Source organism: Pseudokineococcus lusitanus (genome assembly GCF_003751265.1).
GTDB classification, from domain to species: domain Bacteria; phylum Actinomycetota; class Actinomycetes; order Actinomycetales; family Quadrisphaeraceae; genus Pseudokineococcus; species Pseudokineococcus lusitanus.
In genome coordinates this window covers 1-115,343 of record NZ_RJKN01000005.1, presented here as the reverse complement: position 1 = coordinate 115,343, position 115,343 = coordinate 1, and the positions used below count along the sequence as shown (strand labels likewise).

The window sequence follows — 115,343 nt, the reverse complement described above, 5'->3', positions numbered from 1 at the left end:
CCCTACATCTCGGGGCTGTCGCTCAACCTCGCCGTCGTGGTCCGCAACCCCTCCACGGGCACGGAGCACTTCGCCCGCGTCAAGGTGCCGCCGCTGCTGCCGCGCCTCGTCCAGGTCGACGACGACGACGTGGCCGGCGCCGGCGGGGACACCCCCGGCGACGTGCGCTTCCTCCCGCTCGAGGAGCTCATGGCGGCGCACCTCGACCAGCTCTTCCCCGGCATGACCGTCGTCGCGACATCGGCCTTCCGCGTCACCCGCAACGAGGACCTCGAGGTCGAGGAGGACGACGCCGAGAACATCCTCCAGGCGCTCGAGCGGGAGCTGCTGCGCCGCCGGTTCGGCCCGCCCGTGCGGCTCGAGGTCGCCACCGACACCGACGAGACCGTCCGCGAGCTCCTCGTGCGCGAGCTCGGCGTGCGCGGCAGCGAGGTCTACGAGCTGCCCGCGCCGCTCGACCTGCGCTGCCTCAACGCGGTGGCCGACCTCGACCGGCCGTCGCTGAAGTACCCCAAGGCCGTCTCGCGGACGCACCACCTGCTCACCGACGGGCGCGAGACCTCCACGCCCGGAGACGTCTTCACGGCGATCCGCAAGCACGACATCCTCCTGCACCACCCCTACGACGCCTTCTCCACGAGCGTCCAGGAGTTCATCCAGCAGGCGGCGGCGGACCCCGACGTCCTCGCGATCAAGCAGACGCTGTACCGGACGAGCGGCGACTCGCCCATCGTCGACGCCCTCATCGACGCCGCCGACGCGGGCAAGCAGGTCGTGGCCCTCGTCGAGATCAAGGCGCGCTTCGACGAGCAGAACAACATCACGTGGGCCCGCAAGCTCGAGCAGGCCGGCGTCCACGTCGTCTACGGCATCGTCGGCCTCAAGACCCACGCGAAGCTGTGCCTCGTCGTCCGCCAGGAGCGCGAGGGGCTGCGCCGCTACTGCCACATCGGCACGGGCAACTACAACCCCAAGACGGCCCGGATCTACGAGGACATGGGCCTGCTGACCTGCGACGAGACGGTCGGCGAGGACGTCACCCGCCTCTTCAACCAGCTGTCGGGGTACGCCCCGCGCACGACCTTCTCGCGGCTGCTCGTGGCGCCCCGCTCCCTGCGCGCGGGCCTCGTCGAGCGGATCGAGCGGGAGGTCGAGCACCACCGCGCCGGCCGCCCCGCCAGCGTCGGCGTGAAGATGAACTCCATCGTCGACGAGACGGTCATCGACGCGCTCTACCGCGCCTCGCGCGCGGGCGTGCCGGTCACCGTCGTCGTCCGCGGCATCTGCGCGCTGCGGCCGGGCATCCCCGGCCTGTCGGAGACCGTGCGCGTCCGCTCGGTGCTCGGGCGCTTCCTCGAGCACAGCCGGATCTTCGCCTTCGCCGCGGGCGGCACGCCCGAGGTCTGGATCGGCAGCGCCGACATGATGCACCGCAACCTCGACCGCCGGGTCGAGGCGCTCGTCAAGATCGACGACGGCGCCGAGGTCGCGGAGCTCCTCGAGTACCTCGACCTCCAGGCCGACGACGGCACGTCCTCGTGGCACCTGGGGCCCGACGGCGCGTGGACCCGGCACTCCCGCGGGGAGGACGGCCGGCCCCTGCTGGACGTCCAGCAGCACCTCCTGGAGCGGCGGCACGCGTCCGCTGCGAGGTCCTGACCGCCGCACCGGCGCCGCGCCCCCGCCCGTGGCGCGGCGCCGAGGCCCGGGAGGCCCCCCTCCCCGGGCCGGGCCCGTACCGCGCCCCCTCCGGGCGCGACGCCGGGCCCGTCCCGACGCCGCCGCCCGCCCCGGCGGTGCCCGGCCCCCTGCCCGGGCCGCCCCCGGGCCCGGTCCCGGGGGTCGCCGGCCACCCGGCGGGCGGCACCCACCGCGCCGACCCCGTCCGCGCCGCCGGCGCCCTGTGCTGGCACGTGCGCGGCGGCGTCCTGCGGGTGCTCCTCGTGCACCGCCCGCGGTACGACGACTGGTCGTTCCCCAAGGGCAAGCTCGAGGCGGGCGAGCCCGCGGCCGTCGCCGCCGTCCGCGAGGTCGCCGAGGAGACGGGGCTGCGCATCGCGCTCGGCCGCCCGCTGCCCACGGCGCGGTACGTGCTGGGCACCAGCCGGTCCGAGCGCGACCGCGGCCGGTCCGAGCGCGTCGTCAAGCAGGTGCAGTACTGGGCCGCGCACGTCCCGCAGGGCACCTCGCCCCGCCCGCCGCGGCCCCACGAGGTGGACCGGACGGCCTGGGTCGACGTCGAGGAGGCCGCGCGGCGGCTGACCCGCCGCGGCGACCAGGTCCAGCTGCGCGCGCTCGTCGCGGCCCACCGCGAGGGGGCGCTGGAGACGTGGCCGCTCGTCGTCGTCCGGCACGGCCACGCCCGTCCCACGACGGTGTGGGCGCACGACGAGGCCGACCGCCCGCTCGTGGGCGCCGGGCGCCGCGAGGCCGCACAGCTCGCCGTCCTCCTCCGCTCGTGGGCCCCCGCCCGCGTCGTCTCGAGCCCGTGGGAGCGGTGCCTGCAGACGGTGCGTCCCTTCGTCGAGGCCACGGGCACCCGGCTGCGGACGAAGGGCCGGCTCACCGAGTCGGCGCACCGCCGTGACCCGGGGAAGGTGGCCGCGTACACGGCGAAGCTCGTGGCCAAGGGGCGGCCGGTGGTGCTGTGCACGCACCGTCCCGTCCTCGCGACGGTGCTCGCGACGCTCGCCGAGCGCGCCGCGCACCCCGGTGCGGCAGAGGCGGTCCCGAGCGACGACCCCTGGCTGGCGCCCGGCGAGGCCCTCGTGGCGCACGTGTGCCGCCGCACCGAGCGGGTGGTCGCGGTGGAGCGGCACCGCCCCCTCCCCTGACGCCGGGCCCCTCGCGCGGCCGGTGGCCGGCGGTGCCGGAGCGTGACGAGCGGTGCGAGCCGGGGCCTTCCGGACACGGCCACGACGTGCCACCCTGACGCTGCGTCGACGACCCCCACCGCCGCGTCGCCGGTCGCGCCGCCCTGCCATGCCTCGTTCACCCGGCGTTCACCGAGGCAGTCCGACGGCGACACCCGCCCTCCTTAGCGTCGTGCCCGGCGGCGGACCACGTCGCCCCGACGGCCACCCGGCCGCCCTTCGACGAGAGGCCACCACCTCATGCGCAGCACCACCTCGCGCGCGGCGCGCGCCGCCCTGGCGACGACGTCCGCCGCGGCCCTCGCCCTCTCCCTCGCCGCCTGCAGCGCGGCCAACGAGCCCGACGCCTCGGGCGGCGGCGCGGGAGACCCCAGCGCCTCCGGCGAGGCCCCTGAGGGCGGCGGCGACCTCTCCGGCGACCTCAACGGTGCGGGCGCCAGCTCGCAGCAGGCCGCCGTCCAGGCGTGGGTCGCGGGCTTCAACAGCCAGAACCCCGACGTGACGGTCAACTACGAGCCCTCCGGCTCCGGCGCCGGCCGCGAGCAGTTCCTCGCGGGCGCCGTGAGCTTCGCCGGCTCCGACGCCTACCTGGACGACGAGGAGCTGACCCAGGCCGAGTCGGTCTGCACGGACGGGGCGATCGACATCCCCGTCTACGTCTCCCCCATCGCCGTCGTCTACAACCTCGAGGGCGTCGAGGACCTGCAGCTCTCGCCCGCGACGATCGCCGGCATCTTCAACCAGACCATCACCTCGTGGGACGCCCCCGAGATCGCGGCCGACAACCCCGACGCGACCCTCCCCGCGCAGGCCATCACCCCGGTCAACCGCTCCGACGACTCCGGCACCACGGAGAACTTCACGGAGTTCCTCTCGGCCACGGCGCCCGACGTCTGGACCGAGGAGCCCGACGGCGTCTTCCCGATCGCCGGCGGCGAGGCCGCCCAGGGCACGTCCGGCGTCATCTCGGCCGTCCAGGCGGGCGCCGGCGCCATCGGCTACGCCGACGCGAGCCAGGCCGCCGACCTCGGCGTCGTCGCGGTCGGCGTGGGCGACGACTTCGTCCTGCCCACCGAGGAGGCCGCCGCCACGGCGCTCGACGTCTCCACCCGCGTCGAGGGTCGGCCCGAGGGCGACATCGCCATCGACATCGACCGGACGACGACCGAGGCCGGCGCCTACCCGGTGATCCTCGTGAGCTACGGCATCGCCTGCAAGGGCTACGAGGACGCCGCCACGGGCGAGCTCGTCGCGGCCTGGATGTCCTACGTCGTGTCCGAGGACGGCCAGGCCGCCTCCGAGGAGGCCGCCGGCTCCGCGCCGATCTCGGACGAGCTCCGCGCCGAGGCCGAGGACTCCATCGCCCTCATCGCCGGCAGCTGACCATGGCCGCGCCCGTCGCCACTCCCGCCCGGTCGACGGGCGCCCGGCGCCGCCCCGGGGACACCGCGTTCTCCGGGGCGGCGGCGGGCAGCGCCGTCCTCATCCTCGTCGTCCTCGCGGGCGTCGCGCTCTTCCTCCTCGTCCAGGCCTTCCCGGCCATCACCGCCGACCCGGCGGACCTGCCCGGCGGCGAGGGCCTCGCGGTCTACGTCGTGCCGCTGCTCTTCGGCACGATCCTCGCCTCGCTCGTCGCCCTCGTCGTGGCGACGCCCTTCGCCGTGGGCATCGCGCTCTTCACGTCGCACTACGCCCCTCGGCGCCTGTCCCAGGCCCTCGGGTACGTCGTCGACCTCCTCGCCGCCGTGCCGAGCATCGTCTACGGCCTCTGGGGCGTCTTCGTCCTCGCGCCGACGCTGCAGCCGGCCTACGCCTGGCTCGCGGAGAACGTCGGCTGGGTCCCCTTCTTCGCCGGCCCCGCCTCGGCGACCGGCCGGACGATCCTCACGGCCTCGCTCGTGCTCGCCGTGATGATCCTGCCGATCATCACGGCGTTGTCCCGTGAGGTGTTCCTCCAGACGCCCCGTCTCCACGAGGAGGCCGCGCTGGCCCTCGGGGCGACCCGGTGGGAGATGATCCGGTACGCGGTCATCCCCTACGGCCGCTCCGGCATCATCAGCGCGTCGATGCTCGGTCTGGGCCGCGCCCTCGGCGAGACGATGGCCGTGGCCCTCGTCCTGTCCGGCTCCGCCGTGGGCATCACGTTCAACCTCATCAGCAGCGGGAACCCGACGACGATCGCGGCGAACATCGCGCTGCAGTTCCCCGAGGCCACCGGGCTCGGCGTCAACACGCTCATCGCCACGGGCCTCGTCCTCTTCGTCGTCACCTTCGCCGTCAACTTCGCCGCGCGCGCCGTCGTCAACCGCCGCAAGGACTTCTCGGGAGCTGCCGGATGAGCCGCACCTCGCCGCCCCCCGCCGCCCCGTCGGCGCCGGGCGTCCCCGGCACCACCCCGCCCGGGCCGCGGCCCACCTCCCTCGGCAGCGGCAGCGGGCGGCTGCCCCGGTGGGCGCCGGCGGGTGCCGTCGGCCTCGCCGTGCTGCTGGCGGTGGCGCTGGCCGTCACGGGCACCTCGGCGATCCTCGCCGCCGTCGTCGGCGCCGCGGTGGCGACCCTGCTCCTCGTCGGCGCCTCGCGCGCCGTCGAGGGGCCGCGCCGGGCGACGGACCGCTTCGTCACGTGCCTCGTCACCATCGCCTTCGCGGTGGCGCTCGCGCCGCTCCTGTCGCTGCTCTTCACGGTGATCAGCCGCGGCGCACGGCGCCTCGACGGCGAGTTCCTCACCTTCTCGATGCTCGGGGTCGTCGGCGAGGGCGGCGGCGCTTACCACGCGATGATGGGCACGCTCATCATCACCCTCATCGCGACCCTCATCTCGGTGCCCATCGGCGTCATGACCGCCATCTACCTCGTCGAGTACGGCGGCGGGAAGCTGGCCCGCTGGATCACGTTCCTCGTCGACGTCATGACGGGCATCCCGTCGATCGTCGCCGGGCTCTTCGCCATCGCCCTCTTCACGCTCTTCTTCGGCCCGGGCGTCCGGATGGGCGTCATCGGCTCCGTCGCCCTGTCGGTGCTGATGATCCCGATCGTCGTCCGGTCGGTGGAGGAGATGCTGAAGATCGTGCCGGCCGAGCTGCGCGAGGCCGCCTACGCCCTCGGCGTCCCCAAGTGGCTGACCATCGTCAAGGTGGTCCTCCCGACCGCCGTCTCGGGCATCGCGAGCGGCATCACCATCGCCATCGCCCGCGTCATCGGGGAGACGGCCCCGCTGCTCGTCACGGTCGGCATCACGACCGGGCTGAACCTCAACCCCTTCGACGGGCGCATGGCCACGCTCCCGGTGTACGCCTACTACCAGTTCACGCAGCCGGGCGTCCCGGCCGAGGCCGCGATCGACCGGGCCTGGACGGCGGCGCTCCTGCTCATCATCATCGTCATGCTGCTCAACGTCGTGGCCCGTGTCGTGGCCCGCGCCCTCGCCCCCAAGGGCGCCCGGTGAGCGCCGGCCGCGTCGGGCCCGCCGGCGCCGCGCGACCCGCCCGCCCCGACCTGACCCCCCGACCCGCCGGCGACACCCGCAGGAGGCCCTCCATGAGCCGTCGCATCGACGTCTCCGACCTCGACATCTACTACGGCTCCTTCCTGGCCGTCGAGGGCGTCTCGATGGCCATCGAGCCCCGTAGCGTCACGGCCCTCATCGGCCCGTCCGGCTGCGGCAAGTCGACCTTCCTCCGGTCGCTCAACCGCATGCACGAGGTCATCCCCGGCGCCCGCGTCGACGGCAAGGTCGTCCTCGACGGCCAGGACCTCTACGGCAGCGACATGGACCCCGTGGACGTGCGGCGCAACATCGGCATGGTGTTCCAGCGCCCCAACCCGTTCCCGACGATGTCCATCGCTGAGAACGTCCTCGCCGGCATGCGCCTCAACAACAAGCGCCTCAAGCGCTCGGAGGCCGACGACCTCGTCGAGCGCGCGCTGCAGGGCGCCAACCTCTGGAACGAGGTCAAGGACCGCCTCGACCGCCCGGGCGCCGGCCTCTCCGGCGGTCAGCAGCAGCGGCTGTGCATCGCCCGCGCCATCGCGGTGCAGCCGCAGGTGCTCCTCATGGACGAGCCGTGCTCCGCGCTCGACCCCATCTCGACCCTCGCCATCGAGGACCTCATGGTCGAGCTGAAGAAGGACTACACGATCGTCATCGTCACCCACAACATGCAGCAGGCGTCCCGGGTGTCGGACCGCACGGCCTTCTTCAACATCGCGGGCACCGGCAAGCCGGGCAAGCTCATCGAGATGGACGCCACCGAGACGATCTTCTCGACGCCGTCCGTCAAGGCCACCGAGGACTACGTCAGCGGCCGCTTCGGCTGAGCCGGACCCCCTCGCGCCGGACGCCCGGTCCCCCTCGGGGGCCGGGCGTCCGTGCGTCCCGGGGTCGTGCGGCGCGCGGGCCGGGCGCCGCGGTCACGCCCCGGCGAGCAGGTCGAGCACGACGACGACGACGGCCGCGAGCAGCGCCGACGCCGGGACGGTGACCACCCACGCGACGAGCACCCGCCGGACCACGTGCCAGCGCACCCGGCGCAGCGACGTGGCGGCGCCCGCGCCGACAACGGCCGACGTCACCGAGAGGGACGTCGAGACCGGCTGCCCGAGGATCAGCGCGGAGACGTGCAGCGCGCCGGCCGTCGCGGTCTGGGCGGCGAGCGCGGCCGGGGCGTCGAGGGTCACCAGCCGCTCCCCCACCGTCCGGGCGATGGGGCGGCCGCCGGTCGCGTAGCCGGCGGCCAGCGCGACCGCCACGACGACGACGGCCCACACGGGCGGGTCCGGGTGGTCGAGCGTGCTGGCCCCCGGCACCGTGCCCGCCGCCACCAGCCCGGTGACGACGACGGCCGCGGTGCGCTGCGCGTCGATGACGCCGCTGCCGACCGCGGTGGCCGCCGCCGCGACGGCCGTGGCCGTCCGCATCCGGCGGTGGGCGCGCGCCGGCATCGCCGCCGCCGCGAGGCGGCACAGCAGCAGGTACGTCGCCGCGGACAGGCCGCCGACCACGACGACGACGACGAACGCCGGCACCACCACCGCCCCGAGCAGGGCGTCCCAGCGGACGCCGCCCGTCGACGAGCCCAGCCCCGCGCCGGCGACGCCGCCGAAGAGGGCCTGCGTCGTCGAGGTGGGCAGCCCCCGCCAGAAGGTGACGAGGTTCCAGACGAGGGCGCCCGCCAGCGCCGCCACGAGCACGCGCAGGCCCTCGGGGCCGGACGGGACGACGGCGACGTCGGGCACCGCGAGGGTCACCCACAGCCCGCCGAGGAGGCCGCCGAGGACCACGAGGACAGCCGCGAGCAGGGCCGCGGCCCTGGGGTCGAGCGCGCGCACCGCGACGGGCGCCGCCGTGGTGCCGGCCGCGCCGTGGAGGCCGTTGGAGACGGCGAAGGCGAGGGCCAGGACGACGACGGCCACGAGCAGGGCCGTCACGGGTGAGGGCTCATCAGGGCTCCACGAGGGCGATGGTCTCGACGACGTGCGCGAGGCGCTCGAAGGCGGCGGTGGCCGCCTCGAGCCGCTCGACGACGTCGCGCAGGCGCAGCGCGCGCACGAGGTCGCCGGACTGCTCGGCGAGGTCGAGGGTCGTGGCGCGCAGCCCGAGGAGGACCTCCGACGCGCGGTTGTCGAGGCGGTTGACCTCGACCCAGTACTCGGCGAGGCGGTCGGCCTGCTCGACGCGCGGCATGGCCGCCACCGTCAGCTCGGCCTGGCGGACGAGGACCTGCGCGACGTCGACGACCTCGCGCGGCAACGTCTCGAGGCGGTGGACGACGACGAGCCGTGCGGTGGCGGTGATCTCGTCGAGGCACGTGTCGAGGGCCTGCGCCAGGTGCTGGACGTCGCGCCGGGCGAAGGGCGGGCCGAAGGTCGAGGTGAGGCGCCGGGCGACGAGGTGGACGGCGTCGTCGGCGTCGTGCTCGGCCTCGACGAGGCGGGCGAGCAGGGCGGGCCGGGCGGCGGCCGGGCCGCCGAGGAGCTCGGCCAGCACCTGCGCCCCCGCGAGGACGGAGCCGGCGACGCGGCCGAAGAGGACCGGGAAGGAGCCCTGCGAGCGCGGGCGCAGACGCACGGGACCTCCTGCGGGACGGGCGGCCGCGGGGGCCGGGGGCGGACCAGGCTAGGGCAGCGCCCCGCCGTCGCCGTCCACCGCGGCCCCGCCCCCGTCGGCCGCCGGGGCGTCGTCGACCCCGAGGGCGTCGTCGATCTCGGCGGGGGTCAGCGACCCGTCCTTCTCCGAGGCGGCGACGACGACGGCGCCGTAGAGCTCGATCTCGTCGGCCAGCTCGACGTCGCCGAGCGCGCCGGGGGGCACCGGGGGGAGGGGGACGGGCGTGACCTGCCCGCCGTCGGGCCGACCGCTCTCGGGTGCCACACCTGCTCCTCATCTCCCCCGAGACGTCGGGGCGCGCTCGCGCCCACGGGCCCGCCCGGGCTGTGCACGACCCCCCTGCCGACCTCCGCGCACGCTACGCCGCCGAGCACCGCCCCGTGCCCCGGAGGGCACGAGTGACCCGGACGGGTCGCGACGACCTACGGTCGGGGGGTGGCGGACCGGCGGGACGAGACGGACCTGGCCGCGGAGGTGCTCGGGGCGCTGCGGCGCACCGCCTTCCTCCTCGAGCGCGAGCTGGCGAGCACCCACCGGGTCAAGGCCTTCCGGGGGGCGGCGACGACGATCGGCCGCACGCCGCCCGACGAGCTGGCCCGGCGCGTGGACGCCGGCACCCTCGACGAGCTGCCCGGCGTCGGGCGCACGACGGCCGCCCTCGTCGCCGACGTCGCGGCCGGCCGGCGACCGGCCTACCTCGTCGAGCTCGAGGAGCGGCAGGCCCCGCTCGTCGACCCGGACGACGAGGGGGCGGCGGGCGGCGCGGCGCTGCGGGCCGCCCTGCGCGGCGACCTGCACCTGCACTCCGACTGGAGCGACGGCGGCAGCCCCGTGGAGGACATGGCCGTCACGGCCGTCGAGCTCGGCCACGAGTACGCGGCGCTCACCGACCACTCGCCCCGCCTCAAGGTCGCCCACGGGCTGACGCCGGCGCGGCTGCGGAAGCAGCTGGAGCTGCTCGACGGGCTGGCGGCGCCGCTGGCCCCCTTCCGGCTGCTCTCGGGCATCGAGGTCGACGTCCTCTCCGACGGCGCGCTCGACCAGGAGGACGAGCTGCTCGGCCGGCTCGACGTCGTCGTCGCCTCGGTCCACTCCGAGCTGCGGATGGAGCGGCGGGCGATGACCCGGCGCATGGTCCGCGCCGTGCAGGACCCGCACACCGACGTGCTCGGCCACTGCACGGGCCGGTACGTGCAGCCGCGCGAGGGCGTCGGGAAGGCGCGCCCGGAGAGCGAGTTCGACGCCGGGGCCGTCTTCGCCGCCTGCGCGGAGGCCGGGGTGGCGGTGGAGGTCAACTCGCGCCCCGAGCGGCTCGACCCGCCGCTGCGCCTGCTGCGCCTGGCCGTCGAGGCCGGGTGCCTCTTCAGCATCGACACCGACGCCCACGCCCCCGGCCAGCTGGACTGGCAGGAGCGCGGCTGCGCCCGCGCCGCCCGCTGCGGCGTCCCGCCCGAGCGGGTCGTCAACACCTGGCCGGTCGAGGACCTGCTCGCCTGGACCGCGGACCACGCGCACCGCCCCGCCTGACCACCGCCTCCTGGACGTGGGACCACGACGGGGCGGTGCGGCGTCGGTCAGCGCTGCGCCGGGTCCCGGTCGGCGGCCAGCTCGTCCCGCCAGCTGCGGGGCTCGTCCGCGGTGTCGGCGCCGTCACGCTCGCCCGAGCGGGCGGCGTCGGCGGCGCGGCGCTCGGCCATCTCGGACTCGCCCGGGCCCTGGAAGTCCCGCGCGCGCGTGACGGCGGCGATGCTGCCGGTGAACAGGCCCGTCTCCCCCGTGGAGGGTGCGGGCCGCTGCTCGTCGGCGCTCCCCGCCCGGCGCGGGGCCGGTGGCGCGGGCGGCGTCGGGTGCGTCCCCGTGCGCTGCTCGACCGGCAGGCGCGGCTCCTCGCGCTCCTCGTGGACCGGCCGGCCGCCCGTCGTGGCGCCGCCGGCGACGTCGGCCACGCGGCTGCGCGGGAGGGCGTCCGGCGCGTTGACCTGCATCCACACGACGAGGGCCTCGCGGACCTCGGCGCGCAGGTCCGCGAGCGTCGGCCCGTCGACGGCGCTGACGATGACCCGGAGGTTGATCGCCCCGCCGACGGCGTCCATGACCTGCAGCAGGCCCACGCGGCCGTCCCACCGGTCGGTGGCGGCCAGCACGCGGTCCAGCTCGGCGCGCAGGCCCTCGAGCGGGACCGACCAGTCGACGTCGAGCATGACGGTGCCCATGACCTGCGAGTCCTTGCGCGTCCAGTTCTCGAAGGGCGTCGTCGTGAAGTACGTCGACGGGAGGATGAGGCGCCGGTCGTCCCAGACGTGGACCACCACGTAGGTGAGGGTGATCTCCTCGATGCGCCCCCACTCCCCCTCGACGACGACGACGTCGTCGACGCGGATGCCGTCCGTGAAGGCGATCTGCAGGCCGGCGAAGAGGTTGGCGATGGAGGTCTGCGCGGCGAGGCCGGCCACGATGCCCACGACGCCGGCCGAGGCGAAGAGGGTGGCGCCGTACTCCCGCGCGCCGGGGATGGTGAGGAGCATCGCGCCGACGGCGAAGACGACGATGATCGCGACGGTGAGCCGGCGGAGCAGCGACGCCTGGGTCTGGACGCGGCGGGCGCGCCGGTTGTCGGCGACGTCCGTCCCGTAGCGCGAGAGCGTCACGTCCTCGAGGACGAAGACGGCCGACGCCACGATCCAGGCGACCATCGCGATGATGACGAGGTTGGCCACGTAGGCGAGCGGCTCCGCCCACCCGGCCTGCAGCGTCGCGGCCTCGAGGACCACCCGGGCCGCCACGACGACGAGCAGCACCCGGAAGGGCCGCCGAGCGCGCTGCTCGACGTCGGCGACGACGGCCGACCGGCGTCCGACCCGGCGGGCGACGCCCGTGACGAGCAGGCCGACGACGAAGGCCGCCGCGACGCCGACGAGCAGGTACAGCAGCACGGTGGACGCCGACGCCTCGACGATGTCGGAGGGCAGGGCCGCCTCGGTGACGGCGCCCGAGCCCTCCTCGTCGGGAGCGGTCGTGGCGAGCAGGGCAGGCAGGTGCACGGGGGCGGACCTCCGGGGGCTGGTGGCGTACGGCGGCGACGTCGACGGCGCCCGGCAGCCGTCCACGATGCGCGACGGGGCCGTCCCCCGGCAAGCCGGGCCCCGCCGCGGGCCCGCCCTCGGAGCCCCTCCTGCGTGCGCTCCCAGCGCCCTGCCAGCCGACGGCCCCCGGCCGGGCGTCAGAGGCCGGGCAGCGCCGCCCCGGGCACGTCGAGGGCGTCGGCGGCGCCCGCAGCGCCCATCTCGACCCGCGGGACGGGCAGCAGGTCCACGAGCGGGGCGACGACGCTGCCGTAGAGGTCGGGCCGGCGGTCGTTCCAGAAGTGGCCCGGCCGGCCCGGGGCGCGGTCGCGGGAGGCGTGGAGGTCGACGTCGGCCCAGGCGGTGCCCTCGCCGACGACGGGCTCGCTGACGACCCAGCCCTCGGCGCTGACGACGGCGGAGCCCTCGGTCCACTCGACGCCGAGCTCGGTGCCCGTGCGGTCGGCGCAGACGACGGCGACGTGGTTGGCCCGGGCCGCGCCCATGGCCGCGACCTGGCCGATGGGCCGCTCGCCCGCGGGGCGCGGGCCCCGCTCCCAGTTCGTCGGCACGGCGATCAGGTCGGCACCGGCGAGGGCGGCCGCGCGGGGCCACTCGGGGAAGCCCAGGTCGTAGCAGATGAGGGCCGCGACCCGGCCGTGCGCCGTCTCCACGACGGTGGGCGCGGCGCCGCCGGGCGTGAACAGCCGCCGCTCGCCGCCCCACAGATGCACCTTGCGGTAGACGGCGCGCACGCCGGACGCGTCGACGACGGCGGCGCTGTTGTGGACCGCGCCGTCCTCGCCCAGCTCGCAGAAGCCGCCGACGACGACGGCGCCGGGCCGCGCCCGGCAGGCGTCGGCCCACCCGGTCAGCACCGACGAGCCGGCGGTGACGGCGAGCGAGCGCGCCTCGTCGGCGTCGGCCATGAGGTAGCCGCTCGTGACGAGCTCGGGCAGGACCACGAGGTCGACGCCCGCCGCGAGCGCCGCGGAGACCGCGGCGGTCGACCGTTCGGTGTTGCCGGCGAGGTCGCCGAGGACCGGCGCCAGCTGCAGGGCGGCCACGCGGGCCGGGGGACGGGCGGGCTCGTCACGGGTGACGACGACGTGGCTCACGGGCTGCTCCGATCGGCGGAGGTGGGGCTCGGCGGGGCGCGAGAGCCGGACGGTAGCCCGCGACGGGGCGACCGCGACCCCCCGGTGGCGAACTGTGACCACGTGTGCACCCGACGGCTGCCGCCCGTCCACCCGCCGTCCCCCGGGGCCGCGCCCGGAGGCGCTGGCTAGGGTCGACGCCCGTGCTCACCGCGCGGCCGTCGGCCGACCCGAGGCTCGCCGTCGTCGTCATCACGCACCGCCGCCGCGAGGAGGTCCTGCGCTGCCTCGAGCGGCTGCGGGACGCCCCCGAGCGGCCCGCCGTCGCCGTCGTCGACAACGGCTCGGACGACGGGACGGCCGAGGCCGTGGCGCGGGAGCACCCCTGGGCGTTGCTCGTCGCGCTGCCCGAGAACCTCGGCGCGCTGGGCCGCGACGCGGGCGTCGCGGCGCTGGAGCGCGGCCCGGGCCCCGCGCCGGAGTTCGTGGCCTTCTGCGACGACGACACCTGGTGGGAGCCGGGCTCCCTCGCGCTCGCGGCCGACGTCCTCGCCGCCCACCCGGCCCTGGCCTGCGTGACCGCGCGCATCCTCGTCGAGCCCGGCGCCCGCGAGGACGCGATCGTCGCCGAGCTGCGCGACTCCCCCGTCGAGGGGCCCGCGTGGCTGCCCGGGCCGGCGCTCGGCAGCTTCCTCGCGGGTGCGTCGGTGGTGCGCCGCAGCGCCTTCCGCGAGGTCGGCGGCTTCTCGCGCCGGCTCTGGCTCGGCGGCGAGGAGGAGCTCATGGCGTCCGACCTCGCGGCGGCCGGCTGGGAGCTCTGCTACCTGCCCGACCTCGTCGTCCACCACCAGCCCTCGCCCGCCCGGGAGCGGCTGCGCCGTCGCCGTGACGGCGTCCGCAACACGCTGTGGTTCACCTGGTTGCGGCGCCCGCTGCCGGCGGCCGCCCGCCGGACGCGGCACCTGCTCGGCAGCATCCCCCGCGACCGCACCAGCGCCCAGGGCGTGCGCGCGGCCCTCGCCGGCCTCCCCTGGGTCGTCCGCGAGCGCCGGGTCCTCCCGCCCTACGCCGAGGCCCGCTTCCTCGCCCTCGAGGACGCCCAGCGCCGGTCGACGGCCCGCCACTACGGCTGACCCCGCCACCCGCCCCGGCCGCCGGTGAGGGGCGCGGGCGGTGACGAGTCGGCGGTGAGGGGCCGGCGTGGAGGGGCGGCCGGGGTCAGGCGCCGCGGCGGCGGCAGCGGACGGCGAGGAGCGCCACGTCGTCGTCGACCTCGGCGCCCACCTGCTGCAGGAGGGCGTCGCACAGCTCCTCGGCGTCCGCGCCGGCGGCCACGAGCGCCGCCGTCGCCTCGCGCACCCAGGTCATCCCGTCGGACAGGTGCGCGTCCCGCCGCTCCACGAGGCCGTCGGTGTAGAGCAGCAGCGTCGAGCCGGGCGGCATCAGCACCTCGTGGTCGCGCCGCGACGCCTCGACGCCCAGCCCGAGCAGGAGGTCGCTGCGCCGCGTCAGCAGCTCCGCCCGGCCGTCGGGGTGGACGAGGACCGGCGGGGGGTGGCCGGCGTTGGACCAGCGCAGCAGGTGCGCGCCGTCGCGGGCGCCGTCGACGGGCTCCACCCGGGCCAGGACCCCGGTGGCGAGCGCGCCGACGCGGAGGTCGCCCATCGCGCGGTCGAGCGCCGTCAGCACGAGGGCGGGCGGCTCCGCGAGGGCGTGCCCGACGCCCCGCAGCACGTTGCGCACCTGCGCCATCGCGACGGCGGCCCCGGCGTCGTGGCCGCTGACGTCCCCGACGACGACGCACGTGCCCCCGTCGGCCGCGACGAAGGCGTCGTACCAGTCGCCGCCGACCCGCAGGTCCGACCCGGCCGGCTGGTACCGCGCGGCGAGCTGGAGGCCCGCCGGCTGCGGGAGCTCCCCGAGCAGGTCGCGCTGGAGCGCCTCCGACATCGAGCGCGCCAGCGCTCCCGACTCCCGCTCGGCGGTGTGCGCCCGCGCCCGCTCGAGGGCGGTCCCGAGGACGCCCGCGACGAGCACGAGGAACTCGAGGTAGACCCCGTCCGCGGGCACCTCGTCGTGGAGGCCGACGACGAGCACCGGGCGCTCCGGGCGGGGCGCCGCGCCCGGCAGCCGGACGAGGGCCCGCGTGCGGCCGGCCGCCGTCGTGCCGCCGAGGACGACGTCCCGCCCCGCGGGCATGCCCCCGGCGACCGCGGGCAGGAGGTCGACCTCCGGGAGGTCCAGCGCCGCGGCGCGCAGCAGCGGCAGGGCCTCCTCCCCGAGGAGGTCGGGGTCCTCGAGGTCGGTGAGCCGCTCGCTGAGGCGCGCCAGGAGCTCGAGGCGCCGGCGGTCGACGACCTGGTGCGTCGTCTCGGCGGTGATGTCGAGGACGCCGACGACGCGCCCCTCGTCGTCCCGGACCGGCGAGTAGCCGAAGGTGAAGAAGCGCTCGAGGACCTTGCCGCCCGGCCCCGCGAGCGGCATCCGGACGTCCTCGGCCCACGTGGGCCCCTCGTCGGCGAGGACGCCGCGGAGCATCGGCTCGATGTCGGCCCACGCCTCGGGGAAGACGTCGACGCAGCGGCGCCCGAGGGCGTCGGGGTGCTTCTCGCCGATCGTCTCCGCGTAGGGCTCGTTGTAGACGAGGACGAGGTCGTCGCCCCACAGCAGCGTCGCAGGGAAGCGGGTCGTGAGGACGAGACCGACGGCGTGACGCAGGGCCTGGTCCCAGCCCGACGGCGGGCCGAGCGGGGTGGACGCCCAGTCCACCGACTCGTACAGGGCCATGAGCGGCCCGGCGTCGGCGTAGGGCTCTCTCACCCCGCGATCTTAGGTGGGCGCGACGGACCTCCACGCACCCGGCGCGGGGAGACGCCGGTCACGCCCCGCGCCCGGTCGCGAGGGGCGGCCGTCAGAGCTGCGCGCGGGTCTCGAGGACGGGGTCGTCGCGCAGCGCGCGACGCTGCAGCGTGAGGACCACCGACGCGAGCACCGCCGAGATGAGCGAGCCCACGAGCACGGCGACCTTGGCGCCGTCCTGCATCTCGCCGGGCTCGAACGCCAGCTCGCTGATGAGCAGCGAGACGGTGAAGCCGATACCGGCGAGCAGCGAGACGCCGAGGAGGTGGGACGGGCGGAGCCCCTGGGGGATCTCCAACGGCGTCAGGCGGGCCACGAGCGTGGTGACGACCATGATGCCGAACACCTTGCCCACCACGAGGCCGAGGACGACGGCGAGGGCGACGGGCTGGCCCAGCACGCTGCCGAGACCGCCCGCGTCGACGACGGAGACGCCGGCGGCGAAGAAGGCGAAGACGGGCAGCGCCAGGCCGGCCGACCAGGGCCGCACCGCGTGCTCGTAGCGCTCGGAGGGCGACAGCGCCTCGCCGCGGCGGGCGACGGCGGGCACGGTGAAGCCGAGGACGACACCCGCGACGGTGGCGTGGACGCCCGACTCGTGCACCATCGCCCAGGCCACGACGGCGGCGGCGGCCATGACGACGAGGACGACCACCCGCGTCGCACCGCTCACGGGCCGCAGCCGCGCCAGCACCGCGAAGAGCAGGACGAGCGGCAGCGCCGCCAGCAGCCACAGGACGGCGAGGTCCGCGGTGTAGAAGATCGCGATGATGGTGATGGCGAGCAGGTCGTCGACGACGGCCAGCGTCAGCAGGAAGGTCCGCAGGCCCACCGGCAGGCCCTTGCCGACGACGGCCAGCACGGCCACCGCGAAGGCGATGTCCGTCGCGGTGGGCACGGCCCACCCGTGCAGGGCGTCGACGCCCGACACGAGGACGACCACCGTGTAGATCGCGGCCGGCAGCGCCATCCCGCCCACGGCGGCGATGGCCGGCACCGCCGCCGTCTTGGGGTCGCGCAGGGTCCCCGCGACGATCTCGCGCTTGAGCTCGAGCCCGACGACGAAGAAGAAGACGGCGAGGAGCCCGTCGGCCGCCCACGTGGCCAGGGACAGGTCGAGGTGCAGCGACGCCGGCCCGACGACCGTCTCGGCGATGCCCGCGTACGTCCCCCGCCACGGCGAGTTGGCCCACACGAGCGCGACGGCGGCACCGGCGAGGAGGAGGAGGCCGCCGAGCCGCTCGCCGGACAGGACGTCGGAGAGGCTGTGGCGCCCACCGGGCAACGGGTGGTGACCCAGGCTGCTCCCCCCGGGGGGGCCCGGGGTCGGGTCGGTGGGGCTCATGGGCGTGGTCACGGCGGGCTGACCTCCGGGGTCGACGACGGGAGTGCCGACCAGACTTCCCGGCTCACCGCCGCGGCGACCGCGGGCGGTCCCAGCGTACGGCCGCGCGGAGGCGCCCCGCGACGGCGACGGGGCGCCGCGGCGCTCACCGCACGAGCACGTCCCTCCCCCGCCACACCTCCCGCTGGGCGCCCTCGGGGTCGTCGACGACGCGGTCGACGTCGTCGAGCACGAGCGTGGCGCGGCGCTCCTCGTCGTACCGCGGCCAGGCCCCGAGCGCGGGGTCCGGCGTGCCGTGGGCGACGAAGTGCAGCCAGTGCCGCTGCAGGCGGTCGGCGAGGGCCGCGAGGGTCCCGTCGCGGTCCAGCCGCCGCAGCGCCCTCCCGGCCGCGCTCGGCCACAGCAGGTGCAGCTCGAGGCCGTGCGTGGCGCCGAGGCCGAGGACGGCGGTGCCGCGGTCGAGGCGGTAGCGGTACACCGGCGCCCGACGGGCGTGCGCGTCGCTGTGGTGGACGCTCGGCATCGTGAAGACGAGGTGGCTGCCGAGGTCGGTGAGGCCGCGCTCGTCCCGCGGGTAGGCGGGGAGCACCTGCTCGACGACCTCGGGGCCGGCGGCCGCCTCCAGGGCGGCCACGAGCCGGGCCCGCGTCTCCGGCAGGACGTCGCGGGCGACGGTCCGGAAGAGCGTGTGCTCGTCGCGGTTGGTGCCCGCGAGCAGCGGCACGGGCGGCACGTCCGCCGCGTGGGCGTCCGGCAGCGACGCCGGCAGGAGGTCGTCGTCGAACCACGGCCGGGTCGTCAGCCCCTGCGCCCGGGTGGCGGACAGCGCCTGCCCCACCGCCAGCACCTCCCGGGTCGACGCCCGCCAGAGGCCCTCCGGCTCCTCCCGGCTCACGCCGAGCCGCGAGCACAGGTCCCGGGCCAGGCGGGCGGCGTCCTCCCGGTCGGTCGCGATGGTGAGCGCGCCGCTCTGGCAGACCGCCTGCGCGAAGAGGCCTCTCGCGGCGGGGCTCGTCATGAGCAGCGCGACCGCCGCCGAGCCGGCCGACTCCCCCGCCAGCGTCACCCGTGCCGGGTCGCCCCCGAAGGCCTCCACCTCGTCCCGCACCCACTCCAGCGCCCGGACGACGTCGCGCAGGCCCGGGTTGCTGGGGACGCGGTCGGGGTCGACCCCGAGACCGCCCGGCCGGGTGCGAGCGACGACGTCGCCGACGTCGACGAAGCCGAGGACGCCGAGCCGGTACCCCACGCAGACCACGACGACGTCGCCCCGGGCCGCGAGCCCTGCGCCGTCGTAGGCGCCGGGGCTGCCGCTGGAGAAGGCGCCGCCGTGGACCCAGACGAGGACGGGCCGACGCCGGCCGTCGGCGGCGGCGCCGGCCGGCGCGTGGACGTCGACGGTGAGGCAGTCCTCGGTCCGGCGGCCCGTGGTCCCCAGCGCCAGGCCGATCGGGCCGGGCACGACGGGGACCACCTGGGCGCTCGCCGGGCCGGGGCGCGTGGCGTCGCGCACGCCCGTCCACGGCTCGTGCGGCCGGGCGGGCCCGAAGCGGTGCGCGCCCAGCGGCGGGCGGGCGTAGGGCACGCCGCGCCAGGAGTCGGCCTCGCCGTGGGGGGTGCTGCGACGGACGCCGCGGACGGCCCCGGTCGGCGGCGACGCGACGGGGGCGGCGTCGGGGGCGGTCGCGGTGCTGCTCACGCGGCCACTGTGGGCCGCCCCGGGCCGGCCCACCAGCGGGCGGCGACGACTCGTCGACCTCTCATGGGGACCGCACAGGAGCCGCACAACGACGGCGCCGAGGGTCCGGCCATGACCTCGAACCGTCTCTCGCCCAGCGCCCTCGCCTCCCGCGGCCGCCGCCGCCTGTCCACCGCCGTCACGTCGCTCGCCCTCGTCGGCACGCTCGTGCTCGGCGGGTGCGCCGCCACGACGACGGACACGTCGTCGGCCGGCACGACCTCCACCACGACGACGTCCGCCACGACCGACGCGACCACCGCCTCGGCGATCGACACGACCGCCGCCGGCACCACCGACGCCACGACGACCGCCGGCACCATCAGCGACACCGCGGCCGCTGCCCAGGCCTTCCTCGCGACGCTCACCGACGAGCAGCGGGAGCAGGTGCTCTACGCCTACGACGACGAGACGAAGTCCACGTCGTGGTCGAACTTCCCCGTCACCTTCGTCGAGCGCGCCGGGCTGGACCTCACGGACCTGACCGCGGAGCAGCAGGCGGCCGCGATGGCAGTCGTCGAGGCGCTGCTGTCCGAGGAGGGCTACGCGACGGTCACCGGGATCATGGGCGGCGACCAGTACCTGGCGGACGAGTCCAGCAGCACCGAGGAGAGCCTCGGCCAGTACTACATCGCCTTCTTCGGCGACCCCTCCGACACCTCGGCCTTCACCGTCCAGGTCGGCGGCCACCACCTCGGGATCAACGCCACCCTCGACGGCACCGCCGACGCCATCACCTTCGCGCCCACCCACCTGGGCGTCCAGCCGGCGGTCTACACCGACGCCGATGGCGACGAGGTCCAGCCCTTCGACGGCATCTACACCGACGCTTTCGCCTTCTTCGACTCCCTCACCGCCGAGCAGCAGGCGACGCTCACCTCCGGCGAGGTCACCTCCTGCGCCCCCGGTGACACCTGCGACTTCGCCACCGGCACCGGGCTGACGGGCGCCGACCTCACCGACGAGCAGCGGGAGCTGCTGCTGCAGCTCGTCGCGAGCTGGGCGGGCATGGCCGACGAGGAGACCACGGCGACCGCCCTGGCCGAGATCGAGGCCACCCTCGACGACACCGTCGTCGCCTGGTCCGGCGAGACGACCTACGACATGTCCAGCGGCGACGGGATCAGCTTCTCGATCTCGGGGCCGGACGTGTACGTCTCGTTCCAGGCCCAGCAGGGCTCCGCCGGCGCCGACGTCGACGGCGTCACGACCTCCGGGTGGGGCCACGTCCACACCATCTACCGCGACCCGACGGACGACTACGCGGGCAGCGTCACGCAGCAGGCGGCGACGTCCGGCCCGGGGGCGGGCGGCGGCGCCACCGCCGGCGGCCCCGGCGACGGCGGCACGCCGCCGAGCGGCGCCCCGGAGGAGACCTCCGCCGACGCCACCGCGGCGGCCTGACCCGCCGGCGCCGCGCACCGACCTGCACAGGTCCACGTGCTCGGGCGTCGTCCCAGGTCACGACGTCGGCGGCAGGCCTCACCCGGACGTGTGCAGGTCGGTCGGCGCGTCTGCCCCGTCCGGGCGCACCCGGGCGGCTGGGACGATGGGGGCATGGCCCGTCCCACCAGCGCTGCCCGACCGACCACCTCACGCGGGGCCCGGCTCGTCGCCCGTCTGCGCCGCCCGCCCGCCTCCCCCCTCGTCCGCGCCCGGGTGCGGACGGCCTTCCGCGTCCTCGCCGTCGTCGAGGCGCTGACGTGGGCCGGGCTGCTCGCCGGCATGACGTGGCACTACCTCCTGGGCCACGGCCGCGGCGGGATCGAGGTGTTCGGCGCCCTCCACGGGGCGGCCTTCGTCGCCTACGGCACGGTCGCGCTGCTCACGTGGTGGGTGCAGCAGTGGCGGCCGGTCGTGGGCCTGCTGTCCCTCGCGGCGGCGGTCCCGCCCTTCGGGACCATCGCCTTCGAGGTGTGGGCGCAGCGCCGCGGGCACCTCGACGACCGCACCCCCGCCTGACCCGCCGGACGACGAAGGCCCCCACCCGCCGGAGCGGGTGGGGGCCTTCGTCGTCACGGGCGGGAGGTCAGCGGCCCTCGTCGTCCCGGTCGCGGCGGACCATGGCGCGACGGCCCTTGATGGTGCTGCCGCGCAGGGCGCTCACGACGTCGTCGGCGGCGCGCTCGGGCACCTCGACGAGCGAGAAGCGCTCGGTGATCTCGATGGCGCCGATGTCGCGGCCCGCGACCGACGTCTCGTTGGCGATGGCGCCGACGAGGTCGCCGGGACGGACGCCGGCGCGGCGGCCGACGCCGACGAAGAGCCGGACGTTGCCGGCGGCGGCACCGGAGCGCGGCGGGCGACCGCCACGGGCGGCCGCGCCGCCCCGGGGGCCGACGGGCCCGCGGCCGTCCCGGCTGTCCCGCCCGGGCCCGGAGCGCAGGCCGGCGCTCGGCGCGGGGATCTCCTGGTCGTCCGTGGCGCCGCGCGCGTCGTGCGCCAGACGCAGCGCGGCGAGCGCGACGTCGACGGCGTCGTGGTCGGCCAGCAGCGCGTCGAGCACGCCGCGGACGTCCTCGAGGTCGTCCCGGACGCCGGCGAGGGCGGCCGAGACGAGGCCGCGCGTCGTCTCGAGGCGCGAGGCGCGGAGGTCCGCGACGGTCGGGAGCGGGAGCACCGGCAGCGGGGTGCCGGTGAGGCGCTCGATGACCGAGAGCTGACGACGCTCGCGGGGCTCGGCCAGCGTGAGGGCGACGCCCTCGCGGCCGGCGCGACCGACGCGGCCGATGCGGTGGACGTAGGCCTCCGCCGCCGAGGGGACGTCGAAGTTCACGACGTGGGTGAGCACGTCGACGTCGAGGCCCCGGGCGGCGACGTCGGTGGCGACGAGGAGCTGCGTGGCGCCGGCCCGGAGGCGGCTCACGACCTTGTCGCGCTGCTCCTGGCTCATGCCGCCGTGGAGGCCCTCGGCCCGGTAGCCACGGGTGCCGAGCCGCTCGGTGACGGTGTCGACCTCCTCGCGGGTGCGGCAGAAGACGATGGCCGCCGTCGGCTGCTCGAGGTCGAGGATGCGGCCGAGCGCGGCGACCTTGTGCGGGCGGCCGACGAGGTACGCCGTCTGGCGGACGAGCGGCTGCTCGCCCTGCGAGGGCGCGGCGCGACGGATGCTGATGCGGACGGGCTCGCGCTGGTGGCGGCGGGCGATGCGGTCGATGCGCGGCGGCATCGTCGCCGAGAAGAGGACCGTCTGACGCTCGGACGGCGCGGCGGCGAGGATCTCCTCGATGTCCTCCGCGAAGCCCATGTCGAGCATCTCGTCGGCCTCGTCGAGGACGACGGTGCGCAGCCCGTCGAGGGGCAGCGTGCCGCGGCCGATGTGGTCGAGCGCGCGGCCCGGGGTGGCGACGACGACGTCGACGCCCCGCTCGAGCTCGCGGAGCTGCTTGCCGATCGGCGTGCCGCCGTAGACGGCGAGGACGCGGGCGCCCAGGTGCTTGCCGTAGGTGGCGACGGCCTCGGAGACCTGGAGCGCGAGCTCGCGGGTCGGGACGAGGACGAGGCCGACGGGGCGGCGGCCGCCGCCCGTGGGCACCTGCTCGAGCAGCGGCAGCGCGAAGGCCGCCGTCTTGCCCGTGCCGGTCGCGGCCTGGCCGAGCAGGTCGGCGCCGGTCAGCAGGGCCGGGATCGACTCGGCCTGGATGGGGGTGGGCTCCTCGTAGCCGAGGCCGTCGAGGGCGCGGAGCACCTCGGCGCGCAGGCCGAGGTCGGCGAAGGTGACGCCGGGGGTGTCGTCCGTCGCGGCGTCGGACGGGACGTCCTCGCGGCGGGACTGGGAGGGCAGGGTGCGCTCGTCGTCGCGCTCGTCGTGGACGGGGCGGTCGAGGGCAGGGGCGGTCACGGGATGGGTCTCCTCGGAGGTCGTCAGGTCGCCGCCGTCGACGGGACGCCGTCGGCGGCACGGAGGAGACCTGGCGGCCGTGGAACCCTGTGGAGACCTCTCGCCCTGCGTGCGTGCACCGCTGGTCTCGCGGCGGCACCTGGCTCTCGGTCTGACTTTGGACCCGCTCCGGGCGCAGCAGCGCCCGTCCTCCGGGTACGTCAAGTGTCCACCATCGCGGGGCATTCCCCGACCACCCGCCCGGACGCGGCCCGGGGGACCTGCTCGGGGACCTGCTCGGGGCCCTGCCGACGCCCCCGCGCTGTGGTGGGGTGGCGCGCGTGAGCAGCCCGGAGCCCGCCCCTCCCCCGCCACCGGTGCGCCTCGTCCAGCCGCGCGGCGTGCGGGTGGCGCTCGTCGTCTTCGCCGTCGTGTGGGCCGCCTTCGTCGGCGTGGGCCTGCTCCTGCCGGGCCTGGCCGGCGACCCGCTGCGCCTCGTCGCGGGCGTGCTGCTGCTCCTGGCCGGCTGGTTCGTCTCCTGGCGGCAGGCGACGACGTCGGTCGTGTCCGACGGCGACGACCTCGTCGTGCGCGGCGACTGGCGGACGGTGCGGCTGCCCCGCGCCGCACTGGCCGACGTCCGCGCCGAGGGCGGCCCCCGTCCGGCGCGCAGCACCGCCGCCCGCGAGCTCGTCGCGGTCCTGCGCGACGGGTCGCGCGTCGTCCTCGCCGTGACCGGCGTCATGGGGGTCGCGGTGGTCGCGCCCGAGCAGCGCGAGGCCGACCTCGCCGCGGTGCGCCGCTGGGCCGGCCTGCCGTGAGCGACGACGGCCGCCCCCGGGCCCGCGCCCTGCCGCCGCGGCACCGGCTGCTGCTGGCGGGAGCCGCGGTGGTCGCCGGGCTGCTCGCGCTCGTCACCGTGTGGACGGCGTCGGGGCGGCCCTCGGTCGCCGGGGCCGTGCTGGTCGGCCTGGGGGTGGTGACCGGCGTCGCGGCCCGCCGCGACCTGCGCCGGCGCCCCTGACGACCTGGCTCCGGAAGGCGAAGTCGACGTCGACTTCGCGTTGTGAGGGTCCCCCGACGTGAAGTCGACGTCGACTTCGCGTCCGGAGACCTCGGGGACGTGGAACAGGCGTCGGCTTCGCCTGGGGACGGCCTGACGCGCGAGGTCTGCGTCCCCCCGCAGCAGGAGCGCGTCGCAGCGGCCGCCTCGTGCGGCGCCCCCGGCCCGCGCCTACCGTCGCCGGATGAGCGAGACGCCGCGCCAGAACACGTCCTTCCCCCGCCCCGACGGGGGCACCGGCCACGGCTACCTCGAGCTGCCGCCGTCCGGCCGGGGACCCGCCCTCGTCGTCGTGCAGGAGTGGTGGGGCCTCACCGAGCACGTCGAGGACCTCGTGCGCCGCTTCGCCGCGGACGGCTTCGTCGCGCTGGCGCCGGACCTCTACGGGGGCCGGACGACGCACGACGGCGAGGAGGCGGCCCGGCTCATGCAGGAGCTGCCGGTCGAGCGCGCCGCCGCGGACCTCGCGGGCGCCGTCGACCTGCTGCTCGGGCACGAGGCCGTGACGTCGTCGACGGTCGGCGTCGCCGGCTTCTGCATGGGCGGCGCCTTCGCGCTCACCCTCGCCGCCCAGCAGGGCGACCGCGTGGGCGCCGTGACGCCCTTCTACGGCCTGCCGGACGTCGACGCGACGCCCTGGCGGGACGTCACCGCCGCGGTCCAGGGCCACTACGCCCGCCGCGACCGCATCGACCTGGGCGTCGTCCACGACGCCTTCGGGCGGATGCGCGGCGTCGGCGGACGGCCGGCGGACCGCCCGGTGGAGCTGCACGTCTACGACGCGGCGCACGCCTTCGTCAACGACGGCGGCCCGGCCTACGACCCGGCGGCCGCCGCGACGGCGTGGGCGCGGGCCACGTCCTTCCTGCGGGCGCACGTGCGCTGACCGGCGGGCCGGGAGCCGCGCCGCGCCCCACCGGCGGGGCGGCTCCCGCACCGGCGCCCGGAGGAGGCACCCTGGTGCCGTGAGCACCGCGACCGCGCACCGCCCCGGCACCGACGCCGGCGCGCCGGTGCCCGAGGACGCGCCGCTGCTGCTCGCCGTCGACGGCAACAGCCTGCTGCACCGGGCCCACCACGCCCACGAGGCCGGCCAGCACCGCGACGCCGCCGGCCGGCCGGTCTGGGCGCTGCGCGGTGTCGTCAGCCTCATCGCCTCCGCCGCAGCGCGTCTCGGCCCCGACGCGCTCGTCGTCGGGTTCGACTGCAGCGACCGCAACGAGCGCCGCGTGGCCCACCCCGCCTACAAGGCGCACCGTCCGGAGAAGCACCCGGACCTGCGGGCCCAGCTCGACGACGCCCCGGCCCTCCTCGCCGAGGCGGGCCTGCCCGTCGTCGTCGCCGAGGGGCATGAGGCCGACGACGTCCTCGCCTCCGCGGCCGCGCTGGCCCGCCGCAACGGCTGGCGCTGCACGGCCGTGACGAGCGACCGGGACGCCTTCGCCCTCGTCGACGCGTCGACGTCGGTCCTCCGGGTCATCGCCGGCGGCATCGGCGCCTCCCCCGTCCTCACCGCCCGGACGGTGCCGCTCGTCACCGGCGTGCGGCCCGAGCAGTACCGCTGCCTCGCGGCCCTGCGCGGCGACACCTCGGACAACCTGCCGGGCGTCACGGGGATCGGGGCCAAGACGGCCGCCCGGCTCCTCGCCGCCTTCGACTCGACCGACGCCGTCTTCGCCGCGCTGGACGAGGGTCGCGACGACGAGGTGGCGGCGGCCGCGGGCCCGCGCGTCGCCCGCCTCCTGCGCGCGCCCGGGGCCCGTGAGGGCGTCGCCCTCAACCACCGCCTCATGACGATGCGCGACGACCTCGCGCTGCCGCCCGTCGACGACCTCCGCCTGCCCCTCGACCTCGTGCGGGTGCAGGCCGCCCTCGGCGTCCGCGACGTGCGCCTCGGCCCGTCGCTGTGGGCGCTCGTCGGCGGCTCCCCGCCCGCGGAGCACTGGGCCGCAGCCGGTCTCGCCGACGTCCCGCCGGACCTCGTCGACCTGCCGCCCGCCGACGACGAGGTGCCGCCGGAGGGCCGGCGGTGGGTGCCGGTGCGCCCGGCGCCCCCCGCCCCCGTCGAGGTCCTCGCGCCGCTCGTCCACGAGCCGATGGGCGCCAAGGGGCTGGCCAAGGTCCGCAAGGACCCGGGCGAGGACCAGCTGAGCCTCTTCGGCTGAGCCGCCGGACCCCTGCACGGACCACGGGACCGGTCCCGCCGCCCGTGCGGACCTCCCGGGCGACGGTGCGGTGCGACCCTGCGCCCGTGGACCCGGACGCCGACCGTCGCTTCCTGCGGCTCGCCGCGGCCATCACCGCCGACGCCGACCCCGAGGACGTCCCGGGGCTCGACGTCGACGTCCGGGGCCGGACCTTCGCGCACCGCACGCGGGACGCCGACGGCCGCCGGGTCGACGTGCGCGTCGCCGTGCTGCCGTCCGCGCTCGTCGTCCGCCCGGGGCTCGGGCCGATCGCCTCGGAGGCTTGGGGCGAGGAGCTGTCCGACGAGGAGGCGTGGTTCCGCTTCACCCTCGTCGCCTGGGACGAGGACCTGGCGACGACGGACGGCGTCGGCAGCGGGTGGTGGACCTTCGACGGCGGCACGGTCGTCCCGGTCCCGCCGTGGGAGGCGCGGGGGTGGACGCCGCCGCCCGAGGACCCCCTGCCACCGAGGCCCCGACGCCGCCGTCGCGGCCGCTGACTGGCGTCGAGGGTCTGCACGGGCGGCGGGATCGATCCCGCCGTCCGTGCAGAGGCTCGCCTCCTCCGCCGATCCCTTGCGCCCGCAGATCGCTCTGCGCTACAAAGCGGATGACCACTCTGCACTGCAGACCACTCTGGAGGACGCGATGAGCACCCGCCCCCACGGCCGCACCGCAGCACCGGCCACCGGCCCGGACGCCGACGACGCGGCGCTCGACCCGCGGGAGGCGCTGGCGCTGCTGGAGAGCGAGCGTGACCGCACGCAGCAGCACCTCGAGCCGGACGCCCGGCTGATCTACGGGGTGTGGGGCGTGGCCTGGCTCGTCGGCTTCCTCGCCCTGTGGAGCGCCTCGACAGGTGCCGGTCCGCTCTCCCGGCCCGTCGCCTTCGTCGTCTTCGGAGGTCTGCTGGCCGTGGCCGTCGTCGTCACGGCGGTCCACAGCATCCGACGCACGGCCGGGCTGCGCGGCGGCTCCGCCGCGGTGGGCGCGATGTACGGCTGGGCGTGGCTCCTCGGCTTCGGCGGGCTCTTCGCGGTGATGCAGGCGGCCGCCGCGGCGGGCGCGTCACCGGAGGTGCTCAACGTCCTGGGTCCGGCCCTGCCGGCCCTCGTCGTCGGGCTGCTCTACCTCGCGGGCGGGGCCCTCTGGCAGGAGCGGGTCCAGTACGCCCTCGGCGCCTGGATCATCGCCACGGGGGCCGTCGCGGCGCTCACCGGCTGGCCCACCAACGAGCTCGTGATGGCGCTGCTCGGCGGCGGCGGGTTCCTCGTCGGCGCGGTCGTCGTCGCCCTCGCGGGCCGGCGGTCGGCGTGAGCGGGCGCACCGCGGCCGAGGACGACGTCGGCACCGCCCCCGAGCTCGACACCGTCATCCACGCCCCGGCCCGTCTGCGTCTCGTCGCGGCGTTGGCGGCGCTCGAGCCCGGCGACAGCATCGCCTTCCCCCGGCTGCAGAAGCTGCAGGACCTCACGGCCGGCAACCTCGGCGCCCACCTGCGCAAGCTCGAGGACGCCGGGTACGTCGCCGTCGAGAAGACCCACCGGGGGCGCACGCCCACGACGTACGTGGCGCTGACGCCGCGCGGCCGGCAGGCGCTCGTCGACCACACCGCGGCCCTGCGCGCCCTGCTCGAGCCCGTCGTCCCGCGACCCGCCGCCCGTCCCGTCGAGGAGACCCCGTGACCGCCGAGACCGCCGGACCCCGCGACGCGGGCGACGCCCTGCTGGCCCGCGTGGTCGGCGTCACCCGCCGCTACGCCGAGGTGACGGCGCTCGACGACGTGTCGCTCGACGTCCCCGCCGGGCAGCTGCTCGGCCTGCTGGGCCCCAACGGCGCGGGGAAGTCCACGCTGCTGCAGCTGCTCTGCGGGCTGCGCCGCCCGACGTCGGGGCGCGTGGAGCTCTTCGGCCTCCCGCCGACCGAGCCCGCGGCCCGCCGCTCGCTGGGCATGACGCCGCAGGAGACGGGGCTGCCGCCGACGCTGCGCGTGGGCGAGGTCGTCGACGTCGTGGCCGGCCACTTCGCCGCGCCGATGCCGACGGGCGACCTGCTCGAGCGCTTCGGGATCGCCGACCTGCGACGCCGTCAGACCGGCGGCCTGTCCGGCGGGCAGAAGCGCCGGCTCGCCGTCGCCCTCGCCTTCGTGGGGCGGCCCCGCCTCGTGCTCCTCGACGAGCCCACCACCGGGCTCGACGTCGACGCCCGGCACGACCTGTGGGCCGCCGTCCGGGAGTACCACCGCGAGGGCGGCACCGTCGTCCTCACGAGCCACTACCTCGAGGAGGTCGAGGCCCTCGCCGAGCGCGTGGTCGTCGTCGACCGCGGGCGCGTGCTCGTCGACGGCACGCTCGACGAGGTGCGCTCGGCCGTCCCGTCGCGCCGGGTCCGGCTGCGCGCCGCCGCCCCGCCGGCCCTCGCCGGCGCGGACGTCACCCGGGTCGTCAGCGACGGCGACCGGCACGAGCTGTGGACGACCGACGCCGACGACCTCGTGCGCCGGCTCGTCCGCTCCGGCACGGATTTCCGCGACCTCGAGGTCGCCTCCGCGTCGCTGGAGGAGGCCTTCCTCGCCGTCACCGCCGGCGCGGCCGGCCCGGCGTCCCCCACCGCCGCCCCCCGCCCCGGCACCGAGAAGGAGGTGGCGCGGTGAGCAGCCTCGCCCCGGCCCGCCCCGACGGGCCCGACGCCGCCCGCACCCCGGGCGCGCTGCGCCTCGTCGCCCTCCACACGCGCGCGCAGGTCGTGGAGACGGCGCGCGTGCCCATCGCGCTCGTGGGCACGCTCGTCTTCCCCACGCTCGTGCTCCTCTTCTTCGTCGTCCCGCAGCCCTTCGCCCAGGACCCCGCCCCGGCCACCGCCGCCGTCGCGCAGATCTCCCTCTTCGCCGTCATCAGCGTGTGCCTCTTCACCTACGGCGTCGGGGTCGCGGAGGACCGCGCCCTGCCGTGGGACCCGTACCTGCGGACGCTGCCCGTCGGCGCAGGGCCCCGCCTCGCGGGCCGGCTGCTCAACGGGCTGGGCTTCGCGCTCGCGTCGCTCGTGCCGGTGGTCGGCGTCGCGTCGCTCCTCACCGCGGCGACGCTCCCGGCAGGCCGGCTCCTCCTCACCGGTGGTGCCCTCGCCCTGGCCGCCCTGCCGATGCTCGGCCTCGGGCTCGCCATCGGGTACGGCGCCTCGACGAAGGCGGCGCTCGCGCTGGCGCAGCTGCTCCTGCTGCCCCTGGCCTTCGGCGGCGGGCTGTTCCTCCCGCCGGAGCTCTTCCCGACCTGGCTCGACGCCCTCTCGACCTGGCTGCCGACCCGCGCCGGGCGCGACCTCGTCGTCGCGGCGTCGACGGGCACCGACCTCTCCACGACGGCCCTGCCCGTCCTCGCCGCCTGGACCGTGCTGACGGGCGCCCTCGCCGTCCTCGCCTACCGCCGCGACGAGGGCCGCCGCTTCCGCTGACCCGCTCCGCGCTCCCCCGCTCCCTTCCACCGCGACGTGTGGCCATGACGCGTCGTCCGCCGCCTCCGGCGGACGCACATGGCCACACGTCGCGGTGAGGGGCGCCCGGCGGGACGGCCGCTTCGTCCGGTCGCGGGCGGAAGGGCCGGAAGGGGTGGTCCGTCCCCCCGTGCCGGGCCTACGGTCGCCGTACGCCCGGCGCGCGCTCCGGCCGCCGGCCCGACGGACGGAGCAGCCATGGCCGCGCGCAGGACCACCGCCCCCACCTCCCCGGCCCGACGACGTCGCGCCACCGCCGTCGGTGCCGCCGTCGTCCTCGTCGCCGGGGCCCTCGCCGGGGCCGCTCCCGCGGCCGCCGAGCGCCCCGGAGGCCGGGGCGGCGACCCGGTGCCTGCCCCGCCCGCCGCGCCGGGTGCCGTCGGCACCGGGGGCGCCGTCGCGACGGTCGACCCGTACGCCACGCAGGCCGGGCTCGACGTCCTCGCCGCCGGTGGCAACGCCGCCGACGCCGCGGTCGCGGCCGCCGCGGTCCTCGGTGTCGTGGAGCCCTACTCGGCGGGCATCGGCGGCGGTGGCTTCTTCCTCCACCACGACGCCGAGACGGGCGTGACGACGGCGCTCGACGGTCGCGAGACCGCTCCCGCGACGTACGACGAGACGACCTTCACCGACGGCGAGGGCCGGGCGCTGCCCTTCGCCGACGTCGTCGGCTCGGGCCTGTCCGTCGGCGCCCCGGGCACGCCCGCGACGTGGGAGAAGGCCGCCGACGAGCTCGGCACCATGCCGCTGGCCGACCTGCTGCGGCCGGCGCGCGACCTCGCGCGGCGCGGCTTCGTCGTCGACCCGACGTTCTCCGCGCAGACCGCCGCCAACGCCGAGCGCTTCCGGGTCTTCCCCGAGACGGCGAAGGTGTACCTGCCGGGCGGGGAGGTGCCCCAGGCGGGCGACGTCTTCCGCAACCCCGGCATGGCCAGGGCCTACGACGAGCTCATGCGCGACGGCGCCGCCGCCCTGTCCGACGGCCGGATGGGCGCCGCGGTGGTCCGCACCGCCCGCAACCCCCGGACGACGGGCAAGGAGGTCTACCGCGGCGAGCTGACCCGCGCCGACCTGCAGGCCTACGAGGTCCGCACCCCCGAGCCGGTCCGCTCGGACTACCGGGGCCTCGAGGTCGTCGGCATGCCCGTGCCGTCGTCCGGCGGCATCGCCATCGCCGAGACGCTCAACCTCCTCGAGGCGTACGACGGGCTGACCGGCGAGGCGCTGCCCGACGTCGCGGAGGACGCCTACCTGCACCGCTTCGCCGAGGCGAGCGCCACCGCCTTCGCCGACCGCAACCGCTGGGTCGGCGACGTCGAGGGCGTGCCGACGGCCGAGCTGGTCTCCCAGGGCTTCGCCGACGAGCGCGCCTGCGGCCTCTTCGACGCCGACGTCGCCGCACCGCGGCCCATCCCCTTCGGCTCCCCCGACGGCGACTACGCGTGCGACGCCGACGCGGGCAGCACGGCCCTCACCCGGGACGACCACGGGACGACGCACCTCACCGTCGCGGACGCGAGCGGCGACGTCGTCTCCTACACGTTGACCATCGAGCAGACCGGCGGCTCGGGCATCACCGTCCCGGGCTACGGCTTCCTTCTGAACAACGAGCTGACGGACTTCAACTTCGTCCCGGTGACGGCCGGCGTGCCCGACCCCAACCTGCCCGGCCCGGGCAAGCGGCCGCGCTCCTCGATGGCGCCGACGGTCGTGCTGCAGGACGGCGTCGCGGTCGGCGGCCTCGGCTCGCCGGGCGGCGCCACCATCATCACGACCGTGGGCCAGGTCCTCACCGGGTACGTCGACCGCGACCTGCCCGTCGTGGACGCCATCGCCGCCCCGCGGATCTCCTCGCGCAACGGCGCGACGACGCAGGCCGAGCCGGCCATCACGGACGGTCCGCTCGGGGCGGCGCTGACGGCGCGGGGCCACCGCCTCGCCACGTCGGCGGAGATCGGCGCGGCGACGGCGGTCCGGCTGCTGCCGGACGGGCGCGTCGAGGCGGGCGCGGAGACGACGCGGCGCGGCGGCGGGGCGGCCGGTGTCGTCGACCCCTCCTGAGACGCGGCCCCGGCCGACGGCCGCGGCGCCGTCCGTCCGGGCCGAGCGCGGCTGGTGGACGCTGGTCGCGGTCGTCGGCGTCGCGTCGCTCGGGCTGCAGCTCTGGCTGACGCTCACGTCCGGGGAGCCCGCGCTCGGCACGCGGCTCGTGCGTCTCGTCAGCTTCTTCACCATCAGCACGAACGTGCTCGTGGCGCTGCTGGCGGTGCTCGTCGCGACCGGCCGGCATCCGGACGACCGGCACGGCACCGCCCCGGTGTGGTGGCGGGCGCTGCGGCTCGGCGCCCCGGTGTGCATCGTCGTCGTCGGCGTCGTCTACCACCTGCGGCTCGCCGACCTCGTGGAGCTGACGCCGCTCGGGGCGGTCGCGGACGCCGGGCTGCACTCCGTCGTCCCGGTGCTCGCGCTCGTCGGCTGGGTGTGGTTCACGCCGCGCGGCCTGGCGGACGCGCGGGCCGCGCTGCTGGCGCTCGTCTACCCGGTGCTGTGGGCCGTGTGGACCTTCACCCGCGGGGCGGGCGACGGCTGGTACCCCTACCCCTTCGTCGACGTCGGCGTCGTCGGGGTGGACGGCGCGGTGCGCGGCGTCGTCGGGGTGACCGTGTTGCTGGCGGTGCTGCTCACCGCCGCGATGCTGGTGGACCGGGCGCTCGGGCGGCGTCGCGCCCGGTAGGGGCCGTCAGCGGGCGGGGCGCTGCGCGTAGGCGACTTCGGGGTACTCGAGGCCGCAGCCGGTGCAGCGGTACCAGTCCATGCCGCTGACCACGGTGCGCAGGTCGGCGGGGGCGCCGCAGTGCGGCAGGTAGCAGGCGCGCTGCGCGAGCGAGGCCGAGCGCTGGGCCGGGATGCGGGTCGTCGTGCGCGGGGCGGTCGTGACGGTCATGACGGGTCCTGTCGGGAGGGCGGTGGTGCCGGCGGGCGGTCGCGGGCCGGCGGTGGTCTCGAGCACCCGGCGGGGCGGTGTCGTCGCCACGCCCGGCCGGGTGCCTCGACGGAGGTATCGGCAGGCCCCGCCCGGACCTTCACCCCCGGGTCCGCCGGCTCGCCGACCCGGCCCCACGCTGCGCCCACCGCGGCGCCGCCCGCCCGTAGCGTCGGGCCGGGCCCACCGGCCCCCCGACGGCGGTACCGCCCGCCCGCGACGAAGGAGTCCCGTGCCCCGCACCGCCCGCCCGTCCCTGCCGCTCCGCGCCGCCCTCGCGGTCGTGGCCGCGGCCACCGCCGCGCTGCTCACGGCCGCTCCCGCCGGGGCCGGCTCCCCCGAGGAGGAGGGCGGCGCCTTCTTCTACTGCCTGCAGTTCTCGACGCAGGAGGCGGCGCAGGCCTTCTTCGACGCGCCCGACCCGGGCGCGGACGTCAGCCAGATGGACTCCGACGGCGACGGGACGGCCTGCGAGGACGACGAGGTGCCCGAGGGCGGCGTCGCCTGCCCGCCCGAGGAGGTGTCGGACATCATCGCCGCCCGTCCGGGCGAGTGCGCCGTCCCGGCGGCGACGACGACGGCCCCGCCGACGCCGACGCCGAGCCCGAGCCCCACCACGCCCTCGGCGTCAGGGACGCCGGAGCCGACCCCCACCGCGACGGCGACGACGCCGTCCGAGGAGGGGTCGACGGTCTCCACCGGTCGGACGTGGGGCGCCTCCACCGCCACCCTGGTCGGCGGCGTCGTGCTGCTCGCCGCGGTCGCGGCGGGCGTCGCCGTGCTCGTCCGCCGTCGGCAACGCCACCGCCGCTGAGCCGGGGGCGCGGTCCTCAGCCGCGGACCGCGCCCTCGACCATCCCGCGGATGACGTGGCGCTGGAGCAGCAGGTAGACGACCACGACGGGCAGCGCCACGAGCACGGCGCCGGCCGCGAGCAGCGCGGTGCCCTGCGTGTACTGGCCCTGGAACAGCGCGAGGCCCAGCGGCGCCGTCCGCAGCTGCGCCGACGGCGCCATGACGAGGGGCACGAGGAAGTCGTTCCAGGTCCAGAGGAACGACAGCAGGACGAGCGTCGTGATGGCCGGCCGGGCGACCGGCACGAGCACGGACACGAGGATGCGCACCGGCCCAGCGCCGTCGAGGCGCGCGGCCTCCATGAGCGAGCGGTCGGTCGTGCGGAAGTGCGCGCGCATCCAGAAGGTGCCGAAGGCGATGGACTGCGCGATCTGCGGCAGGGCGATGCCCCAGATCGTGTCCGTCAGCCCCAGCGTCCGGAGGTCGAAGAAGAGCGGCACGACGACGGCCTCGGCCGGGACCATGATCCCCAGCAGCACGAGCAGGAACAGCACCTCGCGGCCGCGGAAGTCCATGGTGCCGAAGGCGTAGCCGGACAGCACCGACGCCACGGTCGCGACGGTGACGACGACGACCGCCACGAGCGCCGACGTCTGCAGGTACTCGCCGAAGCGGCCCTGCTCCCACGCGGCGGCGAAGTTCTCCGGGTGCAGCCCGCCGCCGGCGGCCGGCGACTCCGGCCCCAGCGCCGCGGCGAGCACGACGAGGACGGGGCCGAGCGCGGCCGCGGCGGCGACGAGGAGGACGGCCGACGCGACGAGCCGCTGGGCGAGGCTGCCCCGCGACGGGCCGCGCGCCGGGCCGGCCGCGGCGGGGGACGCCGGGCGCGACGTCGTGGGGGCGCTCACCGCTCGTCCCGCCGGCTCGGGTCGACGACGCGCGTGACGACGACCGTGACGAGCAGCACGAGCACGGTGAGGACGACGCCGACGGCCGCCGCCGACCCCACCTGGCCGAGCTCGAAGGCGCGCCGGTACACCTCGTAGCTCGGCACCGTCGTCGACGTGCCCGGCCCGCCGCCCGTCGTCACGTAGACGAGGTCGAAGGTCTTGAGCGCCGTGATGGTCGTCAGCACGAGCGCCACGGCCATCTCGGGGCGCACCGACGGCAGCGTGATGGCGACGAGCTGGCGCACGGGCCCGGCGCCGTCGAGGCTGCTGGCCTCGTAGAGCTCGCGCGGCACCCGCGCCATGCCGGCCATGAGCAGGACCGTGGCGAGCCCCGTCGAGACCCACGTGCCGATGAGGCCGACCGCGGGGAGCGCGGTGCCGAAGTCGCCGAGCCAGGTGCGGGCGAGGCCGTCGAGGCCCACGGCCCGCAGCGCCGTGTTGAGCGGTCCGTCGGGCGCGTAGATGCGCCGCCACGCGACGGCGACGACGACCATGGCGATGACCTGCGGCAGGAAGACGACCGTGCGGAAGGCCGGCAGCCCGCGCACCGGCGCCCGCGTCAGCAGGGCGGCCAGCGCGAGGCCGACGACCACGGGGATCACCGAGAAGAAGAGGACGAGGACCAGGGCGTGCCCGAAGGCCTGCCGCAGCCCCTCGTCGGCGACGACGGCGACGTAGTTGTCGAGACCGACGAAGGTGCCGACCGTCAGGCCGTCGAAGTCGTAGAGCGAGTACTGGACGGCACGGGCCAGCGGGAAGAGCAGGAAGGCGCCGTACAGCAGCAGCGCGGGGGCGGCGAGGAGGTACGGCGTCGCCCGCCCGTGCGGCTGCAGCGGCCGGCGCCGCGGGGCTGCGGCGCCGGTCGCGGCGGCCGTCGCCGTGGCGACGGCTCCCTCCGCCGTCCTGTCAGCCGCCACTGCTCGTGAACTCGGCGTAGTCGGCCTCGAGGGCCTCGGCCGCCTGCTCCGGCGTGACCTCGCCCGCGAGCAGCCCCTGCAGCGTCTGGTTGAGCGTCTCGCCCATCGTCGGCGTGGCGTAGTCGAGGTACGGCAGCAGCGAGCCCTGGGTGCTCACCTCGTCGAAGGCGGTGTAGACGTCCGCGAGCAGCCCGCTCTCGGGGGCGTAGGACGCCGTGTCGACGACGGGGAGGTTGCCCGTGTCGGCGAGCACCTGCATGGCGTCGTCGCTCGTGATGAAGTCGATGTAGGCCGCGGCGACGTCCCGCTCCTCCGCCGCCGTCGTCATGGCGAAGGGGATGCCGGTGCCGCCCGTGGTGGCCACGCCCTCGGCGCCCTCGGCGGGCGGCGGCGCGAAGAAGCCGGCGTCCTCGCCCATGGCCGCCTCGATGTCGGGCGCCAGCCACGAGCCCGCGATGAGGAACAGCCCCTGCCCCTGCGTCAGCTGCTGCCACGCGGCGTCGTACTCGGTGCCGTTGACGCCCTCGTTGAACCAGCCCTGCTCCTGCCAGGACGCCAGGGTCGTCAGCGCCTCGACGTTCTCGGGGCTCGTCCAGGACGCGCCGGGGTTGCCGAGCCCCAGCTCGGTGATCTCGGCCGGGTCGACGGTCGCGCCCTGGACGACGCCGAAGACGTGGCCGGCCGGCCAGCCCTCGATGTTGCCGAGGAGCATCGGCGTGAGGCCGGACGCGGCGGCGGCCTCGGCGGCCACGGACATCTCGTCCCACGTCGTCGGGACCTCGAGGCCGAGGCCCTCGAGCGCGCTGCGGCTGTAGTAGACGCCGACGACCTCGCCGACCTGCGGCAGCCCGTAAAGCGAGCCCTCGCCGAAGACGGCGCCGTCGTCGGAGTAGGTCGAGTACTGCAGGACGCTCTCGGGGTAGCGGTCCCGCCAGCCGTACTCCTCGGCCCACGCGTCGAGCGGCACGAGCTGGCCGGCCTCGACGAACTGGCCCATCGTCGCGCGGGCGTTGTTGGTCTGGACGACGTCGGGCGCGTCGTCGCCGGTGAGGGCGAGGCGCAGCGTCGTCGAGAGGTCGTCGAAGGACTGCGAGACGCGCTCGATGGTGACGTTGGGGTACTGCGCGGTGAAGGCGTCGTTGAGCTGGGTCATCTGCTCGTCCTGGCCGCCGCGGACCTCCTGGTCCCAGACGGTCAGCGTGACGTCGCCGAGGCCGGAGATGTCCGTCTCGACGGGGCCGGTGGGCCCCGCGGAACCGCCCCCGCCGTCGTCGTTGCCCGAGCCCGGGGCGCAGGCCGTGAGCGCGAGGCCGGCGGCCGCGAGGAGCGCCGCCGCCCGTGCTGCCGTGGTGCGGGGGGGACGTCGTTCCACCGGGGTCTCCTCGGTTTCGGGCGGGCAGGGAGTGGCCGGGCCGCCGGGGTGCGCAGCCTGCCTCACAGGTCGGACGCCAGGGCGAAGGTGGCCTCGGCGCGCCGGACGGCGTCGACCGGCCCGTCCGGCAGCAGGTCGGCGAGGAAGCCGTAGCGGCGCGCCAGCTCCTCGGCGGCGGGGCGGCCCGCGGCGGCCTGCGCCGTCGTGGCGGCCCACCAGTCGGCGATGTCCCCCCAGCCCGGGGCGGCCAGGGAGCCGCCGAACTGCTGGACGGCGAGCGACGCCGAGAGCGCGGCGAAGGCCACACGGTCCGCGAGCGGCCACCCGGCGAGCGTCCCGAGGACGACGGAGGCGCCGAAGACGTCGCCCGCCCCCGTGGGGTCGACGGCGTCGACGGCCACCCCGGGGACGTCGGCCGTCTCGCCCGTCGTCGCGTCGACGGCCACCGCGCCCTGCGCGCCGCGGGTGACGACGGCCAGCGGCACCCGGTCCGCGAGCGCGGACAGGGCCTCGGCGGCGCTGCCGGTGCGCGTGTAGGCCATCGCCTCGACCTCGTTGGGCAGGAACGCGTGGCAGGAGGACAGCCGGTCGAGGACGGCGGCGTCCCAGGCGCCGGTGGGGTCCCAGCCGACGTCGGCGAAGACGGCAGCGCCGTGGTCGCGCGCCGCCTCCCACCAGGGGTGCTCGGCCTCCTCGGCGCTGGGCGGCACGAGCTCGGCGATGACGGCCCGCGAGCCCGGCGGCGGCGTCCCCACGAGGTCGGACGCGGGCATGGGCAGCGGGTGCCCGTGCGTGACCATGCTGCGGTCCCCGTCGTGCGCCATCGAGACGGTGACGGCGGAGTGCCAGCCCTCGAAGACCCGCGAGCGCGAGAGGTCCACGCCCTCCTGCTCGGCGAGGACCTGCCAGCAGAAGCGGCCGTAGACGTCGTCGCCGAAGCCGGCCGCGAGGCCCGTCCGCAGGCCGAGGCGGCTCGTCGCGACCGCGAGGTTGGCGATGCCGCCCGGCAGCGAGCCCATGCCCGTCGTCCACACCTCGGTGCCCGGCGACGGGGCGGCGTCGAGGCCGGCGAAGACCATGTCGAAGAAGAGCTGACCGGACAGGAAGACGTCGAGGGGCGCGTCGTCGGCCGACCGCGAGGCGGCCAGCGGGTCCCAGCGGGAGCAGGGGTGCGGGGACCGCGTCATCGCGCACCTCCCCACGCCGACGGGGCCGGGCGCCCCGCGTGGGGCCCGACGCTAGCGCCGCGCGCCGACGGCGGGCACCCGTCGACGTCGGCGGGCGCCGCTAGCGTGCCGCGCATGTCCCGCCGGCCGCTCCCCGCCCCCGTCCCCGCCGTCCCCGCGGGGGTCCGCCCGTGAGGCTCGTGCTGGTCGGCGGCGGCGGCTTCCGGGTGCCCCAGGTCGTCGAGGCCGTCGGCGCCGCGGACGCCGCCGTCCGCGTCGACGAGGTGCACCTGCACGACGTCGACCCGGCCCGGCTGCGCGTCGTCGGCGCCGTGCTCGCCCAGCTCCTCGAGCGCCTGCCGCACCCGCCCCGCCTCACGGCGGGCACCGACCTCGACGAGGCCCTGCGGGACGCCGACGTCGTCTTCTCCGCCATGCGCATCGGCGGGACCGCCGGCCGGGTGCTCGACGAGCGGGTCGCGCTCGACCTCGGCGTCCTCGGCCAGGAGACCGTCGGCCCGGGCGGCCTCGCCTACGCGCTGCGCACGCTCCCCCACGCCCGGCACCTCGCCGAGCGGGTGCGGGCGGTCTGCCCCGACGCGTGGGTCATCAGCTTCACCAACCCGGCGGGCGTTGTCACCGAGGCCATGCGCGCGGTGCTCGGCGAGCGGGTGGTCGGCATCTGCGACACGCCCATCGGCCTCGTGCGCAAGGCGCTGCGGGCGGTCGACGCCCCGGTGGGCGCGGAGGTCTCCTTCGACTACGCGGGCGTCAACCACCTCGGCTGGCTGCGGTCGCTGCACGTCGACGGGGTCGACCGCCTGCCGGCCCTGCTCGCCGACGACGCCGCGCTCGACGGCGTCGAGGAGGCCCGGCTGCTCGGGCCCGACTGGGTCCGTGCCCTCGGCGCCCTGCCCAACGAGTACCTCTACTACTACGCCTACCCCCGCGAGGCGACGGCGCGGCTGCGGGCCGCGGCGCAGACCCGGGGCCAGCAGCTCGACGCCCAGCAGGGCGGCTTCTACGCCCGGGTCGAGGCCGACCCGTCGCGGGCGCTGGCGACGTGGGAGGAGGTCCACCGCGAGCGCGAGGCCACGTACATGGCCGAGTCGCGCACGCCCACGGGCGACGACGCCGACGGGTCCGACGGCGCGGGGGCCGCCTCGGGCGAGCGCCGTGCCGAGGACGTCGCGGGCGGCGGGTACCAGCGCGTGGCCCTCGACCTCATGGCCGCGGTCCTCACCGGCCGGCCCGCGACGATGGTGCTCGACGTCGCCGCCGGCGGGCACCTCCCCGGGCTGCCCGAGGACGCCGTCGTGGAGCTGCCGTGCACGGTCGACGGCGACGGCGTCCACCCGCACGACGTCGCCCCGCTCGCCGGCGACATGCTCGGCCTCGTCCAGCAGGTCAAGGCCTCCGAGCGCCTCCTCCTCGAGGCCTCGGCCACGCGCTCGTCGGAGCTCGCGTGGCGCGCCTTCGCGGCCCACCCGCTCGTGGACTCCGTGGCGGTGGCCCGCCGGCTGCTCGACGGGTACCGCGCGGCGCTGCCGGGCGTGGCCGCCGCGCTGGACTGACGGCTCCTGCCCCCTGCCGACCGCGGTCGGCGCGCCCGCCCCTCGGACCCGTGACGACGCGTCCCCGACCGCGATGTGCGGCCATGAGGCGCCCTCGAGGAGCTGGGGGCGCCCACATGGCCACACGTCGCGAGCGGTGGAGCGGGCAGCGTCAGCGCAGGGGCGCCTCCGACGCGAGCGTCCCGCCGCCGGCGGCCGTCCACGCCGCGAGGACCCGCGTGCTCGCGCCGACGTCGGCGCCCTCGGGCAGGTCGACCCACCAGCGGGACGGGCCGGAGCGGCTGATCTCGACCACCCGCGAGGCCACGACCTCGGCGGCCTCGTCGTCCCAGACCCACAGCCGCAGCTCGCCCGGGCCGCGGGCCCGGACGGAGGCGACGACGGCGTCGCGCCGGACCCGCGCGCCCGTGAGCCAGGCGGCCTCCCGGGCGGTCGCCGCCTCGCCGCCGGCCAGGGCGACGTCGTCCTGCACGGCCTGCGCGATGCTCGGCGGCGAGTCGACCGACCGCAGGCCCGTGCGCGGCAGCTCGGGCGCCACCGGCTCGACCGGCCGGTCGGCGGGGGCCACGTACCCCTCGAGGGTCGCCCGGCCCCAGCGGTACGGGTCGCCCTGCACGCCCGGCCACGTCGACCAGCCGAGCCGCGTCTGACCGGTGCGGTCCTGGGTGTCGGAGTCGTAGACGAGGACGTCGAGCCCCATCTCCGCCGGGTCGACGGCGGCCGGGAGCAGCGCCATCGGGATGCTCGCCTCGAGCGTGTAGCCGGCCGAGCCGGTCGACGGGTCGTCGAGGACGACCGCCACCTCGGTGCCCGGTGCCGTCTCCTCGCCGGGACCCTGCCGGTTGTCGGCGTCGCGCGAGAAGCACGGGTCGCCCTCGACCGTCGTGGGCAGCACCGCCAGCTTGAAGGTGCTCGCGGTGTTCTCCGCGTCGCCGCGGGGGTCGACGGCGATCTCGACGGAGTCGGTGCGCCAGTGCCGCTTGCAGTCGGCGGCGGGCAGGACCGTGCCGCGGACGTCGTCCTCGACGCGCACGAGCAGCTGCAGGACGTCGTCGCCCGACGACCCGTCGCCCGGCGCGTGCCACGAGACCTGCGCCGTCGCCGAGCAGTCCGCCGCCGAGGCGCACGCCGTCCCCTCCCACACGCGCGAGACGTCGAGCACCTCACCGGGGTGCTCGCCCTCCTCGGCCACGCCGTCGACGACGGCGGGCACGTCGGTCCGCGGGACGGTCGTCGCGGGCACGAGCTCCAGCGCCGCGGTCGTCGTGCCGGTGCGGCCGTCGGCGGTCGTCGTCGTCACGACCAGCGGGTACTGCCCGTCCGCCGACGTCGGCGCGGCCGGGTCCGTGCTCGTCACCGTCACCGGGACGACGGCCTGCTCCCCCGGGGCGAGCGGGCCGAAGCCCACCGCGTCCTCGGCGGTGAAGCCCTCCGGGACGTCGAGGGCCACCGAGCCCTGCTGCGGCTCGTCGTCGGCGTTGGTGACGACGACGTCGACGACCTCGCTGCCGCCGACCGGCAGCGTGGCCACGCGGCGCACGGACCCCTGGAGCCACGGCAGGCCCACCTCGGCGGCCCACGCCTCGGCCTCGGCCACCTGCGGCAGCGGCGCCACCTCGCCGCGGACCGGGGCGACGACGGCCAGGACCTGCGCCGCGTACCCGCCCCCCGCCCCGCTCGTCAGCCCCGCGCCGAGGCGGACGCGGGTGCCCGCGACGGCGTCGGCGGGCGCGGTGAGCGTCGCGGCGACGACGACCTCCTCGCCCGGCGCGACGTCGCCGACCTCCGTGGTCGCCGGCGCGGCGGTCCAGCCCGCCGGCTGGTCGAGCGTCACGGACGCCGCGGGGAGCGGCTCCTCGCCGGCCCGCACGGCCACCGACACCTCGGTCGTCCCGCCGGGCACGACGCGCCAGGCGTCGCCCTCCGCCCGGACCTCGAGGCCGGTGCCCAGCGGGGCGGCGTCCTCGCCGCGCACGAGCGCGCCCTGCAGCGCCGCGTCGGGCCGCGCCGCCGCGTCGGAGCCGGGGACGGCCGACGGCACGCGCGCCGCGACCTCGGTGAGGTAGTCGCAGCCGAGGGCGTCCGGGTCGGCGGGCACGTCGGGGAAGACGCCCCAGCCCTGGGAGACGTACTGGCGCTGCGCGTCACGCTCGACGGCGCCCCAGGTGCGGCCGTCGGGCGCCGTCCGCCCGGCCCACACGCCGTAGACGGTCTGGCTCGGGTCGGTCTGCGTCGCCCCCGTCGAGCACGAGGGGCCGGTGGCCGGCGTCCCCCGCAGACCGCGCTGGAGCACGCGGCCGGGGCTGAAGGGCTCGAGGCCCTCCTCGGTGATCTGGTCGGGGAAGACGGACGGGTCGCCCGCCAACCGGTAGGCCTCCATCGCGAGCCGCGCGGCCTCCTGGTGGTGGCCGTGGTTGCCCGGCGACGGCGCCGGGTCCATCGTCACGAGCACCTCGGGCCGCGTCGTCCGGACCACGCGGACGACCTTCTCGAGCACGCTCTCGGCACCCTCGGCCTCGTCGCCCGACCACACCTCCTGCGTGAGCGGGGCGCTCACCGTGTAGTAGAAGTCGACCTCGTCGAGGTTGTAGATGTTCTCGACCCCGCCCAGCCCGACGGCGCGACGCTCCTCCACCTCGCGCAGGAGCCCCAGCTCGGGTCCCTCCTCGGTGCCGACGGCGTTGCCGCCGCCCTCGCCGCGCGTCACGGTGATGACGCCCGAGCGGACGCCGAGGTCCTCGCGCCACTGCCCCAGCGTCGACAGGAGGCTCGCCTCGTCGTCGGGGTGGGCCCCGACGAACATGACGTCGAGGTCGACGGGCGCGCCCGCCGACGTCGTCGCGTCCGGCGGGGCGCCGCGACCGGACGGCGGGTACCCGCCCGCGGCGGCGGGCGTCGCGGCGAGCAGGCCGGCGGCCAGTACGGCGGCCGCCGCCCCGGCGACCGACCGCCCCCGACGTGGCGTGCGGGGCGTGGGACGACGACCGGGCATGACGGCTCCTCGCTGAGACGGACCAGGCGCCCGGATCGTCCGCCTCTGCCCCGGGTCGGGGCAACCCCACATCCAGTGCCGGCAGCGGCGCGGCGCCCCGTCCCGCGCCACCACCGCCGACGACGTCGCTGCCGACGTCGGTGAGTAAGGCCTCTCCTGCACGACGTCAGCAGCGAGGTCTGTCCGAGAGACCCCCCGTGGACGACTTCGGCAGCGAAGTCGGACGACGAGGCCCCCCGTGGACGACTTCGGCAGCAAAGTTGGACGACGAGGCACCTCATGGACGACTTCGGCAGCGAAGTCGGCCAGCGGACGACGGCGAGCGGACGACGGCGAGCGCGCGGTCCCCCGCCGTAGCGTCCGCACCACCGCGCGCCCGAGGAGGCCGGCATGCCGAGCGACGTCCGCCCGCTCACGTACGACGCCGTCGGCGCCACCCGCCCCCACGACCCAACGTGGGCGGAGCGTCCTGCCGGCTTCCGCGCGCTGGAGACGACCGTCCCGGTCGGCCGCGGCGACGCCGCCTGGCGCGCGGCCGCCGACGCGGTGCTGCGCTGGGAGGTCAAGACCCGCAGCGGCTTCGCCGTCACGCCGGCGGACGGCGGCGGGCCCCGCGCCCGCGAGGGCGCCGACTACCGCCTGCGCGCCGCCCTCGGCCCCGTCGGCGTCCTGGAGCCGGTGCGCGTCGTCGCCGTCGTCGACACCCCGGTGCGCTGCGGCTTCGCCTACGGCACGCTCGCCGGCCACCCGGTCAGCGGGGAGGAGGCCTTCGTCGTCGCCCGCGACGGCGACGACGTCGTCCTCACCCTGAGGTCCCTCACCCGTCCTGCGCCGGACGGCCCGTGGCGCCCGCTCTTCCCGGTCCTGCTGCTCGCCCAGCGCGTCTACCGCCGCCGCTACGTGCGGGCGCTGCGGCGGCCCCGCGCCACCTCGTAAGGTCGTCCCGGCGCGAGGCAGCGCCGCCGGGGCCTCTAGCTCAACCGGTAGAGCAGCGGACTTTTAATCCGCGGGTTGTGGGTTCGAGCCCCACGGGGCCCACCGCTTGGCTGCCTGACCTGCACCAACATGCGATAGCGACCGCGTGCCCGAGAGGCTGGCGCGCCTCATCCACCACTTACCCACCTTCTTGCCTCAGCTAGAGCAGAAGCGCAGCCTGCTCCGTCGTGGTGCGTCGGCTCATGTAGTGGTCTGCGTCATGGACGGGCGACGATGACCCAGCTGGTTCGCGACCTCACGACCGGAGACCCCAGCCGCGTCCAACAGTGTCGCCACGGACTTGCGGAAGGTGTGGCTCGTTGCCCACTCCATGCCCGCGTCGTCCAGCAGGTCCCGCACGTCCTTGGTCGTGTTACTCACCTCGCGCAGCCGACCCAGTGGGGAGAGGAAGACCGCGTCCCACTCGTTGGGCATCGCGGCCACCTGCCGAGCCAGCAGTCGAGCCACCAGCCAGGGCGGCAGCGCGACCGTCCGCGGGGCGGTCTGCGTTTTCCCCTGCTCCTGCACGAAGAGCCCTGCCCCGTTCAACCCGCGCACGACAGTCGGCCCAAGCTGCGCCGTCCCGGCGTCGAGGTCGAGGTAGGACCACCGCAACGCGCAGGCTTCCCCGATGCGCGCCCCCGTACCCGCCAGGAAGGCCACGAGGTCCCCGAGGTCGCGAGAACGGGCGCGCTCCTGATCGTCGGCAAGAGCGCCATGACGGCAGCTCGCTCCTCCACCGTGAAGGCCCGCTGCTTGTCCCGAAGGCTGGGGCGTCGGTCACCAGCCGCTGCGATGGAGCCGAGTGAGCGCACTGGATTGTGAGCCACTGCGTCGTGCCGGACGGCAAGCGTGAAGATGAGCCCTATGACCGTGCGTGTCGTCCGAGCCACCGCCGGCCCGTTGTCTCGACTGATGGCCCTCAACAAGCCATCGAGGTTCGACACGCGCACTTCGCGCAGCGTCAAGTTGGCGATAGCCCCACTGCCGGCCTTGCCGATGATGTGATTATCGAGGACGCCCTTGTACACGCGCAGGGTGGAGGGCCGATGGTTCCCGGCCGACTCAACACCTGCCCACCAGACCTCAGCCGCATCCTTCACCAACGTCGCGCCAGTCAAAGTGGCATGCGCCGCAGACGGAGTGACGTACTCAGCAAGCGCCGCTCGCAGCGCGCGCTCCGCCGCCGCGCGACTCCCCGCGATGCGCTCGACCGTGCGGGTGCGACCATCAAGACCTCGAACTCTGGCTCGCGCCCGCACACGGTCAGGTCGCTTCGTGCCTGCCGGGGCGGTGTCGTAACGCCCGTCCGGCCGTTTTGTGAGTGGGGTGAGCGTGATGGTGCCCCACTCTCCTGGCTGCATCCGCGGCCTAGCCATCAGCTGGCCCCTCCGCGCCGGGCGACTCGCAATTGCGTCTTAATGGTCTCTCGGCTCTTCCCCAAGAGCTCGGCGATTAGGCGGTTCGAGTTCTCGTAGCCAAGATCATCCAGCGCAACGACTGCACCTAGCAACTTTGAGTAATAGGTTGTCCCATCAACTCGCGGGCTTGACGGCATGCCCTGCAGATGTCGCTGCGCGAGCGCGCGCGCCCTCTCCTCCATCGTCGTGGCAACGCCTGTCTCGTCACCCCAGTGCGTGTCGCGCACCCACTGGGAAAGAACACGCTCCACCTGCCGCATGAGCCCAGCCGTGACGCCTCGCCCCCGCACACCGGCAGACGCATCCTCGGAAACCGTAATAACAAGTTGACGAGGCGAGTCACTCACTACCTCACCCTCATACACCCACCATCGAGCCTCGATCTTGCAGTTCTCCTCACCGCCCTCCACGCCTTGGGCCCACACCTCTCCCTCCTTGCTGTGAGCCCAGATCGGTCGGGGCTCCATGGTTTGAGCCCACTTGGGCATCGCGTCACTGATCCGCTTGAGCACCACGCCGGGAGTGTGGGGCACGCACCCCTGGGTGCACAACCCTGGGGCGTCCAACCCGGGTGTGTCGACCCGGGGTTGACGTGGCCAGGTTGGGTGGTGTCTAGTGCTCCCGCGCCGCTCCAAGCGGCGCCCACCGAAGCCGCGTCCCCCGGGGGCGCACCTACACGAGGCGACTCCCCGCCTCCCCCACCAAGAGAGGGCGGCACCGTGTCCACTACTCCTGCCCTGCTGACCACCAAGGCACTCGCGGACCGCTGGTCGTGCTCCCCCGCGAGCCTCGACACGCGCCGCTGGCGCGGCGATGGACCGCCGTACCTGAAGTTCAACCGAGCCGTCCGCTACCGGCTCAGCGACGTGGAGGCCTACGAGGCGGCTCACCTCGTGGCGGCTCCGCTGGCGGCTGCGTGAGCACCGAGACGCCCACGGCGGCTGCCTCCTGGGAGCGACGCAAGGCGCGTTACCTCCGCGCCGGTATCTGCCACGGCTGCGCGGCCCAGGCTGCCTACGGCCACGCCCACGGCTTCGCTCAAGTACACCCGCCGTGCGGCTCCTGTCGTCCCGTCGTGGCGACGCTTCCCGTGCCCGCCGCAAACGGCTGGCGCAAGACGGCTGGGCGTAAGCCCCCAGCCGACCTACGAGCACGCGGTACAGGCCGCTGCGCTGTACCCCCTCACGCCCCGCGCCCCGTCATACCCGTGCAGCGACGGGGTACCACTCAAAGTGCCGCACCCCGTTGACCAGAGAGGAAGAAGCAAGATGGCTATAGCAGTAGAGACCGTGCTGACGCACGCACCGATCGTGACAACTGACCAGCCGCCGGCCGGTTGGCACGTCCTCAGGTGCGCCCAGATAGAGCACACCCGAGCGTCGAAGATCAAGGCGGCAGAAGACCCTGAGGGCGACTACCGCCGGCTCCTCGCCTACGTCTACGCCAAGACGCCAGAGACGATCCTGCGTCCGGGTGCGATGACTCAGCACTGTGGCATTGACGAGACCCGCGCACGGCAGGTGCTCTCCGAGCTGATGGACGACGGGCTGATCGCGCCAGGGGCAACCACCCGGCTCAGCCTCACTGGACGCCAGGTCGCGCGGGGTTCCGAGTGACGTGGGCGGGCCCCCGCAAGGGCGTCATCCGTTGGCAACGCTCTGCGCTTCGCCGGTGGATGCTCGCTCTCGTCGGCAGCGATCTGGACGAGATGACCAAGCAAGTCGGACTGACGCTGGCGGCTCACGCCGATAATCGGGAGACCGGCGCCATTCTCTCGACTCCACGGCTCGTTGAGGAGACCGGCTACGGCGCCCCCGACGTAGCCGCCAGCACGGCGGCACCGAGGGACGGCGGCTGGCTGGGTCCTCATGTCGGCCCCTCCCGTAACTGGCGCGGCAACTGCCAGCAATGGACCTTCCTCGTGCCAACGTCAGCAGGTCATCCATGAGTGCCCGCTTCGAATGGGAGAAGCGTCTACTCGACAGTGACCTACGGAAAGCGGCGAAGTTCACCGGGCTAGCCCTCGCCACTTACAGCGGCAGAGACGGCGGGAACATCTATCCCTCTCAGCGGCAGGTAGTCGAGAGAACCGGGCAGGCGCGCTCCACGGTCCAAGAGGCCATGCGCGACCTCGTGGAGACGGGCTGGCTAGTGGTGACCGCACCTGCCGTACCTGGCAGGCGGGGCGCCACCTACCAGCTGGCCGTCCCGGGGGTGGCCCGGGACGTTCCACCACCCCCTGAGCAGGTGGCCCGGGAAGTTGAACTACCCCTCGACGAGGTGGCCCGGGAAGTGACACCACCCCTACCCAGGGTGGCCCGGGATGTTGCAGGGGGTGGCCCGGCAAGTCGCACCAGGGTGGCCCGGGATGTTGCAGCAAACAGACCATTGAACAATCCAGTTACCAGACCAGCGGCGGTAAACGAGGTGACCGACTTCCCGCCTCCACCCCCTCCGGGGGCCGATGCCCTACGGCTGGAGTCACCTGGCGCACCCGGCTTCCCCTCCTGGCTGACCAGTAACAGCACGCACGTGTTGGACGGAGACCCGGCACCAGACGGCTACGTCTGGGGTCGAGACGACGACGGCAGAAAGGCTCTCAAGGCTGCCATTGAGCCAACACAACCGCCGCTGACGCGGCGGGGCTCCGGCTACGCCGCTGACCGCTACAGGTCGACCCGGGCGCCGCAGGCGCCCGGCAGACCAACCAACCTAGAGATTGAGTAATCGACTAATGGCTAAGACCAAGACTTATGCAGACCGCGTAACGGAGAGCAAGACGACTTACGGCACGGCAAAGGGACGCCTCATGGGGTGGCGCAGCAGTGCTGACGCCGCTAAGGCGGCTGAGGCTGACGCCGTTGCCCGGCTCCGACGTGGTGACGACACGGTGACCGTTGACTATCTGCTTAGGGCTCGCGCTGACGTTGAGCGCTACGGCTACCTGGTGCCTGCGGGAGAGTCCGCACTTGCCATCGCTGAGCGAGGGCTTCTCTCCGACGACACCACCCTTGCCAATCTTGTGGCGCCCTACATCGCTCCTGCCGTTGGAATCGAGGCCGTGGTTGTTAACGAGCTGCCGACCGTGACCGCTCTTCCTCACCTCGCCGTCTCGCAGACACGGGACGTCAAGCGGGACACGCTTAACGGCACGATCACTGGAAGCGTCGAGGTGGCATACACGCGGACCGCTCAGCACGTGCCGCTGACCGACGTGGCTCTCGAAAAGGCACTAGCGGTTAACGGCTGGCGCATCGAGGTCCCTCACGGCGGAACGGACTGGACCGGAGACCACCACGTTGACCGCTTCTCCGTCCTCGTCGTACGCGCCAGCGAGCCGGTCCCGGTGATCGACGCGGAGGTGCCCGCATGGGCCGTGGAGGCCTTCAGCGGGTACCTGCCGATGCGCCTGCGGGATCGCCTGACGACCAGCTACGCCGGTAGCGCTGAAGTTTACGTCAAGACCAATAGCGGCCAGCACCTCGGTACGGTCGTCGGCGCAGATGGCATCCGCCGTGTCCGCATCGGCGTGACCGCTGGTCTGGGCATCGGCACCGGCCAGTGGAATGCCACTCAGCTTGCTGACGAAGCGGCAGACGTCTTCCGCCAGATGGTCGGTACTCACGCCGACATGCTCGGTGTTATCGCGTCTGTCGAGATGGGCGACCACAAGGTGTGGGGCGACGTCTACGCGCACGGGGTGGGCGTGAGCGCCACCTTCACCCTCATCTCTCGGACTGCCGCCGAGTGATTTAGCACCACCGTGCGGGGCACGCTTCACCTGGGAAGCCGGGTGGGCGTGCCCCGCCTTTCGTTGTTTCAGAGCCATGGGCCCCTAATAGTTGGACCCTGCGAAGGTGGCGCGATTTCGGCTGCTATCGACAAGCGGTGACCGCTGAACCTGCCTAAGGCTCATACCCCCAACTTTCCCGCTTAGGCTCCCCCTCGATCTCCCTCTACTACGCGGCGAGGACAATCAGAACCGCGAGCCTCGCTAGGGGGCATACGGCTCTCTGCTGGTCAAGCGGCACGTCCAGGGCGCCCGCTCATCGACCGCTAGTGGCTGGCCCAGAGGGGCGGCGCACAATGGTCACAGGCCGGGATCGCCTGGCCTTACCAGTCATGAGCGATCTCAGCCCTGACGGACATACGAAGCTCCCTCACCGGCATATCGGGCATGGCAGCTGGGAATGAGCCACAATCGTCACCGGGCCAACTAGACCGCGACAATATAGGCGCCGCGATATGACCCGCCCCCTCAGGCCTCATCGACACCTGGATGACCGCCACAGGTTCCCAACGGCTAGATCAGTCATTCACCAAGGCGAGCAGCGAGCCTGAACTCGGCGCGGTCCTCACGTCGTCGACCGGCAGGTCAGGAGTGACACTTGTGGGGGTACGCGAGGTGACCAATTGAAAAAGTCCTATGGGGGCCCGGGCTTCCGCCGCAATAGCGCGCGAGTGCAGCCCCTCTCCGATCAACAGTTCTATCGCTTTCGGCAATAGGGACGGCTGCTCCAGCATTGGCGTTGGCCCGGGCTCGCGCCTACGCCACCCCCGAGCCGAGACCGTCGTCATTGCATTCCTGTACGTGGTGTCCGTCATCACGCCCAACTGCCGCGCTCGATAAAGCAAGGCCTGCATACTGACTCCCCAGGCTTCTTTAAGATGACCAAGCGCCCGCCAGTCCGCCCTAGAAGGCAGCATTGGACGGATCTGGTCCTCCGGCATCAACAATTCCGCAGCAAATCTATGCGCTTGCTCTTCCACAACACGCCCGCCCGGCTCTGAGTCCGAGTGCATCACGAGGTGACCCAACTCATGGGCAACATCGAATCGTTGCCTATAGTAGTCATCCTTCAGAGGGTTCAGTACCATCACAGGACGGTGAGCATTGTTGAACGAATAAGCGTCAACCGAAGACGTCTGTGCCGCGCCAAAGACAACTAGTACGCCATGGTTCTCGACCAGGCGCACGATGTGAGGCAGAGCCCCCTCGTCCATACCCCAACTCTGGCGGAGCGCGCGGGCCGCGTCGCCAATGGTCTCGTCCGCAGCGTCGTGATCAACAACTGCATGCGGCACGTCAACCTCCGGAAACTCGACGTGTCGCTCTACGGCGGCAGCCACGCTGACCGCAATCTGCCCCAGCGAGTACGCTTGGTCTCGTACCACCTGAGTCGTCGATCGCAACGAGCGGAAGTGTGGAGCCCCCTGCGTTGACGCGTAACGGGGGAGACCCGCCACAAAGAACTCGGGATCCACGCCTAGGGCCAGGCAAAGTTGAGCCACTGTCGCCGCCGCAGGTCGCTTACTACCATTTTCGTAAGCTGCGACAGCGGTGGGCGTCTTTCCGATGGCGTCCGCCAGGCCATTCTTACGCAAGCCCGCAAGATGACGAGCGAGCGTCAGTCGCTCACCATCGAACATACGAGCCGCATCGCCAGCCCGATCATCGGAACCAACTCGGCGGCTCACGTGGCGTTGCTCGTGCCGTCGACGGTGACACCGCGGCGACGAAGTCGAACGGGGGCGTCCGCGACCACCTGCCCATCCTGACCACCCGGCCTCACCGGGTCGACTAGGCGACCACCGCCGCCGCCGCCAGGAGTTCCCGCGAGATCGGTGACCCAGTACCAGCAATCGCCTCCCCCGAGATTCAGGCGCGGTCGTCCGAAGGGGAGCTGCAGCCCGCCAGAGAAGGGGTCAAGTGAGTGCCCGAGCACAAGAGTCGTTGTCGCATCGTGCATAAGGCTGGGAATGCTCACCGGCGCGTCATCGCCCAGGCTAGAGATACCCAACTGTTCGTCTTCGATCATGAGCTGATCGGGCCGCGGCTGCGCTGCAACGCGCTGCTTCGTCGGACTCTTCTGTACCCAGTGGATCCGCTCGCCCTCACCGTACCGGAAAGAGGCAAGCAACCACCGCCACTCACCCGCCCGCCAACCAGGTGACCCGTTTAGCTCATCCCGGTGGACGACGCCCACGGGGATGAGGGGCATGTTGAGGAGCTCCTCTTGGTCGAGACCGGCACCCAGCACATCAAGCCCTGCAGCGTCTTCCCCAGATGAGGGCACTGCATACTTACCGCAGGAGAAGACTCGATCCATACGATCTTTAAGCAGCTTGTGGTGCGAGTAGCCCAGCCACCCCTGGTCGTGACCTGTGTCGGAGTCGTAGTCAGAGAGGACCCGAGAGGCGCTGGAACGAGCCGCCCAGCGCAGACCGTCCAGCACCCGCGCGTCCTCCAGGGCCTCCAGGGCCTGCTTCTGCTCGCTCATGGGAGCTAACTGTACCCGACGGAAGCATCCGGCGCGTGGATGTGAACCAGATGCCGTATGCGGCGTGCCTGGCCAAACCTCGCGACGCCGCGCTCGCCTGGCCGTGCGTGAGCTGGTAACGCGACCTGACGTGGGCGAGGAGCTCCCGCACTTGGACTGCTGAAGCTCTCGCACCACGACCAGGAAGACTCGTGTCCCACGCTGGTGCGGCCCTGCTCCCGAACGCCGGGCCCGGCTCGGACGGCTGGTGGTCAACGACGGAGGGCCGGTAGCCCCCACAGCGAGGTACTTCCGAGCGACGTGGCCGACGGCCAAGCGGTGGTCGGTGTGGTACGCCGCGATGGGCGCTGGAGGGATGACCAACCGCTTCCTCGCGGCCGCACCGAAGCCCGTCCCGCACGCACAGCCACCTTGGTCGTCGGGTGCTGCACATGCGGTGGAAGCAGCGCTTGTCCCCCTGACCATCTCGGTCACGGGCGCACCGGCCGCGGTGATGCACGCGGTGCCGGTCCGGTGCCGGCTCAACTGGCGCTTCCGTGTCGACCTCCGCACCGGCGAGCCGATCCGCCGCTACGAGCACGACAGGTCCCGGCGCGCTGGATTAGACAGCGTGAAGAAGCTCGGCACTTCCCCGGCAGCGGTGGGTGGCGCTACGTCGGCCGCGCTCGGGGTGACCGCAACAGGGCCGCGACCGTCGGCGCAGACCGCAACGCCCGCCACCAACCCAAGCTCGCACGTGCTCGTGCACACACGTGGCCGACGACCACCCGAGAGTCGCCTACGCCGAGTTCCACGACGAAGGGACCGCCATGACTAATACCGGCCTTCTGGCTCAGGCGGCCTCGCGCTGCGCCGCCCGCGGCGTGCGCATCGCTCGGATCCTGTCGTACAACGGGTCCGTGTCGAAGCCGCGCGTTTAGTCAATGGCGTGCGCCAAGTCGGGCATGATGGTTAAGGGAATACGCTCCTACCGGCCGTAGACCAACGGCAAGGTCGAGCGCTACCACCGCGCCCTGGCCGACTAAAGGACCTTCACCCCTAGTTGTAGCGACAAGCGGGCAGATACACACCTCACCGGCCATTCTGCACCAGTACAGATCCGCTACACCTGCTCGGTCATCGGCAAGGTCCCGCTCATCACACGCTTGATCAACGTGCCTGCGCAATGCACCGAGACGCGCCGCCCACCTAAGCCACGCACTAAGGGGCGCACTGCCACCCCCTTTGCCGGCCGGTCGCTGCACGTGGCCTCTACTACAACCACCGCCACCTCCGCCCACGATGACGGTTCCCAATTGGCGCCATCACAAACGTTGAGTTCATGAGGGCACCCACGACCCAGGTCGGTCGTCACCGATCCACCACACACTCGCCAGAGACGCCATGACTGCGCAGCGTCTCTACTAGCGGAAGCCGACCAGAGCGCCTCAACCAGTCGTCTCGCCCCACGGTAACTTCGCCAGCCTGACGGTATTCGGGGTATGGAGCGTCTGCTGTCGCGGTACGGGCGACTACCCATACCGCGACAGCAAACGACCAGCATGGTGCGGAAGAGGTGGCAGCCCACGGTGGCACTGGCACGCCGGGCACTAGGTCATGGCGGCAGTGGAAGACTAACCTGATCAGACGCCACGGATGGGATCGCGGCCAAGGCGCTCCTTGACCTGCGTAGGCAGCACACGGTGCTGCCACAGGAGCGAAGCCGTTGCTTGACGGCGAGCATCGCCGGACACACCTGGCGTCAGGCCACGGAGTTCTCTCCAAGCCCTGACGACATCGTGAGCCACGTCCAACAATAGCCTCGGAGAAGCTAGGTGAACATGCGGAGACGCGATAGCGACACCATCGGGGTCCACGACTCCTCTGGGGCTGACGATTACGCTGATGCTGCCATCAGGCGGCGCATCCTCCCCGCGGTCGCCGGCGACGGATGCCAACTGAGTATTTGCTTGACGCACGTAACCCATGCTCAAGAGTCCCTCACTGCTCTGCTCGCTCTTAGCCTCTACGGTCAGCCATAGCGGCGTCCACAGCCAAACAGCATCGGCCCTACCTTGACCATCCGGTTTGAAAGCGTCGGCACCGAGTAATCTCCCTAGGGTAACGAGCGCCCTTTCGTACCTCTTAGCCTCAGACTGCGCGAGATCGGCAAGCATGGTCGACACCTCTGTATTGAACTTGCCAACAGAGCGCATCTGGCCATCAAGCAACTCTTGAATGCGACCCACCGCCTCCTCGTCGACCGGTTCTGAATCCGGAGCCGCAGACGGCAGCGGCTGCACCTCCTTCAACCAGGTCGTGCCAACCGCAGCCTTGTGAGCCAGACGCAGAAGATGCTCGGCTCTCTCGATCGCCGCACTGTCCCCCTCCACTGTTGCAAGGCTCGACCAGGCACTCCCGAGGTAAGCCCACAGTGCCCGGTAGGGCCGGAGCGGCGCAGCGGTCAGCTTCTCCATGATCTCCACAGCTGTACGGGCCGCTGCTTCCCAATCACGTTCCCAGGCGAAGGTCCAAGCGCGGACCTCTCGGGTGGCGCTGGCAGCAAGCTGGTCAACGTGGGGCGATGGCTTGCGCTCAGCTTCACGGCGACGCCTCGCCAAGTCAGGCTCAGCATCCTCCTGCCAAACCTCGTCCTGGAGAAGCGCACTTTCGGCAAGCAGCACGAGTTCATCGCTGGGCACTTGACTGGCGCGCAGGCCAAAGGCCACCTCAGCCTGCAACTCCACTGGGAGCGTCGAACGGACTTCCACGCGTGACAAGTATCGAAGAAGGTCCTCTCCGGTGATCACCACGACGGCCCAGTCTTTGGGTCCCCGCGTACAACGACCCGTACCCTGTACGACTCGCGTCCGGATGCGCTCCCGCAGCACCTCACCTGCTCGAAGCTTCGACTCCAGAAAGCGATCTTGGAGGTGCGACGCCGAGGGCAGCCCGTCCATCAGCATCATGCGGCACGCATCTGCCGCGAGGTCCATTCCGTCGTAGCGGTTTGCAGCCAGAAGTGTCCCACGGTGGGCACTTACAAACGGCTGTAGACCTGCCTCTGGGTCCTTTGCGTCGTAGCGTTCGCCCTCCGGAACTTCGAGCGACTTCGCCATAGCGGATGCTCGCCTTTCGTCCGGCGTTAGGACAAGCCGTCGGTCCGCAAGATCGAAGATTTCCGCTAGCAGTTGGGATCCTGCCGGAGGCGCAGAATCGTCGGGGGTCTCTAGGTCAGCCTGGTCACTAGGAGACGCAGCCAGGTCAGGGAAGACGAAGAAGCGCCGCCCACTGCCGGTTCGGTCCCATGCGGGGGGAACCGGCACCCGGCTGATGGAACCTCGGCCGAAAGCACGCTCAAGTTCCCCCGCATCGCCGAGAGTTGCCGACAGATAGATGCGTTGATCGGGATTCGTAAATGCTTCGTGCTCGAAAGTGGGCGGGATCATGGGGCGAATATAGAAGCCTGCGCGTGCGACATACACCAGGCATGACACAAGATTGGCGCGTAGCATTCTGTATCGCCAGCCCTCGTTGCCCTGGAGAGTGGCTAGCACTGCATCTAGGTCGTCTACACGTCGAGCCACTGTAGCCACGGGAAGCAGTCGAACTTCCGCATGGTCCACGGCTAGGCTGTCTGGCGAGACCATCCGGGTGACGAAGTGCTGATCGATGTCCTCCGCTAGGGCGTCGAAGAGCTGGGTGTAAACGGCGTTGCCGCGCTCGATGTTTAGCGCCCACGCTTCCGCGACGAAGCCTTCGGCCGCATGCGCGTCGTCGAAGAGCAGTGTTTGGGAATCCGCAAGCTGGGAATTCATATTGAAGATGGCACTATAAACTGTTATCGCCGTTGCTTCGCCACGCGTGTAGCGGCCTAGATCGGCCCTGTCCCATTGACGGTGAGGGCCGACGAGGAGGACGGCGGGGATGCCCTGCTCCTGCGCCTTAACGAGTACTTGGCGAGCAAGCTGCTTAGTGGGGCATGCATAGACAACACGGTGGCCCAGTGCCCGTCGTCGCCACTCTGCGATGAGGAGTCCGACCAACGTCTTACCCGAACCCGTAGGAAGCTCCAAGGCAACGTCTGGGGTGCTCTTATGGTGTTCGGAATAGACACGCAACTGGTCCGCCTGATGGGACCACAGCGCACCAACTCCCTTAGGAGTTCGAGGCAGCTCCCCAAAGAGACTCTCGGGGTCCTTCGCCGCGGCCGGCGCGTCCTCGCGAGTACGGAAGCGCGGGCGCGGGCGTCCCTGTGATGTGGGCTGTGTCAAGGCAATGACCCCCCGAGTCTCATTGCCTCCCAGTTGAGGCAAGGGTTGGATGCTCGCACGCGCTGACAGAACCTGGGGGGAAACGCGTGGGTCACTCCATGGCCAACAGAGGCGCGTGACGCCACTCAGGAGGTGGGGGTTAGGGCGCCCTGCCCACCCCGGGCGACAGCTCGTTGGAGTGCGCGCACCGCTCCGCGCCAAGCTGGCGTAGCGTCGCTTTGCCGTCCCGCACGGTTCAGCCCCCGGCCGGCGGTCTCGAAGCGTTGCCACCGCTGCTTCGTCGACAGGTCTGGTGACACAAGGCCGCGCGTACTGCAGTCGAGGGCCCACGTCACTGGGCGATGGACGTTAGAGATGGCATCGGCCGACCGTCACGCGGTCCAGCGGCACGCGAACCAGCTGACGTGTCTGAGGCGGCGCCGGGCGGGCACACCGAGGGCCCACAGAATGACGTGCCTTGCACTTCGTGGCTCGCGCTGTCGTAAGACACCGCTGAAGGCGCTCTCGTCGTCCTCCTGTGAACGTCAGCCCGGCCCGTTGAGGTGCGTCATACGGTCCCGGCACACCGCCCCTGTAGCTCTGCGAGGCTCCTGGAAGGGTCGCCAGCTGTTGTCCTCAGCCGCAAGGGGCGGCGGGAGTCACGAGGGCCTAGTGGCCCGCGAGCGGGTGTCAACGGCCCGTTGCGGGTCACACGTCAGCAAGGCCGGCATCCCTACGCACCTCCTCGCCGTCACGCACCCGGACGGGTGGCGGCAGGGGTCCGTCCCCTGCCTGTCGCCCACCTCCTACTCACCGTTTTGACCGAGGTCTGCCGTGGGGAACCGTGAGGTCAACGGTGACGTCACCCGCAGCAGTCTGCGGATCTGCTAGTCCCCGGGTGCCCTCGAAAGCTCCTACCATCTACTCCGCGGGTTGTGGGTTCGAGCCCCACGGGGCCCACCCGTGGCGACGCCGGCGACGGCGGCGCCCCGCGGGAGGCAGGTGGCTCTGCGGCGATCAGGTGAGAGGCACCCGCAGCAGCCGCACCTCGACCCTCAGCCCCTCCGGCAGCCGGTCGATGAGGTCCCTCGTGCTCCACCTGCGCCTGTACCTCGGCGCCGCGGCCCTCGTGGCCGTGGCCTACTTCGCCGTCCCCAACGGCCTCCTCCGCGACGCCGCCTACGCCGTCAGCGGCCTCCTCGGCGTGGCCGCCGTCCTCTGGGGGCTGCGGCGCAGCCGGCCCCGCGAGCGAGCGGCCTGGTGGCTGCTGGCCGCGGGACAGGTGATGTTCACCGTCGCCGACGGCGTCTTCGCGGTCTACGACCACGTCCTGCACCTCACGCCGTTCCCCAGCCCGGCCGACGTCGTGTACCTGGCGGCCTACCCCGTCATCGCCCTCGGCCTGCACCGCCTCGTGCGGGCGCGCCCCGGCGAGGTCGGGCGCGGGGCGCTGCTCGACGGCGCCGTCCTGACCCTCGCGCTGACCCTCGTCTCGTGGGTCGCGCTGGCGCACCCGCTGCTCGTGTCCGACGAGCCCCTCGTCGCCCGCGTCGTCTCCGCGGCCTACCCGATGGCCGACATCCTCCTGCTGGCGCTGCTGGTCCTCCTCGTCATGGCCCCCGGCGCCCGGACGCCGTCCTTCCGGCTCCTGGCCACCTCCATGGCCCTGCTGCTGGTCGCCGACACGCTCTACGCCGCCCTCTCCGCAGCCGGCGACTGGGACGACGGCGGGTTGACGAGCGGCCTGTGGATCGCCTCCTACACGCTGCTGGGGGCAGCGGCGCTGCACCCGTCGATGCGCGAGCTCTCCGACCCCGACCACCCGGACCGGCCGGCCGACGCAGGGGCACCGACGGCGACGAGCCCGCTCAGCCGCCGGCGCCTCACCGTCCTGGCCGGGGCGGTGGCGCTGGCGCCCGTGACGATGGCGGTCCAGCACCTGCTCGGCGCGCCGTTCGACGTGTGGGCGCTCGTCGTCTCGTCGCTCGGCCTCTTCGGCCTCGTCGTCGCGCGGCTCGCCACGGTCGTCGGCCAGGTGGTGCGGTACTCCGCCCAGCGCGACGCGCTCCGGGGCGACCTGGCCCACGCGGCCGCCCACGACCCGCTGACGCAGCTGGCCAACCGCGGCCAGATCCTCGAGGACGTCGCGGCGGCGCTGCACCGGGCGGTCCGCTCCGGGACGCCGGTCGGGCTGCTCTTCGTCGACCTCGACCACTTCAAGGCGGTCAACGACCGGCACGGCCACGCGGTGGGCGACGAGGTGCTCCGCGAGGTGGCGGTCCGGCTGCGGGCGACGGTCCGCGCCGGTGACGGCGTCGGACGCCTCGGCGGCGACGAGATCGTCGTCCTCGTCGAGCAGCTGGCCTCCGAGGAGGCGCTCGTCGAGCTGGCCCAGCGGGTCGTGGACGCCCTCGCCGCGCCCTTCCGCACGTCCGCGGGCGAGGTCGTCATCGGCGCCAGCGTCGGGGTGGTCGTCGAGGGCGGCGGCGGGACCGACGCCTCACGGCTCGTCCACGACGCCGACACCGCGGCCTACCGCGCCAAGGCGTCCGGCCGGAACCGGCTGGAGGTCTTCGACGACGCGCTGCGCGCCGAGCTCGACGAGGTCGCCCGCACCGAGGCGGCCCTGCGGCGGGCGCTCCGGGACGACGAGCTGCTCCTGCACTACCAGCCCGTCGTGCGGGCGGCGGACCGGCGCGTCGTCGGGTACGAGGCGCTGCTGCGCTGGGACCGGCCGGGGCACGGGCTGGTGGCTCCCGACGCCTTCATCCCCGTGGCCGAGCGCAGCTCGCTCGTCTGCGACCTGGACCGCTGGGTCCTGCGGACGGCGACGCAGCAGCTGGCCCGCTGGCGCGCCGAGGGACGGGCGGACGCCAGGACGACCGTGGCGGTCAACATCTCGGGCCGGCACCTCGTCGACCCGGCGCTGGTCGCCGACGTGGCGGACGCCCTGGCGGCGGCCGACCTGCGTCCCGGCGCGCTCGTCCTCGAGCTCACCGAGACCGTCCTCGTGAGCCACCCCCTCGCGACGACGCACCTCGAGCGGCTCCGCGCGCTGGGCGTCGCGGTGAGCATCGACGACTTCGGGACGGGCTACACGTCCATCAGCCAGCTGCAGGACCTCCACGCGGACACGCTGAAGATCGACAAGAGCCTCGTCTGGTCCACCTCGCCCGGCGCGGCCGAGCTCGTCCGGCTCGTCGTCCACGCCGCCCACGCCTTCGGCCTCTCCGTCGTCGCCGAGGGGGTCGAGGACGAGGAGCAGCTGCGGCAGCTGCGGCAGGCGGGCTGCGACGAGGTGCAGGGGTACCTCCTCGGGCGGCCGGGGACGGACCCCCGGCCGGCCGCGTCGGCGGCCACCGCCACCGCCGGCCCGGGGCGGCCGACGACGTCGCTCCCCCGGCAGGCGTCCTCCGCCGCCCGCGCCGTCGACGGCGCCCGCACCGGCTGACCCCCGCCCGGGGGTCAAGCCGCGGGCGCGACCGGCCGACTCCTCTCCCATGCGCTCGTCGACCGTCCGCCTGCCCGGCCCGGTGCGCCGGCTGCTCGCCCCGCTGCTCGTCGGCGGGGTGCTCGCGGCCGCCCTCGTGCTCCTGCACCGCACCTTCCGGTCCTACGACTGGTCGGACCTCGGCGGCGACCTCGTCGCGCTCGGCCCCGGCGTCGTGCTCGCCGCGCTCCTCGCCACGGCGACGTCGTACGTCGCCATGACGGGGTACGACGCGCTCGCGCTGCGCTACGTGGGCCACCCCCTGCCCTACCGCCGGTACGGCCTGGCGTCCTTCGTCGCCACCGCCTTCGGCAACAACCTCGGCGCCTCCGCGCTCGTCGGCGCGGCCCTGCGCGCCCGCGTCTACTCCGGCTGGCAGGTCCCCGGCCCCGCCGTGGCGCGCGTCCTCGGCTTCAGCACCGTCACCGTGGCGCTCGGTGCGGCCGTCCTCGCGGGCGCTGGCGTGGTGCACGACCCCGGAGCGGCCGGCCGGGCCCTGCGGCTCCCCCCGGCGGCGACGCTCGCCCTCGGGGTCGTGCTGCTCGCCGCGGTCGCCGGCTTCCTCGCCTGGGCCTGCACCGGTCGGGCCGTCGGCCGCGGGAGCCGGCGCGTCGCACCGCCGACCCCGCGCGTGGCCCTCGCGCAGGTGGCGCTGTCCACGGTCGAGTGGCTGACGATGGCGGCCGCCCTCTACGTGCTCCTGCCCGCGGACGGCCGGATGCCCTTCCTGCCCTTCGCCGCGGCCTTCGCCGTCGCCACCGTCGCGGGGCTCGTCAGCAACGTGCCCGGCGGCCTCGGCGTCTTCGAGACGGCGCTCGTCGTCCTCGTCGGGGCGCAGGTGGCGACGCCGGACCTCGCCGTCGCGCTCGTGGCCTACCGGCTCGTCTACTTCGTGCTCCCGCTGCTCCTCGCGGCCGCGCTCCTCGTGCGGCACGAGGTCCGTACCGCCGCGGCCCGTCGCGCCGAGGTCACCCCCGCGGCGCCCGCTGCCGCCGCCGTCCCCGCCATGCGCCGCCCGTCCGCCCTCGAGACGACCGCCCCGCCGGCACCGGCGCCCGCGCCCGCCCGCGCCGCGGCCGCGTCCGCCGCCCGGCTGCCCACGGTCCTGACGCCGTCCGTCCTCGCCCTCGTCGTCGCCGGCACCGGGCTCCTCGTCCTGCTCCGCGGCGACCTCCCGGGCGCCCGCCTGCCCGACCTGTCGGGCGTCACGACCGGCCTCGGCGGACTGGCGGCCCTCGTCCTCGCCCGCGGGCTCCACCGGCGCTGGCGCGCGGCGTGGGTGGCGACGCTGGCGCTGCTGGCCGGTCTCGCCGTGGTCGCGGCCACCCACGGAGACCTCGTGCTCACCGGGGTGACGAGCGGCCTCGCGCTCCTGCTCCTGCCCGCGCGCGGCGTCTTCCACCGCGGCGCCGGCCCCGCCGGCCGCCGGGCCCCCGTCCGTCCCGTCGCCGCGGCCGTGCTCGTCGGCGCGGCGGTGTGGTGGCTCGAGCTCGGCGGCGGCGCCGTCGACGCGCCGCTGCTCGCCGCCTCGAGCTCCGGCGACACCGCCCTCGCCGACCGCCTCGCGGTGCTCGCCGGCGTCGCCGGGGTCCTCCTCGGCGGGCGCTGGGTGCTGCGCCGCCGCACCCCCGCGCAGCGGGCCGCCGACGACGCGGAGATGGCGCGGGTCGCCGACCTCGTCGCGCGCTCCGGCCGGTGCTCGTCCCAGCTGGCCTTCACCGGCGACAAGCGCTTCCACTTCGCGCCCTGCGGCGCCGCCTTCCTCATGTACCAGGTGGAGGGCCGCAGCTGGGTCGTCATGGGCGACCCCGTCGGCGACGCCACGGCCTTCCCCGGGCTGCTCGGGAGCTTCCTCGCGGAGGTCGACCGGCACGGCGGGCGACCCGTCTTCTACACCGTGCTCGACGACCACGCCGACCTCTACCGCGCGCACGGCCTCGCGCTGACCAAGCTCGGCGAGGAGGCCGTCGTCCCGCTCGCGGACTTCTCCCTCACCGGCAAGGCGCGGACCAACCTGCGCACCTGCCGCAACAAGTCCCAGCGCCTCGGCATGTCGGTCGAGGTCGTCGCGGCGGCCGACGTCGGCCCGCTCGTGCCCGCCCTCCGCGAGGTCTCCGACGCGTGGCTCACGTCCCGCAACGGCAAGGAGAAAGGCTTCTCGCTCGGCACCTTCGACGAGGAGTACGTGCGGCGCTCCCCCGTGGTCGTCGTCCGGCAGGACGACCGCGTCGTCGCCTTCGCGACGCTGTGGGTGGGCGGCGACGGCGAGGAGGTGCAGGTCGACCTCATGCGCCGGCTGCCCGACGGGCCGAGCACGGTGATGACCTACCTCTTCGTCGAGGCGATCCTCTGGGCCAAGGATGCCGGCTTCTCCGCCTTCAACCTCGGCGTGGCGCCCCTGTCCGGGCTGGGCGGCGGCGACGCCCCCTCCGCGTGGGAGCGGCTCGGCCACCTCGTGTGGAGCCACGGCGAGCAGCTCTACAACTTCCGCGGCCTCCGCGGCTTCAAGCAGGGCTTCCTGCCGCGCTGGCGCACCTGCTACGTCGCCGCCCCCCGGGGCCTGGCGCTGCCGACCGCCATGGTCGACGTCGCCACGCTCGTCGGCGGCGGCGTGCGGGGGCTCGTGCGGGGCTGATCAGCGGCGGGCGGCGCGCTCCAGCGCCACCGCGTCCCGCCCGAAGGACCACAGCAGCGCGACGAGCGCACCGGCCGCCGCGGCGGTGGCGAGCGCCGGCGGCAGCCCGGGGACGGCGACGAGGACGAGGACCACGCCCTGCGTGGCCGCGACGACCTTGCGGGAGAGCCGGGGCGCGAGGTCGCCGCGCAGCGCGGGGCGCACCTGCCCGGCGGCCACCCAGGCGTAGCGCAGCAGGCCGACCGCGAGCACCCACCACCCGACGACCGCCGCGGCCGGGAGGCACAGCACCGCGATGAGGCCCGCGTCGACCTCCATGTCGAGCCGGGCCCCGGCGGGGGTCGACGTCCGGGTCCGACGGGCGACGGCGCCGTCGACGCCGTCCAGGGCGAGCGCCGGGGCGGCGAGCGCGACCACCGCCCACGACGGCCCGAGGTCGCCGTGCAGGAGGTCGACGACGACGAGGGTCGCCACGCCGCCACCGAGCACGGTCCGCAGCAGGGTCACCCGGTCCGCGGGGCCGCTCCAGCCGTCGGCACGGCGCGCCACCGCGAGCGCAGCGACGCCCACGAGGGCGCTGCCGACGACGGCCGCCGCGACGGCGTCGAGGCCGGGCACGGCCGGGACGACGGCGGACCGTGCCACCGCCCACGTGGCGAGCACCCCGCAGAGCACCACGGTCACCAGGCCGGTGACCGTCGCGTCCCGGCGCGCCGTGCCGCCGGCCAGGACCGGGGCACCGCTGGCGTGGCTCACGCGGACAGGGTCACCTAGGGTCCCCGGTCGTGCCCGTCCAGGCGAGGTCCGAGCCCGGCGCGACCACCGCGACCGCGTACTGGACCGTCGCGCCCGGGGCCGGTGAGCTGCGGGAGGTCCCGCTGGCCCCGCCCGCCGCGGGCGAGGTGTTGGTCCGCACCCTGCACTCGGGCTACAGCCGCGGCAGCGAGCTGCTCGTCCACCGCGGCGGCGTCCCGGCGGCCGTGGCGGCCACCATGCGCGCGCCCTTCCAGGAGGGCGACCTCCCCGGCCCCGTGAAGTACGGCTACCTGTCCGTCGGCGTCGTCGAGGGGCTCGGCGCCGGCGCCCCGCCGGACCTCCTGGGCCGCACCGTCTTCTGCCTCTTCCCCCACCAGGACCGCTACGTCGTGCCGGCGGCCGCCGTCCACCCCTTGCCCGACGGCGTGCCGCCCCGGCGCGCCGTGCTCGCGGGCACCGTCGAGACGGCGCTCAACGCGCTGTGGGACGCGGCCCCGCGGATGGGCGACCGCGTCGCCGTCGTCGGCGCCGGGATGGTCGGCGCGTGCGTGGCGGCCCTCGCGCGCCGCTTCCCGCTCCAGCGGCTCCAGCTCGTCGACGTCGACCCCGCGCGCGCGGCGGTGGCCGCGGCCCTCGGCGTCGACTTCGCCCTGCCGGACGACGCGCTGGGCGGCTGCGACGTCGTCGTCCACGCGTCCGCCTCCGGCGCCGGTCTGGGCCGCGGGCTCGAGCTGCTCGGCGACGAGGGCGAGCTCGTCGAGGTCTCCTGGTACGGCGACCGCCCGGTCACCGTGGACCTCGGCGCCGCCTTCCACGCCCGGCGCCTCGTCGTCCGCGCCTCGCAGGTGGGCGCCGTCGCCGCGTCCCGGCGGGCCCGCCGGACGACCGCGGAGCGTCTGGCGACGGCCCTCGACCTGCTGCGCGACCCGGCGTTCGACGCCCTGCTCTCGCGGCCGGTGGCGCTGGCCGACCTGCCGCGGGCCGTCGAGGACCTCGCCGCCGGCCGGCGCGAGGCGCTGTGCCTCGTCGTCGACCACCCCGCCGCCCGCTGACACCCGCCCCGACCCGAGGAGCCCCGAGACCCCGTGTACCGCGTGAGCGTCCGCGACCACGTCATGGTCGCCCACTCCCTGCCCCACCCCTTCTTCGGCCCGGCGCAGGCCAAGCACGGGGCCACGTACGACGTCGAGCTCGTCCTCGCGGCCCGGGAGCTCGACGAGCACGGCGTCGTCGCGGACATCGGCGCCGCCTCCGCCGCCCTCGCCGCCGTCCTCGACGAGCTGCGGTACCGCGACCTCGACGAGCACCCCGCCTTCGTCGGCCGCCTGACGACGACGGAGGTCCTCGCCCGCTGGGTGGCGGACCGGGTCGTCGAGGCGGGCCGCGAGGGCGGCGGCGCGGCCGGCCTGACGCGCGGCCTCGCCTCGCTGGAGGTCGTCCTGCGCGAGACGCCCGACGCGTGGGCGAGCTACCGCACCGATCTGCCGTGACCGCCGGGGCGCCGCCGCCCCGCCGGCTGCGCCTCGTCGTGCCCGCCCCCTGGGACGCCGTCTCGGGGGGCAGCGCGTACGACCGTGCCCTCGTCGTCGCCCTGCGCGCCCGCAGGGCCGACGTCGAGGTCGCCGTCGTCGACGGCGCGTGGCCGGCGCCGGACGGCGCGGCCCGCGACGCCCTCGCCGCGGCGCTGGCAGACGACGGGCGGGAGGTCGTCCTCGACGGGCTCCTCGCCGCCGCGCCGGAGGCGGTGGCGCGGGCGGTGGCCGCGGGGGTCCGCGTGCACGTCCTCGTCCACCTGCCGCTCGCCCGCGAGGGCGGTCTCGACGCCGCCACGGCCGTCGCCCGCGACGCCGTCGAGCGCGTCACCCTCGCCGCCGCCACCTCGGTCCTCGCGACGAGCGCGTGGGCCGCCGCGGACCTGCGCGCCCGGCACGGCCTCGCCCACGTCGGCGTGGCCGTCCCCGGCGTCGACCCGGCCCCGCGCTCCCCCGGCTCGGCCGCGACCGGGGCACCGCTGCTGCTCCAGCTCGCGGCGGTGGGGCCGCGCAAGGACCAGCTCGGCGTCGTCGCGGCCCTCGCCCGGCTGGCCGACCGGCCCTGGACGGCTGTCCTCGCGGGTCCCGTGGCCGACGCCCGGTACGCCGCCGCGGTGGACGCCGCCGTGGCGGGAGCCGGTCTCGCGGGACAGGTCTCGCGCCCGGGAGCCGTCCGGGGCCGCGACCTCGCGCGCCTGTGGTCGGCCGCGGACCTCCTCCTGCTCCCCTCGCGCGCGGAGACGTGGGGCATGGCCGTCACCGAGGCGCTCGTCCGCGGCGTCCCGGCCGTCGTCGGGGCGGGGACGGGCGCCGTCGAGGCCCTGCTCGGCGACCTCCCGCCCCGGGCGGGGCGGGACGACGTGCCCGGCGCCGTCGTGCCCCCCGGCGACGTGGACGCGCTGGCGGCTGCGGTCCGACGCCTCCTGGGGGACAGTGGCGCACCGGCCCGACGGGCGGCCGCCCGACGCCGGGCGGCCCTCCTCGCGCGCGGTGGCTGGGACGCCACCGCCGCCGCCCTGCTCCACCACCTCGAGCACCGCGAGCCCCGGCCGGAGGACATCCCGTGAGCCACGACGACACCACCCCCGTCCCCGCCGCGTGGCTCGCGCTGCGCGAGCCCGAGGACGAGCGGGCCCGGGCCGCCGTCACCGACGGGCTGCTGGACCACCTGGCCCTGCCCGCGGCCGACCGCCCGCTGCGGGTCGTGGACCTCGGGGCCGGGACCGGGGCCAACCTCCGCCACCTGGCCCCCGCGCTCGCGGCCCGCGGGTACGCGCAGGAGTGGCTCCTCCTCGACCACGACGACGACCTCCTGCGGCGGACCGCCGACGCCCCGGCACCCGCGGGCGTCGTCGTGCGGCCCCGCCTCGGCGACCTCGCCGGGCTGGCGGACGCGCTGGGCGACGGTGCCGACCTCGTCACCTGCGCGGCACTGCTGGACCTGCTCCGGCCCGACCAGGTGGCCGACCTCGCCGCCGCGCTGGCGGACGCCGGGGTGCCGGCGCTGCTCGCGCTGACCGTCACCGGCGGCGTCGCGCTGGACCCGCCGCACGCGCACGACGACGCCCTGCGCGCCGCCTTCGACGCCCACCAGCGCCGCGGCGGACGCCTCGGGCCCGACGCGGCGGGCGTGGCCGCGCAGACGCTGGCCGCCGCCGGCGCCCGCGTGCTCGCCGTCGCGACGCCGTGGCACCTCGGCCCGGCCGCCCCGGACCTCGCCGACGCGTGGCTCGAGGGGCGGGCCGGGGCCGCCGTCGCCCAGGACCCCGCGCTGGAGCGCGACGCCGACGCCTGGCTCGCGCAGCGCCGTGAGCAGCTCGCCGCGGGGCGGCTGCGCGCGGTCGTCGAGCACGTCGACCTCGCGGCGGCGCCGGCCGCCGCCCCCCGCTGAGGTCGGCCGTGGGCCGCCGCACCCGCGCCGCCCTGCAGGTCGGCGTCGCCGTCGCGCTGCTCGTCGCCGTCGTGGCCGTCGTCGGCGGCGAGCCCTTCCGCCGCGCCCTCGGCGTCGTCACCCCGGGGACGACGGTCGCCGCACTGGGCCTCGGGGCGCTGGCGACGGTCGGCCAGGCCCTGCGGTGGCGGGCGGTCGTCCTCGCCCGGCAGCAGCGCACCCCCGCCGCGGCGTCCGGGCCGGGCGTCACCGCGGCGGGCTCGCGGCTGACCCGGGGCCGCTCCGTCGGCGAGTACTACCGCGCGCAGCTGCTCAACGCCGTCCTGCCGGGCGGCCTGGCGGGCGACCTCCTGCGGGCGCACCGCGCCCGGGAGCCGCGCCGCGGCGGGTGGGTGAGCAGCGCCGCCGCCGTCCTCGTCGAGCGGCTGGCCGGCTCCGCGCTCCTGCTCGGCGTGGCCGCGGCCGTCGTCGCCGCCGCCTCGCCCGCCTGGGCCGTCGGCCTCGCCGCGGCGGCGCTCGTGCTCGCCGTCGTCGTCGTCCGCGCGGTCGGTCGCGTGCCGGCCGGCGTCCACGCGGCCGTGTGGGGGTGGTCGGCGGTGGCGCTGGGCGCGCTGGTCGCCCTCTTCGCCGTCGCGGCGGTCGCCGTGCCCGCCGCCGACGGCGACCCGCGGCCGGACGTGCGCGGCACCGCCGTGCTCGCCGTGCTCGCGCTCCTGGGCATGTCGTTGCCCGTCGGCGTGGGCGGCTTCGGCCCGCGGGAGGCGCTCGCCGCCGTCGCCGCCGGCACCGCGGGGACGACCCCCGGTCAGGCGGTGGCCGTCACGGCCGGGTACGGCGTCCTCGCGGCGCTGGCGGCCGCACCCGGCCTGGTGCTCCTCCTGATCGACCTGGCCCGGTGGTCAGGCCGCGGGGGCGCGGACGGCCGCGAGGTCGAGCTCGACCGCGACGTCCTCCCCGAGGACGAAGCGCCGCGAGGGCGCCCGTAGCGCGTCGGCCATGAGGTCGGCGCCCTCGAACCGCAGGCCGGGGACGCCGTCGCCGACGAGCACGGGCGCCGTCGTCACCCACAGGCGGTCGAGCGCCCCGGCGGCGAGGAAGCGCGAGACGGTCGTGGCGCCGCCCTCGACGAGCACCCGGTGCAGCCCCCGCGCCGCGAGGTCGGCGATGACCGCACCGACGACGTCCTCCCCCGAGGTGCACCCCCGGAGCGGCACCACCTCCACGTGCGCCCGGTCGGCCACGGCCGCCGCCGCGGCGGTGGCGCGCGAGGCCCCGACCAGCCAGAGCACCGGTGCCGTGGGGTCGCCGAAGAGGGTGGCGCCCAGCGGCGCCCGGCCCATCGGGTCGAGGACGGCGCGCACGGGGTGCGGCCCGGGGCAGGCCCGGACGGTGAGCAGCGGGTCGTCGGCGGCCACGGTCCGCACGCCGACGACGACGACGTCGACGAGCGCCCGCAGCCGGTGCAGGTGCTCGCGGTCGGCCGGGCCGCTGACGTAGCGCGCGTCCCCGCTGCGGGCGGCCGTGAAGCCGTCGAGGCTCTGGGCGACCTGCGCGACGACGAGCGGGGCGCCGCCCGCCGCCAGCGGCGCGTAGCGGTCGAGGAGGTCGCCCCCCGCGGTCCCGGGCCCCTCCCCCGCGGGGGGCAGGGGGGCGCCGCCGTGGGCGGCCGCGACGAGGGCGTCCCACGGGTCCGGTGCGGACGGGTCCTCCGCGGTCGCGACGGGGAGGTGGCCCAGCCGCTCCACCTTCGTCCGGCGGTACGCCGCGCTCGTCGGCCGGTCGGGGACGACGAGGCCGACGACCTCCGCCACCTCGACGCCGGCCGCCTCGAGGGCCGCCGCCTTCGCCGGGTTGGAGGACATGAGCCGCACGCAGGAGACGCCGAGGACGGCGAGGACCGCGGCCGCGGCGTCGTACTCGCGGGCGTCGACGGGCAGCCCGAGCGCGGTGTTGGCGTCGACGGTGTCGGCGCCCGCGTCCTGGAGGGCGTACGCCTCCACCTTGGCGAGGAGCCCGATGCCCCGCCCCTCCTGCCCGCGGAGGTACACGACGACGCCGCGCCCCTCGGCGGCGACGGCGCGCAGCGCGGCGTCGAGCTGGTCGCCGCAGTCGCAGCGCCAGGAGCCGAGGGCGTCGCCGGTGAGGCACTCGGAGTGCACCCGGACGAGCGGCGGGCCGGCCTCGGTGCCGGCCGGGTCCCCGAGGACCAGCGCGACGTGCTCGGTGCCGTCCCCGGCGCGGAAGCCGTGGAGGGCGAAGGTGCCGTGGGCGGTGGGGAGGAGGGTCGCGGCCACCTGCTGGACCGCGGCGCGGGAGGCCCGCGCGGACGGGGCTGTCATCGCGCCACGCTACCGAGGCGGTCCGGCCGCCCGACCTGCTGCCTCCCGCCGCGCCGGCGGGTCAGGACACGCTCCGCACGAGCTCGGTGATCCACGGCCAGATGTCGCCGACCCGGTCCACCGCCGCGTTCGCCGTGGCGACGAGCGGCCACAGCGAGACGGCGAGCGACACGAGCCAGGCGAGCACCGCGAGGGTCCACGCCGACCACGTCCGGCGCGAGGCCCACGCGCCGGCGAGCAGCGCGACGGCGACGAGGTACCCGAGCACGACGACGACGGTGCCGCTCGCCGCGGGGACGTCGAGCACCGGCCCGGCGGCGGCCGCCGCCCCCACGAGCCCGAGGACGGGTCCGAGCACGAGGAGCCCGTTGCCCAGCACCAGCACCGCGCCGACGAGGACGGCGACGACCCGCCCCGAGGGACCGCGGCGCAGGTCCGGCGCGGGGTGGCGCGCGACGGCGTCCTTGAAGCGCCGCGCGAAGCGTCGAGAGGTGGTGCCGGCCATGGCCGTCCTCCTGTCCACGTCGAGGGAGGGGCCTCGACCGTCCCGGCGCCGGGGCTGGGCGCCGCCCGCAGTTTTACGCTGTAAGCGGGAGCGCGCACGTCGGGGAGGGCACCACCGCCCGACCGGGTGGCCGGGGCCCCCGGCGGGGTGGCCCGGGTCCCGACCGCCACGGGCGGGCGGGTGGTCGACCGGGTGACGGCTCCGGCGGCCGGTCCCGGCGGCCGATGCTGCGTCCGTGCCCCCCACGTCTCCCGGTCCCGCGGTGCCCCGGACCCGCCGCCCCCGCCCGCTCGCCGTCCTCGCCGCCGCGGTCGTCCTCGTCCTGGCCGGGGCGCCGGCCGCGGGTGCGACGTCCGGCGGCGACGGCGTCGCGACGACGGCCGCCGCGCAGGCCGTGGCCCCGCCGCCGGTCGGCGCCCGCTTCGACTACCAGCTGGGCGGCGCCTACGCGCCCGCGGCGGGGGTCGGCGTCGTCGTCCGCGACCGGACGGCGCCGCCCGCGCCGGGCCGGTACTCGGTCTGCTACGTCAACGCCTTCCAGACCCAGCCGCAGGAGGCGGGCTGGTGGACCGCCCGCTACCCGTCGCTCGTCCTGCGCGACGGCCGCGGCCGTCCCGTCGAGGACGCCGGCTGGCCCGGCGAGCTCCTCCTCGACACCCGCACCGCCGCGACGCGCGGCGCGCTCGCGACGCTCGTGGGCCGGTGGCTCGACGGGTGCGCGGACAAGGGCTACCGCGCCGTCGAGCTCGACAACCTCGACTCGTGGCTGCGCTCCGGCGACCGCCTCACGACGGCGGGCAACCTCGCCTACGCGCAGCTCCTCGTCCGCCGCGCCCACTCCCGCGGGCTAGCGGTGGCGCAGAAGAACGCGGCGGGGCTGACGCGGTCCCAGGTCCGCACCGCGGGCTTCGACTTCGCGGTCGCCGAGGAGTGCGAGGCCTACGACGAGTGCGGCGCGTACACCTGGGTGCACGGCCGCCACGTCCTCGAGGTCGAGTACGCCGACGGCGGCCGCGAGGCGTTTCGCGCCGCCTGCGCGGCCCGCGGCCACGTCGTCCCCGTGCTGCTGCGCGACCGGGACGTCCTCCCCCGCGGGCAGCGCGGGCACGTCTCGGAGCAGTGCCCCTGACGCCGTCCCCTCGCCTCGCCCCGCAGGTGCGGCACCCGGGGGGCGCCGAGCACCGCGACCGGGGCGGCCGTGAGAGCGTCGGGAGGTCCCGCACCAGACCGCCCCGCCCCGGGCTCCGAACGACGGGCACACGGCACCGACGACGAGGAGGCCCCCGTGACGGCAGGTCCGGAGGACGCGACGCGCGCCGACCGCGGGCGACGGCGCACGCGCCGCCTCACCCAGGTGGCGTGCGGCGCCGTCGTCGTGCTCGGCCTGGGCCTCGTCGGCGCCGGGCTCGCGGCCGGGGACGAGCGGCCCGTCGAGCCGCCGCTGACGAGCGCCGCCGACGCCGGGGACGCCGTGGCGGCCCCGCCCGCGCCCTCCCCGTCCCCCTCGCCGGAGCCCACCGGCCCGCGGCCCGCCGCGACGCCCGACCCCGGGCAGCTGCTCCCGCCGGCCGAGGAGGGCGAGAGCCTGCTCCCCCCGCCGCCCGAGCCGGTGGAGACGGAGGAGCCGGTCGTCGAGGTCGCGGACCCGGTGCGGCTGCGGGTCCCCTCCATCGACGTCGACACCGAGCTGCTCCACCTCGGCCTCGACGAGGAGGGGGCGCTCGCCGTCCCGCCGCGCACCGGCCCGGACAACCTCAAGGCGTCCTGGTACGACGGCTCGCCCGCCCCCGGCGAGGTGGGCCCCTCCATCTTCGCCGGGCACATCGACTCCAAGGCCGGGCCGTCGGTCTTCTACCTGCTGTCCGAGGTGGAGGAAGGCGACGAGGTCCTCGTCGACCGTGCCGACGGGACGACGGCGACCTTCGTCGTCGACGGCCTCGAGCGGTACGCCAAGGACGACTTCCCGACGGCGCGGGTCTACGGCCGCGTCGACGACGCGCAGATCCGCCTCATCACCTGCGGCGGCGAGTTCGACCGGTCCACGGGCCACTACCGCGACAACACCGTCGTCTACGGGCACCTCGTCGAGGGCTGACCGTCCCGCCCGGCGCCCCGTCGGGCACCGGGCGGGAGGCCCTCCTCGGTCGCCGGGCGGCGCGGGTCAGGCCGGCGCCGGCGTCCGCCGCTCCTGCTCGGGCACCGTCACGGGCGCGGGGGGCGCCACCTCGGGCCAGCCGATGCTCGGGGCGTGGCCGCGGAAGTTCTCCAGCCACCACCCGTAGTCCTCGGGCACGAGGGAGAACGGCGCCGGGTGCCCGAGCTCGCGGGCGGCCCAGACCGGCCAGTGCGGGTTGGCGAGCGCCGGGCGGCCGAGCAGGACCAGGTCGAGGCCGGCGCGGACCACCCGGTCGGCCACCTGCGGGCGGCCCAGGTTCCAGCTGACGCCGACGGGGATGCCCACCTCCTCCTTGATGCGCATGGCCCGCGGGACGAAGCCCGCCTCCTCCCCGAAGACCGGGTCGACCATCTGGTCGGTGTTCATGCCGAAGGACACGTCGGCCAGGTCCAGACCGTGGTCCTTCATCATCGAGATCGCCGCGACGGCGTCGTCCATCGTCGCGCCCGCGGGGTTGAAGTCGTCCGCGCCCAGCCGCATCGTCAACGGGATGCGCTCGGGCAGGACGGCGCGGACGGCGTCGAGCGCCTCGGTGTGGAAGCGGACGCGGTTCTCGAGGCTCCCCCCGTACCGGTCGGTGCGCCGGTTGGCGAGGGGCGAGAAGAAGCTGGCGCCGAGGTAGCCGTGCGCGTAGTGCATCTCCACCCACTCGAAGCCGGCGGCGACGGCCCGGACGGCCGCGTCGGCGTACGCCTGGTGGAGGTCGTGGATCTCCTCGACGGCCAGCTCGTGCACCGGGTGGTCGTGGTCGCCGCCGTACGGCAGCGCCGACGGCGCCCGCGTCTCCCAGCCGTGGGGGTGGTCGGCCGGCAGCTGGTGGCCGCCCTCCCACGGCGCGACCTCGCTGCCCTTGCGCCCCGTGTGCCCGAGCTGGATGGCGGCGACCCCGCCCATCTCCTTGACGAGGGCGTTGACGCGCGCCCACCCCTCGACCTGGCTGTCGTCGTAGAGGCCGCCGCAGCGGGTCGTCGTCCGCCCGTCGGCGGTGATGGCGATCTGCTCCGGGAAGAGCAGCCCGAAGCCGCCGGCCGCACGGGCGGCCATGTGCGCGAGGTGGAAGTCGCCGGCGCGACCGTCCTGGGAGCGGTACATCGTCATCGGCGACATGACGATGCGGTTGCGCAGCGTCACGCCCTTGAGGGTGAAGGGGGAGAAGAGGTCGGCCACGGGAGTCCTTCCGGTGGGGGCGGGGTGCTCAGTGGACGGCGGGCGGATGACGACGGCGTGACGCTCGGCGTCGGCCGGGTGACGTTGTCCTCACCGGCCCCGCCGTCGGCTGTGAGCCCCGGCATCCGGGGCGCACCGGACCGGCCGGCCGGGGCGGCGCCTCAGCCGAGCACGCGGTCGAGGTGCACCGCGGCGCTGATGAGCGCGAGGTGGGAGAGGGCCTGCGGCACGTTCCCGGCCTGGTGCCCGGTGGCGCTGACCTCCTCGGCGAAGAGCCCGAGGTGGTTGGAGAACCGCAGCGTCTTCTCGAAGGCCTCCTCGGCCTCGTCGACCCGCCCGGCGCGCGCGAGCGCCTCCGCGTACCAGAACGAGCAGGCGACGAAGAAGCCCTCGTCGCCGTCGAGGCCGTCGGCGCCGTCGGTCGGGTAGCGCCGCACGAGGCAGTCGACGACGAGCTGCTCCTCGAGGGCCGCGAGCGTCGCCGCGTACCGCGGGTCCGTCGGCCCGGCGAACTTCACGAGCGGCAGCATGAGCAGGCTCGCGTCGAGGGTGTCGCTGTCGGCGCTGACGCGGTAGCCGCCGGTGCGCTCGTCGAGGCCCTCCTCCTGCACGCGCCGGTACGCGGCGTCGGCGCACGCCTCCCAGCGGCCGCGCGGCGCCGGCAGCCCGCGCTGGCGCGAGATCCGCAGCGCCCGCTCGAAGGCCACCCACACCATGACCTGCGAGTAGGTGTTGCGGCGCGGCTCGCCGCGGCTCTCCCACAGGCCCGCGTCGGCGTCCGCCCCGTGCTCCACGAGCCACTCGAGGGCCTCCACGACGCGGCTCCACATGTCCCAGCTGATGGGCCGGACCTTGTTGTAGAGGTAGATCGAGTCCAGCAGCTCGCCGTAGGAGTCGAGCTGGCGCTGCGCCGCCGCCGCGTTGCCCGTGCGCACGGGGCGCGAGCCGGCGAAGCCCGCGAGGTGGTCGAGCGTCACCTCCTCCGGCGGGCGCTCGCCGCGCACCGTGTAGACGGGCAGCAGCCCCTCGTCGCGGTCCGCCTCGGTCATCCGCTCCTCGAGCCAGCCGAGGAAGGCGTCGGTCTCGTCGGTGAAGCCGAGCGTCATGAGCGCGAAGGTCGTCCAGGCGGCGTCGCGCAGCCACGCGTACCGGTAGTCCCAGTTGCGCTCGCCGCCCGGCTCCTCGGGCAGGCTCGTCGTCCCGGCGGCCACGACGGCGCCCGTCGGCGCGTACGTCAGCAGCTTGAGCGTGATGGCGGAGCGGTGGACGACCTCGCGCCAGCGGCCCGTGTAGGTCGACCGCCGGACCCACGCCCGCCACCACTCGTGCGTGCGGTCGAGCAGCCGCTGCGCGTCGGCGACGGCGCTCGCGGCGTTGTCGTCCTCGGGCTCGCCGAGGTGCAGCAGAAGGGCGAGCTGCTCGCCCCGGCGCAGGTGGACGCGGGCGGTCGCGGCGGCGCCGTCGACCTCGAGCGGCACCGACGAGCGCAGGACGAGCGGCGCGCCGTCGGGGACGTCGAATCGCGCGCCGACGCCGTCGACCGCCGTCGTGACGGGCTCGACGCGTCCCCAGTCCGGCCGCGGGCGGCAGTCGACGACGACGTCCTGCTCGCCGTCGAGCACCCGTACGAGCCGGACGAGGAGCGGGCGGCCGGGCTTCTCGCCCTCCGGCAGCGCCTCCACGGGGACCATGAGGTCGAGGACCTCGAGGCAGCCGCGGGCGCTGGAGAAGCGGGTGGCCAGGACGGCCGAGCTGGGCAGGTAGTACTGGTGGGTCGTGTCCCAGGCGGTTGGCCGGACGGCGAAGGAGCCGGCGTCGTCGTCGAGCAGCCGCGCGAAGACGGCCGGCCCGTCGAAGTCCGGGACGCAGCCGAAGTCCACCTCGCCCTCGCGGGTGACGAGCATGACCGTCCGCAGGTCGCCGACGACGCCGTGGTCCTCGACGGGGCACGGGTGCACGGGCCGCCGACCCTCGCCGTCCTCCGTGCCGGAGCCGTTGCCGTCCTGGACGTCTCGCGCCTGCTGCACCCGGCCACCCTCCCCCGGCCGACGACGAGGCGCCTGTTCGCGCCCCGGCCGCAGCGACGACGACGAGCAGGCGCCTGCGCGCGTCCCGGGACGGCCCGGGACGACGAACGGGCGCCTGCTCGCGGCGGCGTGCGGGGTCAGGCGGCGGCGGGCACCCGCGCGGTGAGGTGCACGGAGCGGACGCGGGCCTCCGCCGTCGGGGCGGCGTGCGCGGTGATGAGCTCGTCGGCGTCCGCGAGCGCGGCGAAGGCGTCGAGCTGCTCGCGCACGTCGTCGGGGGTGCCGGCGGCGGTGTGGGTCATCATCGCGTCGACCTGGGCGCCGGCCCCCGCCTCGAGGAGCATGTCCGCCTCGGCGTCGGTGAGCGTCCGGCCGCGGCCGAACAGCAGCGTGGCGCGCGAGCGGCGGACGACGGCGCGGTGCTCCTCCGCCTCCTCCCGGGTGTCGGCGGCGAGGACGTTGATCCCCGCGACGACGTACGGCTCGGCCAGCTGCTCGGACGGCTGGAAGTCGCGGCGGTACGTCGCGACGGCCGCCTGGAGCGCCTGCGGGGCGAAGTGCGACGCGAAGGCGTACGGCAGGCCGAGCGCCGCGGCGAGCTGGGCGCCGAAGAGCGACGAGCCGAGGATGTAGAGCGGCACCTCGGTGCCCGCGCCCGGCGACGCCTGCACGCCCGGGACGAGCGAGCGGCCGGCGAGGTAGCCCTGCAGCTCCTGCACGTCGCGGGGGAAGGAGTCGGCCGACGCCGGGTCGCGGCGCAACGCGTACATCGTGTTCTGGTCCGACCCGGGCGCCCGGCCGAGACCGAGGTCGATGCGCCCCGGGTGGATCGAGGCGAGCGTCCCGTACTGCTCCGCGATCGTCAGCGGCGCGTGGTTCGGCAGCATGACGCCGCCCGCCCCGAGCCGGATGGTGCTCGTGTGCGCCGCGACGTGGGCGATGAGCGTCGACGTCGCCGACGACGCGATGGCCGGCATGTTGTGGTGCTCGGCATACCAGACCCGCCGGTACCCCTCCTCCTCGGCGGCCCGGGCGAGGGCGACGCTGCCGGCGATGCTCTCGCCGACGCTGGTGCCCTTGTCGACGGGCGCGAGGTCGAGGACGGACAGGGGGACGGGCATGCGGGTCACCTCGGTGCTCGGACGGCTCCCCGGCGCCAGGTGGTGACGTCGGGCACCGGTCCCAACCGCCGGCGGGGCCGCGGTAGTCCCCGCCGCGGAGCAGGTGTGCCCAGGTCGCGGTGCACCGCGTCGAGCGCACACACACCTCACCTCGGCGGCGGGAGGCTCGACGCCTCGCTGCCCCCCTCCGCCCGGACCGCCGCGTGCAGGGCCGTGGCGACGGCGACGGCGCGCAACTGCCGCCACGAGCGACGTCAGCGACTACCGCCACTCGTGCGTTGACTTCAGCGGTACTTCAGCGCACGCTCTGGGCGTGGCCACGGAGACCGTCCCCCTGAGCGAGCTGACGCGACGCATGACCCAGGTCGCCGCCCGGACGGCGAGGGGTGACGTCATCCTCAGCAGGCGGGGTTCGGCGGAAGACCTCTACCTGTCCACCCGTGAGCGGCACGAGCAGGAGTCGAGGGCGGCGGTGGTGACGACCGAGATGCTCGCCGTGGTCGCGCAGCAGCAGCCGGACCTCGCCGTCGACGCCCTGACCCGCACGTTGGCCTGGGTGGCCTGGTTGCCCTCCGACGACAAGGTCGCCTGCCTGCAGGAGCTGCTGGACGACCTGCGAGCGGGAGCGCAGACCGGTGACCTCCGGCGCTTCGCGCTCGACCTCGCCGCCTGGGAGAGCACGGCCGTCGCCCACAACGACCCGGGGGTGCTCGGACAGCTACGGCGTCCGCACGCCCGCGAGGACCTGCCCGCCGAGGCGTCGCTCGTCGAGCGACCGTGAGGCCCACCCGGGGCAGCCGGGTCCCTCGGCCGGCGGACGACCCCTGGGTGCTGCGCTTCGCCGACCTCCGGGCCGTGAAGGGCTGGAGCGCCATCAAGGCGCAGTCCAGGAGCAACCTCAGGAGGGCGTGGGACGAGCTGACGGCCGACCCCCGCCGCGTCGACCAGCGTCAGCACCAGCTCAAGGGGAGCCTCGCCACCGGGACGCTGGACGGCAGGGCGCTGGAGCAGTGGCAGTACGAGGTGACCGGCGCCGGAAGGCTGCGCTACCTCGTCGACGACGAGACCCACGAGGTGTGGATCGTCTCGGCGAGCCCAGGACACCCGAGGGACACGGAGTAGGCGCCGGGAGGACGACCGAGGCCGCGCCGGGCTCGGCCGTGTGACGTGTGCGCACAGGTCGCGGTGCACCGCGTCTTCAGCACACGGGCTCACGCCGCGGCCGCCCGGACGTGCTCGGCCAGCAGCGCCGCAGTCGCCGCCGGCGCGTCCTCGTTCGGCGAGTGGCCGCCCGGGAGGACGGCGCACGCCGCGCCGACCCGCTCGGCCATCGCGCGCTGGTCGGCCTGCGGCCAGGCGTCGTCGGCCTCGCCGTGCGCGACGAGCACCGGGAGGCCGGTGGCGCGCAGCGCGTCCGAGCGGTCGACGTGGGTCCCGAGCACCCGGGCGGCGGCGAGGAGCTGGCCCGGCGAGGTCGCGAGGACCCGCTCGCGCCAGGCGGCGGCCGCGTCGTCGGGCGGGGGCTCGAGCTCGCCCGGCGCCGCGAGGTGCGCCCACAGCGCCGCCGCGGTGCCCTCCCGCTCGAGAGCCTCCACGTGGTCGTCGGTGCGCCCCGGCCACCCGTGCGGCCCGGAGCACAGGAGGACGAGCCCGCGCCAGCGCGACGGGGCGAGCAGCGCGGCCTCGCCGGCCACGACGCCGCCGAAGCTGTGGCCGAGCAGGTGCACCGGGGCGGCCCACGCGTCGTCGAGCGCCGCGAGCGCCGCCGCGGCGTCGTGGACGTCCCGCGCGAGGTCGGCGAGCGCGTACGAGCGGGCGGCGACGCGGACGTCGCGCTCGTCGCCCTCGGGCCGCACGGCCCCCGGCTGGCCGCGCTGGGTGAGCGCCACGGCGTCGACGCCGCGGGCGGCCAGCTCGGGGACGAGCAGGCGGTGGTCGACCCGGCCGCCGGTGTACCCCGGCACGAGCAGGAGCCGGCCGACGACGTCGCCCGCGGGCCGGGCGCGCAGGACGGGCACGGGCCCGACGGGGAGCTCCAGGACGGTGTCCTCGAGGGCGGGCAGGGCGTCAGCCACGGCGCACGTCCAGGCGGCCGTCCTTCGCCACGACCGGCACCTCGCCGTCGCCGTCGCCGACCCGGACGGGCAGCGCCTCGGGGTAGATGATCCCGGCGCCGGTGTTCAGGCAGACCACCTCGTCGTCGGCGCCGATCCAGCCCGAGCCCCGCAGGCGGCGCACCGCGGACACGACGGCGGCCCCCTCGGGGCACATCACGAGCCCCTCGAGCGCGCCGACGTGCTGCAGCTCGGCCAGCAGCTCGTCGTCGTCGACGGCGACCGCCGTCCCGCCCGTCTCGCGCACCGCCCGCAGCACGAGGAAGTCGCCGAGCGCCTTCGGCACCGTGATGCCGAAGGCCACCGTCGAGGCGTCGACCCACGGCTCGCTGACGTCCGCACCGGCCTCGAAGGCGCGGACGATCGGCGCGCAGCCGGTGGCCTGGACGGCGACGAGCCGCGGCAGCGGCCCGCTCACCCAGCCGAGCTCGCGGAGCTCGAGCAGCGCCTTCCAGATCCCGATGAGGCCCACGCCGCCGCCGGTCGGGTAGACGACGACGTCGGGCATCCGCCAGCCGAGCTGCTCGGCGATCTCGTACCCCATCGTCTTCTTGCCCTCGATGCGGTACGGCTCCTTGAGCGTCGCGACGTCGGTCCAGGCGTCGGGGTCCGCCGCCACGGCCGCCGCGGTCAGCTTCCCGGCGTCGCTGATGAGCCCGTCGACGAGGTGCAGCTGCGCCCCGGCGGCGACGCACTCGGCCCGGGTGATGGCGGGGGCGCCGAGCGGCATGGCGACGAGCAGCGGCAGCCCGGCCCGCGCGGCGTAGGCGGCCCACGCCGCGCCGGCGTTGCCGTTGGTCGGCATCGCGAGGCCGCGGACGCCGAGCTCCTTCGCCCGCGAGACGCCGACCGCGGCGCCGCGCGCCTTGAACGACCCGGTGGGCAGCAGCCCCTCGTCCTTGACGAGCAGCCGGCCGACGTCGAGGTCCTCGGCGAGACGCCGCATCTCGAGGAGCGGCGTCATGCCCTCCCCCAGCGTGACGACGCCCTCGGGCCCCTGGACCGGCAGGAGCTCGTGGTACCTCCACAGGTCGGGCGCGCGGCGGGCGACGTCGTCCGGCGTCACCGCGACGGCGCCGAGGTCGTAGCGCGCCAGGAGCGGCGAGCCGTCGCGCGGGCACAGCCCCTGGTGCACGGACGCGTCGAGGTGGTCGCCGCACCGCGGGCACTCCAGGTGGGACAGCGTGCTCCACGGGCCGGCGACGTCGGCGGGCCCGGCGGTGGTGGGGGTGCTCACCGGTCCATCCTCACCCGCCCCGTCCCTCGCGACCGCGACGTGCGGCCACGAGGGCCCGCGGGAGGCTCGGGACGGCGCGTCATGGCCGCACGTCGCCGGGTTGCCCGGCGCCGGGCCGGAGCGGGGCCGGGACGACGGCGCGGGGGCAGCAGGATGACGACGTGCCCGTCACCTCCCGTCCCGCGCCGGGGCCCGCGCTCGTCGTGGCCGCCGTCGTCGTCGTGGCCCTCAGCCTGCGCGGCCCGCTCGTCGCCGTGGCGCCCGTCCTCGAGCAGGTGCGCGCGGACCTCGGCCTCACGCCGACGACCGCGGGTCTCCTGACCACCGTCCCCGTCGTCTGCTTCGCCGTGGCGTCGCCGCTGGCGTCCGTGCTGCTCGCGCGGCTCGGGCCCGCCGTCGCGGTGTGGTGCTGCCTCGCGGGCGTCGCCGCGGGCACGGTCCTGCGGTCGGTCGGCGACCAGGCCGTCGCGCTGGTGGCCACCGTCGTCATCGGCGTGGCGATCACCATCGGCAACATCACGCTGCCCGTCGTCGTCCGGCGGGCCGTCCCGCCCGCGCGCTGGGGGGCGGCGACCGGGGCGTACACCGCGGCCCTCAACTCCGGCTCCGTCATCACCTCGCTGGGGACCGAGCCGCTCGCCGCCTGGCTCGGGTGGCGACCCGCGACGGCGGTCTGGCTGGTGCTCGTCCTCGCCGGCGCCCTGCTGTGGGCGGCCGTCGTCGTCGGCCGCCCGGGGCTGCCCGCCGGGCCGGGCACCCGGCCGACCGCGACCGCGGGCGCCGCGCCCGCCCGCCGCCGGCCCTGGGTCTCGGTGGCGCTGGGCGTGGGCTTCGGTGCCCAGGCCGGCTGCTTCTACGGCCTCACCGCCTGGCTGCCGACACTGCTGGCCGACCGCAACGGCCTGTCCCCCACGGGCGCCGGCGCGGCGTCGTCGGTCTTCCACGCCGCCGCCATCGTCGGCGCGCTCCTCGTGCCGCTCGTCCTCCACCGGAGGACGCCGCGGGCGACCGCCGGGCTCCTCGCCGCCTGCTGGCTCGTCCTCCCGGTCGGCATGCTCCTCGCCCCCGCCGGGTGGCCCGTGTGGACGTCGCTCGGCGGCGCCGCCCAGGGCGGCGTCTTCACGCTCGTCGTCGTGCTGCTGACGGTGCTCGCGGACGACGACGACGACGCCCGCCGCTCCTCCGCCCTCGTCCAGGGCCTCGGCTACACCCTCGCCGCCCTCGGCCCCACCGTGCTCGGGGCCGTCCACGCCGCGACGGACGGCTGGGACGAGCCCCTGCTCCTCGTCCTCGGCGCGCTCCTCGTCATGGTCGTCGCCGTCGGGGCCCCCGCCCACGTGGCGACCCAGCAGCAGCGCGCCGCCCGCGAGCCCGCGCCCAGCCCCTGACCCGACTCCCACGACCCCACCCCGCGACGTGTGGCCATGAGGGGCCCGCGGGACGTCGAGAGCACGCCTCATGTCCACACATCGCGGTCCGCTCGGCCTCGGAGAGATGACGGGCGGGTGCGGGGGTCACCGGGGTGCGGGGACGAGCGCCTTCCGGAAGCACACGCTGACGTCGAGGACGTCGTACGGCGCGAAGACGGGCTCGCGCTCCCAGCCCTCGCGGGCGTAGAGGGCCAGGGCCTCGGGCTGGCGGTCGCCCGTGTGGAGGTGGACGACGTCGACCCCGCGCGCGCGGCACTCGTCCTCGACCAGGCGCAGCGCGGCGGCGGCGAGGCCGCGACGTCGCCCGGCCGGGGCCACGTACACCTTCTTGACCTCGGCCAGACCGTCGCGCTCGTCGCCGAGGCGCCGGAGCGTGGCCGTGGCGACGGGCTCGCCGTCGAGCTCGGCCACCCAGGTAGCCCACCACTGCGTGCCCGCGGGCTCGACGAGCGCCCGGAAGGTGTCCTCGGTGTCGCGGTACCGGTCGGCCATCTCGCCGTCCATGGCCGTCCGGAGGGCGACGACGCGGGGGTCGTCCCACCCTGCCCGGTGCCACTCGACCCGACCTGCCGCGGCGCGTGAGTCCGTCACGGCCCGAGCATGCCGCAGGCCGCACCCGCGCCCCCGCTCGCGGGGGGCCGGTGCGGCCTGCGGTCGTGCCGGACGGCGCCGTCGTCCCGCTCGGGGCCGACGGCGCCGGCGAGGTCAGCGCTGGACGCGCTCGTTCGGCACGGTGTGCGTCATCTTCAGGCCCTCGACGTCGCGGGGGCCGTTCTTGCCGAGGTTGCGGGCCCGGTCGAGCTCGTCCTCGGTGAGCGTCTGCGTGCGCAGCGGCTCGAGGTGGCGGACGTCGTCGGCCGTGATGCCGATGCCCTCGCCCACCCGGTTGCCCAGCTCGTCGTCGCACATGAGCAGGTGCCACACCATGCGCTCGGCGATGTGCCGGTCGCAGGTGCCGAGCGCGCCGGTGAGGTTGGCGACGAGCTCGTCCTTCTCCCACTGCTCGGACAGCTGGTAGCGCTGGCCCGCCTGCAGGTAGTCGTTGGTGCGCTCGATGCGCTTGCGGGTGAGGCGCCCGGAGATCTCCGGGCCCTGCACGTCGTGCGTCGGGTAGACGTCCTCGCGGAGCCCGCCGATGGTGGACGGCTCGTAGTTCACCGTCGGGTTGACGCCCTCGGGGCGGTCGACGACGTAGGTCATCTGGCCGTCGCGCTGGTTGGTCGCGACGCGCGCGCCCTTCGGCGAGTTCACCGGCAGCTGCAGGTAGTTCGGGCCCACCCGGTAGCGCTGGGTGTCGCTGTAGGAGAACGTGCGGCCGACGAGCATCTTGTCGTCGGAGAAGTCGAGGCCGTCGACGAGGACACCGGTGCCGAAGGCGATCTGCTCGCTCTCGGCGAAGAAGTCCTGCGGGACGCCGGTCAGCGTCATCGTGCCGACCTTGCCGAGCGGGAAGCGGTTCTCGTCCCACACCTTGGTGTCGTCCAGCGGGTCGAAGTCGAGCTCCGGGTGGTCGTGGTCGTCCATCATCTGGACGAACAGGTCCCACTTCGGGTAGTTGCCGGCCTTGATCGCGTCGTAGAGGTCGCGCGTGTGCGAGCCCAGGTCGGTCGCCTGCACCGCGGCGGCGTCCTCGGCGGTGTACGACTTCACGCCCTGCTGCGGGATCCAGTGGTACTTGACGAGCTTGGTCTCGCCCTGCGCGTTCACCCACTTGTAGGTGTTGACGCCGAAGCCCTGCATCTCCCGGTACGAGGCCGGGATGCCGCGGGGGCCGAAGACCAGCGTGACCATGTGCATGGCCTCGGGGGTCTGCGAGATGAAGTCGAAGACGCGGTTGGCGACCTGGCGCTCGAAGTCGACCGGGTCCGGCTTCTGGGAGTGGATGAAGTCGGGGAACTTGATGGCGTCGCGGATGAAGAAGACCGCGAGGTTGTTGCCGACGAGGTCCCAGTTGCCGTCCTCGGTGTAGAACTTCACCGCGAAGCCGCGCGGGTCGCGCGCCACCTCGGAGGAGTCCCGGCCGCCGGCGACGGTGGAGAAGCGGATCGCGAGGTCGGACTTCTTCCCGGCCTCGCTGAAGAGCTTGGCCCGCGTGTAGCGCTCGATCGGCTCGTCGCCCCACGTGCCGGTGGCCTCGAAGTGGCCGAAGGCCGTCGTGCCGCGGGCGTGCACCACGCGCTCGGGGATCCGCTCGCGGTCGAAGTGGCTGATCTTCTCGAGGAACTGGTAGTTCTCGAGCGTCGCCGGGCCGCGGGAGCCCACGGTGCGCTGGTTCTGGTTGTCGTAGACGGGGTGGCCCTGACGGTTCGTCAGGACGGGCTGCTCGCTCGTGCGGTCGCCGGTGGTCGTCATCGCGGGCGTCCTCTCCTCGTGCCGTGGCCGTCGGGCGCCGCCCTCGGGGGCGCCCCGGGCGGCGTCGCCGCCCCGGCTGTTGTCTGGACTGGTTCCAACCTAGCCGACGCCCCCGGCTCTTCCCGGGTCGCGTCGGCCGCCCTGCGTCAGCCGCGCGGGCCGCGCAGGGACGGGTCCTGCAGCAGCCCCAGCATCTCGGGGAGCTCGAAGACGCGCGCGGTGGCGACGGCGCCCTTCGGCCCGTCGTCGGGGTCGGCCCCGGCGGCGAGCAGCGTCCGCACGATGCCGGCGTCCTGCCGGAACACCGCCGCCGCGAGCGCCGACTGGCCCCGGTCGTTGGCGCGGGCCACGTCGGCCCCGCGCTCGAGCAGCACCCGGACGGCGTCGTGCTGCTGGTGGTAGGCCGCGAGCACGAGCAGCGTGTCGCCCGAGGAGTTGGTGAGGTCGACGGGCACGCCGCGGTCGACGACCTCGGCGAGGTGGTCCGCCCGGCCCTCCCGGGCGGCGTCGAAGACACCGTGGAGGAAGGCGAGCTCGTCCGGCGTGAGGTCGGCGGCGGTGGCCGAGCCGCCGGCCGCCTCCTCGGGGCCCTCCGGGTGGGAGCCCGGCTCGGGAGGGGGCTGCTCGCCGGGCGTGTGCCCGGGCGGGGTCTGCTGGTCGCCGGTCATGGCCCCGACGGTAGGGCGGCCCGGTGACGACGCGCTCGTCGTCACCGGGCCGCCCGGGTCCTGCTCGTCGTCCGTCGGGTCAGACGCGCGTCGCCATGGCGACGCCCGGACGCGGCGTCCGCACGAGCCCGTCGTACGGGAACCTCGACACCTGGTTGTCGATGGAGGCGCCGTCCACCTCGCCCGGGTGCTGGACGCAGACCATGACGGTGCCCTCGCGGGTGCTGACGACGGGGCCGCAGGTCTCGCCGCCGACGGGCACGGTGAGGAAGGTCTGGACCTTGCCGCGCAGCGGGCCGTCCGTCGTCACGTGGTGGAGGGCGTCGGCCAGCTGCAGCGAGCCGGGCTGGCCGTCCGTGGAGACCCAGAGGCCGCCGTCCTCGTCGAACGCCACGTTGTCCGGGCACGCGATGGGCATGACCTCGGACGCGGGCAGCCCCGAGAAGTACGTCGAGGGGTCCTCCGGGTCGCCGCAGACGACGGGCAGCGACCAGGTGAAGGTCGTCGCCGTCTGGTCGCCGTCCTCCGTCACCTCGACGACGTGGCCGTACCGGTTGCCCACACGGGGGTTGGCCGGCCCGACGGCGCCGCGGCGGCTGTTGTTCGTGCAGGCCATGTAGACCTTGCCGGTGACCGGGTTGCGCTCGACGTCCTCGGGGCGGTCCATCGGCGTGGCGCCCACGGCGGCCGCCGCCTGGCGCGTGAAGACGAGGACGTCCTCGAGGCTCATGCCCGGGACGGCGGAGCGGCCGCCCAGCGTCAGCGGCAGCCACTCCCCCGTGCCGTCGTAGGTCGTCGCCGGGTCGGCGGCGGCCGGGACGTCGAAGCGCGCGACGTAGAGGTCGCCGTGCTCGAGGACGTCGGTGTCGCGGCCGCGACGGGGGTTGCGTCCCACGCGGTCGCGGGAGACGAACTTGTACATGTGCTGGCCGCCCTCGTCGTCGCCCATGTAGGCGACGACGCGGCCGTCGGGGGCGATCGACGCCGTGGCGCCCTCGTGCTTGAAGCGGCCCATGGCCGTGTGCTTGCGCGGCGTCGACGTGGGGTCGTAGGGGTTGAGCTCGACGATCCAGCCGAAGCGGTGCACCTCGTTCGGCTCGACGGCCGTGTCGAAGCGCTCGTCCGCCGCCTCCCAGCCGCGGCCGGCGCCCGTGACGCCGTACGCACGGTTGCGCTGGTCCATCGTCGTCGAGGTCTTGAAGTACCCCTGGAAGTTCTCCTCGCCGGAGAGCACGGTGCCCCACGGCGTCGTGCCGCCGGCGCAGTTGTTGAGCGTGCCGACCGCCGTACGGCCGGCCGGGTCGGCCGACGTGCGCAGCAGCGGGTGGCCGGCGGCCGGGCCGGTCAGCTCGAACTCCGTCGTCGACGCCGTGATGCGGCGGCCGTAGCGGGAGGTGACGGGCTTCCACGCCTGGCCCGGCGCGCCGCGGCGGACCTCGACGACGGACATGCCGTGGGCGGCCATCGAGATGCGCTTCTGCTCGGGCGTGAGCGAGGCGTCGTCGACGTAGCCCGGGTACATGATGTTCTCGTTCGTGTACTCGTGGTTGGCCACGAGCAGGCCCCGCCTCCCCGAGGAGTCCAGCGGGACGACGTCGAGGTAGTCGCAGTTGTAGCCGAACTGCTTGGCCTGCTTCTCCGGCGTCTGCGCGTCGAGGTCGAAGGGCTCCGCGCCCCGCTCGACGGCGTCGCCCCAGGCGATGACCGACGTCCACTCCCAGCCCGAGGGCACGACGACGTCGTCGACGTCCGCCGGCACCGGGCCGACGGGGGCGAAGCCCGCCATGGCGCCCGACGGCGCGAGGGCGCCCGGCGCCGAGACGGCCTGCGCCGCACGGGAGCCGCGGCCGCGCGCCTCGGCGGTGCCCGGCGTCAGCGCGACGCCGGCGACGGCGGCGACGCCGAGGCCCGCGAGCAGCGAGCGGCGGGCGACGGCGCGCTCGGCGAGCGCCTCGAAGGGCGGCGCCGTCGACGTGCTGGCGTTGCTGGACAGGCAGGCGTCGCCGCAGCGGAAGTGGCACGTCTGCGCCGAGCGGGTGCCGCGCGTGTGGCCCGTCATGGGCAGGGCCTGGCGGAGCCCCCGGACGAGGGCGGAGGACGGGGAGGTCGTCATGGCGTCCACCCTGCGCGGCGCAGGTGGGACATGAGGGGACAGGAGCGGACGAGTCGGTGAACAACGCGTGTCGGCGTGCCCCTCGCCGGGCGCATCGCCCGCCCGTCAGGTAAGGGCACCCTGAGCACAGCGCCGGCGCCCGTCCCCACCGACGGCGCCGCCGACGCCGACCCTTCCCGACTTCGCTGCCGAAGTCGGCCCACGGAGGCCCCGTCCGCCGACTTCGGCAGCGAAGTCGGTCGCAGGGCGCCCTTCCCGCCGACATCGGCAGCGAAGTGGGTCGCCCAGGAGACCCGTCAGCGGCGCCGCAGCGCCGCGAGCGCCCCGGCCGCGGCGCCCGCGCCGGCGAGCGCCGCCCCGACGACGCCGCGGTGCATCGACGCCGCCGACCACGGGTCGCTGCGCACGCTGCGGTCGGAGAACGAGCCGCCCGCGCCGACGTCGGTGCCCTCGTCGCGGGGCTCCCACACGTTGCTGCCCCGGCGCCGCGAGGCGTCGTCGGTCTGCTGCCCGCTGATGCCCGTGCGGGCGAGGTACCAGTCGAGGAACGACGGGGCGACGCGCTGGCCGATGATCGTGTACGCCGTGGAGACGCCGACCCACAGCGTCCGCCGGGGGTGGTCGGCGAGGTGGGCGATGCCGCGGGCCGCCACCTCCGGCGCGAAGATCGGCGCGACGGGCATCGGGTGACCGTCCATCTGGTTGGCGTTCCAGTCGAACTGGGGCGTGTCGAGGCCCGGCAGCATCACCTGGCACAGCTGCACGCGGCTGCCCTCGGCCTTGAGCTCCACCCGCACCGACTCCGAGAAGCCGCGCACGGCGTGCTTGGCCCCGCAGTACGCCGACTGCAGCGGGATGGCGCGGTGCGACAGCGCCGAGCCCACGTTGACGACGACGCCGGCGTCGCGGGGGCGCATGTGCCGCAGCGCCGCCCGCGTCCCGTTGACCTGGCCGAGGTAGGTGACGGCGGTCATCCGCTCGTACTCGTCGGGGTCGGTGTCCCAGAAGGGCGCGAGCGACCCGACGAAGGCGTTGTTGACCCAGAGCCCCACGGGGCCGAGCTCGGACTCCACGCGCTCGGCGGCGGCCTCCACGGCGGCGCGGTCGGCGACGTCGCACTCCACGGCGAGCCCCCGGCGCCCGGCGGCCTCCACGTCGGCGACGGCGCCGTCGAGCCCGGCCCGGCCGCGCGCCAGCACGGCCACGTCCCAGCCCTTCCCGGCCAGGGCACGGACGGTCGCGCGCCCCACCCCGGCGGTGCCCCCGGTGACGACGGCGGTCCTGCTGCCCATGGCTGCTCCTCGGTGCGCTCGACGCGGCGGGCCCCGGCGGCGGCCCCTGCCCTGCGGGGCACCACGGAACCCCACGGCCGCCGCGGCGGCGACCCGGGACGCCGTGTCACCGGTGGTCGCCCGGAGGTGCTTCGATCGGCGCGTGGTCGTCGCCTTCACGCCCTCCCCGCGCCCCACCGTGGGCGTCGAGTGGGAGGTCGCCCTCGTCGACCGCCGCTCGCGCGACCTCGTGAACGCGGCGGAGGACGTCCTCCACCGCGTCGACGCCGCCGGGGGCCCCGCCCGCGGGGGCCGCGTCACCGGCGAGCTGCTGCGCAACACCGTCGAGCTCGTCACCGGCATCTGCGAGAACGCCGACGAGGCGGCCGAGGACCTGCGGTCGGCGCTCGACGCCGTCCGGGCGGCCGCCGACCCCCTCGAGGTCGACATCGCCTGCGCGGGCACGCACCCCTTCGCCCAGTGGTCGACGGCGCAGGTCACCGACGGCGAGCGCTACGCCGAGCTCATCGAGCGCACCCAGTGGTGGGGCCGGCAGATGCTCATCTGGGGCGTGCACGTCCACGTCGGCCTCGACTCCGCCGACAAGGTCTTCCCCGTCCTCGGCGCGCTGCTGCACCGCGCGCCGCACCTGCAGGCGCTGTCGGCGTCCTCGCCGCTGTGGGCGGGCACCGACACGGGCTACGCCAGCAACCGCGCCATGATGTTCCAGCAGCTGCCGACCGCGGGCCTGCCCTTCGCCTTCGAGCGCTGGGCGGAGTTCGAGGGCTTCGTCGACGACCAGATGCGCACCGGCGTCATCGACTCGCTGTCCGACGTGCGCTGGGACATCCGCCCGGCGCCGCACCTCGGGACCCTCGAGGTCCGGGTGTGCGACGGCGTCCCGACCCTGGAGGAGCTGCGCGCCCTCACCGCGCTGGTCCACTGCCTCGTCGTCGACCTCGACCGGCGCCTCGTCGCCGGCGAGACGCTGCCGTCGATGCCGCCGTGGCACGTGCAGGAGAACAAGTGGCGGGCGGCCCGCTACGGGCTGGACGCCGAGATCATCCTCGACGCCGCCGGCGCCGAGCGGCTCGTCACCGACGACCTCGCCGACCTCCTGCAGGACCTGCAGCCGGTCGCCCGCGACCTCGGCTGCACCGACGCGCTCGACGCCGTGTGGGACATCACCCGTCGGGGCGCGAGCTACCAGCGGCAGCGCGCCGTGGCCGAGCGGTCCGACGGCAGCCTCGTCGCGGTCGTCGACGCCCTCGTCGCGGAGATGGCCGCCGGGCGGCCGCTGGCGCCCTGACGCGCGGTGGCCGGACCGTGACGTCACGGTCCGGCCACTCCCCGGCGCCGGTGGCCGCGGACGAGAAGGCTCGCACCCGCGACCGGGAGGCGGTCGCACCCGCCTTCCCGCCCCAGGGGGACCCCCGACGTGAGCACCGTCCTGAGCACCGCCCTCCGCCCCGCCCTCGCCCTCGCCCTCGCCGCCGCGTGCCTCGCGACGGCGGCCCCGCCGGCCGCCGCGGCGGGCCCGGACCAGCTCTTCCTCCGCTCGCTCCACACGGACGACCCCGGCGGCCGCATCGCGTACGACGGCACGCTGGTCGCCGGGGACGTCCCGCTCTTCTGCCAGGTGGCGCGCCGCTCCCCCGTCCCGCCGCGCCCCACCGTGTGGTCGGGGGGCTCCTGGCAGGTGCCGGACGGCGAGGGCTCCCGCCACGTCAGCTTCGGGCGTGCCACCGACACCCCGCTCTGCGGCGACTGGGACGGGGACGGCCTCGACGAGCCGGGCGTCCGGCGGGGGAACCGCTTCTTCCTGGGCAGCGACATGGTCCGGGGCGGCGGGGAGGTGACGACCTTCGTCCTCGGCAGGGCCACCGACACCCCGCTGGCGGGGGACTGGGACGGGGACGGCGACGACGAGATCGCCCTCCACCGGGGGAGCACCTTCCTCGCCGCCCGGTCGAACGTCGACGGCGGGGGCGGCCTCGTGTCCTCGACCTTCGGACGGGCGGGTGACGTCGCGGTGGCCGGGCACTTCGCCCTCGACCCGCGGCAGACGCACGACAGCCTCGCGGTGCGCCGGGGGTCGACGTACCACTTCAGCGCCGACCGCATCGGGGGCCGGATGGGGACGGTGGCCTCCTTCCCCTGGGGCCGGTCCGCCGACCTGCCCGTCGGCGTCGGCGTCGGGCCGGCGCCGCAGCCCCTGGGCCTCCTGCGGGTCGTCCCCTGACGAGCCACCCCGTCCGGCGCCCCCGGGCGCCGGACGGGGTGGCGCGTCGCCATGCGGCGAGGGCGACCGCCCGGCAGCATGGTCGGGTGACCGACGTCGACCCCCAGGCCCTGCGCGCCGGCCTCGCGCAGCTGTCCAAGGAGCCCCCGGCCCGGGGCACGGACGGCGGCTCGGCCGCCGCCGCCCTCGGCGAGCTGCTGACCTCGCTGGCCGCCTCCCTGCCGGTCGCCTCGGCCGGGCTCATGCTCCGCGACCTCGAGGGACGCCTCGCCTGCGTCGCGTGGACCGGGCGCGCCAGCCGGACGCTCGAGGAGGCCGAGGACACGGCCGTCTCCGGGCCCGCCACCGACGCGGCCGTCCTCGGCCGCCCGCGCGCAAGCACCGACGTCGTCGTGGACCCGCGGTGGCCGTCGCTCGGCCCCGTCGTCGGCGGGGACGCCACCGAGGACGTCCGGGACCCGCGCGCGGCCGACCCCGACGGGTCGACGCCGCCGGCGGCGCCCGAGGTCGAGCGCCCGCGGGCCGTCGCGACCGTCCCCGTCGTCGTCGCGGGCGGGCCCGTCGGCTGCCTCGTGGCCGTCCGCGGCCAGGCGCAGGAGTGGAGCGCGGCCGAGGTCGACGTCATCGAGGCCTCCGCGCGGCTCGCCGCGGGTCTGCTGCGCACCGCGGCGGAGGCCGAGAGCACCTCGCGGCTCGCCGAGCAGCTGCAGCACGCCCTCGACCACCGGGTCGTCGTCGAGCGCGCCGTCGGCTACCTCATGGCCCAGCGCCAGGTGGACGCCACGGACGCCTTCGGCGAGCTGCGGCGCACCGCCCGGTCGGCCCGCCGGCGCGTCGCCGACGTCGCCGAGCAGGTGCTCGCCCTCGGGGGCCTCGAGGCCGTCGTCGAGGCCGGGAGGGCCACCCCGGCCTGACCGACCACCTGGTCGGGCCCAATCGTGACCTCACCGTAAACAAGTTCTGCCGGAACGGGTCTCGGGGACTTCCCGCCTCCGACGCCTCGGCGTCGTTCGACCTGGGCGCCCCGACGTGCCTAGCGTCGACGGCCATGGACCTCCTGGACTTCGTGGCCGAGCGCCGCGAGCAGATCGCCTTCCAGGGCTTCCAGCACGTCAGCCTGGTGGTGCAGTGCGTCCTCCTGGCGACCGTGCTCGGGGTAGCCCTGGGGGTGGTCTGCCACCGCCGTGCCTGGGCCCGCGGTCTCGCCGCCGGCACCTCGTCGGTGGGGCTGACGCTCCCCTCGCTCGCCGTCATCGCCGTCGTCTACGGCCTCACCCGCGACGGCATCGCGGCGGCCGTCGCCTCCGTGACCTTCTACGCCGTCCTCGTCATCTGGCGCGGAGCGGTCGTCGGCCTCGCCGGCGTCGACCGCTCGCTGCTCGAGGCGGCGCAGGGCATCGGCATGGGGCGGACGCGGCGCCTGCTGCGCGTCCAGCTGCCGCTCGCGTGGCCCGTGGTGCTGTCGAACGTCCGCGTCGCGACGCAGATGACCATGGGCATCGCCGCGATCGCCGCCTTCGTCACCGGCCCCGGCCTCGGCGGCCTCATCTTCACCGGGCTCGCCCGGCTCGGCGGCGCCAACGCGCTCGAGTCGGCGCTCGTCGGGACGGTCCTCGTGGTCGTCCTCGCCCTCGTCCTCGACCTGCTGCTCGTCCTGCTCGGACGGGCCACGACCCCCAGGGGGATCCGTGCCTGACCGCCCGACCACCACGACGACGACCCCCGGCGGCCCTCTCGACGGCGCGGCCGACGGCGTCAGCGGCGCCGCCATCGACCTCGTCGGCGTCACGAAGTCCTACGCCGGCCACGGCCGCCCCGCCGTCGACGGCATCAGCCTGCAGATCCCCGCCGGGGAGGTCGTCATGCTCGTCGGCCCCTCGGGCTGCGGGAAGACGACGACGCTCAAGATGATCAACCGGCTCGTCGAGCCGACGAGCGGCTCCATCAGCATCGGCGGCCGCGACGTCCTGCAGCTCGACGGCGACGAGCTGCGCCGCCAGATCGGCTACGTCATCCAGGCCGGCGGCCTCTTCCCCCACATGAGCGTGGCGACCAACGTCGGCCTCGTGCCCGGGATGCTCGGGTGGGACAAGAAGCGCACCGCCGAGCGGACGGACGAGCTCCTCGAGCTCGTCGGGCTCGACCCGTCGCGCTACCGCGACCGCTACCCGCGCGAGCTCTCCGGCGGCCAGCAGCAGCGCGTCGGCGTCGCCCGCGCGCTGGCGGCCGACCCGCCCGTGCTCCTCATGGACGAGCCGTTCGGCGCCGTCGACCCCATCACGCGGGCGCGGCTGCAGGACGAGCTCATGCGCATCCAGGACGAGCTCCGCAAGACGATCGTCTGCGTCACCCACGACTTCGACGAGGCCGTCAAGCTCGGCGACCGCATCGTCGTCCTCGGCGAGGGCGCCCGGGTCGTCCAGTACGACACCCCGGCGGAGGTGCTCGCCAACCCGGCGGACACCTTCGTCAGCGACTTCGTCGGCAGTGGTGCGGCCCTCAAGGCCCTGACGCTCGTCCGGGTCGGCGACCTCGACGGCCTGCAGACCACGACGACGGCGCGCGTCGGCGAGCCCGTGGCGGACGTCGCGGCCCGCGCCCGCGCCGCCGGGGACTCCGCCGCCCTCGTCCTCGACGGCCGCGGACGGCCGCAGCGGTGGCCGTGGGTGCGGCAGCTCGAGGCGGAGGGCCCCGTGGTCCTCGACCGCGACGAGGGCATGCCGTCGGTGAGCCGGCGCGCGACCCTCAACGACGCCCTCGACGCCATGCTCGGCTCCAGCTACGGCGGTGTCCCCGTCACCGGGCGCCGCGACGCCTACGAGGGCGTGCTCTTCCTCCAGACCGCCATCGAGGCCGTGCAGCAGACGCGCTCCGGCGCGGGCCCCGCGTCCGGCGACGCGCCCCTCGGCGGCAACGACGAGGGGACGGCGCGCGCGCTCGCCGGCCAGGACGCCCCCTCGTGAGCGCCCCGACCGCCGTGGAGGCGACGGGCGGGCCGGCGCCCACCCGGGGCCGCGGGCTCCTGCGGGAGCACCGTCGGCTCGTCGTGCAGCCGCTCGCCGTCCTCGCCGTCCTCGGCGCCTACGCCCTCTGGCTCGCGACGACCGAGGTCCCCGGCACGGCCGCGGCCCTCCTCACGCCGTCGTCGGTCCTTGCGCTCACCCTCGAGCACCTCCGGCTGACCGCGGTGGCCGGCCTCGTCGTCCTCCTCGTCGGCGTGCCGCTCGGCGTCCTCCTCACCCGGCCGCGGCTGCGCCGCCTCGCCGGGCCGGTCGTCCTCGTCGCCAACTTCGGCCAGGCGGCACCGGCCGTTGGGCTCGTCGTGCTGCTCGCCGTGTGGCTGGGGGCGAACTTCCGCACGGCCGTCCTCGCGCTCGTCCTCTACGGGGTCCTGCCCGTCCTCGCGGGCACCATCACCGGGCTGCGCGGCGTCGAGCCGCGGCTCGTCGAGGCCGGCCGCGGGATGGGCATGTCCGGCGCGGCGGTCCTGCGCCGCGTGGAGCTGCCGCTGGCCGTCCCGGTCATGCTCTCCGGCATCCGGACGGCGCTCGTCCTCCTCGTCGGGACCGCCACCCTGGCCGCCTTCGTCAACGGCGGCGGGCTCGGCGAGCTCGTCGTCACGGGCATCAACCTCGCCGACACCCTCCTGCTCGCCTCCGGCGCCCTCCTCGCCGCGCTGCTGGCGCTCCTCGTCGACTGGGTCGCCCGGGTCGTCGAGGAGGTCGCACGCCCGCGCGGCCTGTGACGCCCGCGACCCGCCCGACGCAGCCCCCGCGGCCCGCCGGCCGCCCCACCCACCTCCCGGGAGGACCTGTGCGCGCCCACCGCCGCACCGCCACCGCGGTCGTCACCGCCGCGCTCCTCACCGCCCCGCTCGCCGCGTGCGGCCTGCAGGGCGCCAACCAGTTCGTGCCGGCCGCCGAGCCCGGGTCGGTCGAGCCCGTCGCCTCGCTCGAGGGCGTCGAGATCGGCGTCGCGGGCAAGAGCTTCACCGAGCAGCTCGTGCTCGCCAAGATGCTGGCGATCGTGCTCGACGTCGCCGGCGCCGACGTCGTCGACCGCTCCGGCATCCCCGGCAGCGTCGCGGCGCGGGACTCCCTCGAGTCCGGCGACAGCGACGTGCAGTTCGAGTACACGGGCACGGCCTGGCTGACCTACCTCGGGCAGACCGAGACGATCCCCGACCCGCAGGAGCAGTACGAGGCCGTCCGCGACCTCGACGCGCCGAACGGCCTCACGTGGCTGCCGCCGTCCCCCATGGAGAACACGTACGCCTTCGCCATGGGCCCGGAGGCGACGGAGCGGCTCGGCATCACGACGACGTCGGAGATCGCCGGGCTGCCGCCCGAGGAGCGCACCTTCTGCCTCGAGCCCGAGTTCCGCAGCCGCTCCGACGGCTTCGGGCCGCTGCTCGAGGCCTACGACATGCCGCTCGGGGACCCCGACGGCGTGCAGGAGTCCCAGGTCGGGATCTACGACATCGGGGTCGTCTACTCCGAGACCGCCCGGGGCAGCTGCAACTTCGGCGAGGTCTTCACGACCGACGGCCGGATCTCGGCCCTCGACCTCACCGTGCTCGAGGACGACCGCGGCTTCTTCCCCGCGTACAACGCGGCGCTCGTCGTCCGCACCGACACCCTCGAGGCGCACCCCGAGCTCGTCGAGGTGCTGCAGCCGGTCAGCGAGGCGCTGTCCGACGAGGCGCTCGTCGAGCTCAACCGCCTCGTCGACGTCGAGGGCCAGGACCCGGCGCTCGTCGCGCGGGACTGGCTCGCGGCCGAGGGGTTCATCACCTGCGAGGAGTGCACGCCGGTGGACGTGCGGTCGTGACACGCCCGGGTCGTCGGCGCGGGCACGCGGGCACCGGCGGCCCCGGGGACGGCAGGATCGGCGCGTGAGCGACGTGCAGCCCCCCGCCCGCAGCCCGCAGCCGACGGAGGCCGTGGACCTGCGCGGCCGCAGCTTCCTCAAGGAGCTCGACCACTCCCCCGCGGAGTGGGCGGCGCTGCTCGACCTCGCGGCGCGCCTCAAGGCCGAGCACCGCGCGGGCCGTCCGCGCCGCCGCCTCGAGGGCCGCGCGGTCGCGCTGCTCTTCGAGAAGACCTCGACGCGCACCCGCGCCGCCTTCGAGCTCGCCGCCGCGGGGCAGGGCGCCACGTCGACGTACCTCGACCCGGCCGGGTCGCACCTCGGGCACAAGGAGTCGGTGGAGGACACCGGCCGTGTGCTCGGGCGCCTCTACGACGGCATCGAGTACCGGGGCGCGGACCAGGCGACCGTCGAGCTCCTCGCGGCGGTGTCCGGGGTGCCCGTCTGGAACGGGCTGACCGACGACTGGCACCCCACGCAGTCGCTCTGCGACGCCCTCACCACGCGCGAGCACGTGCGGAAGCCGTTCTCCGAGACGACGTTCGCCTACCTCGGGGACGGCCGCGGCAACGTGGCGGCCTCGCTGCTGGCGATGGCGGCGCTCACGGGGATGGACGCCCGCGTCGTCGCGCCCGCCGGGCTCCAGCCCGCCCCGGCGGTGCTCGACGCGGTGCGCGCGGTGGCCGCCGGCACGGGCGCCACCCTGTCCGTCACCGACGACGTCGCCGAGGGCGTGCGCGGGGCGGACGTCGTCCACACGGACGTCTGGGTCTCGCTGGGCGAGCCGCCGGAGACGTGGGACGAGCGCATCCCGCTGCTCGCGCCCTACCGCGTCGACGCCGGCGTCCTCGCCGCCACGGGCAACCCCGACGTGCGGTTCATGCACTGCCTGCCCGCCTTCCACGACCTCGGGACGGGGGTCGGCCGGGCGGTGCACGAGCGCCACGGCCTGACCGAGATGGAGGTCACGGACGAGGTCTTCCGCGGTCCCGCGTCCGTCGTCTGGGACCAGGCGGAGAACCGCCGCTGGACCATCGAGGCCGTCATGGTCGCCACGCTGGCGGGCCTCGACGCCTGATCCTGCGGCCCCCCGGCCGCACCGGCGGCCGCGACGCCGGGGCGTGCTCGTCCCGCACCCACCGTGGCGCAGCGCGTAGGGTCGCGGCCGAGCACGTCCCGTACCGGCCCTCTCCGGCCCTGTGCCACGAGGGCGGGCACCGAGCACGACCCCCGTCGGCCGCGAGGCCGCCGGGTCGACCGACTTCACGGTCCGGCGAGCCGGACCCGAACCCCGGAGGAAGCGCGTGTCCATCAACCGCAGCCAGCTCGTGCAGAAGATCGCCGAGTCGACGGAGCTCTCGCAGGGCGACGTCGACAAGGTCCTCGCCGGCTTCGCCGACGTCGTGACCGAGGCCGTCTCCAAGGGCGACAGCGTGCAGATCCAGGGCCTGCTCACCGTCGAGACCGTCGAGCGCGCCGCCCGCCAGGGCCGCAACCCCCGCACGGGCGAGTCCATCGAGATCGCCGCGACCACGGGCGTGAGCATCAAGGCCGGCAGCAAGCTCAAGGCCGCCGCCAAGGGCTGACCCCCTCCCCGCAGCACCGACGACGCCCGTCGCCCCTCCCGGGGCGGCGGGCGTCGTCGCGTCCGCGGCCCCCCGGGGCGACCGATCCCGCCCGTGACGCTGCGTGTCGCACCGGCGACCCACCGTCGCGCCACGCTTCGATGGGCGTGCCCGTCCGTCACTAGCCCGGCACGGGCCGGGCGGACGGACCGACGAGGAGGTGCCGTGACCAGCACGACGCTCCACCGCCGCACGGACGACGCCCCGGCCGCGCCGCGCCCGCACGTGCGCGTGGCCCGGCCCGCCGACGCCCGGACGACCGCCCGCTGGCAGCACGAGCACCTGGGCCACGGCTTCTTCCCCGGCCTGGGCCGCGGCTTCCTCGCCCGCTGGCACGCCTCCTTCCTCGCGGCGCCGCACGGCGTCTCGCTCGTGGCCGAGGTCGACGTCGGCGGCGGCCCCGTGCCCGTCGGCTTCCTCGTCGGCAGCGTCGACCAGGTGGCGCACGTGCGCTCCGTCGTCGACGGCCCCCTGCGCGCCGGGCTCGTGCGGGCCGGGGTCCTGGGCCTGCTCGCCCACCCGCGGACCGCCGGTCGCTTCGCCCGGACCCGCGGGCGCCGCTACGCACGGCGGCTGCTCGGCGCCCGTGCCGGCTCGGCCCCGTCCCCCGCCGCGGGCGCGGGCCCTGCGGCCCCGGTCGCGGTGGTCGCGGCCGTCGTCGTCCTCCCCGCCGCCCGGGGCGCCGGCGTGGGCGCCGCCCTCCTCGACGCCTTCACGGACGCCGCCCGGGCCGCCGGCACCCCGACGGCCGAGCTCGTCACCCGGGCCGACGGCGGCGCCGCCGCCTTCTACGCGCAGCTCGGCTGGCGGCGGGTGGCCGACCGCACGGACCGCGACGGCGCCCGCGTCCTCACCTACGCCCTCGACCTCGGGGACGCCGGGGGCACGGCGGCCGACCCCGGCGCCCCGCTGCCCCGGCCCGCGGTGGCACGCCCGGCGCGCGCCGCCGCCGCGTGAGGACGGCCGCCCGCCTCCTCGCCCCGGCCCTGCCCGCCGCGGCCGCCGTCGTGCTCCTCGTCGCCGGGTGCACGGCCCCCGACGACGGCCCGAGCGCCCCGGCCGCGTCCGCGGCGCCGACCGCGGGCGCACCGACGAGCACCCCCTCCCCGTCCCCGACGCCGTCCCCCTCCCCCAGCACGCCCTCGCCCGTCGCGCCGACCCCGGTCCGCTGGGAGGCCGGTCCCGGCGAGGTCCGCCCCGAGGTCAAGACCGCCGCCGTCCGCGTCGTCGAGGGCGCGGGCACCTGGGCGCCCACCACGCCCGCGGCGGGACCGGCGGGCGCCGTCGAGCGGGCCGTCGCGACGGGCCTCGTCGCCGCGGGCACCGACACCGGGCGGCTCGCCGCCGCGCTGGCCCCGCTGGCGGACGACGTCGCCCCGGCCGCGGCCGCGCGCGTCGTCTACCCCCAGTACGGCGGGCTCGAGGCCGACGCGGCGTCGGTCATGGTCGTCGTCGAGCAGGAGGTCCTCGCCGCCGACGGCACGACCTCGACGCGGGGCGTCACCCTCGACGTCCGCCTGGCCCCCGGTCCCGACGGCGCCTGGCGCGTCACCGGCGTCGAGCCCCCGCCGCGCCGCCCGGCCGGGGAGCCCAGCGCCCTCGGCCGCGCGGTGCTCGACGACCCGCGCGTGCACCTGCCGCCGGCGGCCGTCGACGACGTGCGCGCCGGCCTCGTCACCGACGAGGTGCTGGCGGTGCTGCAGCGCCTGGCCGCCGCCCACGAGGTGGACGTCTCCGTCCTGCGGACCGGCCACCCCGACGAGGTCTTCGGCACCGACCGCACGTCGAACCACACGCGCGGCCGCGCGGTCGACGTGTGGCGCGTCGACGGCCGGCTCGTCGTCGACCCCGCGTCCCGCGACGTCGTCGTGGCCGCCCTGCGGGCCGCGGCCGCAGCAGGGGCCACGGAGGTCGGCGGCCCCGTCGACCTCGACGGCGGCCCGGGCGGCGGCTGGTTCAGCGACGACCTGCACGCCGACCACCTCCACGTGGGGGTCACCGCGGGCGAGGAGCCGATCGGCGCCGAGCAGCTGGCCGCGGCGGCCGGCGGCTGACCGGCCGGCCCGTCGGCGCCCGCGTCACAGCGCGCGCCACATCCGCACCTCGTCGCGGTCCTCGCCGCGCACGCGCAGGGCACGCGGCTGGCGGCCGACCACCGCGTACCCCGCGGCGCCGTAGAAGTCCTCGAGACCCTCGCCGCCGCGGACGGTGAGGGCGAGGTGCTCCAGGCCGAGGTCCCGCGCCGCCCCGTGGGTGGCGTCGAGCAGCCGCCGCCCGGCGCCGCGACCCTGGAGCGCGGGGGCGACCATCAGGCGCACGACCGTGCGCCAGTGCGCCGTCAGCCCACCGCCGCCGGCCTGGAGGACCGCCAGGCCCACGGCCCGCGGCGCGGCGCCCCCGCCCTCCTCGAGCACGACGAGCGTGTCGACGCCGTCCCGCACCCGCGCCAGCAGGCCGTCGAGCCGCCCGGCCACGGCGGCCGGGTCGACGGGCGGCACGAAGCCGACGCTGCCGCCCGCCTCCGAGACGTCGACCCACGTCCGGAGGAGGTCGGCCCGCAGCCGCGGGTCGTCGGCGTCGGCGGGGCGGACCACGCGGGTCCGGAGGTCGTCGCTCACCGGACCATCCTGCGCCCGCCGCGGCGGGGGACGACGCGGTGCCACCATCGGCCGGTGACCCCCTGCCGCCACGTCCTCGACCCCGCGGCGCCCGACGTCGGCCCCGCGGACCTGGACGACGTCGTCGCCCGGGAGCTGGCGCTCCTCGACCCCGCGGTGCGGCGGTCCCGCGCACGGCTGGAGCAGCTGCTCGACGAGCGCTTCACGGAGGTGGGCGCGTCGGGCCGGACGTACGACCGCGGGGCCGTCGTGGCGCTGCTCCTCGACGAGGGGGCGACGGCCGCCGTCCCCGTGGCGGACGTCGAGGCCGCGGCGGTCGCCCCCGGCGCGGTCCTCGTCACCTACCTGTCGGACCCGGCGCACCGACCGGCCCGGCGCAGCTCGCTGTGGCGGCGCGGGCCGGACGGGTGGCGGCTCCGGCACCACCAGGGGACCTCCGTCCCGGGGCCCGACGTCTGACGAGGTCGGCGCGTCGGTCCGGCTGCAGGCCGTCGGGTCGACGCACGCACCTCGGCGCCGTCGTCAGCGCACCGCCGACGCGGCGAGGACGCCGAGGACCTGCAGCTTCTCGTGGCTCTCGCTGCCCGGGGCGGCCGTGTAGACCATGAGGCTGTGCGACTGGTCCGGGTCGTGGAGCAGCTGGCAGGACAGCTCGAGCTCGCCGACCTCGGGGTGCACGAGGTACTTCGTGTCGTGCGGGCGGACGCCGACCTCGTGCCGCTCCCACAGCGTCCGGAACTCCTCGCTGCGGCCGAGCAGCAGGGTGCCGAGGTGCGCGGCCCACGAGTCGGGCCCCCGCAGGGTCACCACGCGGCGCAGGCCGGAGGCGTACATGCGGGAGAGGTGCTCGTGGTCCTCCGGCCGGTAGAGGGCCCGCGCGCCGGGCTCGGTGAACCACCGGAAGCCCCGGCTGCGCGCGGGCCCCTCGTAGCCGGAGACGTCGCCGAGGACCGCACGGCCGAGGGTGCTCTGGCGCAACGTCTCCCCCGTCTCGGTGACGACCTCCGCCGGCGTGTCGGCGAGGCGGTCGAGGACGCGCAGCAGCCCGGGGCCGATGTGCCGGCCCGCGGGGCCGCGCTGGGGCGGGGCGTGCCCGGCCAGACGGAAGAGGTGGTCGCGCTCGTCGAGCGACAGGTGCAGCCCCTGCGCGATGGCCGCGACCATGTCCGGAGAGGGCTGCGGCCCCCGCTGCCGCTCGATCCGCGCGTAGTAGTCGGTCGACATGTGGCACAGCACCGCCACCTCCTCCCGCCGGAGCCCGTCCGTGCGGCGGCGCTGCCCCCGCGGCATCCCCACGTCCTCCGGCTGGAGCTGCGCCCGTCGTCGGCGGAGGAAGTCCGCCAGCCCTGCCCTGTCCACCACGCCCCCTCCGGCGCCGGTCCGTCCCGGCGCGCGGGTCGATCCTCGCCGCCGTCGCCGCGCGGAGCCACGCCCTGACGGTCCCCCCGTGGCACCCGGGCCCGGGCGGGGCGGGGCGGGGGCCCGGCGAGCCACGGACCGAGGGGCCCTGGCTCCGCCCCGGCGTCGCCGCGACGCTCGAGGGGCAGCACCGGCCGCGCCGCACGGCGGGCCGGTCCCGAGACCCCGGGACGCCCCGGGTCCCCACCGAGGAGCCACGCCATGCCCCGCACCCCCGTCCTCGACCTCCCGGACCTGTCCGGACGCCGCGCCGTCGTCACCGGCGGCAGCGACGGCGTCGGCCTCGTCCTCGCCCGCCGCCTCGCCGCGGCCGGCGCGGAGGTCGTCCTGCCCGTGCGCAACCGCGCCAAGGGCGCCACCGCGGTGGACGCCGTCCGGCGGGCCGTCCCCCACGCCGACGTCTCGCTGCGGGACCTCGACCTCTCGTCGCTCGCCTCCGTGGCGGACCTCGGCGCCGCCCTGCGCGCGGAGGGCCGCCCGGTGCACCTCCTCGTCGGGAACGCCGGCGTCATGCGTCCCCCGGCGCGCACGACGACGGCGGACGGCCACGAGCTGCAGCTCGGCACCAACCACCTCGGCCACGCCGCCCTCGTGGCGCACCTGCTGCCGCTGCTCGCCGCGGGGCGGGCCCGGGTCGTCCACCAGGTCAGCGTCGCGGCCCGCAGCGGACGGCTCGACCGCGACGACGTGCAGTCCGCCCGTACTGACGACGTCGACCGCGCGTACGCCCGGTCCAAGATCGCCCTCGGCCTCTTCGGCCTCGAGCTCGACCGTCGCAGCCGGGCGCTGGGCTGGGGGCTGAGCAGCGCCCTGTCGCACCCCGGCATCGCGCCGACGAGCCTGCTCGCCGCCCGTCCCGAGCTCGGCCGGGGCGGCGACACGGTGGCGGTCCGCGTCATCCGACGGGCCTCGCGGCTCGGTCTCGTCGGCACCGTGGAGAGCGCCGCCCTGCCGGCGCTCCTGGCCGCCACCGCACCGGACGCCGGCGGCCGGCAGTACGGGCCCCGCGGCCCCGGCGGCCTCGGCGGCGCCCCCGGCGAGGAGACGCCGTACCGCCCCCTGCGCAGCACCGAGGACGCGGCGTGGCTCTGGGACGTCACGCAGGAGCTCACCGGCGTGGCGTTCCCCGTGGGTCCGGTGGCCGCCCCCCGGCCGTGGCTCGACGCGAGCGCCTGAGAGCCGCCGGTGAGCCCGCCGTGAAGGTGCTCGGGGCAACGGCCGATCTCCCCGAGCAGGCCTACCGTCGCGACATGGACGTCACGCGGCGGGCGGCACTGGCAGGTCTCGTCGGCGGCGGGCTCGCGCTCGCCGCCGTCCCGGCGGCGGCGGCGCGGACCGCCGCCGCCCTCACCCTCGAGCAGCAGGTCGGGCAGCTGCTCGCCGCCGGCGTCCCCTTCGGCGACATCGCGACGGCCGGGGCGCTCGTCACCGACCACCACGTGGGGACGGTCTTCTGGGCGGGGCGCAGCGACGCGGGCGTGCGCGGCCTCGCGGCCGACAACGCCGCGGTGCAGCGCCGCTGCACCACGGCCGCCACGGGCGGTGTCCTGGCCTTCACGGCCCTCGACCAGGAGGGCGGCCAGGTGCAGTCGCTCCGCGGACCGGGGGTCTCCGACATCCCCAGCGCGCTGGAGCAGGGGCGGTCCGCGACGGCGGTGGTCGAGCAGCGCGCGGCCACGTGGTCCCGCCAGCTCCGGCAGGCCGGCTTCACGATGAACCTCGCCCCGGTGACCGACGTGGTGCCGTACGCCCTGCGGCGCACCAACGTCCCGATCGGACGGTACGACCGCGAGCTCGGGTACACCGGCGAGGCCGTGGCCGCCGCCACCGCCGCGTGGGTGCGCGGCTCGCGCGCCTCCCGGGTCGAGCCCGTGCTCAAGCACTTCCCCGGCCTGGGCCGGGTGACGGCCGACACCGACACGACCTACGGGGTGCACGACGACGGCACGCCCCGCACCTCGGGCACCCTCACGCCGTGGCGGGCGCCGCTGGCGGCGGGGGCCGGCGCCGTCATGGTCTCCAGCGCGATCTACGACCTGATCGACCCGACGGTGCAGGCCTTCCGGTCGCCCGTCGTCGTCGGCGGCTTCCTCCGCCGCGACCTCGGCTTCCGCGGGGTCGTCATGACCGACGACGTCGGGAGGGCGGCCGCCGTCCGCTACGTACCCGTGCCCGACCGCGCCGTGCAGCACGTCGAGGCGGGGGGCGACCTCGTCCTGACGGTCGTCCCCGACCAGGTGCCCGTCATGGCGGACGCGCTGATGTCCCTGGCCCGGCGGAGCAGCACCTTCCAGCGCTACGTGCGGGCCTCGGCGGCCCGGGTGCTCGCGCTCAAGGCGCGCGAGGGGCTGGCCTGAGCCGGACGACTAGCTGAGGACGTCCTTGCGGCCGAAGGACCAGAAGCCCAGGCGCACGAAGACGACGACCCAGATGAGCGCCCACAGCGCGCCCGAGAGCATGTCGTCCCAGCGCGGCTCGGCCCGCAGCAGGTCCACGTAGGCGTACTGGAAGTGGGTCGGCAGGGCCTCGCGCAGGTCGCCCAGGGCCGGGATCTGGTCCAGCACCGTCGAGATGACGACGAGGAGGACGGCGCTGCCGACGGCGGCCAGCGGCGCGTCGGTCCGGGTCCCGACGAGGAAGGCGAAGGCGCCGAAGGTCGCCGTCGTGAGGAGCAGGTAGGCCGTCGCCGCGGCGAGCCGCCCGATCCCGCCGAGCGTCGTGAAGGTCTCCCCCGACGGCGCCACGAGCGGGTCGGCCCCGTACGCGAGCGTGCCCACGAGGTACGCCACGACCATGAGCTCGACGACGGCGAGCACCGACGACGCCGCCGCCACGACGAGCTTGCTGCGGAGCAGCCGCCGCCGCGGCACGGGCGAGACGAGGAGGTAGCGCAGGCTCGACCAGCTCGCCTCGGACGCGATGGGGTCGCCGCACAGCAGGGCGACGACGAGGGGCACGAGGAAGCCGGTGCCGACGAAGAGCGTGAAGAGCGCGAGGTTGGCCCCGTTCTCCGTGGCGAGCTCGACGAAGCCCGGGGCGCCGCCGCGGTCGTCGTCGCCGAGCGCGAAGGCGCCGACGAGGACGAGCGGCAGCGCGGCCAGGAGCACCGCGGTGACGAGGGTGCGGCGCCGGGTGACCTGGCGGGCCGCCTCGGCGCGCAGCGTCAGGGTGCGCCGGGGCACGTAGCCGCCCGCCGCGCCCTCGGCGTCGGCGCGGCGCCCGCGCCGCGGGCCGTCGGTGCTGCGCGGGCTCTCGGTGCTGGTGCTCACGTGCCGGTCACCTCCAGGAAGACCTCCTCCAGCCGGCGGCGCGGCACCAGCCGGTGCACCTCCACGCCGGCGTCGACGAGCGTGCGGGCGACGTCGGCGGCGTCGACGCCCGTGACGACGAGCTCGCCGTCGGTGACGTCGGCCCGCTCGCGCCCGGCGCCCTCGCCCGTGTCGACCCGCGCGCCGGGCAGCGCGCCGAGGGCCCGGGAGGCCGCGGCGACGTCGTCGACGACGACGGCCGTGCCGCCCTCGCCGTCGGCCCCGCCGCTCGTCAGCTCCTCCACGGAGCCCCCGGCGACGACCTGCCCCCGCCGCATGATGACGGCGTGCGTGCAGGTCATCTCGACCTCGGCGAGCAGGTGGCTCGAGACGAGCACGGCGCGGCCCGAGGCCGCGTAGGAGCGCAGGACGTCGCGCAGTGCGCGGATCTGGGGCGGGTCGAGGCCGTTGGTCGGCTCGTCGAGGACGAGGAGGTCCGGGAGCCCGAGCATCGACTGGGCGATGGCGATGCGGGCCCGCATGCCCTGGCTGTAGCCACGGACGGGGCGGTGCACGGCGTCGCCGAGCGCGGCGATCTCGAGCACCTCGTCGATCCGCGCGTCCTCCAGCGGGCGGCCGGTGGCCTGCCACGCGAGCCGGAGGTTGGCGATGCCCGACGCGTGCGGCAGCAGGCCGGGCCCCTCGACGAAGGCGCCGACCTGGGACAGCACCGCCGAGCCCGGCTCGACCTCGTGCCCCAGGACGAGGGTGCGCCCCTCGGTCGGGTGGACGAGCCCGAGCACCATGCGCAGCGTCGACGTCTTGCCGGCGCCGTTGGGGCCGAGCAGGCCGACGACCTGGCCGCGGCCCACCGTGAAGCTCACGCCGTCCACCGCGCGGAGCCCGGAGGCGTAGACGAGCGCCAGCCCGTCGACGACGAGCGGCGGCGGCGGTCCGTCGCCCTCGAGCGAGGCGGCGCCGGCGAGGACGCCGCCGCCGAGCGCCGGCCGGGTGGCCGGACTGGCGCGGCGGGCCCCGAGGCGCCGGGTCAGCGGGCCGAGCAGGAGCGCCAGCAGCGAGACGGCGGCGAGCGCGACGACGAGGCCCCAGGGGACGTCGGTGCCCTCGGACGTGCTGCTCGCGGCGGCCACCGTCTCCACCTCGTCGCCCGGGGCGACCGGCAGGACGACGGCGGGGTCGGCGTCCTCGGTGGCGAGCGCGACGCCGTACACGCGGCTGTCCTCGGGCACCGCGTACGCCTGGTCGGTGCTCGAGACGGCGAGGCGCACCGTGTGCCCGGCGGCCCAGCGGTGGACGACGCCCGGGAGCGCGACGTCGACGCGCGTCGGCTCGCCGGGCGTGAGGCCGGTGAGCCGGACCGGGGCGACGAGGCCGCGGGGCAGCTCGGCGGTGCCGTCGGCGGAGACGTCGAGCAGCGTGGCGAAGAGCGTCGCGTCCTCGGCCGTCGAGGTGATGACGAGCCGCACGCGCGGCGTGCCGGCGACGAGGAGGTCCTCGTCGAGCTCCGCGGAGTCGAAGGTCGCGCTCTGGCCGGGCAGCACGGCGAGCGCCGAGGCGAGCGCCCCGGCGGAGCCGAGCGCGGCGCCGGCGCCGGGCAGCGTCGTCAGCGCGCCGGGGGTGCCGCCCGCCGGGGAGAGGACCTGCTGCGGGTCGCCGAGGAGCGGGACGGCGGTCGTGGCGAGCGGCTCCACGGCCTCCGCGCCCTCCCCGGCGCCGGGGTAGCCGGGGAGCACGAGCTCCTCGCGCTCGGGCTCGCTGCCCTCGGTGCCGTCCGGCGGGGCGCCCGGCGGCTGGGCGGCCGCGTCGAGCGCCGCCTCCAGCCCGCCCGACCCCTCGGGGACGACGGCGGTGAAGCGCTCGAGGCCGTCGAGCGGCGTCGTCCCGCCCGAGAGCGCGGCGGTGAGGAAGGGCACGAGGTCGGCCCGGGCGGTGCCGAAGCCCCCGCCGGACAGGTCGCCGTCGTGGCCGCCGGCGGTCCAGCGCACCCGGACGTCGACGCCGCGGTCCAGCAGCGTCCGCGCCGTGGCGTCGGCCTGCTCGAGCGGGAAGAGCGAGTCGGTCTGGCCCTGGACGAGCAGGACGGGGACGTCGACGGCGTCGAGGACCGTCGCGGGGCTCGAGGCGGCGAGCAGCGCGGCGAGGTCCTCGCCGACCTCGCCGGTCGTGACGGCGTCGGTGTAGCCCGCGCAGACGTCCGGCGCCAGGCGTCCGCACCCGCCCGGGGCGCCGGCGACGGGGACCGCCCCCGCGAGCGCGCCGAGCTGGGTCACCCACGCGCGCTTGAGGACGCCGGGGGCGGCGGGCGGGTCGGACGGCCGCACGGCGGCCGGCGTCGTGGCCCCGTCGACGGGGACGGACGACGGGTCGAGCGCGGCGGGCAGGTCGTTCCAGGCAAGGGCGGAGGCGACGGCGTCGACGCGGTCGTCGGTGCCCGCCAGCAGGAGCCCGAGGGCCCCGCCGTACGAGGCACCGGCGACGCCGACGCGCGGGTCGCCGGTGCCGTCGAGGAGGACGTCGTCGCGCTCGGCGAGGAGGTCGACGAGGGCGCTCGCGTCCGCGACCTCGAAGTCGGGGGCGTCGAGGTGCACGAGACCGCCCGAGTCCCCGAAGCCCCGCGCCGTCCACGCCAGGGCGACGAAGCCCTCGCCGGCGAGCTCGCGGGCCCGGGCGTCGGCGTCCTCACGGGTGCCGCCGAAGCCGTGCGCGAGGAGGACGGCGGGGCGGCGGTCCGGGCCGTCGTCCTCGGCGGGGTCGACCCGGTAGACGGCGACGTCGAGCGTCACCGCGTCGTCGGGCGCGCTCGGCTCGGCCCCGACGGGCACCTGCAGCGTCTCGACCTCGACGGGGGCACCGCCGTCCGGCGTGGGCGTCGTCGAGGGCGACGGGGAGGTGGAGGGGGTCGCCGTGGGCGTCGCGGCCGCGGTCGCGAGCGGCACCGGGCCCGCCACGGCCAGGCCCACCAGCGCCACCAGTGCCGCCCCGACGGCGCGTCGTCCCACGGGCTCATCGTCACACCCGCCGCGCGGCGGCGGGGACGCGGCCCTCGACGTAGCGTCGACGGGTGCCCCCGGACGCCCAGCCCTCCTCGCCCTCCCCCGCCGCCGGTGGCGACGACGCCGCCGAGCGCGTCCGCCGGGTCGCCGTCCGCCTGGCCGCCCTGGCGCAGAGCGGTCTCGCCTTCACGCCCACCGACTACGACCGGGAGCGCTTCGCCACGGCCCGGTCGCTGGCCGCCGAGTTGCTGGCGGTGCTGGAGGGCGACGGCTCGGCGGGCGCCGGTGCCCTCGCGCTCGAGCTGGAGCACCGCGACACCGGGTACGCCACCCCGAAGGTCGACGTCCGCGGCGTCCTGCTCGACGAGGACGAGCGCGTCCTGCTCATGCGCGAGCGCAGCGACGGCCGCTGGTCGGCGCCCGGCGGGTGGGCCGACCCGGGCGACACCCCCGTCACGGCGGTGCTGCGCGAGGTGCGCGAGGAGACGGGGTACGCCGCCGAGGTCGAGAAGCTCGTCGGCTGCTGGGACCGCGACGCCCGCGGCCACCGCCCGCCCATGAGCGTGGGCGTCGTCAAGCTCTTCTTCCTGTGCCGGGCGACGGGCGACGTCCGCCCGCCGGACGAGCTCGAGACCCTCGAGATCGGCTGGTTCTCCCTCGACGACCTGCCCGAGCTGAGCCAGGGCCGGGTCACGGCGGAGGAGCTCGAGCGGTGCCGCGCGCACCGGCGCGACCCCTCGCTGCCGACCGAGCTCGACTGACGCCCGGCCGGCGGCGCCCGTCTCAGCCCGCGGCGGGCCCGGCGAGGTCGCCGAGGTCGAGCTCGTCCCCGGCGCGCTGCTCGACGGGCCCGAGGAGGGTCGCCGTCGCCCACCCCTGCGCGAGCAGGACGGTGTCGCTGCCCTCGTCCTCCGGCCCGTCGGCCTCCGGGGTCGGCGCCTGCAGGCGCACCCAGCCCTCGCCGCGCTCGAAGGCGACGCCCTGGGCGGTGCCGGCCGAGGCCAGCGTCGCGGCCCGCAGGCCGCGGAGCTCGTCCCCGAGGCCGACGTGGGGCACGTTGACGCTCAGCGTGCCGACGGGCTCGTGCTCCTCGACCCACCGCAGCGTGCCCGCGACGACGCGGACGACGGCGCCCCACGTGGCCGGGGCGACGTCGAGGCCACGCCCGGGGACGGTCCCCGCGGAGACGGCGAGCCCGCGGACGCCGAAGACGGTGGCGGTCAGCGCGGCGCCCACGGTGCCCGAGTGCAGCACCGCGGCCCCGGTGTTGAGGCCGTGGTTGACGCCGGACAGGACGAGGTCGGGGACGCGGCCGAAGGCGCCGCGCAGGCCGGCGCGGACGCAGAACGCCGGGCTGGCCGCGACGGCGAGCACGCGCAGCCGGTCGGTGCCCTCGTGCTGCCGGGCCTCGGCGGCCCACGCCTTGGGGTCGTCCGCGTCGAGGCCCGGGCCGGTGGCGTCGGGCCACGGCAGGGCCACCTCGACGACGGGCAGCCGGTCGCCGTCGAGCTCCGCGTCGACGGCGGCGCTCGCGCCGCTGCGGTCGCGCGACGGCGCGGCCACGACGACGTCGTAGCCCGCCGCCACGGCCGCCGCGGCCAGCGGGGCGAGGCCGAGGCCCTCCACGCCGTCGTCGTTGGTGACGAGCGCGCAGGGCCGTGCCTGCGCGCTCCCGGCGGCGTCGGGGGTGCTCACGCGCCCATCGTCGTGGGACGCGGCGGGGTCCGCGCGGCCGGGCGCCCCGCCGACCGCTCAGACGGGGCGCCGGACGGGCACCGCGCCGTACGTCGTCGTGCGCTCCCGCACCGGACGGCCGACGCCGGCGGCGATCTCGGTGATCTCGGCGACGGACTTGGCGGACCCGTGCTCGGAGCCCGCCATCCGGCTGATCGTCTCCTCCATGAGCGTGCCCCCGAGGTCGTCCGCGCCGCCGGTGAGCATGGCGCGCGTCCCCTCGACGCCGAGCTTCACCCAGGAGGTCTGCACGTGGTCGACCCGGCCGTGGAGCATCACCCGCGCGAGCGCGTGGACGGCCCGGTTGTCGCGCAGCGTCGGTCCCGGCCGGGCGAGACCGGCGAGGTAGACGGGCGAGGACGTGTGGACGAAGGGCAGGGGCACGAACTCGGTGAGCCCGCCCGTGCGGTCCTGCAGCGCCGCGAGGGTCCGCAGGTGCGCCACCCAGTGCCGCGGCGCGTCGACGTGGCCGTACATCATCGTGCTCGAGCTGGGGATGCCGAGGGAGTGCGCCGTCGCGACGACGTCGAGCCACGCCGCCGTCGGCAGCTTGCCCTTGGTGAGGACCCAGCGGACCTCGTCGTCGAGGATCTCCGCCGCGGTCCCCGGGATGCTGCCGAGCCCGGCCTCCTGCACCTCCTCGAGCCACGCCCGCACGGAGATGCCGCGCTTGGCCGAGGCCGTCGCGACCTCCATCGGCGAGAAGGCGTGGACGTGCATGTCCGGCACCGCGTCCTTGACGGCCCGGACGATGTCCACGTACGCCGTCGGGCCGAGGTCGGGCGAGATGCCGCCCTGCAGGCACACCTCCGTGGCGCCCCACACGTCCCGCGCCTCCCGGGTGCGCTCGGAGATCTGCTCGAGCGAGAGCGTGTACGCGTCCGCGTCGGTCTTGCGCTGCGCGAAGGCGCAGAACCGGCAGCCGACGTAGCAGACGTTGGTGAAGTTGATGTTCCGGTTCACGACGTAGGTCACGTCGTCGCCGACGGTGTCGCGCCGCAGGCCGTCGGCGAGCGCGGCGAGGGCGTCGAGCGCCGCGCCGTCGGCGGTGACGAGCGCGAGGTACTGGTCGTCGGAGCACCCGGCGGGGTCGCGCTCGGCGGCGCGGAGGGCGGCGGCCACCTCGCCGTCGAGACGGGGCGGCGTCGACGACGTCCCGCCGCGGCGGTCCTGCGCCGGCACGCGCTCGGCGACGGCGGACCAGTCGCCGTACACCTCGTCGAAGTCGCCGCGGCGGTCGTCGGTGCGCCCCGTGGTGTCGACCTCGACGTGCAGCCCGGTACGGCCCGAGCCGGCGCCCGTGGCGGCGAGGCCGCCGTCCGGCTCCTGCCACGCCAGCCCGACGGGCTGCGTCGACGGGTCCGCGAGACCCGTGGCCGGGTCGGCGAGCGCCCGCACGTGCGGGTGCAGGCGCGGGTCGAGCCACGCCTCGTCGCGCTCGAGCGCGCCCCGCACGAAGCGCGGGTGGACGGTGAGCCGCTGCGCCAGGCCGAGGCCCGCGTCCGCCGTCCACCGCTCGAGGTCGTCGAGGTGCGGCCACGGCCGCTCGGGGTTGACGTGGTCGGGCGTCACCGGCGAGACGCCGCCCCAGTCGTCGACGCCCGAGGCCAGCAGCGCCGCGACGTCCCCGGGGTCGGAGAGGTTGGGCGGCGCCTGGAGCGTCACCGTCGGGCCGAGGAGGACGCGGGCGACGGCGAGCGTGGCGAGGTAGGTGTCCCGGTCGAGGTCCGGCGCCGCCTGCATGGCGGTGGCCTCCTTCGCCCGGAAGTTCTGGACGATGACCTCCTGGACGCCGCCGTACTCGCGGGCCACGCGGCGGATCGCGAGCAGCGCGTCGACCCGCTCGGCGGGCGTCTCGCCGATGCCGACGAGGATCCCGGTGGTGAAGGGGACGCCCACGCGACCGGCGTCCTCGAGCACGCGCAGCCGGACGGCCGGCTCCTTGTCGGGGCTGCCGAAGTGGGGGCCGCCGGGCTCGCTCCAGAGCCGGGTCGCCGTCGTCTCGAGCATCATCCCCATGGACGGCGCGACGGGCTTGAGCCGCTGGAGCTCCGACCACGACATGACGCCGGGGTTGAGGTGGGGCAGGAGCCCCGTCTCCTCGAGGATCCGCACGGACATGGCCCGCACGTAGGAGAGCGTGTCGTCGTACCCGTGGGCGTCGAGCCACTCGCGGGCGGCGGGCCAGCGGTCCTCGGGGCGGTCGCCGAGGGTGAGGAGCACCTCGCGGCACCCCTGGGCGGCCCCCTCGCGGGCGATCGCCAGGACCTCGTCGGGGCTGAGGTACGCCGCCGGCAGCCGGTGCGGCACGGTGACGAAGGTGCAGTAGTGGCACCGGTCCCGGCAGAGCCGGGTCAGCGGCACGAAGACCTTGCGCGAGTACGTGACGACGCCGGGCCGGCCCGCGCGCTCCATGGCGGCGTCGCGGACGCGGGAGGCCACCTCCTGCAGCGCGAGGAGGTCGTCGCCGCGGGCGTGCAGCAGCACCTCGGCCTCGCCCGCGTCGAGCGCCTTGCCGTCCCGGGCCCGGGCGAGCGCGCGGCGCAGCTGCTGCGGCGTCGGCGGGGCGGTCGGCGGGGGGAGCGACGTCACGGCTCACCTTCGCACGCGGACCGCGCCACCCCGGCCTCCCGCCCGCCGCTCAGCCCAGGAGCGTGCTGCCCCACCGACCGCCGGGCCCGACGCCCGGCAGGACCGCCCACACCCCGGAGCCGGTGTGGCGCACGTACTCGTTCATGGCGTCGTCGCGCGACAGCGCCTCCTGGACCGGCACGAAGGCCCGCCGCGGGTCGCGCTGGTAGGCCAGGAAGACGAGGCCGGCCTGCAGGTGGCCGAGCCCGTCGGCCCCGTCGACGTAGCTGTAGCCGCGCCGGAGCATCTGCGCACCGCCGTGCCGGCTCGGGTGGGCCAGCGCGACGTGCGACGTCGCGGGGAGCCCGGCCACCGCCGTCGCGTCGAGGACGTCGTGCTCGCGGGCGAGCCCCAGCGGCGCCCCCTCCCCCTTGCTCCGGCCGACGACCTGCTCCTGCTCGGCGAGCGGCGAGCGGTCCCACGTCTCGACGTGCATCTCGACCCGCCGGGCCACGAGGTAGCTGCCGCCCGCCAGCCAGGCGCCCGCCGGGTCGTCGTCCTCCCCCACCCACACGTGCTCCGCCATGGCCGCGGCGTCACGCCCGTCCGGGTTCGCGGTGCCGTCCTTGAAGCCGAAGAGGTTGCGCGGCGTCGGGACGCTGGGGTCCGTGCTGGACGCGCGGCCGAAGCCGAGCTGGGCCCAGCGCACGGCGGCCGTCCCCGCCGCCAGCCGGACGAGGGTGCGGACGGCGTGGACGGCGACCTGCGGGTCGTCCGCGCACGCCTGCACCACGAGGTCCCCGCCGCAGCGCGCCGGGTCGAGGGCGTCGCCGGCGAAGGGCGGGAGCTCGGCCAGCGCGGCGGGACGCCGCGCGGCGAGGCCGAAGCGGTCGTCGAAGAGGGACGGCCCCACGCCCACGGTGAGGGTGAGGCGCGCGGGCGGCAGGCCCACCGCCTCGCCCGTGTCCTCCGGCGGGGCCAGGGGGTCGCCGTCGACCGCGCCGTGCTCGCCGACGGCGCGCCCCGCGACGAGCGCCCGCGCCGCGGCCGTCCAGCGGTCGAGGAGGTCGGCGACCTCCTCGCGCCGGTCGGTCACCACGTCGAGGGCCGCCAGGTGCAGATGCGCCTGCACGGGGGTCGTGACGCCCGCCTGGTGGGCGCCCTCGAAGGGCACGACGTCGCCGGTCCCCGACGCCGCCGGGTCGCGGCCGAGCGCGACCGCCGCCCGGTCGGCCCCCGCACCGACGGCCACGCCCGCGGCCACGCCGAGCCCGACGAGCAGCCGCCGGCGGCTGGGCCCGGCGGCCGCGTCGTCCGTCGTCACCGGGACGCCGCGGCCGCGAGCCCGGAGAGCGGCTCGGACACCGCGTCGACGGCCCGGCTGAGGTCGCGCCGCTGGGCGTCGTCGAGGGTGTCGTAGGACACCCAGCCCTCACCGCGGCGATGGGGCTCGAGGGCGGCGTGCAGGTCCGCGAACCGGGCGTCGAGCTCGGCGACGAGGTCGGGGTCCTCCTCGGCGGCCAGCGGGCGCAGGACGTCGAGGGCGCGCTCGGCGCCGTCGACGTTGCCCTCGACGTCGACGAGGTCGGTGTGCGAGAACGCCTCCTCCTCGCCGGTGATCTTCCCCGTCGCCACCTCGTCGAGCAGCGCCTTGGCGCCGTTGCCGACGGAGGTGGGCGTGATGACGGCCTCGGGCACGCGGCCGGCCAGCTCGGTGACGTCGGCGACGAGCTGGTCGGCCACCGGCGCCAGCGGCGCGAGGTCCTCGCCCGTCCAGAGCGCCTTCTCGAGACGGTGCCACCCGGTGAAGTCGTCGCCCGGCGCGAGGTCGGCCTCGCGGGCGTCCATCCGCGGGTCGAGGTCGCCGAAGGCCTCGGCCACCGGCTCGACGCGCTCCCAGGGCAGCCGGGAGGGCGCGTACAGGGCCCGCGCGGTCTCCGCGTCGCCCGCCCGGACGGCGTCGGCCAGCGCGGTGACGAGCGGCACCGCGGCGTCGGCCTGCTCCTGCACGAACGCCCGGTACTCCTCGACCGCCCGCTCGGCGGCGGGGTCGTCGGCCGCCGTCGCGGCGGCGGGGGCGACGACGAGGTCGGAGCGGATGCCGTCGCCGACCATGCCCGGCTTGCAGGCCACCTGGTAGGTGCCCTCGCCCAGGTCGACCGTCAGGTCGTAGGCGGTGCCGGGCCCGATGTTCTCCTTCTCCGTGACGACACGGTCGCCGTCGTAGACGTAGACCTCCGTGACGTCCGAGCCGGTGTTGGTGATCGCGAAGGTGCTGATGCCCGCGGTCAGGTCCGTCCGCGACACCTCGCAGGTGTCGTCCCCCGCGGTGACGACGACGGGTCCGTCGGCCGTCCCCCCGCCCGCGGCGGGCACGGGGTCGGTGGCGCAGCCGGCGACGGCGGCGACGAGCAGCCCCACGACGGCGGCGGCGGGCAGGGCGGGGCGGGTGCGGTGCACGGGGACCTCCGGGAGGACGGGCGAGAGGACGTCAGGCGGCCGGCGCGACGGCGCGGGGCCCGGCGGCACGGGCCCGGCGCGGCGGACCGCCCGGGCGCAGGACGACGAGGAGCATCGGGACGACGTAGAGGAGCCAGGCCACGGCCTGCAGCCAGGTGGTGGCGGGGGTGAAGCCGACGGTCCCCTTGAGCAGGACCCCGTACCAGCTGCTCGGCGGGACGGCGCCGCTGACGTCGAAGGCGAGCGTGGTGAGGCCCGGCAGCACCGCGGCCTCCTGGAGGTCGTGCACGCCGTAGGCGAGGACGCCCCCGGCGACGACGACGAGGGCTGCCCCGGACCACGTGAAGAAGCGGCGCAGGTCGATCCGGAGCGCGCCGCGGTAGACCAGGTACCCGAGGACGGCGGCGACGGCGAGGCCCACGGCCGCCCCGGCCAGCGGCGCCGGGCCCGAGCCGGTGGCCCGCGCCGCCGCCCAGAGGAAGAGGGCCGTCTCGAGGCCCTCCCGCCCGACGGCGAGCAGCGCGACGAGGCCGACCGCCAGCGGGCCGACGGCGAGGGCCGACCCCACCCGGGCGCCGAGGTCCGCGCGGAGGTCGCGGGCGACCCGTCGCATCCACAGGACCATCCACGTCACGAGACCCACGGACAGGATCGACAGCGAGCCGCCGAAGAGCTCCTGCTGCCGGAACGTCATGTCGCGGGAGGTCAGCTCGAGCACGGCGCCGAGGCCCGCGCTGAGGAGGACGGCGAGCACGACGCCGCCCGCGACGGCGGGCAGGGCGTCGCGACGGCCGGCGCGCACGAGCGCCGCGACGAGCAGGCCGACGACGAGCGAGGCCTCGAGGCCCTCGCGCAGGCCGATGAGCAGGTTGGCGGTCACGCGCCCTCCTCCGGACGGGGCGCCCGACCGGGCGCGGCGCTGAGGGTAGCCTCACCTGAGACCGCTGCGTGACAGGTCCGCCGACCGGACGGCGCCGCCGACCGGAGCCGGGGACGCGAGGAGCCGGCGCCCCTGGGTGGGGGCGCCGGCTCCGCCGGTCCGGCGCGGCGCGCCGGGCGTGCTCAGTTCAGGGGCCTGGTCCCCTCGGGGATGCCACCGCCGGCGTAGATCCCGCGGGCGGCGTCCTGGAGGGCGGTGAGGGCGACCCGCTGGGTCAGCGGGCCGTAGGTGACCCGGGCGACGCCGAGCTCGGCGAGGCGGCCCTGGTCCGGCACGCCCGGGAAGCCGATGACCGACAGGCGCTGGGGCCCGAACGCGGCCACGAGGTGCTGGACGGCCTCGTCGTCGAGCGGGCCGGGCACGAAGACGGTGGTGGCGCCGACGTCGAGGTAGGCCTTGCCGCGCTCGACGGCGTCGGCGAGGACGACGTCGCGGGGACGGTCGCCCCCGCGCGCGAGGGCGTCGGTCCGCGCGTTGAGCGCGAAGGGCACGCCCTCCGCCTCGGCGGCGGCGACGACGTCCGCCATGACCCTCACCGACTCGTCGAGCGGGCGGAGCCGGTCCTCGACGTTGGCGCCGACGACACCGACGCCGATGGCGCGGCGCGCGGTCTCGCGGGCGTCGCCGAAGCCGCCGTCGAGGTCGGCGCTGACGGGGAGGTCGCCCGCCGCGAGCACGATGCGCTCCACGAGCGCGAGCGACAGGTCGAGCGGGATCTGCTCCCCGTCGGCGTACCCGAAGGTCGAGGCGATGGAGTGGCCGGCCGTGGCCAGGGCCTTCGTCTGCGGCTCGCCCGCGACGACGGTGGCGCTCACGGCGTCCCACACGTTGACGAGGACGAGCAGCTCGGGGTCGTGGTGCAGGCGCCGGAGCTCGGCGCCCTTCGCGGAGATGTCCATGGGGCAGACCGTGCCACCCCGAGGCGCCCCCTGCCCGCCGTCAGGCCGACGGCGGGTGCCGCACCTCGCCCTGGCGGGGCAGCACGCCGAGCAGCGGCACACAGGCGAGCAGCAGGAGCGCGCCGCCGACCACGACGACGCGGTCCAGGAGCGCCTGCGGCTCCGCCCTGGTGCCCTCGAGGTCGCCGAGGAGGGGGACGACCATGACGACGACGGCACCGACGAGGGCGCCGAGGCGACGGGCCGCGCCGAGGGCGCCCGTGGCCCGCCGCTCGTCGCCCGGGGGGCAGGCGAGGGACACGACGAGCCCGGTCCCCTGCACGGCCGCGCCGAGACCGAGCCCGAGCAGGAGGAGCGGCAGCGCCGACGTCCCCTCCCCCGGGCCGACGAGCCGGAGCAGCAGCGCGAGGCCGACGACGCCGAGGACGGCACCGAGGGTCCCGACCTGGGCCATCTGCGGGCGGGACCCCAGCCGGGCGACGGCCGCGGACGCCAGGACGACGCCGGCCACCCCCGCCAGGACGCCGACCGCGACGAGCAGGCCGCGCAGGAGCGGCTGCTCGAGGCCGAGCAGCAGCGTCACGTCGACGAGCACGGCCACGGACACACCACCGACGACACCGACGGCCACGGCGCCCAGCAGCACCACGCGGGACCGGAGGACGCCCGGCGCGGAGGTCGTCTCCGGGAGCGGACCGCCTTCCGGGCGGGCCCGCACGGAGCGGAGGAGGACGAGGGCCACGACGGCGAGCACCGGGGCCAGGAGGGGGACGACGCGCCAGCCCGCGGTGACGTCGACGAGGAGGCCGCCCACGAGGGCGCCGAGCACGGCGCCCACCCCCGTGACGAGGACCAGCGCCGCCTGGACCCGCACCTGCAGGGCGACGGGAACGGCCGAGGCCAGTGCCGCACCGGCCGCGACGACGAGCGCGCCCGCGCCCGCCCCGGCGAGGAGCCGACCGAGCCCGAGCGCGAGGACCGCACCGACGTCGTCCCCCGCGGCCCCGGCCGGCGTCGGCGTCAGGGCGACGGCGGCACCGCCGACGACGAGGAGCGCGGCGGCGAGGACCAGCACGAGGAGTCGGGGTCCGCGGGCGGACGCGCGCGCGGCGAGGGGGGCGGCGACCACCGTCCCGACGACCGACGCCGCGGCGGGCACGGCGAGAGCCCGCTCCAGCTCGAGGTCGAGCACGGCGGCGGGGGCGGCGACGGCAGCGGCGACGAGGTCGAGGGCGGCCAGGAAGGTGGCGACGAGGACGCCCGCCAGGACCTGCCGGCCGGCGCGCGCGGAGCGGGCGACCCCCTCGGCCTCCACGGCGTCGTGGTCGGGCGTCGGCAGGTCGTCGGTGTCACGGTCGGGCACCGGCCGAGGCTACCGACGACGGCGTCGGCCCCCGGACGTGCCCGCCCGACCGTCGGCCGGGCGCACCTGGTCGTGGACGCAGGAAAGGGGCCGCAGGCACGAGCCCCACCCGAAGGCAGAACACGTACCCACGACCCCTCACCCACAAAAGATGTCCGGCGGCGACCTACTCTCCCACCCAGTCCCCCAGGCAGTACCATCGGCGCGAACGGGCTTAGCTT

At 75.9% G+C, this 115,343-nt stretch carries 99 protein-coding genes, 1 tRNA gene, 1 rRNA gene and 1 pseudogene (1 of these 102 running past the window's edge); 56 read left to right on the top strand and 46 right to left on the bottom strand.

The window, feature by feature from the left end; all coding sequences use genetic code 11:
* The 6 genes from EDC03_RS10585 to pstB all read left to right on the top strand — a co-directional run.
* Nucleotides 1-1,659, top strand: partial view of an RNA degradosome polyphosphate kinase gene (locus tag EDC03_RS10585; protein WP_123380389.1) — the 3' portion only. The gene continues 789 nt to the left of window position 1, outside the view; 1,659 of the gene's 2,448 nt are visible here — the last part of the coding sequence; its start codon lies beyond the left edge, outside the window; it ends in the stop codon at nucleotides 1,657-1,659.
* A 137-nt stretch (nucleotides 1,660-1,796) separates the two neighbouring features.
* The gene (locus EDC03_RS10580) at nucleotides 1,797-2,834 is read left to right on the top strand and encodes an NUDIX hydrolase (RefSeq protein ID WP_199720157.1); all 1,038 of its coding nucleotides are present in this window, start codon (nucleotides 1,797-1,799) and stop codon (nucleotides 2,832-2,834) included.
* Between the two features lie 279 nt (nucleotides 2,835-3,113).
* On the top strand, nucleotides 3,114-4,256 hold the full coding sequence (pstS, locus tag EDC03_RS10575) for a phosphate ABC transporter substrate-binding protein PstS (RefSeq protein ID WP_123380215.1): 1,143 nt from the start codon (nucleotides 3,114-3,116) through the stop codon (nucleotides 4,254-4,256).
* 2 nt (nucleotides 4,257-4,258) lie between these two features.
* On the top strand, nucleotides 4,259-5,212 hold the full coding sequence (gene pstC / locus EDC03_RS10570; protein WP_123380214.1) for a phosphate ABC transporter permease subunit PstC: 954 nt from the start codon (nucleotides 4,259-4,261) through the stop codon (nucleotides 5,210-5,212).
* Nucleotides 5,209-6,318: a phosphate ABC transporter permease PstA gene (pstA, locus tag EDC03_RS10565; RefSeq protein ID WP_123380213.1), complete on the top strand. Its 1,110-nt coding sequence runs from the start codon at nucleotides 5,209-5,211 to the stop codon at nucleotides 6,316-6,318. The genes pstC and pstA overlap by 4 nt, the downstream gene beginning before the upstream one ends.
* A gap of 92 nt (nucleotides 6,319-6,410) precedes the next feature.
* Nucleotides 6,411-7,190, top strand: a complete 780-nt coding sequence (pstB, locus tag EDC03_RS10560; RefSeq protein WP_123380212.1) for a phosphate ABC transporter ATP-binding protein PstB — start codon at nucleotides 6,411-6,413, stop codon at nucleotides 7,188-7,190.
* A 93-nt stretch (nucleotides 7,191-7,283) separates the two neighbouring features.
* Here pstB and EDC03_RS10555 read toward each other — a convergent pair whose 3' ends face one another.
* The 3 genes from EDC03_RS10555 to EDC03_RS10545 are packed head-to-tail and all read right to left on the bottom strand — an operon-like array spanning nucleotide 7,284 to nucleotide 9,243.
* The gene (locus EDC03_RS10555) at nucleotides 7,284-8,300 is read right to left on the bottom strand and encodes an inorganic phosphate transporter (RefSeq protein WP_123380211.1); all 1,017 of its coding nucleotides are present in this window, start codon (nucleotides 8,298-8,300) and stop codon (nucleotides 7,284-7,286) included.
* A 13-nt stretch (nucleotides 8,301-8,313) separates the two neighbouring features.
* Complete coding sequence (locus EDC03_RS10550) at nucleotides 8,314-8,940, bottom strand: DUF47 domain-containing protein (RefSeq protein ID WP_123380210.1); 627 nt, start codon at nucleotides 8,938-8,940, stop codon at nucleotides 8,314-8,316.
* 48 nt (nucleotides 8,941-8,988) lie between these two features.
* Nucleotides 8,989-9,243, bottom strand: a complete 255-nt coding sequence (locus EDC03_RS10545; RefSeq protein ID WP_199720156.1) for a hypothetical protein — start codon at nucleotides 9,241-9,243, stop codon at nucleotides 8,989-8,991.
* A 171-nt stretch (nucleotides 9,244-9,414) separates the two neighbouring features.
* On the opposite strand from EDC03_RS10545, the gene EDC03_RS10540 reads away from it, so the two are divergent.
* Nucleotides 9,415-10,506: a PHP domain-containing protein gene (locus EDC03_RS10540; RefSeq protein ID WP_241967140.1), complete on the top strand. Its 1,092-nt coding sequence runs from the start codon at nucleotides 9,415-9,417 to the stop codon at nucleotides 10,504-10,506.
* 47 nt (nucleotides 10,507-10,553) lie between these two features.
* Here EDC03_RS10540 and EDC03_RS10535 read toward each other — a convergent pair whose 3' ends face one another.
* Together EDC03_RS10535 and EDC03_RS10530 are read right to left on the bottom strand one after the other, a co-directional pair.
* On the bottom strand, nucleotides 10,554-12,020 hold the full coding sequence (locus EDC03_RS10535) for a mechanosensitive ion channel family protein (RefSeq protein ID WP_199720155.1): 1,467 nt from the start codon (nucleotides 12,018-12,020) through the stop codon (nucleotides 10,554-10,556).
* A 179-nt stretch (nucleotides 12,021-12,199) separates the two neighbouring features.
* Nucleotides 12,200-13,159: a nitrilase-related carbon-nitrogen hydrolase gene (locus EDC03_RS10530; RefSeq protein WP_123380209.1), complete on the bottom strand. Its 960-nt coding sequence runs from the start codon at nucleotides 13,157-13,159 to the stop codon at nucleotides 12,200-12,202.
* A 182-nt stretch (nucleotides 13,160-13,341) separates the two neighbouring features.
* Here EDC03_RS10530 and EDC03_RS10525 point away from each other — a divergent pair, with 182 nt between their 5' ends.
* Nucleotides 13,342-14,271: a glycosyltransferase family 2 protein gene (locus EDC03_RS10525; protein ID WP_123380208.1), complete on the top strand. Its 930-nt coding sequence runs from the start codon at nucleotides 13,342-13,344 to the stop codon at nucleotides 14,269-14,271.
* A gap of 85 nt (nucleotides 14,272-14,356) precedes the next feature.
* On the opposite strand, the gene EDC03_RS10520 is transcribed toward EDC03_RS10525, so the two are convergent.
* The 3 genes from EDC03_RS10520 to EDC03_RS10510 all read right to left on the bottom strand — a co-directional run bounded on the left by EDC03_RS10520 (nucleotide 14,357) and on the right by EDC03_RS10510 (nucleotide 19,041).
* Entirely contained in the window at nucleotides 14,357-15,958 is a 1,602-nt protein-coding gene (locus tag EDC03_RS10520) for a SpoIIE family protein phosphatase (RefSeq protein ID WP_123380207.1), read from the bottom strand.
* Nucleotides 15,959-16,049: 91 nt separating this feature from the next.
* Nucleotides 16,050-17,342 (bottom strand): Na+/H+ antiporter NhaA, encoded by a 1,293-nt coding sequence (gene nhaA / locus EDC03_RS10515; RefSeq protein ID WP_123380384.1) that lies wholly within the window; start codon nucleotides 17,340-17,342, stop codon nucleotides 16,050-16,052.
* A gap of 145 nt (nucleotides 17,343-17,487) precedes the next feature.
* On the bottom strand, nucleotides 17,488-19,041 hold the full coding sequence (locus EDC03_RS10510; protein WP_158674269.1) for a carboxylesterase/lipase family protein: 1,554 nt from the start codon (nucleotides 19,039-19,041) through the stop codon (nucleotides 17,488-17,490).
* Nucleotides 19,042-19,152: 111 nt separating this feature from the next.
* Between EDC03_RS10510 and EDC03_RS10505 the strand changes: the two genes are divergently transcribed.
* Entirely contained in the window at nucleotides 19,153-20,484 is a 1,332-nt protein-coding gene (locus EDC03_RS10505; RefSeq protein ID WP_123380205.1) for a DUF3500 domain-containing protein, read from the top strand.
* A gap of 153 nt (nucleotides 20,485-20,637) precedes the next feature.
* The gene (locus tag EDC03_RS10500; RefSeq protein WP_123380204.1) at nucleotides 20,638-21,042 is read left to right on the top strand and encodes a DUF3817 domain-containing protein; all 405 of its coding nucleotides are present in this window, start codon (nucleotides 20,638-20,640) and stop codon (nucleotides 21,040-21,042) included.
* A gap of 67 nt (nucleotides 21,043-21,109) precedes the next feature.
* On the opposite strand, the gene EDC03_RS10495 is transcribed toward EDC03_RS10500, so the two are convergent.
* Entirely contained in the window at nucleotides 21,110-22,864 is a 1,755-nt protein-coding gene (locus EDC03_RS10495; protein WP_422393821.1) for a DEAD/DEAH box helicase, read from the bottom strand.
* A gap of 377 nt (nucleotides 22,865-23,241) precedes the next feature.
* Here EDC03_RS10495 and EDC03_RS10490 point away from each other — a divergent pair, with 377 nt between their 5' ends.
* The 11 genes from EDC03_RS10490 to EDC03_RS10440 all read left to right on the top strand — a co-directional run bounded on the left by EDC03_RS10490 (nucleotide 23,242) and on the right by EDC03_RS10440 (nucleotide 32,372).
* Nucleotides 23,242-23,721, top strand: a complete 480-nt coding sequence (locus EDC03_RS10490) for a hypothetical protein (protein WP_148058056.1) — start codon at nucleotides 23,242-23,244, stop codon at nucleotides 23,719-23,721.
* A complete protein-coding gene (locus tag EDC03_RS10485; protein ID WP_123380201.1) occupies nucleotides 23,718-23,924 on the top strand; it encodes a hypothetical protein in 207 nt (68 codons plus the stop codon). The genes EDC03_RS10490 and EDC03_RS10485 overlap by 4 nt, the downstream gene beginning before the upstream one ends.
* 223 nt (nucleotides 23,925-24,147) lie before the next feature.
* Nucleotides 24,148-24,849, top strand: coding sequence for a dienelactone hydrolase family protein (locus EDC03_RS10480; protein ID WP_123380200.1), 702 nt, complete (start codon nucleotides 24,148-24,150; stop codon nucleotides 24,847-24,849).
* 79 nt (nucleotides 24,850-24,928) lie between these two features.
* On the top strand, nucleotides 24,929-26,128 hold the full coding sequence (locus tag EDC03_RS10475) for a 5'-3' exonuclease (RefSeq protein WP_123380199.1): 1,200 nt from the start codon (nucleotides 24,929-24,931) through the stop codon (nucleotides 26,126-26,128).
* Nucleotides 26,129-26,214: 86 nt separating this feature from the next.
* On the top strand, nucleotides 26,215-26,649 hold the full coding sequence (locus tag EDC03_RS10470) for a hypothetical protein (protein WP_123380198.1): 435 nt from the start codon (nucleotides 26,215-26,217) through the stop codon (nucleotides 26,647-26,649).
* Between the two features lie 148 nt (nucleotides 26,650-26,797).
* Nucleotides 26,798-27,466, top strand: coding sequence for a hypothetical protein (locus EDC03_RS10465; protein WP_123380197.1), 669 nt, complete (start codon nucleotides 26,798-26,800; stop codon nucleotides 27,464-27,466).
* Nucleotides 27,463-27,834: a transcriptional regulator gene (locus tag EDC03_RS10460; protein WP_123380196.1), complete on the top strand. Its 372-nt coding sequence runs from the start codon at nucleotides 27,463-27,465 to the stop codon at nucleotides 27,832-27,834. The genes EDC03_RS10465 and EDC03_RS10460 overlap by 4 nt, the downstream gene beginning before the upstream one ends.
* The gene (locus tag EDC03_RS10455; protein WP_123380195.1) at nucleotides 27,831-28,802 is read left to right on the top strand and encodes an ABC transporter ATP-binding protein; all 972 of its coding nucleotides are present in this window, start codon (nucleotides 27,831-27,833) and stop codon (nucleotides 28,800-28,802) included. The genes EDC03_RS10460 and EDC03_RS10455 overlap by 4 nt, the downstream gene beginning before the upstream one ends.
* Entirely contained in the window at nucleotides 28,799-29,599 is an 801-nt protein-coding gene (locus tag EDC03_RS10450; RefSeq protein WP_199720151.1) for an ABC transporter permease, read from the top strand. The genes EDC03_RS10455 and EDC03_RS10450 overlap by 4 nt, the downstream gene beginning before the upstream one ends.
* A gap of 237 nt (nucleotides 29,600-29,836) precedes the next feature.
* Nucleotides 29,837-31,699, top strand: a complete 1,863-nt coding sequence (ggt, locus tag EDC03_RS10445; protein ID WP_123380194.1) for a gamma-glutamyltransferase — start codon at nucleotides 29,837-29,839, stop codon at nucleotides 31,697-31,699.
* A complete protein-coding gene (locus EDC03_RS10440) occupies nucleotides 31,680-32,372 on the top strand; it encodes a Pr6Pr family membrane protein (RefSeq protein WP_123380193.1) in 693 nt (230 codons plus the stop codon). Before ggt ends, EDC03_RS10440 begins: the two co-directional genes overlap by 20 nt.
* Nucleotides 32,373-32,378: 6 nt before the next feature.
* Here EDC03_RS10440 and EDC03_RS10435 read toward each other — a convergent pair whose 3' ends face one another.
* A complete protein-coding gene (locus EDC03_RS10435) occupies nucleotides 32,379-32,582 on the bottom strand; it encodes a hypothetical protein (RefSeq protein WP_123380192.1) in 204 nt (67 codons plus the stop codon).
* Between the two features lie 271 nt (nucleotides 32,583-32,853).
* Between EDC03_RS10435 and EDC03_RS10430 the strand changes: the two genes are divergently transcribed.
* The gene (locus tag EDC03_RS10430; RefSeq protein WP_158674268.1) at nucleotides 32,854-33,435 is read left to right on the top strand and encodes an excalibur calcium-binding domain-containing protein; all 582 of its coding nucleotides are present in this window, start codon (nucleotides 32,854-32,856) and stop codon (nucleotides 33,433-33,435) included.
* Between the two features lie 16 nt (nucleotides 33,436-33,451).
* Here EDC03_RS10430 and EDC03_RS10425 read toward each other — a convergent pair whose 3' ends face one another.
* The 4 genes from EDC03_RS10425 to EDC03_RS10410 all read right to left on the bottom strand — a co-directional run bounded on the left by EDC03_RS10425 (nucleotide 33,452) and on the right by EDC03_RS10410 (nucleotide 37,842).
* Nucleotides 33,452-34,324, bottom strand: coding sequence for a carbohydrate ABC transporter permease (locus EDC03_RS10425; protein WP_123380190.1), 873 nt, complete (start codon nucleotides 34,322-34,324; stop codon nucleotides 33,452-33,454).
* A complete protein-coding gene (locus EDC03_RS10420) occupies nucleotides 34,321-35,283 on the bottom strand; it encodes a carbohydrate ABC transporter permease (protein WP_199720150.1) in 963 nt (320 codons plus the stop codon). The genes EDC03_RS10425 and EDC03_RS10420 overlap by 4 nt, the downstream gene beginning before the upstream one ends.
* Entirely contained in the window at nucleotides 35,273-36,655 is a 1,383-nt protein-coding gene (locus EDC03_RS10415; RefSeq protein ID WP_123380189.1) for an extracellular solute-binding protein, read from the bottom strand. The genes EDC03_RS10420 and EDC03_RS10415 overlap by 11 nt, the downstream gene beginning before the upstream one ends.
* Before the next feature lie 62 nt (nucleotides 36,656-36,717).
* Nucleotides 36,718-37,842: a PfkB family carbohydrate kinase gene (locus EDC03_RS10410; protein WP_123380188.1), complete on the bottom strand. Its 1,125-nt coding sequence runs from the start codon at nucleotides 37,840-37,842 to the stop codon at nucleotides 36,718-36,720.
* Between the two features lie 170 nt (nucleotides 37,843-38,012).
* On the opposite strand from EDC03_RS10410, the gene EDC03_RS10405 reads away from it, so the two are divergent.
* Nucleotides 38,013-39,395: a family 4 glycosyl hydrolase gene (locus EDC03_RS10405; protein ID WP_123380187.1), complete on the top strand. Its 1,383-nt coding sequence runs from the start codon at nucleotides 38,013-38,015 to the stop codon at nucleotides 39,393-39,395.
* A 151-nt stretch (nucleotides 39,396-39,546) separates the two neighbouring features.
* Here EDC03_RS10405 and EDC03_RS10400 read toward each other — a convergent pair whose 3' ends face one another.
* Nucleotides 39,547-42,387, bottom strand: coding sequence for a sugar-binding protein (locus EDC03_RS10400; protein ID WP_123380186.1), 2,841 nt, complete (start codon nucleotides 42,385-42,387; stop codon nucleotides 39,547-39,549).
* Nucleotides 42,388-42,777: 390 nt separating this feature from the next.
* On the opposite strand from EDC03_RS10400, the gene EDC03_RS10395 reads away from it, so the two are divergent.
* Together EDC03_RS10395 and EDC03_RS10390 are read left to right on the top strand one after the other, a co-directional pair.
* Nucleotides 42,778-43,323, top strand: a complete 546-nt coding sequence (locus tag EDC03_RS10395) for a DUF1990 family protein (protein ID WP_123380185.1) — start codon at nucleotides 42,778-42,780, stop codon at nucleotides 43,321-43,323.
* Between the two features lie 29 nt (nucleotides 43,324-43,352).
* A tRNA-Lys gene (locus EDC03_RS10390) sits at nucleotides 43,353-43,425 on the top strand.
* 138 nt (nucleotides 43,426-43,563) lie between these two features.
* Here EDC03_RS10390 and EDC03_RS10385 read toward each other — a convergent pair.
* Both EDC03_RS10385 and EDC03_RS10380 read right to left on the bottom strand, forming a co-directional pair.
* The gene (locus EDC03_RS10385) at nucleotides 43,564-44,025 is read right to left on the bottom strand and encodes a tyrosine-type recombinase/integrase (RefSeq protein WP_123380184.1); all 462 of its coding nucleotides are present in this window, start codon (nucleotides 44,023-44,025) and stop codon (nucleotides 43,564-43,566) included.
* Nucleotides 44,026-44,740: 715 nt separating this feature from the next.
* Complete coding sequence (locus tag EDC03_RS10380; RefSeq protein WP_123380183.1) at nucleotides 44,741-45,298, bottom strand: hypothetical protein; 558 nt, start codon at nucleotides 45,296-45,298, stop codon at nucleotides 44,741-44,743.
* 204 nt (nucleotides 45,299-45,502) lie between these two features.
* Here EDC03_RS10380 and EDC03_RS10375 point away from each other — a divergent pair, with 204 nt between their 5' ends.
* The 4 genes from EDC03_RS10375 (at nucleotide 45,503) to EDC03_RS10360 (ending at nucleotide 48,534) form a co-directional block, all read left to right on the top strand.
* Nucleotides 45,503-45,703, top strand: a complete 201-nt coding sequence (locus tag EDC03_RS10375) for a helix-turn-helix transcriptional regulator (protein WP_199720149.1) — start codon at nucleotides 45,503-45,505, stop codon at nucleotides 45,701-45,703.
* A 369-nt stretch (nucleotides 45,704-46,072) separates the two neighbouring features.
* Nucleotides 46,073-46,399, top strand: coding sequence for a hypothetical protein (locus EDC03_RS10370; protein ID WP_123380182.1), 327 nt, complete (start codon nucleotides 46,073-46,075; stop codon nucleotides 46,397-46,399).
* A 292-nt stretch (nucleotides 46,400-46,691) separates the two neighbouring features.
* A complete protein-coding gene (locus tag EDC03_RS18585; protein WP_123380181.1) occupies nucleotides 46,692-47,510 on the top strand; it encodes a helix-turn-helix domain-containing protein in 819 nt (272 codons plus the stop codon).
* Between the two features lie 7 nt (nucleotides 47,511-47,517).
* Nucleotides 47,518-48,534 (top strand): hypothetical protein, encoded by a 1,017-nt coding sequence (locus EDC03_RS10360; protein WP_148058055.1) that lies wholly within the window; start codon nucleotides 47,518-47,520, stop codon nucleotides 48,532-48,534.
* Between the two features lie 557 nt (nucleotides 48,535-49,091).
* Here EDC03_RS10360 and EDC03_RS10355 read toward each other — a convergent pair.
* From EDC03_RS10355 to EDC03_RS10345, 4 genes and pseudogenes are all read right to left on the bottom strand, one after another.
* Nucleotides 49,092-49,913, bottom strand: a complete 822-nt coding sequence (locus EDC03_RS10355) for an ImmA/IrrE family metallo-endopeptidase (protein ID WP_241967139.1) — start codon at nucleotides 49,911-49,913, stop codon at nucleotides 49,092-49,094.
* Between the two features lie 129 nt (nucleotides 49,914-50,042).
* Nucleotides 50,043-50,213: pseudogene (locus EDC03_RS18580) on the bottom strand (helix-turn-helix domain-containing protein); the annotation flags it as partial.
* A 44-nt stretch (nucleotides 50,214-50,257) separates the two neighbouring features.
* The gene (locus tag EDC03_RS10350; protein WP_123380178.1) at nucleotides 50,258-51,064 is read right to left on the bottom strand and encodes a hypothetical protein; all 807 of its coding nucleotides are present in this window, start codon (nucleotides 51,062-51,064) and stop codon (nucleotides 50,258-50,260) included.
* A gap of 1,622 nt (nucleotides 51,065-52,686) precedes the next feature.
* Complete coding sequence (locus tag EDC03_RS10345) at nucleotides 52,687-55,587, bottom strand: DEAD/DEAH box helicase (RefSeq protein WP_277872075.1); 2,901 nt, start codon at nucleotides 55,585-55,587, stop codon at nucleotides 52,687-52,689.
* 730 nt (nucleotides 55,588-56,317) lie between these two features.
* On the opposite strand from EDC03_RS10345, the gene EDC03_RS10340 reads away from it, so the two are divergent.
* Nucleotides 56,318-58,747 (top strand): putative bifunctional diguanylate cyclase/phosphodiesterase, encoded by a 2,430-nt coding sequence (locus tag EDC03_RS10340; protein WP_148058054.1) that lies wholly within the window; start codon nucleotides 56,318-56,320, stop codon nucleotides 58,745-58,747.
* Between the two features lie 49 nt (nucleotides 58,748-58,796).
* On the top strand, nucleotides 58,797-61,421 hold the full coding sequence (gene mprF / locus EDC03_RS10335; protein ID WP_123380175.1) for a bifunctional lysylphosphatidylglycerol flippase/synthetase MprF: 2,625 nt from the start codon (nucleotides 58,797-58,799) through the stop codon (nucleotides 61,419-61,421).
* On the opposite strand, the gene EDC03_RS10330 is transcribed toward mprF, so the two are convergent.
* Nucleotides 61,422-62,177, bottom strand: a complete 756-nt coding sequence (locus EDC03_RS10330) for a CDP-alcohol phosphatidyltransferase family protein (protein ID WP_123380174.1) — start codon at nucleotides 62,175-62,177, stop codon at nucleotides 61,422-61,424.
* Between the two features lie 29 nt (nucleotides 62,178-62,206).
* Between EDC03_RS10330 and EDC03_RS10325 the strand changes: the two genes are divergently transcribed.
* From EDC03_RS10325 to EDC03_RS10305, 5 genes are read left to right on the top strand one after another with little or no spacing between them, the layout of a single operon-like run.
* On the top strand, nucleotides 62,207-63,229 hold the full coding sequence (locus EDC03_RS10325; RefSeq protein ID WP_123380173.1) for a zinc-dependent alcohol dehydrogenase: 1,023 nt from the start codon (nucleotides 62,207-62,209) through the stop codon (nucleotides 63,227-63,229).
* A 33-nt stretch (nucleotides 63,230-63,262) separates the two neighbouring features.
* Nucleotides 63,263-63,667, top strand: coding sequence for a 6-pyruvoyl trahydropterin synthase family protein (locus tag EDC03_RS10320; RefSeq protein WP_123380172.1), 405 nt, complete (start codon nucleotides 63,263-63,265; stop codon nucleotides 63,665-63,667).
* Entirely contained in the window at nucleotides 63,664-64,776 is a 1,113-nt protein-coding gene (locus EDC03_RS10315) for a glycosyltransferase family 4 protein (protein ID WP_158674265.1), read from the top strand. Before EDC03_RS10320 ends, EDC03_RS10315 begins: the two co-directional genes overlap by 4 nt.
* On the top strand, nucleotides 64,773-65,600 hold the full coding sequence (locus EDC03_RS10310) for a methyltransferase domain-containing protein (RefSeq protein WP_123380170.1): 828 nt from the start codon (nucleotides 64,773-64,775) through the stop codon (nucleotides 65,598-65,600). Before EDC03_RS10315 ends, EDC03_RS10310 begins: the two co-directional genes overlap by 4 nt.
* Nucleotides 65,601-65,608: 8 nt before the next feature.
* Nucleotides 65,609-66,586: a lysylphosphatidylglycerol synthase domain-containing protein gene (locus EDC03_RS10305; RefSeq protein WP_158674264.1), complete on the top strand. Its 978-nt coding sequence runs from the start codon at nucleotides 65,609-65,611 to the stop codon at nucleotides 66,584-66,586.
* Here EDC03_RS10305 and ribA read toward each other — a convergent pair.
* Nucleotides 66,500-67,939 carry a GTP cyclohydrolase II gene (ribA, locus tag EDC03_RS10300; RefSeq protein ID WP_123380168.1) on the bottom strand — a complete coding sequence of 480 codons (1,440 nt, stop codon included), beginning with the start codon at nucleotides 67,937-67,939 and terminating at the stop codon, nucleotides 66,500-66,502. The two genes, EDC03_RS10305 and ribA, sit on opposite strands and share 87 nt — an antisense overlap.
* Before the next feature lie 61 nt (nucleotides 67,940-68,000).
* Complete coding sequence (locus tag EDC03_RS10295) at nucleotides 68,001-68,444, bottom strand: hypothetical protein (RefSeq protein ID WP_123380167.1); 444 nt, start codon at nucleotides 68,442-68,444, stop codon at nucleotides 68,001-68,003.
* Nucleotides 68,445-68,679: 235 nt separating this feature from the next.
* On the opposite strand from EDC03_RS10295, the gene EDC03_RS10290 reads away from it, so the two are divergent.
* Together EDC03_RS10290 and EDC03_RS10285 are read left to right on the top strand one after the other, a co-directional pair.
* Nucleotides 68,680-69,573, top strand: coding sequence for an endo alpha-1,4 polygalactosaminidase (locus EDC03_RS10290; protein WP_199720146.1), 894 nt, complete (start codon nucleotides 68,680-68,682; stop codon nucleotides 69,571-69,573).
* A gap of 156 nt (nucleotides 69,574-69,729) precedes the next feature.
* Nucleotides 69,730-70,539, top strand: coding sequence for a class F sortase (locus EDC03_RS10285; protein ID WP_199720145.1), 810 nt, complete (start codon nucleotides 69,730-69,732; stop codon nucleotides 70,537-70,539).
* 66 nt (nucleotides 70,540-70,605) lie between these two features.
* Here EDC03_RS10285 and EDC03_RS10280 read toward each other — a convergent pair whose 3' ends face one another.
* From EDC03_RS10280 to EDC03_RS10270, 3 genes are all read right to left on the bottom strand, one after another.
* Entirely contained in the window at nucleotides 70,606-71,787 is a 1,182-nt protein-coding gene (locus tag EDC03_RS10280; RefSeq protein WP_123380165.1) for an oxidoreductase, read from the bottom strand.
* A 161-nt stretch (nucleotides 71,788-71,948) separates the two neighbouring features.
* Nucleotides 71,949-73,814 carry a glycoside hydrolase family 15 protein gene (locus EDC03_RS10275; protein ID WP_199720144.1) on the bottom strand — a complete coding sequence of 622 codons (1,866 nt, stop codon included), beginning with the start codon at nucleotides 73,812-73,814 and terminating at the stop codon, nucleotides 71,949-71,951.
* Between the two features lie 137 nt (nucleotides 73,815-73,951).
* Nucleotides 73,952-74,935, bottom strand: a complete 984-nt coding sequence (locus EDC03_RS10270) for an LLM class flavin-dependent oxidoreductase (RefSeq protein WP_123380164.1) — start codon at nucleotides 74,933-74,935, stop codon at nucleotides 73,952-73,954.
* A gap of 313 nt (nucleotides 74,936-75,248) precedes the next feature.
* On the opposite strand from EDC03_RS10270, the gene EDC03_RS10265 reads away from it, so the two are divergent.
* On the top strand, nucleotides 75,249-75,716 hold the full coding sequence (locus tag EDC03_RS10265; protein WP_123380163.1) for a hypothetical protein: 468 nt from the start codon (nucleotides 75,249-75,251) through the stop codon (nucleotides 75,714-75,716).
* Entirely contained in the window at nucleotides 75,713-76,057 is a 345-nt protein-coding gene (locus EDC03_RS10260) for a hypothetical protein (protein ID WP_123380162.1), read from the top strand. Before EDC03_RS10265 ends, EDC03_RS10260 begins: the two co-directional genes overlap by 4 nt.
* Nucleotides 76,058-76,146: 89 nt before the next feature.
* Here EDC03_RS10260 and EDC03_RS10255 read toward each other — a convergent pair whose 3' ends face one another.
* A complete protein-coding gene (locus EDC03_RS10255) occupies nucleotides 76,147-77,010 on the bottom strand; it encodes an alpha/beta fold hydrolase (RefSeq protein ID WP_123380161.1) in 864 nt (287 codons plus the stop codon).
* Entirely contained in the window at nucleotides 77,003-78,286 is a 1,284-nt protein-coding gene (locus EDC03_RS10250) for a threonine synthase (protein WP_123380160.1), read from the bottom strand. The genes EDC03_RS10255 and EDC03_RS10250 overlap by 8 nt, the downstream gene beginning before the upstream one ends.
* 161 nt (nucleotides 78,287-78,447) lie before the next feature.
* On the opposite strand from EDC03_RS10250, the gene EDC03_RS10245 reads away from it, so the two are divergent.
* Nucleotides 78,448-79,674 (top strand): MFS transporter, encoded by a 1,227-nt coding sequence (locus EDC03_RS10245; protein ID WP_123380159.1) that lies wholly within the window; start codon nucleotides 78,448-78,450, stop codon nucleotides 79,672-79,674.
* 126 nt (nucleotides 79,675-79,800) lie between these two features.
* Here the strand turns inward: EDC03_RS10245 and EDC03_RS10240 are convergent, their stop codons facing one another.
* From EDC03_RS10240 to EDC03_RS10220, 5 genes are all read right to left on the bottom strand, one after another.
* On the bottom strand, nucleotides 79,801-80,307 hold the full coding sequence (locus EDC03_RS10240) for a GNAT family N-acetyltransferase (RefSeq protein WP_148058053.1): 507 nt from the start codon (nucleotides 80,305-80,307) through the stop codon (nucleotides 79,801-79,803).
* 114 nt (nucleotides 80,308-80,421) lie between these two features.
* A complete protein-coding gene (locus EDC03_RS10235; protein ID WP_123380157.1) occupies nucleotides 80,422-82,068 on the bottom strand; it encodes a catalase in 1,647 nt (548 codons plus the stop codon).
* A gap of 146 nt (nucleotides 82,069-82,214) precedes the next feature.
* Entirely contained in the window at nucleotides 82,215-82,736 is a 522-nt protein-coding gene (locus EDC03_RS10230) for an ankyrin repeat domain-containing protein (protein ID WP_123380156.1), read from the bottom strand.
* Nucleotides 82,737-82,815: 79 nt separating this feature from the next.
* Nucleotides 82,816-84,849, bottom strand: a complete 2,034-nt coding sequence (locus EDC03_RS10225; protein ID WP_123380155.1) for a PhoX family protein — start codon at nucleotides 84,847-84,849, stop codon at nucleotides 82,816-82,818.
* 296 nt (nucleotides 84,850-85,145) lie between these two features.
* Complete coding sequence (locus tag EDC03_RS10220) at nucleotides 85,146-86,141, bottom strand: SDR family oxidoreductase (RefSeq protein WP_123380154.1); 996 nt, start codon at nucleotides 86,139-86,141, stop codon at nucleotides 85,146-85,148.
* A 112-nt stretch (nucleotides 86,142-86,253) separates the two neighbouring features.
* Here EDC03_RS10220 and EDC03_RS10215 point away from each other — a divergent pair, with 112 nt between their 5' ends.
* The 11 genes from EDC03_RS10215 to EDC03_RS10165 all read left to right on the top strand — a co-directional run bounded on the left by EDC03_RS10215 (nucleotide 86,254) and on the right by EDC03_RS10165 (nucleotide 96,910).
* A complete protein-coding gene (locus EDC03_RS10215) occupies nucleotides 86,254-87,429 on the top strand; it encodes a glutamate--cysteine ligase (RefSeq protein WP_422393820.1) in 1,176 nt (391 codons plus the stop codon).
* A 129-nt stretch (nucleotides 87,430-87,558) separates the two neighbouring features.
* Nucleotides 87,559-88,362, top strand: a complete 804-nt coding sequence (locus EDC03_RS10210) for a hypothetical protein (RefSeq protein ID WP_123380153.1) — start codon at nucleotides 87,559-87,561, stop codon at nucleotides 88,360-88,362.
* An 86-nt stretch (nucleotides 88,363-88,448) separates the two neighbouring features.
* On the top strand, nucleotides 88,449-89,276 hold the full coding sequence (locus EDC03_RS10205) for an ANTAR domain-containing protein (protein WP_123380152.1): 828 nt from the start codon (nucleotides 88,449-88,451) through the stop codon (nucleotides 89,274-89,276).
* Between the two features lie 134 nt (nucleotides 89,277-89,410).
* Entirely contained in the window at nucleotides 89,411-90,058 is a 648-nt protein-coding gene (locus EDC03_RS10200; RefSeq protein WP_123380151.1) for an ABC transporter permease, read from the top strand.
* Nucleotides 90,051-91,325: an ABC transporter ATP-binding protein gene (locus EDC03_RS10195; protein WP_123380150.1), complete on the top strand. Its 1,275-nt coding sequence runs from the start codon at nucleotides 90,051-90,053 to the stop codon at nucleotides 91,323-91,325. The genes EDC03_RS10200 and EDC03_RS10195 overlap by 8 nt, the downstream gene beginning before the upstream one ends.
* Nucleotides 91,322-92,107: an ABC transporter permease gene (locus EDC03_RS10190; protein ID WP_199720143.1), complete on the top strand. Its 786-nt coding sequence runs from the start codon at nucleotides 91,322-91,324 to the stop codon at nucleotides 92,105-92,107. The genes EDC03_RS10195 and EDC03_RS10190 overlap by 4 nt, the downstream gene beginning before the upstream one ends.
* Before the next feature lie 68 nt (nucleotides 92,108-92,175).
* Nucleotides 92,176-93,192, top strand: coding sequence for a glycine betaine ABC transporter substrate-binding protein (locus EDC03_RS10185; protein WP_123380149.1), 1,017 nt, complete (start codon nucleotides 92,176-92,178; stop codon nucleotides 93,190-93,192).
* A gap of 64 nt (nucleotides 93,193-93,256) precedes the next feature.
* Nucleotides 93,257-94,309: an ornithine carbamoyltransferase gene (gene argF, locus EDC03_RS10180; RefSeq protein WP_422393819.1), complete on the top strand. Its 1,053-nt coding sequence runs from the start codon at nucleotides 93,257-93,259 to the stop codon at nucleotides 94,307-94,309.
* A 226-nt stretch (nucleotides 94,310-94,535) separates the two neighbouring features.
* Nucleotides 94,536-94,817, top strand: coding sequence for an HU family DNA-binding protein (locus EDC03_RS10175; RefSeq protein WP_123380148.1), 282 nt, complete (start codon nucleotides 94,536-94,538; stop codon nucleotides 94,815-94,817).
* Nucleotides 94,818-95,021: 204 nt separating this feature from the next.
* Nucleotides 95,022-95,813, top strand: a complete 792-nt coding sequence (locus EDC03_RS10170; RefSeq protein ID WP_158674263.1) for a GNAT family N-acetyltransferase — start codon at nucleotides 95,022-95,024, stop codon at nucleotides 95,811-95,813.
* Entirely contained in the window at nucleotides 95,810-96,910 is a 1,101-nt protein-coding gene (locus EDC03_RS10165) for a hypothetical protein (protein ID WP_123380146.1), read from the top strand. Before EDC03_RS10170 ends, EDC03_RS10165 begins: the two co-directional genes overlap by 4 nt.
* A 24-nt stretch (nucleotides 96,911-96,934) precedes the next feature.
* On the opposite strand, the gene EDC03_RS10160 is transcribed toward EDC03_RS10165, so the two are convergent.
* Complete coding sequence (locus EDC03_RS10160) at nucleotides 96,935-97,474, bottom strand: GNAT family N-acetyltransferase (protein WP_199720142.1); 540 nt, start codon at nucleotides 97,472-97,474, stop codon at nucleotides 96,935-96,937.
* A gap of 54 nt (nucleotides 97,475-97,528) precedes the next feature.
* Between EDC03_RS10160 and EDC03_RS10155 the strand changes: the two genes are divergently transcribed.
* Entirely contained in the window at nucleotides 97,529-97,933 is a 405-nt protein-coding gene (locus EDC03_RS10155; RefSeq protein ID WP_199720141.1) for a nuclear transport factor 2 family protein, read from the top strand.
* A 63-nt stretch (nucleotides 97,934-97,996) separates the two neighbouring features.
* On the opposite strand, the gene EDC03_RS10150 is transcribed toward EDC03_RS10155, so the two are convergent.
* Nucleotides 97,997-98,836, bottom strand: a complete 840-nt coding sequence (locus tag EDC03_RS10150; RefSeq protein ID WP_123380144.1) for a helix-turn-helix transcriptional regulator — start codon at nucleotides 98,834-98,836, stop codon at nucleotides 97,997-97,999.
* Between the two features lie 258 nt (nucleotides 98,837-99,094).
* Between EDC03_RS10150 and EDC03_RS10145 the strand changes: the two genes are divergently transcribed.
* Nucleotides 99,095-100,069, top strand: a complete 975-nt coding sequence (locus EDC03_RS10145) for an SDR family oxidoreductase (protein WP_123380143.1) — start codon at nucleotides 99,095-99,097, stop codon at nucleotides 100,067-100,069.
* Nucleotides 100,070-100,143: 74 nt separating this feature from the next.
* Complete coding sequence (locus EDC03_RS10140; RefSeq protein ID WP_148058052.1) at nucleotides 100,144-101,250, top strand: glycoside hydrolase family 3 N-terminal domain-containing protein; 1,107 nt, start codon at nucleotides 100,144-100,146, stop codon at nucleotides 101,248-101,250.
* Between the two features lie 9 nt (nucleotides 101,251-101,259).
* Here the strand turns inward: EDC03_RS10140 and EDC03_RS10135 are convergent, their stop codons facing one another.
* Together EDC03_RS10135 and EDC03_RS10130 are read right to left on the bottom strand one after the other, a co-directional pair.
* Nucleotides 101,260-102,162: an ABC transporter permease gene (locus EDC03_RS10135; protein ID WP_123380141.1), complete on the bottom strand. Its 903-nt coding sequence runs from the start codon at nucleotides 102,160-102,162 to the stop codon at nucleotides 101,260-101,262.
* A complete protein-coding gene (locus tag EDC03_RS10130; RefSeq protein WP_123380140.1) occupies nucleotides 102,159-105,161 on the bottom strand; it encodes an alpha/beta fold hydrolase in 3,003 nt (1,000 codons plus the stop codon). The genes EDC03_RS10135 and EDC03_RS10130 overlap by 4 nt, the downstream gene beginning before the upstream one ends.
* 62 nt (nucleotides 105,162-105,223) lie before the next feature.
* Between EDC03_RS10130 and EDC03_RS10125 the strand changes: the two genes are divergently transcribed.
* On the top strand, nucleotides 105,224-105,916 hold the full coding sequence (locus EDC03_RS10125) for an NUDIX hydrolase N-terminal domain-containing protein (protein ID WP_123380139.1): 693 nt from the start codon (nucleotides 105,224-105,226) through the stop codon (nucleotides 105,914-105,916).
* A 22-nt stretch (nucleotides 105,917-105,938) separates the two neighbouring features.
* Here EDC03_RS10125 and EDC03_RS10120 read toward each other — a convergent pair whose 3' ends face one another.
* The 8 genes from EDC03_RS10120 to rrf form a co-directional block, all read right to left on the bottom strand.
* Nucleotides 105,939-106,850 carry a 5'/3'-nucleotidase SurE gene (locus tag EDC03_RS10120; RefSeq protein WP_123380138.1) on the bottom strand — a complete coding sequence of 304 codons (912 nt, stop codon included), beginning with the start codon at nucleotides 106,848-106,850 and terminating at the stop codon, nucleotides 105,939-105,941.
* Between the two features lie 57 nt (nucleotides 106,851-106,907).
* Nucleotides 106,908-109,481 (bottom strand): bifunctional FO biosynthesis protein CofGH, encoded by a 2,574-nt coding sequence (locus EDC03_RS10115; protein WP_123380137.1) that lies wholly within the window; start codon nucleotides 109,479-109,481, stop codon nucleotides 106,908-106,910.
* 49 nt (nucleotides 109,482-109,530) lie between these two features.
* Nucleotides 109,531-110,784, bottom strand: a complete 1,254-nt coding sequence (gene efeB / locus EDC03_RS10110) for an iron uptake transporter deferrochelatase/peroxidase subunit (RefSeq protein WP_123380136.1) — start codon at nucleotides 110,782-110,784, stop codon at nucleotides 109,531-109,533.
* Entirely contained in the window at nucleotides 110,781-111,920 is a 1,140-nt protein-coding gene (gene efeO, locus EDC03_RS10105) for an iron uptake system protein EfeO (protein ID WP_123380374.1), read from the bottom strand. The genes efeB and efeO overlap by 4 nt, the downstream gene beginning before the upstream one ends.
* 31 nt (nucleotides 111,921-111,951) lie before the next feature.
* Nucleotides 111,952-112,800 (bottom strand): iron uptake transporter permease EfeU, encoded by an 849-nt coding sequence (gene efeU / locus EDC03_RS10100; RefSeq protein WP_123380135.1) that lies wholly within the window; start codon nucleotides 112,798-112,800, stop codon nucleotides 111,952-111,954.
* A gap of 182 nt (nucleotides 112,801-112,982) precedes the next feature.
* Nucleotides 112,983-113,759 (bottom strand): isocitrate lyase/PEP mutase family protein, encoded by a 777-nt coding sequence (locus EDC03_RS10095; protein ID WP_123380134.1) that lies wholly within the window; start codon nucleotides 113,757-113,759, stop codon nucleotides 112,983-112,985.
* Between the two features lie 40 nt (nucleotides 113,760-113,799).
* Entirely contained in the window at nucleotides 113,800-115,122 is a 1,323-nt protein-coding gene (locus EDC03_RS10090; protein ID WP_123380133.1) for an MFS transporter, read from the bottom strand.
* A 153-nt stretch (nucleotides 115,123-115,275) separates the two neighbouring features.
* A 5S ribosomal RNA gene (rrf, locus tag EDC03_RS18575) occupies nucleotides 115,276-115,343 on the bottom strand; the annotation flags it as partial.

Excerpts from the sequence above, each read along its gene's own strand:
- pstS (WP_123380215.1), top strand. The coding sequence starts at position 3,114 with ATGCGCAGCACCACCTCGCGCGCGGCGCGCGCCGCCCTGGCGACGACG.
- pstC (WP_123380214.1), top strand. The coding sequence starts at position 4,259 with ATGGCCGCGCCCGTCGCCACTCCCGCCCGGTCGACGGGCGCCCGGCGC.
- pstA (WP_123380213.1), top strand. The coding sequence starts at position 5,209 with ATGAGCCGCACCTCGCCGCCCCCCGCCGCCCCGTCGGCGCCGGGCGTC.
- pstB (WP_123380212.1), top strand. The coding sequence starts at position 6,411 with ATGAGCCGTCGCATCGACGTCTCCGACCTCGACATCTACTACGGCTCC.
- nhaA (WP_123380384.1), bottom strand. The coding sequence starts at position 17,342 with ATGAGCCCCACCGACCCGACCCCGGGCCCCCCCGGGGGGAGCAGCCTG.
- EDC03_RS10505 (WP_123380205.1), top strand. The coding sequence starts at position 19,153 with ATGACCTCGAACCGTCTCTCGCCCAGCGCCCTCGCCTCCCGCGGCCGC.
- EDC03_RS10500 (WP_123380204.1), top strand. The coding sequence starts at position 20,638 with ATGGCCCGTCCCACCAGCGCTGCCCGACCGACCACCTCACGCGGGGCC.
- EDC03_RS10480 (WP_123380200.1), top strand. The coding sequence starts at position 24,148 with ATGAGCGAGACGCCGCGCCAGAACACGTCCTTCCCCCGCCCCGACGGG.
- EDC03_RS10465 (WP_123380197.1), top strand. The coding sequence starts at position 26,798 with ATGAGCACCCGCCCCCACGGCCGCACCGCAGCACCGGCCACCGGCCCG.
- ggt (WP_123380194.1), top strand. The coding sequence starts at position 29,837 with ATGGCCGCGCGCAGGACCACCGCCCCCACCTCCCCGGCCCGACGACGT.
- EDC03_RS10435 (WP_123380192.1), bottom strand. The coding sequence starts at position 32,582 with ATGACCGTCACGACCGCCCCGCGCACGACGACCCGCATCCCGGCCCAG.
- EDC03_RS10410 (WP_123380188.1), bottom strand. The coding sequence starts at position 37,842 with ATGACGCGGTCCCCGCACCCCTGCTCCCGCTGGGACCCGCTGGCCGCC.
- EDC03_RS10400 (WP_123380186.1), bottom strand. The coding sequence starts at position 42,387 with ATGCCCGGTCGTCGTCCCACGCCCCGCACGCCACGTCGGGGGCGGTCG.
- EDC03_RS10395 (WP_123380185.1), top strand. The coding sequence starts at position 42,778 with ATGCCGAGCGACGTCCGCCCGCTCACGTACGACGCCGTCGGCGCCACC.
- EDC03_RS18585 (WP_123380181.1), top strand. The coding sequence starts at position 46,692 with ATGGACCTTCCTCGTGCCAACGTCAGCAGGTCATCCATGAGTGCCCGC.
- EDC03_RS10360 (WP_148058055.1), top strand. The coding sequence starts at position 47,518 with ATGGCTAAGACCAAGACTTATGCAGACCGCGTAACGGAGAGCAAGACG.
- EDC03_RS10350 (WP_123380178.1), bottom strand. The coding sequence starts at position 51,064 with ATGAGCGAGCAGAAGCAGGCCCTGGAGGCCCTGGAGGACGCGCGGGTG.
- mprF (WP_123380175.1), top strand. The coding sequence starts at position 58,797 with ATGCGCTCGTCGACCGTCCGCCTGCCCGGCCCGGTGCGCCGGCTGCTC.
- ribA (WP_123380168.1), bottom strand. The coding sequence starts at position 67,939 with ATGACAGCCCCGTCCGCGCGGGCCTCCCGCGCCGCGGTCCAGCAGGTG.
- EDC03_RS10295 (WP_123380167.1), bottom strand. The coding sequence starts at position 68,444 with ATGGCCGGCACCACCTCTCGACGCTTCGCGCGGCGCTTCAAGGACGCC.
- EDC03_RS10270 (WP_123380164.1), bottom strand. The coding sequence starts at position 74,935 with ATGCCCGTCCCCCTGTCCGTCCTCGACCTCGCGCCCGTCGACAAGGGC.
- EDC03_RS10235 (WP_123380157.1), bottom strand. The coding sequence starts at position 82,068 with ATGACGACCACCGGCGACCGCACGAGCGAGCAGCCCGTCCTGACGAAC.
- EDC03_RS10230 (WP_123380156.1), bottom strand. The coding sequence starts at position 82,736 with ATGACCGGCGACCAGCAGACCCCGCCCGGGCACACGCCCGGCGAGCAG.
- EDC03_RS10225 (WP_123380155.1), bottom strand. The coding sequence starts at position 84,849 with ATGACGACCTCCCCGTCCTCCGCCCTCGTCCGGGGGCTCCGCCAGGCC.
- EDC03_RS10220 (WP_123380154.1), bottom strand. The coding sequence starts at position 86,141 with ATGGGCAGCAGGACCGCCGTCGTCACCGGGGGCACCGCCGGGGTGGGG.
- EDC03_RS10200 (WP_123380151.1), top strand. The coding sequence starts at position 89,411 with ATGGACCTCCTGGACTTCGTGGCCGAGCGCCGCGAGCAGATCGCCTTC.
- EDC03_RS10145 (WP_123380143.1), top strand. The coding sequence starts at position 99,095 with ATGCCCCGCACCCCCGTCCTCGACCTCCCGGACCTGTCCGGACGCCGC.
- EDC03_RS10140 (WP_148058052.1), top strand. The coding sequence starts at position 100,144 with ATGGACGTCACGCGGCGGGCGGCACTGGCAGGTCTCGTCGGCGGCGGG.
- EDC03_RS10095 (WP_123380134.1), bottom strand. The coding sequence starts at position 113,759 with ATGGACATCTCCGCGAAGGGCGCCGAGCTCCGGCGCCTGCACCACGAC.